We start from the raw sequence: 115,343 nt of genomic DNA, 5'->3' as shown, positions 1-115,343 counted from the left end.
CCCGGCGTCCGACGAGGGAAGCGAACATGCCGCCGCCGTTGGCGATCTTGTCGGCCGAGACCGTGATCCTTCCGTCAAAGGCTGCCGTGGCCACGGCGTTGAGGTAGGCGCCGCGGCTGGCTCCGGCGGCGCCGAGAGTGACGGCTCCGGAACCGCTGTTGACCGCGAAGTTGCTGCCGCCGCCGGAGGCGGTCCACGCGCCGCCGGTGTCTGCGGAGCCGAAGCCGCCGATCGTGGTCCGGGCAAAGGCGTCGGCGGCCAGCGTTGCGTTGGCCGGCGGTGCCGTCACGGCAATGGTGTGGCTGGTGCTGCCAGTGGCGCCGTCGTTGTCGGTCACGGTGAGGGTCACTGTGTAGCTGCCCGCCTCCGCGTAACTGTGCGACGCCGTCGCGCCGGTTCCGGAGCCTGAGTCGCCGAAGTTCCATGCGTAGCCGCTGATGGTGCCGTCGGTGTCGGTGGAGCCGGTGGCGTCAAACTCAACGGCCAGGCTGGTCGTGGCCGAGGCGAACGCGGCAGCTGGTGCGGTGTTGACCGGCGGGGCCGTTACCGTGACCGGCTGGCTCAGGGCCGCGGTGGTGCCGGAGTTGTCCGTCACCGTGAGCGTCACCTGGTAGGTTCCGGCCGTGGCGTAGGCGTGCGAGGCCGCCGCCCCGGTGCCGGTGCCGCCGTCGCCGAAGTTCCAGCTGTAGGAGCTGATAGGGCCGTTGGCGTCGGAGGAGGTGCTGGCGTCCACCGAGACGGTCAGCCCGTCGACGGTGGAGGTGAAGGCGGCAACGGGAGCCGCGGGCGGAACGTTCACCGTGCGGCCCGATGCCACGAAGTGGGCCTGGATCCGCGGCAGCGACAGCGCTCCCGGGTAGATGGCGACGTCGTCGATCTGGCCGTTGAGGTAGCGGCTGGTGGGGCTGCTGGGCCAGTTGGACAGGTTGTCGCCGCCGATCCGCCAGTAGCCGTCGAAGGGCCAGGCGGAGGTGGTGTCGGTGCGGCCGGCGGCCGGGATGCCGTCGACGAAGAGCTGCATGCCGTTGGGGCCGAGCGTGGCCACAACGTGATGCCACTGGTTGTCATTGAACGTCCCGGCGGTGTTGACGGTGGTGCGGGTTCCCCTGCTGCCGCCGGGGCGGACGCCGAAGAAGATCCGTCCGGTGTTGTCCATGTAGACGTTCCGGTCGTAGTCCGTGGAGACCCCGGTCTGGGTGTTGCCGTAGCCGATGATCTGGCCGCCCTGGGTGGTGCCGGTCCTGACCCAGGCCTCAGCGCTGAAGGTGTTCGGCCTCGAGGCGAGCGTAGGGCTGCCGGCGACTCCGTCAGCGGTCCCGTTGAAGCTCGCGGCGGTGTCGGTTTCACCGTTCAGGGCCCCTGCGGCGCCGAAGCTGATCCCGGGCTGCACGGTGAGATCGTCCTTGCCGGCGAGGTCCAGGCCGGTGTCGCCGCCCGTGTCACCGAGCCGCCAGTAGTTGCTAGGCTGGTCCGCGATCACCTGCTGGGCGTAGCTGCCCGGCGCCACGGCCGAACCGGGCACCGTGATCGGCGCCGTGTCGCCGCGGGCCTCGTTGCCGAAGGCGTCGCGGGCGAAGATTCGGTAGGTGTAGCTCTGTCCCGGCACCAGGCCGGTGTCGACAAAGGTCATGCCGGGCCGCTTCCAGAACGTGGAGGCCTGGTTGACGGTGTGGATGATGTTGCCGTTGCGCCGCACCTCGTAGACCAGGTTTTCGTTGTCCTGGTCCCAGTTGGCTTGCCACCGGACCCGCACGCTGCCGGCGGCAGGGCTGGACAGGGTCGGCTTGAAGTTGGCCCCGGTGACGCGCGGGCCGCGCAGGTTCGGTGCAATGCTGCTCTTGGCGAACCGGGTAAGTCCCTGCTGGGGCTGGTTGTTGACGATGGTGAATTCGCCTGCCATGGCCACGTAGTCGCCGTTACCGGTCACTGTCCACGGGCCCTGGTCCTGGCCGGTGAACGTTCCGGCATCCAGGTATGGGAACCAGTTCAGCAGCGACGGCGACGGGTTGCCGGCGAAATTGGTGTACCCGTGGCTTTCTGTGGTGATGGTGCCCGCTGACGCCTTGCTGAACGCCAGGCCGCGGTTGAAGCTCCACGGCTCGGTCTGTGGGAACCCGCCGATGTTGCCGCAGTAGTGGGGGTGCCCGGCCAGGTACACGACGTCGCCGGCCGGATACAGCGAGTAGGAGTCGCCGTGGCAGTCCTGAAGCCATGTGGTGGAGTCGTCGGACCATTTGACGGCAAACATGCCTTCCAGGGTGCTGACCCGTTGAAAGGTGTAGCCGGTGCCGTAAACGTTGACGCCGTCGCTGGCAAGCGCGGTAATGCCGCCGCTGGAGCCGCCGCTCGTTCCGCCGTTACGGACGATGTTGTTGATCTGGAAGGGCAGGAGTGCGCCTAGCGCCGTGTCCACCTTGCCGAGGCCGAAACCGGGGTTGCTGGAGCCGTTGAGCGTGGTGAACGCGCCGCCGATCACCATACTGGCCCCGTCGGGCGAGAGCACCAGGGCGTTGACCCGGCCGTCGGTTGCCACCGGGTTCCAGGGAAGGAGGGCGCCGTTGGACGCACTGACCGCGGCGAGCCGGCCCCGGGCCACGGAGCCGACGGCGTTGAAGAGGCCACCCATGTACACAGTGGTGGAGGTGGCCACAATTGTCCGGACGGAGGCCGACATGCGGGGCAGGAAACTCGTGATCAGGGCCCCGTTTGCGGGGTTCAGGGCTACGGCCCGCCACACGGTGGCACCGTTGTAGGTGGTGAAACTGCCGCCGACATACAGCCGCGAGCCGTCCGGGGAGGCCGCGAGCGCCGTCACTTCTCCGTTGAAGCTGGGCGCAAAGGAATTGAGGAGCTGGCCCGTGGCCAGGTCGTAGGCGAGGATGTTGTTCCGGGTAACGGTGCCTGTTCCGGGGGCCGCATCCGCGGGGCGGGCGGTGCTGAAGTTGCCGCCCACATAGACGGTCGGGCCGATGATGACCTGGGCCCAGGCGACGCCATCGATCTGTGCCGTCGGGAGGCCATCGGCGGAGACCGTGACCGGGGTCGTAGGATTGGCGGGATCGGCCGGCGCGGTATCGGCGGAGGCCGGCATACTGGCGGCCAGCCCGAGCGACAAAGCCACCGCCGCGGCCAGCAGCAGCACCAGTATCTTCTTCGTTGCCTTCCACACAGCACGAATCGGCGGTGGACAGGGCGTGAACCCTGCATCTTTCGTCTGAGCGCTCCCCAGCGTGGCGTTCCGGAACATTGTCTTCCCCTCTAGTCCGATCGGTGTCTGGCGGCACTCATGCCGAGCGCCGCCACATCCTCGGCCGAATAGAGGCCTTGGATCCAGTGGTCGTTGCGGTTTTCTCCTACATTCCCTGCCATCAGCGTCCGGCCCTGGCTTCCCGGAATGATCGGGAAGTGCCGGGGTACCGGCCTGACCTGCCGGACCGGGATGCCCGCACGGAGAGCCACCCAGTGCAGCCAGATATCGTCGGCACTCGGGCAGACGGACAGGAAATGCTCCCCGCGCAGCTTCAGCTCCAGCAGCATCGCCGGCGGGTAGATCACCCCGGAAACCCCGGGGGCAAAATTGGTGGGCCGGACCGCGGTGTCATGTGCCCTGGCCCAGGTGCCGTAGGCGGCCATCTGGTCCCCCGAGACACCGATGATGCTGACCCAGTGTCCGCTGACGGCCTCGGGATGCCGGCGGTGGGCGGCTACCAGCAGGGCCAGCCAGTTCGACGGATAGATGATGTCGTCGTCGGCCGTTGCCAGCGGCACCGTGTGGCGCTCCACCGATTTCACATAGGGGTAGTACTTGGTGTGCGGGCCGTAGTTGGAGCTGAGCAGGACTTCGACGCCCCGGCGCTCAAGCCGGCGCAGCGACGCGGGACGTACCGCAAACTGCTCCGGAGAGTCCAGCCACAGCACGAGTCGCTGCGGTCTGGTCTTCCCCCGGGCAATGGATTCGATGGCGACTGAAACCGTGTGGATTCGGTCGCCATAGGTGGTCAGGGACACGACGACGGGGGCCGAGCCCGTGGCGGGTCCGCGGGCCACCGCGTTTCTGAGCCGAAGGTACGCGGTGGCGACGACTGCGCGGAGCCGCTTTGCCAGCTTCCTGCCACGGCGGGCCGTGGTACGGAGCAACAGGAGGGAAGGCAGGCTGTCCGGTGTCGTCGTCATGGCCTGCCTCCTTCCTGTCGGTTCGTGCGGGCTGCTTCCTGGGTACTTCTTTCTGTGGTCTTTCTCCGGTCAACCTTGCGGTGAGGGCATCTATGGGAGCTTGCCTTCGAACGTCGCAACCGGCGTTTCGGCCTCAAGGTTGAAGTAGATCTTCACCTTGTCCCGGGCCTCCGGAGGTACCGAAAATACGAATATGCCGACGCCGCTGGTGCCTGGCGCAACTGAGGCCGGGAACGTCAGCGCGTCCGGACCGCTGAGCTGGCCCGCCGGCTCCTGGTCTTTTCCGAAGGCGACGTCGACCACGGCAGCGTCGAGCGAGATCGCCTTTGTGGTGTCGTTGACGACCGTGATTTTGAACCGGACGGCCGGCCCGGCCACTTCGCCGATTCCTGTTGCCACACCCTGCACCGCCACGACGTCCGTGATGGTGGCGGAGACCCCGCCCTTCACGGCCTTTTTTGCCTTGATCTCGACCGGTGCCGCGGTGGGCTGCGGAATCTCCGCAAGTTCCTGATCGGACTTGCCCTTGCGGTCCACAGGACCGGGATCGGGATCCGTGCTCCCCTCGGCGGGTTTCGCCGCCGCGGCCGGCGGTGCTCCCGGGACGGCCGCACCGGGAGCTGCTTCGGAAACTGCATCAGGGGCCGCCACCGTTGGGCCCGGGGCCGCGGACGGCACAGCCTCTTTGGCCACGGAGTCGGACGGTGTGCTCGCGGCAGTGCCGGCATCGCCCTGCGTGTCGGCCGCGCGGGCTGCCCCGCCCTGGCCTGCAGCCCAGGCGACGCCTCCGAGCGCGAGAAGCGCCGATACTCCGATGGAGGTGGCGATGAACCGCCGTCGGCGCCCCGCCGTCAAGGCATTTTCTGCTTCGGTAGTGCCTGGTTTTTTCATTGCGTGGCTCCAGATCCGACCGCGCTGCCGGTAGCGGCAGTGCTGCCTGTAACTGCGGTGCTGCTTGCTATTGCAGCCGGTTCCTGCAAACGGTGCTTGCCCGCGGGGTGGGACGCCGGCGGGACGGTGGAAAGCTCGCGGAACCATTTGATGGAGGCCAACAGCAGGAAGGCTGCCGTGGCCGTGAAGATCAGGGTGTAGATGGTCAGGAACAGCGGTAGCGCGCCATAGAACACGAAGGACAGACAAAGGATCCCGTAGTCCATCGGGATGACCAGCACGGAGCGGATCCAGGACCTCCCGGTGGTGCTCGCAACGGATGCGCGGCCGGCCTGGCGCCGCAGCTGTTCAGTGAGGATCATGCTGAAGAACAGCACCGCCGACACAACAGCGGCTCCCAGCGGGACGAGCAGCCACCAGGTGTCGACCGCTCCAAAACGGTAGAGCCCGACTGCGAGCGCCAGCGGCATCAGCGAGGTCTTGACGGCGTCGACCATGTGGTCCAGCCATTCGCCGGCGGGTGATCCGCTGCCTTGCATCCGTGCCACCTGGCCGTCCGCAGAGTCCAGGGCGTACCCCACGACCAGGCACAGGGCCACACCGATCCCCAAGACGCCCGAAGGCGGAAAAAGCACGAGCAAGGCGATCCCCGTGAAGGTGAACAGCGCGCTGATCGCGGTGATGGCGTTGGGACCGAGACCTGTCCTCAAGGCCGCGGCAGCCAGGAGCCGACCCAGCCGGCGGTTAATGTAGCGCGAGTATGCCGGGGCGCCGCGGGCAGCTGTCTTCTGCGCCGCAGCCAGTTCCTTGACGGTGTCCCAGTAGCCCGTGGAGGCGATGCCGCTGGCAGCGCCGATCCCTTGGTCGATGGCAGTCATTGTCCGGCCCCCAGCCCCTGCTGAGGAGCCGCGGAGAAGCGCCGCGAGACTTTGGCGGTGGTAAGAACCCGCGATCCGGCGAGGTCCCGGCAGAGCTGCTCGTAACCATCCGCGACGAGATCCCAATTGAACCGGGCCGCGAGTTGCTGAGCCTGCTCGCCCCTGGCCTCAACATCCGATTCGGGGCCTTCCGCTTCCGCGGCGAGCCGCGCCACATCCTGGGGACCGGTGAAATAGCGCCCGGATTCTTCCAGGACCTCACGGTTGAAGTCGACGTCGTAAGCGTTCGTGGCGGTGCCGGAACCGATGGCCCTCAGGAGGGAGGGGTTCGTTCCTCCGACCGAGTGGCCGTGCCAGTACACCGTGGCGTTCGAGTACAGCTGGTCCAGCAGTTCCTGGTCCCACACTCCGCCGACAAAATGCACCCGTTCGTCACCGAGATCGTGCACCAGCCTTGTGTAGCGGTCCGAGTAGGGCGCCGAGCCCACGACGACGAGCGGGAGCCGGGCGGTGCTGCGGGCGAATCCTTCGACAATGAGGTGGACGTGGTTTTCGGGCTCGAAGCGGGCCACCACGAGGTGGTAGCCCTGCGGCACCAGGCCAAGCTGGGCAAGTTTGTCAGACTTTCCCTTGGCCAGCAGCGGCGCACCGTAGGCCAGGTAGACGGTATCGGCGTTGAACTTCTTCCGGTAGTAGTCCTGGATTCCGGCGGCGTCGGCGATCAGGGCGTCGGACCATCTGACGGCGAGCCGCTCCACCAGCTGGTAGTAGTTCCGGCCGGCCCGGCCCCATTTGGCGCGCTTCCATTCGAGCCCGTCGACGTGGGTGGCCACCGGTATGCCGGCCGCCCGGATCACCGGAAGGTAGGGGGCGTTGGCCGCGTTGAAAATGATCGCCGCGTCCGGCCGGTGCCGGAGCATGTGTGCCACGGAAAGACCCGTGTGGCTCAGGGTTTCCAGCGAGCGCTTGCGCAGCGCCCCTAGGTGGACGAGGTCCATCCCGAGGTGTTGGGCCGGCCTGTCCGAGGCCCCCCCGTCCATGTCACGGCAGTACACGCTCACGCGGTTGCCGCGCTGGACCAGCCGTTGCCCGATTTCCTCGATGGCGGTTTCGAATCCCCCGTAGCGGGCCGGAACGCCGCGTGTGCCCACCATCGCGATGTGGAGCCCGCTCATCTCCGTACCCCTTGGCGTCGGTGTGCCGGCTCCGGAGCCTGATTGATCAGTTCCAGGGCGGTGCGCAGGGCGGTGCTGGAGGTGTGGACGGTGTAGGGAAAGAAGACGACCTCCACGCCGACTGCATTGAAGGCGGCCGCCAGGCGGTCACCCTGCGGGGTTCCTTTCCAGTCGTCCCCCTTGAAGAAGACATTGAACCGCAGTTCCTCCCAGACCTGCAGTTTGTCCGGAACGACTTCAGCGAAAACCTTGTCCACGTAGCCGATGCTGCCGACAATCTCCATCCGCTCGGAAAGAGGGACCAGGGGCAATCTGCCCTTGGCCCGCTCCAGCATTTCGTCAGAAACGACTCCTGCAATCAGGTAGTCGCATTGGCTTTTCGCATGCTTAAGGATATTGAGGTGTCCGATGTGAAATAGATCGAACGCCCCGGGTGCATATCCAATTTTGAGACCCATGTCCTGCCACCTTCCCCTTTTGACGCCGGCCCAGACCAGCGTTTAGTAAGCCCCCACCGGATGCAGGATGACTCTGAGGGTTCGCCACAGAATCATGATGTCTCCGGTCAGTGACCAGTTCTCCACGTAATAGAGATCCCAGCGGACGCTTTCTTCCCAGCAAAGATTTGATCGTCCGTTGATCTGCCACAGCCCGGTGATGCCCGGCTTGATCAGCAGCCGGCGACTGACGTCGCCTTCATATCCCTCCACTTCGCCGGGCAGTTGTGGCCTCGGCCCGACCAGGCTCATGTCGCCCCGCAGGACGTTCCAGAGCTGCGGCAGTTCGTCCAGCGAGTACTTCCGGAGCCAGCGTCCGCACCTCGTGACCCGGGGGTCGTTCTTCATCTTGAAGAGCAGGCCCGCGCCTTCGTTCAGTTCCTTGAGATCCGCAAGATCCGCTTCGGCGGTCGTCACCATGGAGCGGAGCTTCATCATGTGGAACCGCTCGCCGTTCCGCCCGACCCGCTCCTGGCGGAAGAACACCGGGCCCTTGCTGTCCCGGACGATCACCCAGGCCAGGACGCACAGCAGCGGTGAAAGGAGCAGGAGCGCCGTGCCGGAGGCGACAATGTCGACGAGCCGCTTGAGCGTGTGCTTGACCCCGCTGAACTGAGGCAGCTCCACGTGCATGAGTGGCAGTCCTTCCACCGGCCGCCAGTGGATCCGCGGACCGGCGACGTCGGTCAGGCTGGATGCCAGGACCAGGCTCGTGTGGGTGCCCTCGAGCGCCCAACCAAGCTGACGGATGGAGCGTGTGCCGCCGTCCAGCCGCCCCGCCACCACCACCGCGTTCGCTCCGGTTTCGGCCACTCTCCCGGCGACCGAGTCAACGTCGCACAGCACCGGAACCCGGGTCGCGGAGATCTGCAGGTGGGTTTGCGTGTAGCCGGCCGGGAGGGCGGCCCCCACTACTTCGTAGGCAGCTCCGGAGACCTTGCCGAACTGCCGGACCACGTACTCCACGTCGCCGGGTTCGCCGACGACGATCACCTTGGACAGGTAGTGCCCGAAGTGCCGCTGGCGGTTCAGCCAGGCCCGCCATTGCCACCGGTTCACCAGGAGCAGCAGGGCCCCGGCCGGCAGTGCCAGGGCAAAGTAGCCACGGACGACGTTGATATCCAGGACGAGGAAGAGAATGGCTATAGCTCCGAAGGCACCCAGTGTTGCGTCGACGACGCGCTTGTACTCCTCCGAGCCGATCCCGAGGACGGTCTCATCGCGGGTGCGGTGAACTTCGAGTGCGAGGATCCAGGCCAGCAGGATGACCACGCTGACCGCCAGGTACGGGCTGCCGGATGCGGACTTGGAGAAGAGCGCTTCACCGGCCTCGAACCGCACGGTGTAGGCGGCCGTTACGGCGAGGACCATGATCGCAATATCCGTGAAGCGGAGCCAGCGCCTGTAGCGCCTGGCCCACGACTTTCCGGAATCCACCCGCGCTGCGGAGCCGTCCTGGTCGATGCTCCACGGCTTGTCCAGAGGCCCGGCGACAGCGGCCAGTGCGGCGGCAGGGCGGCGGAGCCAGCGGCTGCCTTTGGCGCGGTACCCGGCGCGGTACTCGTCAACCGCACTCATGCCAGTGCCACATCTTTCAGTGGCGCAGACCGTTTTAGGGAGCCGGCGGCGGCTGGGGGGAGAGCCTCGGTCTCAGAAGGCTCTGACGCCGCCGGCTCCGACCTTGGCGCACAGCTGCCGGCGAAGGCACCGTGCGAATCCAATGAAGGAGTTCGGAATAGGGAGGTCCCGGCACGACCACCTTCGCAGGTGGTGCTGGCTTCCCCAGCAGTGGCGAATAGGTTCGTGAACCCGTTCTTTTGCTGGTGTTGCCCGCGGCCAATCACCGCCCTGAAGTTACTCATTTTGAGACCTTTGTGAGTTGTTCTTGGGACTGACTTAAGTGAATCGCCAGGGCCCAATCAGTGCACGAGTAGCGTTTACCCGACTTCCTTTGCAGCCTTTGGGGTAGCACTACTTGGGGGTACTCCTGGACTGCCGGCGGACCACCCGCGTAGTACGCAGACACACTCGCCGCGAGACGCAGGACTTCGGGGGTCAGCCGGTAACGCCCCAGTTCAGCGCACTGCGGGTGACCGCAACGGTTGCCTTGGGCAACGCCGTCGGCTGTCCCGGAGATTCTTTGGCTATTGCCGGTTTTTGCCCTCGGAATTGGCGGCGGCGGCGCGGATCAGGCGCCGGGCGCGTCCCGATCGGTATCGAGGAGCTCCGCGCGGTGGCTGACCCCGAGCTTGGCAAAGATTCGGTAGAGGTGCCCCTCCACGGTCCGCTGGGAAACGCAGAGAACCGTGGCAATGTCCGCATTCGCGGCCCCACCGGAGACCATCTCCAGGACCTCGGCTTCCCGGGCTGTCAGCTCCGTGCCGTATTCGCTGCGGACGACGTCCATGTTCGCCGACATGCCGGCCTCCACCATCCGCTGGTGCACTCTGCGTTGGACCGCAGACAGCTTCCAGCGGTCCGGGTGTCGTTCGAGGCAGTTCTCCGCCTGCTGCGCCGCTTCCAGGGCCAGGAGCACCTGCCCGGCCGCCAGCGCTGCGTCGCTGATGCCGATGAGTCCTGCCGCGTCCGTTGCGGACACGGCAAGGGAGAAAGCCTCGAGCAGCCGGGCCTCCGGCCCTTCGACGGCGCTGCTGCTCAGGGCCAGCGCCTGCGCACCCCCGGTATCGCCGCTGCGGAGCAGGAGCCTTCTAATATCCGTTTCCACGCTCCGCAGCCCTTGGCCGCGTGCCTCCTCCGCCAGAGCCTGCAGGCTACGCTGACCCGCCCCGGGTGCGCCCTCCCCGTGGTCCTTGACGCGGCCGGCGCCGCCCGTGAGTAGCTCAACTGTCCGGCAGTACGCCTCGGCAAGCAACTGGAAGGTCTTAGGTTCACCGTATTCGGACGTGCGGTACGCCTGTGCATGGGCGCGGGCCTCGTCCCGTCGTCCCAGCAGCGCGGCGGCGTAGGCCGCGACGGAGTGCGCGAAGGGCAGCAGGCCCGAAAGATCGGAGATTTTGAGTTCCTCCACACCAAGCTTCAATTCGGCCAGGCTTTCGGGTATCCGGCCCTGGCGCAGCCGGGAGAAACCCTGCAGGGCATGGAGTAGTCCACCGCTGTACAGGAGGCGGCCGGGGTGCTCGGCGGCGTAGTGGTCCACTGACTCTGCGAGCTCCTCCCACTCTCCGGCCCGGATGAGGCTCAGGCAGTGGTGCAGGAGGACGTCTTCACGGACCAGCGGGATGGTGAGGCGGGCACCGGCCATCCCGTGCCAGGCTTCACGGTCCAGGCGCAGGCCGGTCAGGATCCTTCCCTGGGCGGTCCACAGCTCGGCAAGCAGGGAGGCGGCAGGGTAGCGGATTTCCGGGTTGCTCCCGGCCGCGTAGACGAGTTCCTGCAAGCCTGGCCCAAGGTCCGCGATGTGGCCGTCGCGGCCGCCGTTCATGATGTCCGCCGCCATGGCCGCGGCGGGCGATTGCGTCCACAGCGGCTCGTCCTGGAGCGCTCCCGGCCGGTCCGCCGGGTCCACGGTTGCCCCGTTGGCCGGTGTGGGAGGTAGCGGTGCCTGGACCTTCGTTGGGGCAGACTTCGTCGAGGCGGGCAGCCGGGCGGCGAGAAGTGCGGCGAGATAGGACAGCCGCCCGTAGCGGAGGGGCTGCGCCGCCAGCAGCCGGCTGGCGGCCTCCTCCGGCCGGCCAAGAATGAAGCAGGAATATGCCAGCTGGACCCTCGCGTCCGGAAGGTAGGGCCCGGCACCGACCGCACCAGCAACCTTGATGGCCGTAGCCGGGTCCAGGTCTGTGTTGGCCACCGCGGCGGCCTCGGCAAGCTGCCCTGGGGGAACCTCCGCCCCGCAGTCCATGGCCCACAGGAGCCGGTTCAGGAGAGCGTCCGGGCGGACGACGTCGGATGAGGGAAGCGCCAGAAGGCTTGTGCGCAGGGCCGCGCTCTGCCCTGCCGGCACGCGGCGCCGGATGATCTCGCCCATGAGGGCGCTCGCGGGCCGGAGCACGCGGTCAGGCCCTGGCGAGACGCCGATGATCCCGGCGCTTTCGAGGGCGTCCACGGCCTTGGGGCTGCTGAATTTCAGTATCTGGCCCAGGGGCAGGGGCCCGGCCAGTGCCACGATGGTGGCGACGGTTCTTTCCTCCGGTGTCATCGACCGCAATTGCTGGTCGACGACGTCGGCAGCCGGCACCTCGGCCAGTTCCGGGTGGGACAGCAGATACCACACGCCGTTTCGCAGTCCCAGGGCGCCGCTGGCGCGGGCGTGCTCGATCAGGGACATAAGCATCAGCGGGTTGCCTTCGGTGACGGAGTAGAACACGGCACTGGCCCAGGGCGACACGTCGGCCCGCAGGTGCCGTTCGCAGAGCTGATGAACGCCGGCGCGGCTTAGCGGGGACAAATCGAATTTAGAGATGATCCCGTCGTCCCAGAGAGCCAGGAATTCCTCCGGAATCATCGGACCCGGCCTCGTGGCGGCAAGGATGCTGGCCGCCCCGGTGGCAACAGCCCGCGCGAGCAGTTGGACCGTCCCGCGGTCGAGGCACTGAGCGTCGTCGATGACGAAAAGGGGCCGGCCCGCTTCGGATCGGAGACTGCCTGTCATGGCCGCCAGGACGGCGGCATAGGAATCCAGTTCATGGTCGGGGAGTTCGGCCAGATAGGGTGCCAAGGCTCCAAACGGAACCGCGGCGAGGGCCCGCGTGGCCGTCAGGCGGATCACCCTTCCCCGGGGCCGCAGCTCGCGGATGACAGCCTTCGACACGGCGGTCTTGCCCGTCCCCGCACTTCCGACGATCAGCGCACCGGACCTCGAGTCGTCGCGGAGACAACGCACAATGTCCCTGACCAGGCCGGACCGCCCTATCAATGGGGCGGTCTCAGCAACGCTTTCCATCCCCGGTTCCTCCCCCGGCGCGCTGGCGCCGGAGAGTCGTTGGGGATTGCCCTGCTTCAGCCCAGGCGCGCACTTTCCGTCGGTGTGGAGATGACATCTTTGAGTTCCGATCTGCTGGCCACATGCAGCTTTGAGTACACCTGATAGAGGTGGCCCTCAACCGTGCGGACCGAAACATGCATCTGTTCCGCGATCTTGCGGTTTGAGGTTCCGGCGGCCGCCCTGACGGCCACTTCGCACTCCCTGGCCGTCAAGGTCGAGGTCGTGAGAGAGTGCAGGCCGTTCTTAGGGCTGCCGAACCTGTCGTCGAGGGACTGCTGGGCCCGCTGCGCGATCCGCAGCGCGATGCGGTTTCCGGCGTCGTTTGCGCAGCTGACGGCTTTGCGGGCGGCATCCCGCGCGAAGACGGCGTTGCCGGCGGCGTCGGAATCCTTGGAGGCGGCCAGCAGCTGATCGCTGTCGGTTTCCTTCACTCCCTCGGCCAGCCGCGAGCACAGGCCGGCGAAATGCCCGGTGACCCGCTCGGAAAGCGTGCCAAGCTTCAGGCCAAGCTGACGGTCGCCGAGTCGAGCCGCCGCGGACAGGAACAGGAGCGACGGAGCCAGCGCCGATGCTTCGGCATCGTTTTCGGCTTCTGCGACGAGCGACCGGATCGCCGTTGCCCGCTGGCCAAGCTCGGCCAGGGCGACAAGCTCGAAATAGCGCGTCATGCGGCCCACGAGCCAGGCGGACCTGGTCCGCAGCTGCGCCAGGTCCGTCAGCAGGAGGCTGGCAGCCTCCTCGTCACCATGCAGGGCCGCGGCATAGGCGCAGGCCGCAACGGCCAGCCCTGCCACCGTATCGGGATCCTGTGCCCGGAGCTGCCCCATGCCGGCGTGGAGACGGGGCAGGGCATCGTCAAGGTGGCCGGCATGGAGATCGATGACTCCCTGCCCGATCTCGAACATCCCGCCGAGGCGGGCGTGCGGGTCTGCGGTTTCATAGGAACCCGCGAGGAACACGGACGCCTCCTTGAACTTCGCCGAGAGCAGCATCAGGAGCAGGAACCGCCCCCTGATTTCGCGCATTCCCCGGTCCGTGAGACGGACGGCGGCCGCCGCGGCCAAAACCTGCCTGCCCAGCGTCATGGCTCGAAGGACGTTGCCGGTGACCGCCAATGCCTCGCAACGCAGGCTGGCGGAAAGGATCCGTGATGCGGAGCCGAGTTCGCCCGGGTCAGTGTCTTCGGTCATTGCCAGGACGTCCGCGTACCGGCCTTCGAAAACGGCGAGGTCGGTTTCGGCAAGGTGAAGGTGGTCCCTCGCGGTGACGGCGCCGATCGCGTCCTCATCGGACTCCTTGGAGAGCCTGCGTGCGATCTCCCGCAGCCTGGCCCCGGCGTTCGCAGCCGTCGCGGCGCTGCGCTTGTCCAGTTCGGTCCGGAGAAGCTGCAGAGAGGTCCATTCGGCGAGTGACAGTTCCCTGCCGGCCGCGTGATCCAGGGAGGCGAGGACCCGCCGTGCAGACTCATCGTTGTTGCCCGAAATGTGGGCGTGGACCGATTCGACGGCCGCCGAGGGCATCGCTTCGCGGCCCTGGATTTCGTGGAGGAAGCGCAGCGCCGCGACCGGGTCGGATGCGTCGTTGGCCGTGTGTGCCGCGGCCAGCGCCACGCCCGGACTGACCTGTTCGCCGCAGTCGAGGGCCCACGCGACGCCGGTCGAACCGCCGAATTCCGTGGGGTCCGAGTCCTGGAGTACCGCCATGAGCCGGCGCCGGAGTTCGGCGCTGCGGCCCGGGGGCACAACGGTGGCGACAATTCCCGCGGTCACCGGATTGGCGACGCTGACCATCGGCGGATGGTCGTGGCTGACGTGGATCATGGCACGCTCCTGCAGGGCGTCCATATCCTGGGGATTGGCGATGCTCATGAGCGTCTGCAGCGGGACGGCGCCGGCCAGGGCCAACAGTTCAAAGACATCGCGCTGGCCTGAGCTGAGCCGGTTCAGGCGTGCTTTCACGACGTCCCTGATCTCGCCGGTCAGCGCAATCGGATTGTTGCCTAGAACCCAGGCACCGTCCTGGCGGACCACCGTGCCGAGCTTGATTTGTTCCCGGGCCAGGGAGTGGAGGAAGAGTGCGTTTCCGCCGCTGGCGCTCCACAGGACGCGCGCGGCGGTGAGGGAGAAGCGGCCGCCGTATTCGTTGTTAAGGGTTGCCGCCGTCTCCGTGAAATCGAACGGTCCGAGGTCGACCCGCCGGAGCAGGTCGTCCTTCCAGAGGCCCATGATGTCCCCGCCCACATGGGGCAGGTCCACGCAGGCGGCGAGCAGGGTCACGTGCGCCCCGGCGCTGAGCTGGGCCACCATCATGCTGGACAGTTCGTCCAGGTCGTGGGCGTTGTCCACGAACAGCACGATGCTTCGGCCCTGGGCCTTGGTGTGGAGCAGCTGGGTAAGCCCCCGCAACACCATCAGCGGGTGTTCGAGGTGGGAAGCGTCGAGGTCGTTCAGCAGAACGCTCAGGGCGCCATAGGGAAGTTTCGAGGAAATGGAGCTGCCCCGGACCTGGACCACTACGTAGTCCTCTCCGAGCTGTTCGAGGGCGCGCTGGGCGACAAAGGACTTTCCGGCCCCGTGCTCCCCTACGAGTACTACGCCGCAGCCGGAGCCGGATGTCAGCGTCTCGACGACGTCGGCAACGATCTGGTTCCGGGTAAATGGTTTGTCATAGCGCCCCTGGGCGAAGCGCTGTGCTGGCGAAATCGCTTCTGTTTGGCCGCTGCCCGCGGGCAGGCCGACGTCGTGCTGAAACATGAGTGAGACCTTCGCAATCAATGGTTGACCAGTGATAAGTCCAAACTATGGACTGGGCCCCATTTCGGGATGCGTAAGTAGTACTCGAATACTCGGCGGGTACTTGACCGTGGTCTACGTGGCTGTACTCAGATGGCCCGGCCTGCCGGAACGACGAAACCAAGTAGTCGCTCGAGCGCTCCGAGTGTCCCATGGCGTAGCCCGCCCAGCCGCGACGCCGCATACTCGGATGAACGCCTGCCGGGGTGGCTGCTACTGGCTTCCGGCCAGGCCGGAGAGCTGGTCCCTGCCCTTGACGTTGAGCTTCGCATAGCTCCGGTACAGGTGGCCTTCAACTGTCCGGATGGACACCTGGAGCTCGGCGGCAATCTGCCGGTCGCTGAGGCCCCGGACGGCGAGCGCCACAATGTCCCGCTCCCGGCGGGTCAGAAGCCCCAGCGAGTCGGTGTCAGTTTCCGTTTCCTTACCGGGGATGCTGTCAGCCCGGTCCAGGCACCGCTTCCGCTGGGACATTGCCATACGCTCGCGCAGGGTGTCCCCGGCCGACCGGTAGGCATTCGCCGCGGCATCGTAGGCAAGCGCCGCGAAAGCCCAGAGTTCAGCGTCCTCACAGCTCTTGGCCGCCTCCAGATGGTCCGCGGCAAGGTCCGTGGCGATCGCGCCGGCGTAGTCGCAGATCGCCGCTGCCCTCCGGCCCTCCAGCTCGGGTTTCAGCTCGAGCAACCGGGACGCAGCGTCCCGGTCGCCCAAGGCGAGGCAAAAAGCGAGCGAGTCAAATTCCAGTCCGGGCGTGGCCGCGCCGCCGTGGGGCCGGCCGAGCAGCCGGAGCGCCGCTATCGCCTCGGGGTGGTTGCCGAGGCGCGCCTTACCGTAGACCACTGCCATCTCCGACAGGGTGCGCAGGTAGCGTGAAACGGCCGGCGGTGCCGCTTCGAAATCGGCCAGGAACGCCGCTGCATTGTCCTTGGCCCCCAATTCGGCGGCGGCGGCGAAGGCCATGGAGGCTGTCAGGGCAAAGAGCTGCTGGGGATCCGCGAGGCGCAGCGATTCCAGCGCGGCGCTGAGGGTGTGCAGGGATTGGGCGATCCTCCCCTGGTACAGCAGGATGATGCCGTGCGCCGCATGGACCCCCCCACCGAACGTGATCAGGCTGGGCCCCGAGCTGGCGGCTACTCCCGCCAAAAGCGTTTCGGCGGCCTCCCAGTCGCCACTATGGATGACGGCCGCGGCGGCGCGGACGACCAGGAATTCCGCAAGGAAGTACAGCTCGTCGCTCCCGGAACCGGCAGTGTTCAGGGCCTCGGACGCGACCGCGAAGGCCTGGCGCGCCTTGCCCAGGACGAGCAGCCGTTCCGCGTCAAGGGCGAGCCGGAACGCAGAATCAAGGTGGTTGGCCGGCGGGGGCGGACCATCCTCCGCGCGGCGGGGCGCCGCGACGGTGTCTGCCTCGAAATCACCGGCGAGGGCGAGCACCATGCTGCGCATGGTCGCGTAGCGCTCCCGGGTTGCCGCAAGGATGCTCTCGGCATCCTCCGGATTGGCCCTCGCCAGCCGCTCGCCGGCGCGCAGCAGCGCTCCCGCACGATCCATGATGTCCGCCGGCTTATGGCCCAGAGCGGACAGCACGGCTGCCCACATCAGGGTTCCGGTGAGGAGGACGGCGACGCTCTGGCCCTTGCCGAAGTCGGCCTCCAGGATGTCCCGTGCAGCCGCATAGTCCGAGGTGTTGAAGTAGGTACGCGCTGTCACGGACCGTGCCGCCATCTGCAGCTCGGGGTCTTTGACCTGGGCAGCGACCTTGCGGGCCAATTCGTCTTCGTAGAGCCGGCTGGCGAGGACCGCTGCCCTGAGAAGTTGCCGGTCATCAACGACCGCGCCGCATTCCATGGACCAGCTCACCTGCCGCAGCAGCCCTTCGGCCGACGTCGGCTCCGTGTCCATGAGCCGCAGCAGGCTGTGCCTCAGCTGGAGGCTGCGTGCGGGGGAAATCAGATTTCGCAGCGTATCGCCGTAGACCGCGTGCCACAGCCGCAGTTCGGAGTGGGGCGCCGGCGTCACCTTGACCAGCTCGCGTTCGACCAGGGCCGCGACTGCCGTCTCCCCCACCACGGACTCGATCAGTTCCCGGGACACCGGCTCTGCCAGGGCAATGAGATTCAGCGCCTGCCGCTCTTCCGGCGAGCGCCGGAGCAGCTGCCGGCGCACGACGTCGGTCAGCCGGTCCCCGTGGCTGTTCAGCGGCCGTGTGAGCAGCCACACTCCGTTGCGCTGGAGCAGCGTTCCGTCGCTCTTGGCGTCCTCGATCAGCCCGTTGAGCAGCAACGGGTTGCCGGCCGATGCTTCCCAGAGAATCTCGGCGACGTTCGGCAGGACTTGGGGGCCCAGCCCGCGCTCGAGCATTTCGTTGGTCTGCTGTTGGGTCAGGGGGCGCAGGTCCAGACGCACGGCGATGCCCTCGAACCACAACTGCAGCAGCGGCTCCGGCAGCCCGGGCCGGGACGCCGCCGCCACGAGCAGCTTCGCCCAGCCGGCAGCGGCGAGTTCTACCAGAATCCCAGCGGTCGCTTCGTCAAGGTCATGGGCGTCGTCGACAATCAGCAGCAGGGGCTTCCCCGTGGTGTGCCGCTCATCCTCCAGATGGGACCAGAACGTCCTCAGGACCGCCAGCTGTGACGTGGCCTCCTGCACCGGCAGGCCGACAATAAAAGGCCCCAGCACACCGTACGGAACGTTCGTCAGAGAGGGGCTGCCGTGGATGCGGACCGGCGTCACCTCGGAATGGAGCTCGGCCACGACCGCTTCCAGCAGGGTGGATTTGCCGATTCCGCTGTCACCGAGCAGCATGACGGCGACGTGTGTGCCCCCTTGGAGGGCCGCCACCGCCGACCTCAGGTCATCCGACCGCCCCGTCAGGGCTCCGGACACCTCGGTCCTGGGATCTGCTGCGCGCGGCCTAGATGAGTCCAAGCAGATCACTTCGCGAGGAAACTCCGAGCTTGGTGAACACCTGGTACAGGTGCCCCTCCACTGTTCTCACGGAAATGCCCACTTCAAGGGCAATGTCCCTGTTGGATACACCGTTGCCGGCCAGGGTGGCGATCTGCCGTTCCCTTTCCGTCAGTAGCGGGCCTTTGTTGCGCGGTATGACCGGCAGCGCCGGAACAGACTCTGCGAGGCTTTCCAGCATGGTGTGTGCGGCGCTGGCGCTGCCACTCAAGCCTGCCGATTTGGCGAAGTCGAAGGCCAGGGCGGCGCATCTCGCCTGGACCGCGTCCAGTTCAAGCCCCGCTGCCACTCCGGCGGCCTCAAGCATGATCGCAGCATCCTTCAACCGGCTGCCCGCGGCAATGATTCCGGACAGCTCCGCGAGGGGCCCCTGCCGCCGCGCGGCGATGTCCGCTAGGAAAATGAAGTCCTTGGCCGTGCCGTTGACGGTCGCTCCGAGCATGAAGATGCCGGCCAGGGTGTAGCGTCCGGCCCGGAAGTGCATTTCGGCCGAGCGCACCAGCCGGTCCTTTGCCTCCGGGTCGCCCAGCCAGCGTGAGGCCATATCCATGCAAAAGTCGGCAGAGCTCCGGACCGCAAAACGGGCCGGGCCGTCCGCGGACCGCGCCCGGTCCAGGTAGATCGTTGCCTGCACGGAATTGCCGGTCTGGGCGTACGCGAACGCTGTGGCCGCGTAGGCCTGCCGCAGCGAGTGCAGGCTCGACCGGACTTCCAGCTGGGCAATGGCCGCGAGGAGCGGATCCAGCGCCATGTAGCCGCGGCCCGCATAGACATAGGCAAGGCCAACGGCCAGGTCCGTCGCCGCACTGCCGGAATGCAGCCCGTGGCCCGCGCGGCCGCTGGCGTCCTTGAGCATGTCGATGCTCTGGCGCCATTGCCCGGACAGCAGCAGCACGTTGAATGACCGCCACGCAAAGTTCTCGCGGATTCGGGGAACGTTGGACCACTCGCTCAGCTGTCCGCCGATTTCACGCATCAGTTTGCGGGCTTCAAGCTCCTTGCCAGTCATGCAAAGGGCTTCCATCAGGATGATCGCCGATCTGAGCCGGTGCACATCATCGGCGCCGGACCCGTCCGCCGAAGCCGCTGCCCTGAGCCGCTCCATCATGGGCTCGTAGTCACCGACGAAGGAGAGGTAGCTGAACTCGCAGAGATCCAGGCACAGCACTGCCCGTGACAGCTCCTCCGGGGTCGCGGGGGGCCCGCTCACGCCGAGTTCGTGGAGCCGCATCCGGGCCTGCCGGATCAGTTCCGGCACCTTTCCGGTCCGGTCCTCCAGCCATGCCATGGAATCGGCCTTTGCCGCGATGAGGTCCGCGAACGCCTCCGCGGGGAGGGCTCCCAGTTGACGCTCCGTGATGTCGTCGAGCGCCGACATCGCCTGCAGCGGCAGCCCCAGCTGCAGGTAGGCGGCGGCCTTCTGTAGCTGGCCTGGGGCCCACTCGGGATCCCCCGGGTTCAGGCTGCTGGCGCACTTGAGCGCGAATTTGGGGTCAAAGAGCTTGACGGCGGCGCTGGCTGCCGCCAGCGCATGGGCGGGCGCGAGCGGTGCGTGGCAGTCGTGCGTCCACGCCGCATAGGCCAGCAGATCCTCCACGGTCAGCTCACCCAGCTCAGGTTCCGTGTGACCCGGCACTTTGTCCCGCAGCTCCAGCCGTCGCTCCACGCTGAGCCAGTTGCGGACGATATCGCCGAGATAGCGGTCGCCGAGCGAGACCAGGTGCCGGTCGGTCCGGTCGACGACGATCTGGCCGGCGTCCTCCATATCCGCGATGATGCCGGGGCTATACATCCTCGCGAGCCGTGACAAGGGAAGCGTCCGCGCGCAGGAAAGTACCTCGATGACCTCCCGCGCCACGGGCGTTTCGCGGGCGTAGCGGGCCCTGACAATGTCTTCCAGTGCGGTGCGCCCGTCCAGGACCACTTCGTCGACGAGGGTCCACACGGATCCCGACAGCACCAGGTTTCCGCGTTCGATCTGCTCCGAGACGACGGCCTGCAGGAGGGTGGGGCTGCCGCCGACGAGCTGGTGCATCTGGCTTGCGAGCGCGCTCGACACCCGGTGCCCGAGCGCGGCCTGCAGCACTTCCAGGGTTTCGACTTCCGTCAGGTTGGCGAGCCGGACCTCGGCCAGCTGCCCGGAGGTGATGAGCCAGTAGAAGTCGGGGGGCAGATCGGTGGTGCGCTGGGCCGTCGCGACGAGCCTGGCGGTCTGGGTTTGGAGCAGATTAAGCAGGACCCCGGTGCTCAGTTCGTCCAGGGCGCCGGCGTTGTCCAGCAGGATGACGCACTGGCGTCCGGCGGCGTCGTCGCGGATCAGTGAGGTGATTCCGTGCAGGATGGCTGTCGGCGATCCGAGCGAGCTCTGCGGGAGGCGGGCGAGGGTAAACGCCAGGCAACCGTAGGGTGTTGCGGCGCCCGGCCCGGAGGTGCGGAGCTGGAGGGTGTAGACGTCCGGTCCGAAGCCGGCCAGGGCTGTGCGGCCGACGAGGGATTTGCCCACGCCGCGGTCACCGGTGATGACCACGCCCATCCGGTCTGCCGTGAGCAGGGCGCTGCGGACCCGGTCGGCGTCGGCGTTGCGCGCCAGACCGGACCACCTGTGCCCGTAGGCGGGGCCGGTAGCGTGTTCTTCTTCGGCGGGTGCCAATGTAGTGGAAACATTCCCCCAGCCCAGCGAATCCCTCGACATCTAGTTTCCTTCGTACCGCTTGCGGACAGCAAACCCGAGACCGTCCGCTAGAAGTAGCGTATCCCTATCCCCCGACATGAGAGTAGACAGATCATAACGGGAAAGAAGGATGCTTGAAAAGGAACCCGGGCTTCGACGTCGGCCCGTTACGTGCCGTAGGAAACGACGGCTCCGGCCGCCGGCCGATCCGGCACCGCGTGCGGTTCCTTGCCAGGGACCGCGGCTACGGTGCCTTGACGGGATGGAACGTCGTTTGCGCGGCCAGCAGGCCTTCGCGGACCAGGGCTTCCACCGCGTCCGCCGCGGCGTCGATCAGGAAGGGCAGTTCCTTTTTCTCGGCGGCAGAAAAATCCCTCAGGACATAGTCCGCGGTATCCATCCGGCCGGGCGGCCGTCCCACGCCGACCCGGACCCGGAGGTAGTCCTTGGTGGCCAGGGCCCTGGAAATATCCCGCAATCCGTTGTGCCCGCCTTCGCCGCCGCCGATCTTCAGTTTCACCGTGTTGAACGGAATGTCGATTTCGTCGTGGACGGCGATGACGTGGCCGGGATCCATGTCGTAGAACTTTGCCAGGGCCGAGACCTGGCCGCCGGAAACGTTCATGTAGGACAGCGGTTTGGCCAGCACCATCCGGGGCCCTCCGATTCCGAGCCGCCCCTCAAGGACCTGGGCCCGGGACTTGTGGGATTTGAAGCCGCCGCCGACGCGCGAGGCGAGCTCGTCGAGGACCATCTGGCCGACGTTATGCCGGTTGTGGGCGTACTCGGCTCCGGGGTTGCCAAGGCCGACGATCAGCCAGTTGTCAGTCATGGATCAGTCCTTTTGTGGGCCGTCCGGCACGGGCGGCGAATCAGACGCGCGGGTCAGACGCCGGCGGCCGGGCCCCAGAGGGACCCGGCCGCCGGGGAAATCGCCGAAATTACTCGGCTGCGGTCGAGGAGCCCGCCGTGGTTTCGGCTGAAGCTTCTTCCTCGGAGACCTCGGTGGCCTCGGAGATGTGGACGACGAGGGCCTCGGCGTCGGCCAGCAGGACGGCGCCCTTGGGCAGAACCAGGTCGGAAGCGTGGATGTGCTCGCCGGCGGTGCGGCCCTCGATGCTGACCTCGATGGCGGTCGGCAGGTGGGTTGCCTCGGCTTCGAGGGAGACGGTGGTCATTTCCTGGTTGTACACGTTGCCCGGGGCAAGCTCGCCCTTCAGGTGCACGGGAACATCCACGGTGACCTTCTCGCCGGTGCGGACGGTCAGGAGGTCGAGGTGCTCGATGATCTGCTTGATCGGGTCGCGCTGGATGTCCTTGACGAGGGCGAGGTGCTGTTCGCCGTTGATGTCCAGGGTCAGCAGGGCGTTCGCACGGCGGACGGCCTGGGTGGTGGACTTGGCCGGCAGGGTGATGTGGATGGGCTCGGCGCCGTGGCCGTAGATGACGGCCGGGATCAGGCCCTCCATGCGGGCGCGGCGGGCGAAGCCCTTGCCGAATTCGGTGCGTACTTCTGCTGCGAGCTTCTGCTCAGACATGGATTCTCCTAGTGGACTAGCGGTGTTCAGCAAGGGCGGAGGTCTGTTTGCGACCTTCAACGCCGGGTGGCCGTATGGCCGCCCTTCCGAAGGGAGATTCAGACCCAGTCGATAACGGAGACCAGCAGTCCGGTGCACCGACTAATTTCCCATTAATACGGATTACCGGCGCTCTCCCTCGCCAAGGTTTCGGTACAAGGCTACCAGCGCGGACACGGATTCATAAAACGTGCCCGCGCGGCTGGTATTAGGCGTTGCCGTCGAACAGGCTGGTGACGGATCCGTCGTCGAACACTTCGCGGATGGCACGGGCGATCAGCGGTGCGATGGACAGCACGGTGAGCTGCGGGAAGTGCTTGTCCGCGGTGATCGGCAGGGTGTTGGTGACAACAACCTCACGGGCGCCGGATTCGGAGAGCCGCCGGGCGGCAGGATCGGAGAAGACCGCGTGGGTCGCTGCGATGATGACGTCCTTGGCACCGGCGTTCTTGAGCACCTGGACCGCGCCGGAGATGGTTCCTCCGGTGTCGATCATGTCGTCGATCAGGACGCAGGTACGGCCTTCGATCTGGCCCACGACAGTCTTGGAGACGGCTTGGTTGGGGACGGTGAGGTCGCGGCTCTTGTGCACGAACGCGAGCGGTGCCCCGCCAAGGCGCTCGGCCCACTGCTCGGCAACACGGACACGGCCGGTGTCCGGGGAGACGACCGTGACGTTGTCCGAGCCGACCTTGGTCCGGATGTAGTCCGCCAGCAGCGGGATGGCCATCAGGTGGTCCACGGGGCCGTCGAAGAAGCCCTGGATCTGCGAGGTGTGCAGGTCAACGCTCATGATGCGGTCGGCGCCGGCGGTCTTGTAGAGATCGGCGATGAGACGCGCGGAGATGGGCTCGCGCCCGCGGCCCTTCTTGTCCTGGCGTGCGTAGGGGTAGAACGGTGAAACGACGGTGATGCGCTTGGCGGAGGCCCGCTTGAGCGAATCGATCATGATCAGCTGTTCCATCAGCCAGTTGTTCAGCGGCGCCGGGTGCGCCTGGATGACGAAGGCATCGGTGCCGCGGACGCTCTCGCCGGCGCGGACGTAGATCTCGCCGTTGGCGAAGTCGTAGGCATCCAGGGGCAGCAGCTCGGTTCCCAGCTCCTTGGCGATCTCCTTCGCCAGCTCGGGATGCGCGCGCCCAGCGGCAAGCACCAGCTTCTTCTCGCCGCGTGCCGTAATTTCGCTCATGATTGCAAGCCCTCTTCTGTAGATGCCGGGGTACCGGAGGAAGTTTCGGTGGCGCCTGCGGCCTTGGCCAGCGCGGCGGAGATTGTGCCCGGGCGGTTTTCCAGGACCCAGCCCTCATCGTTCCGCTGCCTGGCCAGTGACAGGACCAGGGCGCCGGCCGGGACGTCGCGGCGGATGATGGCGCCTGCCCCGCTGTAGGCGCCGTCGCCTACCTGCACGGGGGCGACGAAAACGGTGTTGGAACCCGTGCGCACGCCGGAGCCGATGACCGTCCGGTGCTTCTTCTCGCCGTCGTAGTTGGCCGTGATGTTGCCGCAGCCGATGTTGGTGTCTTCGCCGATCTCGGCGTCACCGGCGTAGCCCAGGTGGGAGAGCTTGGAGCCGCGGCCGATGGTGACGTTCTTGGTCTCGTAGAAGGCGCCGATCTTGCCGGTCTCCCCCAGGACGGTGCCGGGGCGCAGGTACGTGAACGGGCCGACGCTCGCCTTGGCACCGATCGTGGAGCCGGAACCGTGGGTGCGGATCACCTTTGCGCCCGCGCCGACGTGGACGTCGGTCAGCGTCGTGTCGGGGCCGACGACGGCGTCCCGAGCCACTGTCGTGGCGCCGTGGAGCTGGGTGTTGGGCAGCAGGCGGACGTCCTCGTCCAGGGTGACGGTGGCGTCGATCCAGGTGGTGGCCGGATCAACGACGGTCACCCCGGCGCGCATCCAGGCCTCGACCGTGCGGCGGTTGTGTTCTGCACCGAGGGCCGAGAGCTGCACCCGGTCGTTCGCGCCTTCGACTTGCCAGCGGTCCTCCGTGACGACGGCGGCAACGCGGCCGCCTGCCGTGCGGGCCAGGCCGAGCACGTCCGTGAGGTACTTCTCGCCCTGGGCGTTGTCCGTGGTGACATGGGCCAGCGAGTCGCGAAGGACGGCGGCGTCGAAGGCGTAGATGCCGGAGTTGATCTCCTGGATCTCACGTTCGGTGTCTGTGGCGTCCTTGTGCTCGCGGATTCCGGTGATGGTTCCGTCCGCGGCCCGGAGGATGCGGCCGTAGCCGGCGGCGTCATCCAGGACGGCGGTGAGGACGGTGACGGCGTTACGGTCGGCCTCGTGGGTGGCGACGAGTTCGGCCAGCAGCTCGCCGGTGAGCAGCGGGACGTCCCCGTAGGTGACCACGACGGTTCCGCTGAGCGGGCCTTGGGGGTTGAGCGCATCGAGCGCTTCGAGGGCGGCTTCGACGGCGCGGCCCGTTCCGGGCACCGCGTCCTGGTCCACGATCAGGGCGCCGGGGTCGGTCGCGGCGATGTGCGCGGCGACGAGGTCACGCTCGTGCCGGACGACGAGCGCCAGTTCCTGCGGCCTGATGGTCCGGGCGGCATGAAGCGCGTGTCCCACGAGGGAGCGGCCGCCGATCTCATGGAGGATCTTGGGGGTACGGGATTTCATCCGGGTACCGGCACCTGCAGCTAGGACGATGACGGCGGCTGGGCCGGTATTCTCGGGGCTCACGTACGGGCTCTCCTTGCTCAGTGGCTTAGCTCATGCCGCTGCTCGGTGGATCTGGATGCCCCGCGGCTGGGGGCCGGGTGGTGCACCTCGGTTGCCGGATCCGCGCGGCCTGGCCGGACCAGATTCCGGTCACGGCGCCAGATTCATCCTACTGGACTCACGCCGGACCGCGCCCGCCGGGAGCCGTTCCGGCCCCTGCGACGCGCAGCAGTTCCGCCCATAGGACTCGAACCTATACTCCACGGCTCCAAAGGCCGGGGTGCTGCCATTACACCAGGGCGGACCATGCCACGGCGCGAGCCGGTGGCACGAGAGTCAATTCTGCCATACTGCGTCGCCGTCAGGTGCGGAGCCCGACTGCGCCCCAATTAGTGCATGATGGAGCTGTGAGCAATAGCGCAGGGGCTTCCGGTGGGGCGGACCGCCGGAGCGGCCGGCCTGTAAGGGCCCCCGGCTACGTCCCCCGGCCTCGGATGACCGGCCCCCAGCGCCGCAGCCAGCTGATCGGCATCGGCCGCGGGCTGTTCGCCCTCCGGGGCCTTGACGGCACCACCATCGAGGAGATTGCCGCCGCCGCCGGCGTCTCCAAGCCGGTGATCTATGAGCACTTCGGCTCCAAGGAGGGCCTGTACACCCAGGTCGTCGAATACGAGTTCCGCATCCTCCTCACCTCCATCAACGATGCCCTGTCCGAAGAGGCCAAGCCGCGGGTGCTGGTGGAGCGGGCCGCCCTGGCTCTCCTGAGCTACATCGAGGACCGCACCGACGGGTTCCGCATCCTCATGCGCGATGCCCCGCCGACGCAGCCCGAAGGGGCCTTCTCCACCCTGCTCTCCCACGTCACGGCGCGTGTGGAATACATCCTGGCCGACGAATTCGCCCGCCGTGGCTTCACCTCCGCCGACGGCACCATGTACGCGCAGATGCTCGTCGGGATGGTCGCAATGACCGGCCAGTGGTGGCAGGACAGCCGCACCCCGGACAAGCGCGAAGTCGCCGCCCATCTGGTCAACCTCGCCTGGAACGGCCTCACGGGCCTCCAAAAAGACCCCGGGCTCCGAAGCGACGACTAAACCTTGGCTGGCCGCCGCTCGCTTGCGGCCGCGGGCCAGGCGCTGAGAGCTCTGGGCACCCCGCGGGGCATGCCCTCCCCTGGGCCCAAAGAATGGACATAACACCAATATGTCCAACCGTGGCTTGCACAGAGGGACATGTCCCGAGGGTTTTCAGTGGCCCCGGGGAGCATGTCCACACCTAGCCCAAACCGAGGGACATGCCCTCAGGCTCTTCAGCGGTCCGGGGAACATGTCCAGCCATGCCGTCACACACTGGGCATGTCCCGCCGGGCGTAGGCGGCTACTCCCCCAGCACCTCGAGGGCTCCCAGCCATTCGAGTTCGAGGGCTTCGCGTTCTCCGGCGAGGTCCTTGAGTTTCTTGTTGAGCCCGGCCAGCTGGCCCACTGCCGAGGGATCGGCGGCCGCGCTGGTCATCTGCGCGTGGAGCTTGTCTTCCTGCTGCTTGAGCTTGCCCAGCTGGCGGTCAATCCGGTTCTTGGCCTTGCGGGCGTCCCGCTTCTCGGCTTCGGAGGCGCCGCCCGCGGCGGGTGCGGAGCTGCCGCTGGCGGCGATGACGGGGTTGCCGCCGCCGGTGATCGTGGAGCCGGCCAGCGCCGATTCGCGCAGTTCCAGGTACTGGTCCACGCCGCGCGGCAGGGCGCGGATCTTGCCGTCGCCGAGGAGCGCCATCTGGTGGTCGGTGACGCGCTCGAGCAGGTACCGGTCGTGGCTGACAACGACGAGCGTTCCCGGCCAGCCGTCCAGCACGTCTTCCACGGCTGCCAGGGTGTCGGTGTCGAGGTCGTTGGTGGGCTCATCGAGCATCAGCACGTTGGGCTCTCCCACGAGGAGGCGCAGGAGCTGGAGGCGCCGGCGTTCGCCACCGGAGAGGTCCTTGACCGGCGTCCACTGCTTCTCGTTGGTGAAGCCAAGCTGCTCCACGAGCTGGCCGGCACTGAATTCCTTGCCGCCAACGTTGAAGGACCGCTTTTCGCGCTCGATCACTTCGATGACGCGCAGGTCCGAGACGTCGTCGAGCTCCTTGACCTCCTGGGTCAGGACGGCGGTGACGACCGTCTTGCCCCGCTTCACCTTTCCGGACGTCGGCTGGATCTCGCCGTTGAGGAGCTTCAGCAGGGTGGTCTTGCCGGCGCCGTTGACGCCCACGAGTCCCAGCCGCTCACCCGGGGCAAGCCGCAGGGTGATGTTGTCGAAAAGCTTCTGGCCGGGCTCGCCGCCCAGGAAATCGAGCGAGACGTTTTCCAGGTCAAGGACGTCCTTGCCGAGCCGGGCGGTGGCCATCTTGCTCAGCGCCATCGAGTCGCGCGGTTCGGGGACGTCGGCGATGAGTTCGTTGGCCGCCTCGATCCGGAATTTCGGCTTGGCCGTGCGGGCAGGGGCGCCGCGGCGCAGCCAGGCGAGTTCCTTCTTCACGAGCTGCTGGCGCTTGGTTTCCACCACGGAAGCGGAGCGGTCACGTTCGGCGCGGGCCAGCACATAGGCGGCGTAGCCGCCGTCGAACGGGTCCATGATGCCGTCGTGGATTTCCCAGGTCTTGGTGCACACTTCGTCGAGGAACCAGCGGTCGTGGGTGACCACGAGGAAGGCGCCCTGGTTGGCCCGCCAGCGGGTCTTCAGATGCCGGGACAGCCACGCGACGCCTTCGACGTCGAGGTGGTTGGTGGGCTCGTCGAGCATGATGACGTCGTGGTCCTCGATCAGCAGCTTGGCCAGCGCCACCCGGCGCTTCTGCCCGCCGGAGAGCGCATGGACGTTGGCGTGCCAGTCGACGTCGGACACAAGTCCGCCCATAACTTCGCGGATCTGGGGATTGCGGGCCCATTCATAGTCGGCCTGGTCCCCGACGATCGCGGCGCCGACCGTGAGGTCGCCGTCGAGCACATCGCTCTGGTCCAGGTAGCCGATGTTGACCTCGCTGCGCTTGGTCACGCGGCCGGTGTCCGGGGTTGCCCGCATCGCCAGCAGGCGCATCAGCGTCGACTTGCCGTCGCCGTTGCGGCCGACCATGCCGATCCGGTCGCCCTCTTCGAGGCCGAGAGTGACGCCGTCGAGAACGGTACGGGTTGCATACGAGACCGTGAGGTTCTCGCCGCCGAGCAGGTGTGCCACTGGGAACTGCTTTCCTAGGTATATATGGTCAAAGCTACTAAAGGAGCGTATCGGAGATGATGCGCGCCCCGTGAACCGGGCCGTGGACGGCCATGGCCTCGAGGCCGTGGTGGCGGAGGTCTTCGGCCAGGCCCTCGGCGGCAGCCGGGCTGTGGGCCAGCAGCGCGACGGTGGGGCCGGAGCCCGAGACGAGGCCGGCGATCGCGCCGCAGGATTCACCAAGCCCCAGGATGTCCCGGAGCCCGGGTGCCAGCTCAATCGAGGCGCGCTGCAGATCGTTGACAAGGACCCGGCTCAGGGCATCGGCATCCCCGCTGCGCAGGGCCTTGAGGATCCTGGGATCCACGGCGGTGGGTTCCTCGACCTCGCCGCCTTCGGCCGCGCGCAGCCGGTCGAGGGTCCGGAACACCTCCGGAGTGGACAGGCCGAAGTCCGCGGTGACGAGGACCCAGTCGGTCTGGGCCTTGACGAGGGCCGGTGAGAGTTCGTCGCCCACACCCAGCCCGACGGCGGTGCCGCCGAGCAGGGAGAACGGCACGTCGGCGCCAAGTTCCGCGGCCAGGTGCGCCAGCTCGTCGCGGGACAGTCCGCTGTTCCACAGCGCGTCGCACGCCAGCAGGGTGGCGGCGGCGTCGGCCGAGCCGCCTCCCATGCCGCCGGCGACCGGCACACGCTTGGTGATTTCGAGGTGGACGCCTGTGGAATGCTCCGAGACATCGGTCATGATGGCGGCGGCCTTGTAGGCCAGGTTGCGTTCATCGAGCGGAATGTCGACGCCGTCGAGATCGAGTGTGCTCGCCGGACTGATGCTGACGGTGATCCCGCCGGTGTCCGTACTGGTGGCTGCGACCTCCTCGTAGAGGGAGACCGCGAGGTAGACGCTGGCCACGGAATGATAGCCATCGGCGCGCAGGGATCCGACGTCGAGTGAGACGTTTACCTTGCCGGGAGCCTTGACCCGGACAGTCCTCGCGGCAAAGCGCCCTCTCACTGCGTTCATGGCTCCACGCTATGGCATGGCAGGGCAAGGCTCCAAGCACTCCCGCAAGGCGTCTTCACCGTTCCGGGACGTCGGCGAGGCTCATGCGTCCGTCTGCGCGTGCGCTTCGGCGATCCGGGAAAAAGCCGCGATGTCGATCACTTCACCGCGGGCGGTGGGGTCGACGCCGGCGGCGCGCAGGCAGCGTTCGGCTTCCGCGGCGCTTCCGGCCCAGCCTGCCAGCGCGGCGCGCAGGGTCTTGCGCCGCTGTGCGAAGGCCGCATCAATCACGGCGAAGACCTGTTCCCGGGTGGCGGTGGTGGCCGGGGGTTCCCGGCGGGTGAAGGCGACGAGGCCGGAGTGGATCTTGGGGGCGGGCCAGAAGACGTTCATGCCGATCACGCCTGCTTTGCGCATACTGCTGTACCAGGCCGCCTTGACCGAGGGGATGCCGTAGGTCTTGGATCCGGGCCCGGCTGCGAGCCTGTCCGCCACCTCGTCCTGGACCATGACCAGGCCGTGGCGGAGGCTCGGGAAGTGCTGCAGCAGGTGCAGGACCACCGGGACCGCCACGTTGTACGGAAGATTGGCCACGAGCGCGGTCGGCTCCGCCGGGAGCTCCGTGACCCTCATGGCGTCTGCGAGGACGAGATGGAAGTCCCCGACGGCGCCGGGGCGCCACTCTGCCACCGTGGCAGGAAGCTTTTCGGCGAGCACCGGATCGATCTCGACGGCGACGACGGACCGGGCGGCGTCCAGCAGGCCCAGGGTGAGCGAGCCCAGCCCCGGCCCGACCTCCAGGACCGTCTCGTCGGGGTGGATGTCCGCGGCGGCAACGATCCGCCTGATGGTGTTGCCGTCTATGACGAAGTTCTGGCCCAGGGTCTTGGTGGGACGGACCCCGATTTCCTCGGCAAGCCTGCGGATGTCGGAGGCGCCCATCAGGGGTGCGGGCGCGCTGCCGGGCGTTTTTCCGGACGTAGCGCCGGGCGCGGAGGGGGTCGGTTCAGTCACCTAGGTATCCTATCCCGGACATGGCAAAGGCCGGGCCCGGAGAACCGGGCCCGGCCTTTGCCGGCCGCCGCAGCCGTGGTCAGCCGCTGCGGAAGGCGTCGTCAGTCAGTCGAGGCCGTTCCCTAGCGGGAGGCGGCCCAGCCGCAGCCCCATGGCTGGAGGCCCCGCTGTGCGTAGACACGGTTGGCGATGTCGATCTGCTGGGCCTTGGAGGCAAGGCTGGCATTCGGGGCGTAGGCGCCACCGCCGGATCCGAGCCATGTCCGGATGTCGAACTGCAGGCCGCCGTAGTAACCGTTGCCATTGTTGATGGACCAGTTGCCGGTGGATTCGCACTGGGCGATCTTGTCCCACATGGCTTCGTTCATCATTGCAGGGGCTCCGGCGCCGGTGTTGGCACCGGCGGCCGGGGCTGCTGCGGGCTTGGGCTTTTCCTTGGTACCGACCGTGACCTTCTCGGTGACGGGCGGGGCGGTGACCGACTGGGACACGAGCGTGCGGGACGCCTCGCGGCCGTCAACGAGGACCAGCTTGAAGCTCTTGCCCATGGATCCGGCCACGCCGGCCTGGGTCACGGTCTTCTCGCCCTTAAGCATTTCGGCGTTCTCGGTGGTGAGGGTTTCAAACGGGACGGCTTCGGTGGATTCCGCCGTCTTGCTGACATCCACGCGGGAGACTTTGATGACCATGTCATTGACAACAGGGGCGTTGCCGGGCTGCGAGCTGCGGTCGCTGGCCCCCAGCGAGATGCCGGCGTCGGTGAGCAGCTGGGCGACGGTGGCCGCCGTCGTGCTGGTCTTGGCCGCCTTGCCGTCCGCGACGATACTCACGGTCTTCGGCGTCGAGATCGACACGAAGGAACCGGAGACGGCGAGCTGGGCGTCCTTCGGGACGGATACTTCCGAGGAGCTTGCCACGCCGAGTTCGCTCACGAGGGCGTCGACGTTGGGCGAGGTGGTGTTGATGGTCCGCTCCGCGCCATCCAGGCTGACCTTGACGGCCTTGGCGAGGTTGACGTTGATGACGGATCCGTCCTGTACATGGGAGTCCGCCGCCGGCGACACCCTGTCGGAGGGCTGGAGTTCAACCTTGGCGCCCTTAACGACCTGGCCGACGGTGCCGCCGAATGTCTGGACGGAGCTCACCTTCCCGTCGACATTGAGGGTGACCGTCTTGTTGTTGCCGACGAAGGCCACGAGGCCCAGCACGAGGGCGACGAGCACCACCAGCTGCGTACCGACCTTGACGAAGCTGAACTTGCCGTCCGATGTAAAGAACTTGACCACGATTGCCCGTATCTTTTGGACCATCCGGGCACGGGGAAAAGCGCACGGGACCATCCTCCGCAAACACCCCAGGGGCAGCGCCGGAACGGGCCCGGATTGTTCGCGGCAGATGCGTGCACTGCCACACTCACAAACGAGAGCGCGCATATGGTTCTTTGGCCACAATGCGCGCCCTGCAGGAGTGAAATTATCCGAAGGCCTTCCCCGACCCCGGCTTATAGTTCTCCACTGTAACCGGAGCGTTATAAAGCAACCAAGAATTTGTGCATACCCGGTATTCCCGGTGGAGGACTCAAAGAGGCGACTTCAGTCCCAGGATCCGTAGGTTTGCAGGGTATTTCGGGCGATCCTGGCACACAGCTCGGAGAGCTCGATCCCGGTCACATCCGCCATCGCGCGGACCGTGTAGGGGACCATGTAGCTGGCATTCGGGCGTCCGCGGTGCGGGTGCGGCGTGAGGAACGGGGCATCGGTTTCTACGAGGATCCGCTCCGGCTCCGCGATGGACAGGGCGGCGCGTAGTTCCGACGCATTCTTGAAGGTCAGGGTCCCGGCGAAGGACATGTACCAGCCTTCGTCGTTGCAGATCCGGGCCAGCTCCTCCCCTCCGGAGAAACAGTGGAACACCACCCGGTCCGGGGCGCCCTCCTCGCGCAGGACTCGGACGACGTCGTCGTGGGCGTCCCGGTCATGAATCTGCAGGGTCAGGCCGAGGCGCTTGGCGATGTCGATATGGCGGCGGAAGGAGTACCGCTGCGGGGCCAGCCTCTCCCCCTCGGTCCGGAAGAAGTCCAGGCCCGTTTCGCCGATCGCCCGGATCCGCGGGTGCGCGGCCAGGGCCTCGATCTCGGCCAGGGCAGCCTCCAGCTCCCCGCGCCCGGCGTAGTCGGGAGCATCGTTCGGATGAAGCGCGACGGCGCCCAGGAGCCTGGCGTCCTGCTCGACGGCCCGGACCGTGAACCGGGAGGATTCGAGGTCGCATCCCACCTGCACGGCGCCCTGGACCCCCACGGCTGCGGCGGCGTCGAGGGCGTCCTTGACGCTGACCGTCGACCCGGAGTCGGGAAAATCCAGGTGTGTGTGGTTGTCCATGACCGGAACCGGAAGGGGCTCCGGCGCCGGCGGGTAGCCGAGGCGTCCGGTGCCGTCGCTTCCGCTCGCACGGAACGGGCCGGGAGTGAGGGGATTGCACATCGTTCTACCTTAACCGGGGTCTCCGCCCCGCGGACGCCGGCGGGTTATCCCGCGATTTAACCCCACCGCGCTACGTTGGCGTCGGTCGGACGTACGGAGATTTCCCCGGAACTCTCTGTCAGGCCCGGCAGTTGTGTTAGTACTCTGATAAGAAGACAGAAGCGTACCCGATGAGGGGCCCGGCAATTCATGCCGATCCGTCCCGGGAACCCACCAGGGCTGAAAGGCTGCCGATGGACTACCACCGCACCTCCGTAGGCGAAGTTCGCCCCGAAGGCCAGGGCTTCCAGGATGGCTCCGCCGTGGGGGGAAACGCAGCAACAAGGCGTCTGGCGAAGAAGCCTGCGGCCATGGATGCCGAAGCGTTCCATGCCGCCAGCGAGCGAATCCTGACCGCCATCAACACTGTGATCGATGGCAAGGCCGAGGCCGCGAAACTGGCGCTGACCGTCCTCCTGGCGCAGGGCCACCTGCTCCTCGAGGACGTTCCCGGGGTTGGCAAGACCCTGCTGGCCAAGACGCTGGCCCGCACCATCGACTGCTCAGTGAGCCGGATCCAGTTCACCCCTGATCTGTTGCCCTCCGATGTCACCGGCGTATCCATCTACAACCAGGCTTCCCGGTCCTTTGAATTCCGCCCCGGTGCCGTGTTTGCCAACATCGTCATCGGCGACGAAATCAACCGGGCCTCCGCCAAGACCCAGTCGGCCCTGCTGGAGTGCATGGAAGAGCACCAGGTCACGGTGGACGGCAAGTCCTACAAGCTGGATGAGCCCTTCATGGTGGTGGCCACGCAGAATCCCATCGAGATGGAGGGTACCTACCCGCTCCCGGAGGCACAGCGGGACCGTTTTATGGCGCGGATCTCCATGGGCTATCCGGACAAGGAGTCCGAGATGGAAATGCTGGAAACCCACCAGGCGACGTCCCCGCTGACCCGGGTGACCGCCGTCGTCACCGCCGGCGAAGTAGCCTCGATGATCGCCTCGGTGCAGCAGGTCTACGTCTCCCAGTCGATCAAGGAATACACCGTGTCCCTGGGGCGCGCCACCAGGGAGAGCGGCATGCTGCGGCTCGGCGCCAGCCCCCGGTCCATGCTCCAACTGCTGCGCGCCGCCAAGGCCACGGCAGCCTTGGAAGGCCGGGACTTCGTGTTGCCGGACGACATCGTCATCGTTGCCGAATCCGTCCTGGCCCACCGGATCATCCTGGACCGGAAGGCTGCCAGCACAGGCGAAACACCGCAGGGCGTTATCCGGTCCATCCTGGCCAGGATCCAGGTCAGCCCCGATGCGACGGCGGCCTCCGCCATGGGCCGTGCCGCCCGTGACAAGGCCCCTGCCAAGCTCCCGAACCACCGCTAGGGGTGGCTCCGCCGTGGCGTTGATGGAGCGGTTTCCCAGACATATCTTCACCACGCGCGGCTGGGGCCTGCTGGCTGCGGGTGCCGTGTTCCTGCTGGCCGCCCAGGTGATGGGACGCCGCGACCTGCTGGCGCTGGCAATCCTGCTGCTGGTCCTGCCGCTGCTCTCCCTGGCCGGTACCCGCGTGCTCAAGCCGAGTTTCCTGGTCTACCGGGAGTTCAACCCGTCCACTGTGGAAACCGCCGCGACGACGACCGTCCGGCTGGCCGTCGCCCGGACCGGAACCGGTGCCGGGCACGCGGCTATGGAAGAGCATCTGCCGGCCCGGTTCGGTGAGTCCCCCGTGTTCCGGTTCCCGGCACGGTCGGCGGCGGGCGGGACCAGCCGCTATGAATACCACCTGCGTTCCGGGAAGCGCGGCCAGTTCCTGATCGGCCCGGTCACGGCCGAATTCAGCGACCCCTTCGGTCTCTCGCTGCACCGCCATGCCATCGACGACGGCGACATCCTCACCGTCACGCCGGCCGCCGTCGAGCTTCCCGTAACCGGGCTGGCCGGCGCCCGCGGGCACGACGGCGTCACCGCCACCCGGATCCGCGCCAACCCCAGCGACGACGACGTGATGACCCGCGAATACCGGCATGGGGATCCAATGCGCCGCGTGCACTGGGCGGCGTCCGCACGCCACGGGGAGCTCATGGTCCGCCAGGAGGAGTCCGTCACCACCCCGGAAGCGACTATCATCCTGGACCAGCGCCTGGCGGCCTTTCCCCCCGGCAGTTTTTCCCACGGAGCGGGGCCTCACGGCCCGGCATCCGAGGCTGACGGCCACGAGCTGGTCACAAGCGATGCCTTCGAGTGGGCCGTGACGGCGGCGATGTCCATCGGCGCCCACCTCTCGGAGCGCAACTACGCCCTGCGCTTCCTCGATGCCGCAGGTGACCCCGCTTTCCTCCATTCACCGTCTGCCCCGGCACCTGGGACAGAGGAGTACGTCGGGGCTTCCGGGCTGCAGTCCGTCGCAGAGAGCCTGGCTGCCATCCAACTCACCGGCCCCCAATACGCCCGCCGCTACCGCCAAAGCGGCAAGAATTCCAAGGACTCCTCCCGCCCCGGAACGCCCGCCGGCACGGATTCGGGGCCGCTGCCGTTCGATGACCGGCTCATGGACAAGCTGGCCGCCCACCGCCTGCGGGGCCCCGTCCTGGCCATCCTGGGAAACCTCTCGCCGGGTGAGGCCCGGGCCCTGTCCCCTGCTGCGGGATTCGGAGCGAATGCCTTTGCCCTCGTTATCACGGGGCGGGCCCAGGACAGCGACGAGGTGCTGGAAACCCTGCGCCGGGGCGGCTGGCGGGCCGTCGCGGTCTCCGCCGGCACGGCCCTCCCGGCGGCGTGGAGCGCCTTCGACCAGGGCCAGGCGGCGCCGCTTCCGGCCGCCGCCGAGGTGCGGCGCGGCGTTGGCGGCCCGCGATGACCCTGGCACCGCAGCGCGGCACCGGCATTCACAGCGGCACCGCCGGCTCCCACGACGGAAGTGCCACGGTCCCCGCACCGGGTGCCGGCCCCCCGCGGGCCGGTGTGGGCGCCCAGCCATGGCTGATGGGACTCGCCGTTGCAGCCGCCGTCGGGGGCGCCGCGCTTGGCCTCAACGGCGTGCTGAGGGGCTGGGCGTGGTACTCCCCGATCCTCTCGATTGTCTTTACCGTTACCGTAACCATGGCCGGGCTCCGGGCCCTGCGCTGGCGCACCGTCTTTGTTGAGCTCGGCGGCCTGGCGTCGCTCGTGATGATCCTGACATTCACCTTTTTCCGTCCGCACAGCATTGTCGGCTTCATCCCCTCGGGGGCCACCATGACCCAGCTGGGCCGGTATCTGCGCCGGGCCAGCGAAACGGTCCTCGCCGAGAGCGCCCCCGTCGCCCCGAACGCCGGGATCGTCCTGCTGATCTGTGCCGTGCTGGGCCTGCTGGTGATCCTCGTGGATGCCCTCGCCTTCCCGCTGGCACTGCCGGCAACGAGTGGCCTCGGAATCCTGGCGATCCTCATCGTCCCGGCCATGGTCAAGCCGCAGAGCGTCGGCGTGCTCGGCTTCGCCGGTGCCGCCGTCGGCTATCTTATGATCCTCGGCTGCAGCCACTGGTTTGCCCCTGACCCCCGCACCGGGGCCGACACCGCCCGCAACCCCGGCCAGTTCCGGCGCGCCGGCCTGACCGGCGCGCTGGCGCTGACCGTCACGATGCTGCTCCAGTTGGTGGTCCCGGGATTCGATCAGGGCACCTTCCCGCAGGGCTCAAGGCTGAACCCCTTCGGCAGCGCCACCGGACTCAACCCGATGATCAGCCTGGGCAACAGCCTGCGCAGCCCGTCCGGCGACGGCCGGATCACCTTTGCCACGAACGCTCCGACCACCCCGTACCTGCGCTCAGTGACCGTGGACAGCTTCAGCGGCGATTCCTGGGCACCTGACGACCGCGAGGACACCCGGCGCCTGGGCACCGGGCGGATGAATACCGGGCTCGAATCCACCGCGACGGAGCTTCGCGTCGTCACAGCCATTAACACCGGCCAGTTCACCAGCCCGTACCTTCCGGCGCCCTACGCCCCGGAAGCCGTCAACGGGCTAACGGGCCGCTGGAGCTGGGACCCGGCCACCCTAAGTATCAAGGGAGTGGACACCAACTCCCGCGACCAGCAGTACCTGGTCCTGTCCGTCGCCCCGCAGCTCACACCGGATGTACTCGAGCAGCCCTCCGGGCCGGTGCAGGGTATTCCGGAGCAGTTCATCCGTCCGCCGGACAACATTCCGGACATCGTCCGCAGGACCGCCGAATCGGTCACGGCGGGAAGCACTACCCCGTATGCGCGGGCCATGGCCATCCAGCGGTACCTGCGCTCAGTGAACTTCAGCTACTCCCTGCAATCCCCCGTGCAGGGCGGCTACGACGGCAACGGGCTCTCAGTGCTGGCGGACTTCCTGGTTCAGAAGAGCGGCTACTGCATCCACTTCGCCTCGGCCATGGCCGTGATGGCCCGGCTCGAGGGCATCCCCAGCCGGATTGCCGTCGGCTATGCCCCGGGCCGGCCCACGGGCGCCACCGTCTCGATCGCAGGCCAAGGGGCCCTGCCCGAGTTCGAGGTGGATGCCCGGGATGCCCATGCCTGGCCGGAACTGTATTTCCAGGGCGTGGGCTGGGTCCCCTTCGAACCGACCCCGTCCCGCGGCGTTGTCCCGTCGTATGCCACCGAGGGCGCCGCCCCCAGCGGCGCAAGCACCAATGAAAGCAACGACGGGCTGATCCCGAGCAACGGCCCCAACCCGACCCCGCTGCCCAGTGCCGCCCCGCTGCCGCTTCCGGGCGGCGCCGGTCCGGCGGATGCCGGCGGCCAGCTGCTGCCCGTGCTGTACGGTGCCGGCGCGCTTGTGGTCCTGGCCCTGCTCGTGGCATCGCCCCAACTGGCCCGCAACGGCCTCCGGCGCCGGCGGCTGAACAGTTCCGGGGCGTCCGGGGGCACCGGAACAGCCCTGGCGGCCTGGGCCGAACTGCGTGACCTCGCCACCGACTACCTTGTGGCGCCGCACCCCAGCGAGACCCCGAGGCAGTTCTCAGGCCGGCTGCGCGCTTCCGCGGCACTGGGAGAACCGGACGGCCGTGACGCCGCCGGGCACAAGGCCGTGAGCGCCCTGACCGAAGACTTCGAGCGCCGGCAGTACGGACGCCCTGCCCCGGCGGACGGCGGTGGAGGCGGGCCGGAAGACGGCACGGCCGCCGCCAGGGTTGCCGCTGTGCAGGCTTCCCTGCGGGCCCATGCGAGGCCCCTTGTGCGCTTCCGTGCCGTCTGGCTGCCGCCGTCAACCCTGTCCCGGTCGCGCCGCACCTTCACCGCCCCGTTCCGCGCCCTGGCGCGCACAGCAAAGCGCACCCGGCGCGGCGTCGCGGGGTCCTGGTCGAGGATCCGCGACGTAGTCCGCCGGGTGCGCCGCAGTTAGCTGATTCCTTAGCCGGCGTAGGGGTCGGCGATCCCGATGTATTGCGTGTAGAGGTACTCCTCGATGCCTTCGAGGCCGCCCTCGCGCCCCAGCCCCGACTGCTTGACCCCGCCGAAGGGGGCCGCGGCGTTTGAGACCACGCCGGCGTTCAGGCCCAGCATGCCCGTCTCGAGGCGTTCGCCCATCCGGATGCCCCGGTTGAGGTCCTTCGTGAAGACGTAGGCCACGAGGCCGTACTCGGTGTTGTTGGCGAGCCGGACGGCCTCGTCCTCGGTGTCGAAGGTGATGATCGGGGCGACGGGGCCGAAGATTTCCTCGGCCAAGATCCGGGTGCCCTCAGTGACACCCTTGAGGATGGTCGGCTGGTAGAAGTAGCCGGGGCCCTCGACGGCGGAGCCGCCGATCACCGCGACCGCACCGGAGGCCAGCGCGTCGGTGACGAGCTCGTGGACCTTGTCGCGGCTCTTGGCGTCGATCAGCGGGCCTACCTTGGAGTGGGCTTCGGTGCCGCGGGCCGTGGTCATGTCCGCCATCTTCGCGGCGAACTTCTCCGCGAACTCGTCGGCGACGGACTCGTGGACGATGAAGCGGTTCGCGGCGGTGCAGGCCTCGCCCATGTTGCGCAGCTTTGCCAGCATCGCCCCGGCGACGGCGGCGTCGACGTCGGCGTCCTCGAACACCACGAACGGGGCGTTGCCGCCGAGCTCCATCGAGGTCCGCAGGACCGTTTCGGACGCGTCCGAGAGCAGCCGGCGGCCTACCTCGGTGGAACCGGTGAAGGAAAGCTTGCGGAGCCGGGAATCCTTGATCAGCGGACCGGTGGTGGCGCCGGCAGTAGACGTCGGGATCACGTTCAGCACGCCGGCCGGCAGCCCGGCCTCCAGCATCACCGCGGCGAACAGCTGGGAGGTCAGCGGCGTCAGGTTCGCGGACTTCAGCACCATGGTGCAGCCGGCGGCGACGGCGGGGGCGATCTTGCGGGTGGCCATGGCCAGCGGGAAGTTCCAGGGCGTGATCAGCAGGCACGGGCCCACCGGCTTCTTCGTCACGAGCAGCCGCGACTTCCCGTCCGGGGACACGGAGTAGCGGCCGAACGCGCGGACGGCCTCTTCGGAGAACCAGCGCAGGAACTCCGCACCGTAGGTGACTTCGCCGCGGGCTTCGGCCAGGGGCTTGCCCATTTCCAGCGTCATCAGCAGGGCGAAGTCCTCGGCCCGTGCGGTCACGAGCTCGAACGCCCGGCGCAGGATTTCGCCGCGCTCACGCGGCGGAACCTTGGCCCACGAATCCTGGGCGGCCGCCGCGGCGTCGAGGGCAGCCGCGCCGTCCTCGGGACCGGCGTCGGCGATGCTCAGCAGGACCCTGCCGGTGGCAGGATCCTCGACGTCGAAAGTCTTCCCGGACGCGGCCGGGCGCCACTCGCCGTTGATCAGCAGGCCCGTGGGAACAGACGCCAGCAGCGAGCTTTCACGCTCGGCGGTAACAGTGGGCTGGGCGGTTACAGTCACGATTGACTCCCTCGTCGGCAATTCGGTGTGAACTCGGATCGGATGCCAGCACGGTCTCCGTTTAGCGGTCTTCCGCCAGCCGGTGACGCGCCGGATTTACTGCCACGGTACTGCCGGATTCTCCGGAGTGTCTACGCCTGCACGCACTACATCCGGCTGAACCCGCTGTGCAACTGCACAACCCCCGTTCCCCACCCCGGACCCTGCCGGCGGCACGGTCACCGGGCGGCGAGAACGGCGGAGTAGAGCTCCCGCTTGCTGACCTTGGCTTCTTCGGCGACGGCCGCAACGGCTTCCTTGAGCCGGATGCCCTGCACTATCAGCGCGTTGACCGCGGCCACGTGGTCCTCGGGTTTGCCGGGCTCCCGTTCCGGAGCGCCGCCCACGACGACGGCAATCTCGCCGCGCACCTCATTGCTCTCGGCCCATTCGAGCAGTTCGCGCAGCGTGCCGCGGATGACTTCCTCGTAGGTTTTGGTCAGCTCCCGGCAGATGGCGGCACGCCGGTCGGTGCCGAACCGTTCACGCAGGGCGCGGAGCATCGGCTCCAGGCGGTGCGGGGCTTCGAAGAACACCATGGTGCGCCGCTCGGCGTCGAGGTCCGCGAGGCGGGAGGACCGTTCGCCGGCTTTGCGGGGCAGGAACCCCTCAAAGCAGAACCGGTCCGTCGGCAGCCCGGACAGGGCCAGGGCGGTCAGCACGGCGGAGGGCCCGGGGGCGGCGGTGACCGTCAGCCCGGCAGCCACGGCGCCTTCAACGAGGCGAAAGCCGGGGTCGGAGACGGATGGCATGCCGGCGTCGGTCACCATCACGAGGGTCTTCCCGGAGCGGACCTGGTCCAGGAGTTCGCCGGTCCGGGCCGCCTCATTGTGCTCGTGATAGCTGATGATCCGGCCGGCCACGGTAATGCCGAGATTCGTCACGAGACGGTGCAGCCGACGGGTGTCCTCGGCGGCGACGATGTCCGCCGTCTTCAGCAGCTCGATCAGCCGGTAGGTGGCGTCTCCGGCGTTGCCGATCGGAGTCGCGGCCAGCACGATCCGCCCCGGTCCCCCGGCCCACGGACCGGCGGCCGGCTCCGGGCCAGGACCGGCGTCCGGGCCGGAGCCGTCCCCGATGTCGGTTTCGGTTTCGGTTTCGGTGTCGGTTTCGGTTTCGGTTTCGGTGACATCGTTGATGCCGCCGGCGGGGCCTCCGTCATCGTCGGAAAGAATCGGGGAGGTACTGAGTTCATGGTCCACACGACCAGCCTACTGCCGGCGCAGGCGTGCGCGGGCGCGGGCCGGCGAACGGGCCGACGAACACAGCGGCGAAAGGTAGCATGGGCAACGTGACGCAGACCCCTACGCGGCCTGCCGAGGCCGGTTCCGCCGGATCGGCGCCCCCAGCCACCAGTACAGGCAGCATCAGCCCCGGACGCAATCTGGAGGGGCACCGCTGGATCAGCCGCCCCTCGGAGGCATTCACCGCCGAGGCCCTCAGGGAGCGTCTGACCGGCAGCATCCAGGGCTGGCGGGACTATCCGCCGTCGCTCCGGCTGTGGTTCTGGCTGATCCCCACCATCACCGCCGCAATCGGCGGGCTGCTGCGCTTCGTCCGGCTGGACACACCCCGCAACCTGGTCTTCGACGAGACCTACTACGTCAAGGACGGCTACTCCTTCCTGGTCAGCGGCTACGAGCGGGCCTGGCCGGAGAAGGCCAACGATTCCTTCATTGCCGGGAACCCCGGCGTGCTCCTGGACACGCCCGAGTACGTGGTCCATCCGCCGGTCGGCAAGTGGATGATCGCCGCGGGAATGTGGCTCGTCGGCCCGGACAACCCCTTCGGCTGGCGGTTCGGGGCGGCCCTGACCGGCACGCTGTCCATCTTCCTGCTGGCGCTGATCGCCCAGAAGCTCTTCCGCTCGCTGACCCTCGGGGCGGTGGCCGGAGTAATGCTGGCGGTGGACGGCCACCACCTCGTGATGTCCCGGACCTCACTGCTGGACATCTTCCTGATGTTCTGGATCCTGGCGGCGTTCGGCGCCCTGCTGATGGACCGCGACGACGGCCGGCGCCGGCTCGCCGAGCGGCTCGGCAGGCAGGCCGCGGCCTCCCCCGGCGGCCGGCCCACCACGCTTCAACTGGCGTCCGGCCCCTGGCTCGGCATCCGCTGGTGGCGCCTCGCCGCCGGGGTGTGCCTGGGCCTGGCGGTCGGCACCAAATGGTCCGCACTGTTCTTCCTCGCCGGCTTCGGGCTGTTGACCGTTTTCTGGGATCTGAGCGCACGCCGGATCGTCGGAATCCACGGCTGGATCAGCGGCGGTATCCTCAAGGACGGCATGGTGGCCTTCCTCAGCATCGTCCCGGTGGCCGCCCTGGTGTACGCCGCTTCCTGGACCGGCTGGTTCCGGTCCAAAGACGCCTACTTCCGGCGCTGGGCCGAGACCAATCCCTCGGCCGAATGGGGCTGGCTGCCAAACTCCGTCCGTTCCCTCGCCCACTACCATCTCGAGGCCTACAAGTTCCACCAGGGCCTCAGCTCGGACCATCCCTACGAGGCCAGTGCCTGGAGCTGGCTGGTCCTGGGCCGGCCCACTTCCTTCTTCTATGAGTCGCCCAAACAGGGCAGCCCCGGCTGCGACACCTCCAGCTGCACCACGGCGGTCCTCTCGGTCGGCAACCCGCTGATCTGGTGGAGCGCTGCCATCTGCCTCGGCATCCTGCTGTTCTGGTGGGCCGGCCGGCGCGACTGGCGCGCCGGTGCCATCCTTGCCGCCGTGGCAGCAGGCTACCTCCCCTGGTTCCTGTACCCCGAACGCACCATGTTCTTCTTCTATGCGGTGTCCTTCGAGCCCTTCCTCGTGCTGGCTCTCGTGTACTGCCTGGGCCTGGTCCTGGGGCGGCGGACGGACCCGCCCTGGCGGCGGCGCTCCGGACTGTACCTCGTGATGCTCTTCGTGGTCACGGCCGTCGTCGTCTCGGCGTTCTTCTATCCGGTCTGGACCGCCGAGACCATCAGCTACCAGGACTGGCGGTTCCGGATGTGGATGCCGTCCTGGATCTAGGGCAGGATTGCAAGGGACGTCGGCCACCATCAGGCGGACCCGGAACGGAGATTTGGCTGTGAGAGAAGCAAGCACGGGACTGCTCGTGGAGCTGGACCCGGACAGCAATGTGACGGATCTGCTCCTGGAGCAGCATGCCAAGGATCCGGTGCATGCGCTCTACTCCCGCAAGGGCCCCGCAGGCTGGGCCGATATCCCCGCCCAGCAGTTCCTGGACCAGGTCACGGCGCTGGCCAGGGGCCTGATCGCCGGCGGCATCACCCCCGGTGAAACCGTCGCCGTTATGTCCGCCACCCGCTATGAATGGACAGTGGCTGACTTTGCCATCTGGTTTGCCGGCGGTGTCACAGTCCCCATCTACGAAACGTCCTCCGCCGGGCAGGTCGAGTGGATCCTGCACGACTCCGGAGCACGGCGCGTTTTCGCCGAGAACCAGGCCACGGCAGCCCTCGTCCAGGACATTCTGGACAGCTCCAGCATCCTCGGGGACCGGATGCTCCCTGTCGTCCGGATGGACTACGACGGCGGCGCCCCCAACCTGGCCAGCCTCGCAGCGGCCGGTGCCGGCGTCGGCGACGCCGAGCTGGAACGGCACCGCTCCGCGGCGGGACTCGCCGACGTAGCCTCGCTTGTCTACACCTCAGGCACCACCGGCCGGCCGAAGGGCTGCCAAATCACGCACGGGAACTTCGCCCTCGTGGCCAAGAACATCGTGCTGTTCCTGCCCGAGTTCCTGTTGCAGCCCCGGTCCAGGACTCTGATGTTCCTGCCGCTGGCCCACGTCCTTGCCCGCGCCGTCCAGGTGGTCTGCCTGAGCGCCGGCACCACCCTGGGCCACACCTCCAATGCCAAGGAGCTGCTGGCGGACCTGGGCAGCTTCAAGCCCACGTTCCTTCTGGTGGTGCCGCGGATCCTCGAGAAGGTCTACGCCGGCGCCGCGCACAAGGCAGCCCTGGCCGGAAAGACCCGGTTGTTCGAGGCGGCCGCCGCCGCCGCCATCGACTATTCGAAGGCCCAGGATGCCGCCGCGCAGGGCCAGGCCCCCGGTCCGGGCCTGGTGTCCCGCGCCAAGCATGCCGTCTTCGACCGGCTGCTGTACCCGAAGCTGCGGCAGGCCTTCGGCGGCCAGCTGCGTTACACGGTTTCCGGCGCGAGTCCGCTGAGCTCAAACGACGCGCATTTCTTCCGTGGAGCCGGCATTCCCGTCCTCGAGGGCTATGGACTCACCGAGACGACGGCGCCCTGCACGGCGAACACCCCGACCCGGACCAAGGTGGGGACCGTCGGCATTCCCGTGCCCGGGACCACCATCAGGATTGCCGACGACGGCGAGATCCTGGTCAAGGGCATCGGCGTCTTCCAGGGCTACCACAACAACGCCGCTGCCAACGCCGAAGCGTTTGTGGACGGCTTCTTCCGCACCGGGGACCTCGGGTCCCTCGACGAGGACGGCTTCCTGACGATCACGGGACGGAAGAAGGACCTCCTGGTGACAGCCGGCGGCAAGAACATCGCCCCCGGGCCGCTCGAGGAAAAGATCCGCGAACACCAGCTGGTGGCGCAGGCCATCGTGATCGGAGACGGCCGGCCGTTCGTTTCGGCCCTCGTCAACCTGGATCCGGAAGGCCTCGAGAACTGGTGCGCCACCCACAAGGTTGCCGCCATGAGCCCTGCCGAGGCGACCGGCAATGAGCTGGTCCGGGCGGCCATCCAGGGGATCGTGGACGAGGCGAACTCGCTCGTGTCCAAAGCAGAGTCCATCCGCAGCTTCGTGATCTTGGACGCCGACTTCACAGTGGAATCCGGGCACCTGACGCCCTCACTCAAACTCAAGCGCGCCGCCGTCGTCCGGGACTACGAGGCGCATATCAACCGGATCTATGGCTGAAGCCGCCGTTCCGGGCCGACAGGCAAGCCTCAACGACGGGCCGTCTCACGCTGCTTCATCGTCCCGTTGTGTCCTGGGTCGGCGGCGGCTCATCTGTTGCTGGCCTTTGGCACTCCCATTCCTGGGTCGACTTTGTGGGGGCCGGCTGCTGAGGGTCGTATATCGAAGTCAAAGACGGCCGTCGGAAGGTAGACGGTGGAACAGGAGTTCGGGATGTCCACGACGCCGGAGAGGCGTCCTTCGATGGGTACGGCACCCAGGATGATGTAGGCCTGCTCCCTGCTGTAACCGAATTTGCTCAGGTAGTCGATGGCGTGGAGACATGCCCGCTGGTAGGAGAGGTGTGAGTCGAGGTAGCGTTGTTCGCCGTCCAGGGTCACCGAGGTGCCGGAAAAAGCCAGCCACTGACTGAATTGCGGGTCAACGTTGCCGGGCATAAAGATGGCGTTTTCGCTCACCCCGTAGGTTTCCATGCCGCCCTTGATGAGGTCCACCCTGAGGTCCATAAAGCCGCCCATCTCGATCGCCCCGCAGAAGGTGATCTCGCCGTCGCCTTGGGAGAAGTGGAGGTCACCCATGGAGAGGTTCGCCCCGTCGACGAAGACAGGGTAGAAGATGCGGGTTCCCTTGGACATGTTCTTGATGTCCTGGTTTCCGCCGTTTTCCCGCGGGGGTGCGGTCCTGGCAGCTTCCGCGGCCACCCTGTCGAATTCCGAAGCTGCGAGGTGTCCGAGGACTGCATGTTCGGCTTCAGGCGGAAGGGCAAGGGGAGGGACCCTGTTGGGGTTCGTGGCGATCAGGTCGCCTTCGCGCTTGTTCCATTTCGCGAGCAGCTGGGCCGAAGGGGCTGTTCCCATCAGCCCAGGGTGGATAAGACCGGTAAAGGAAACACCGGGGACGTGCCGGGATGTCGCGATTTGGCCGGTGAAGTCCCAGATGGCCTTGTACGCGTCGGGAAACTGTTCCGTGAGGAAACCGCCGCCGTTGCTGGTCGCGAAGATGCCGGTGTAGCCCCAGCCCTGTCCGGCGAGCGGACCGGAGTCCTCCTGCGGGATGGGACCGACGTCCAGGATATCTACCACCAGCAGATCGCCGGGCCTGGCGCCCTCGACGGCGAAGGGACCGCTGAGTTTGTGAACGGTCAGCAGCGGGGCATTGAGGATGTCCTCGGCGGAGTCGTCATTCACGATCGCACCGTCGAACCATTCGCGGCAGTCTACCCGGAAGGAATCACCGGGCTTGACCGTTGCGACGGGAGGAATTTCCGGGTGCCATCGGTTGTGCCCGATCTTTTCCTGATCCTCGAATTTCTTGCTGGAATCCAGGGGAAATATCTTGGCTGGCATTTCATCTCCTTTGACTGGGCGCCGCTTCAGAGCCGGTTAGGGTCGCGGCAGTTTCCGATGTAACGGGTTGGATGAATATGGCTGGACGCGCCTGGGGCCGCCTGGAATCCGAGAGTTCACGATCTCAGGTTCAGCCGCACTGCGATTGGTGGAGTCAATGAGCCGGAAAACCGGTGACCCGGCCCGGGAAAGGTGCGGTGCACTGAATACCCGGCGGGACGGCTCACCGCATGAGGGGCAGGCCAGGGTGTCCGGGGCCTCCCCGATGGGGTGGCGCACTTCGAAAAGCGAGCCGTCGGAGCAGCGGTACTCATAGGTGGCCACGGACCGGTTCCTCTCTGTTCCCCGTACAGCAATGTCAGGCGGGCAGGTCAGGCTGGCCGGGCCACGTTCGGGACCTGGCCGGTTTGGGTACTGGTCCGCATCGTCTTCCGGCCCAGGAAGTAGGCGGCCGCCAGGGAGACCGCGGCCAGCGCCGCCACCAGGGCCGCATAGATGTTGTTGGTCTCGTAGCGGCCAAGGAGCAGGAAGAACGCCGGAATGGTCCCCGTCAGGTGGCTGATGAACACCGTGAACCAACCCGTCATCCGCGTCAGCGACTCCTTGTGCAGGCCGAGGACGAGGAAGAACAGGAACCAGAGCACGGCCCACACGAACCAGATGACACCGAAGACCGGATCTGCTACCAGGGTGAACTGCAGGACCCCGATGACGACGGCGCAGGCGGCGACAAACAGCGAAAACCATCCCAGGCCTTCGCCGCTGATGCCGGTCATCTGCAGGACGCCTACGTAAAGGTAGGTGAAGCCGAAAAGGTAGAGCCCGGCCGCGCCGAAAATGACGGACGGGTCACCGTTGGCCTGGAGGATGATGATCGTCGGGAAGACCACCTGCATGGTGCCAACGAAGAAGTTCAGAATAGCGGCCGACTTGCCCGGGATGACCCCCAAGAGCATCAGCCCGTTGATAAACAGGACCGCCCCTACGTAAAGCAAACCCACGCTGCCCATGTCAGCTCCATCAGGATGTCTACAAGTCACCAGTGGTGGGATGCATGCCGTTCCCTGCATGCATCGGACGGGAGGAACGCCGGAGCGCTGCAACTCCCGGAACGCGATGTCCAAGATACGTCTAAAGGATAACCCTCGATCTTGCCGCAGGCTAAGGACTTTAGGCCTGTCTTTTTGCCGCCGGCGGGAACAGTCTCGCTGAGCCTCTTCACCCCGTCCTGACCTCGATTCCGGCGGGTCAGGACGGAGACGCGGCATCCTGTACTACAGGCCCGCACCGAAAACCGTGTCAGCAGTCAGTGCGCCGCCGCCGGCGAACCACCGATGGTGCCGGGCCCGGAGGCGCAGGCACCATCGGCGGATCGAGGCTTAGACGGAGCTGGACTGCCCCCGGGCCGGCCGGCCATCCGCGCCGGGCTGAGTCGCTGCGGCGTCGCCCGCTGCGTCGCCCGCTGCGTTCCGCGGCTTGTCGGAGAAGTGCCGGCCGCCGGTCGCATCGGTGGAGTCTTCCACCGATGTGCCCTCAACAGCCGGGGCGCCCTGTGCGCCGCTTTCAGCCTCGGCGTCGGCCTTCCGGGCCCTGGCCCGCCGGAAACGTGAACCCTTCACCGCGGCGGGATCGGCCGCATCCTCCGCTGGGGCGTCCGCAGCTGCCGCCGCGTCCACGGCAGGGCCGCCGTCGACCGTTCCCCGCTTCGGCAGGCCGCGGCGCTTGCGCGTCGGCCAGGTGAGGATCAAGGTGACGAGCGAGGCGAGCAGGACGAGCCCGCCGATCACGATGCCCCCGTCAACCCAGAACTGGCCCGGGAACAGCCGGATCAGCGTGTCCTGCAGGGAAAACGTCCAGGTGCCGTTGGCGAAGAAGACAGCATGGAACTGGGTGAAGAACTGCTCCCAGCCGAGCACGGCGAGGGCTCCGAGCCCGGTGATGATCGCGAGGGTGACAATCGAGCCGGCGAACATGCCGCGGCGCACACCCCCGGTGCTGCGGCGCCGCAGATAGATCACGGCGACCAGGCTCAGCAGGATAAGCAGGGTTCCGGCCCCGAATGCGGACAGGATGACGAGCTTGACGTCGGCCATATGGCTGACTTCGCCGTCCTTGAAGAGCTTGTCCCCGCCGCGGTTGACCAGCTCGCCGAGGTAGCGCGGGCCGGACCAGTTGCTGAGATAGTCCACCGCGTAGGAACCGTAGGTCATACGGTCATCCGTGCTGAAGCCGTAGCCGTCACCGGGGAAGCCCGGGCGGTTGTACTCCACCCAGAGGAACAGGGGGCTGGCGACGGCGCGGACGGCCAGCACCAGCAGAATGATCGGGAAGCAGACGGCCAGCAGGACCTGCATGACCCGCGGGGCGACGGGCTTGGCGTTTGCCGCGTGCTCGCGTTCGGCGTTCCGGCGCTCCACCTCCTCCTGCGGAGGCCGGATCTGCAGCGCCGAGGTGGGGAGCGGTTCGCTAAAGACCGCGCCGCTCCCGCCATCCAGTCCCTGGTCCATTCCGCTGTCTGTCCGCCTGCGGGGCGATTCGACGGCGGCTTCCGCGGCCCGGCGGTCGGCACGGCCGCCCGGCTGGCGGCGGACCGGGGTGGCGGCTTCCGGCGTCGTGGTCTCGGGTTCTGCCGCGTCCGGTACCGCGGATTCAGACGCGCCGGCCGGGGCCGCAGTACCGGCGCCGGCCGGGGTGCCGGCAAGCGTACTCTCGGCGGCCGCACCGGAACCCTTGCCTGCGGAGGAGGGCCCCATCCAGTCGAAGGCGGGTTCGTCGGAGTCGTCGGCCGGATCCAGCTGCGGATCCTGCCGGTTCGGAGGGGTGGGACTCTTGTCAGTCACTGCGCTTCGCTTCCGTAGGCTTCCGCGCCGCCGGGCCTGAGCCGGGCAACACTATATATCTGCCTCAGAGCCTACCGCCAGAGCCTCGGGCCCGGCGAGATGCCACCCCGATGGCCGCGGGGATTCGGGCGGCTATTTCCGTGCAGCCGGCTGGCTCAGCGTTTGGCGTACTGCGCCCAGGGGATGTTCCAGTCACCGAAGCCTTCCAGCGGCTCCACCGGCGCCGCGCCGGTGTTGAGTGTCTGCACCACGTCGCCGGTCTTCATATTGTTGAAGAACCACGCGGCGTCGGCCGGGAGCAGCCCGACACAGCCGTGCGAGACATTGACCCTGCCGACCGCACCCCAGGCCGATTCGAGGGCCTGATGGACGTAAACGCCGGAGGTGGTCAGCCGGTTCGCGTATTCCACGGTCAGTGGCGGGTAGTAGCCCTTGTCGCCGGGCTTCAGGCCGATGCTGCCGGCGTTGAACTTGGAGTTGCGTTCCTGCTCCATGATGACGGCGAAGCCGGAGGGTGAGAGCCAGTCCGCGCCGCCTAACGTTACCGGGGCGGTCCGGACCAACTGCCCGTCGAAGTAGACGTTCATCGTTTTTGTGATGTCATCGACGACGGCGAGGCGCTGCGTCCCCACCTTGAACGACACCTTGACGTCGGAGTTGCCGATCATTTTATTGCCGAAGTCCACGCCGAAGAGTTTCAGGTCCACGGCGATCTGGCTGTTCGGGGCCCAGAATGCTTCGGGCCGGATCCGGACGCGCCGGTCCGAATACCAGCGCCAGGCCACGGCTTGGCCGGAGGAGACCGTCACGGTGACCGCTTTCTCCATGGCCTCCTTGTTCAGCACCGGCTCGCTGAAGACAATCTCGATGGGTTGTCCGGCGCCAACGGTCGTGCCGTTGAGCGGGTACACGGCGGCGTCGGCCTCGTTGGCCTTGGCGACGGTGGCGAATGCCTGCGTTTTCTTCGTCTCCCGGCCGGCTTGGTCGACGATGGTAAAGCTGTACTTGTACTTGGTGTCGAATTCGAGCGGATCCTCCGCCGTCCAGGTCGAGCCGTCGGGACCGGTTGTTCCGGGAACCGGGTCGCCGCCGGACGCGGGCTCCAGCACGACGTCTTTCACGACGCCGTTGACGGCCTTGACCGAGGGCAGGGCCGCGGGGTTGACGCCCTTGGCGCCGTCGCTCGGGGTCACACCGAGTTCAACGGGTTTCACCACCGGGGCAGCGAGGCCGGAGACGTTCCGCATCGGCGCCGACGATTCCGAGGGCATCTTGGCTTCGGCCCGGCCGGGAGCCGTCGCGATGCCGATTCCGCCGGCGCCGACGACGGCGCAGAGCGCGAGAACGGCGAGCATCTTGCCGGCGCTGCGCGTGCGGCGTACGGGCTGCCGTCGTCGACGACCGCTGTCTTCAGTCATAGCCACTTCCTGTGTTCCCCCACTGCTTTTTTCCTACCAGCCCACATCAGAGCTCACGATGCCCCTATGCCAGCATAAGTGAACATTCGGCGCGGCCCGCCGTTGCGTACGCCACGATCAGGTCACAAAGAGAGCCCCGGACCGTAGTTCGGGGCCCTCCAGGTGGCCGGCTTCCCGTGGCCGCCTGCGTGTGCGGGTACGCCGCCGTCGTGAAGCCGCTGCTCGGATCCTAGTAGCGGTAGTGCTCCGGCTTGTACGGTCCGGCCACGTCGAGGTCCAGGTACTCGGCCTGGTCCTTGGACAGCTCGGTCAATTCAACGCCGAGGGCGTCCAGGTGCAGCCGGGCCACCTTCTCGTCGAGGATCTTCGGCAGCACGTACACCTGCTTGTCGTACTCGCGCTCCCCCTCGGGCTGGTCGCGCTTCGTGAACAGCTCGATCTGCGCAATGGTCTGGTTCGCGAAGGAGTTGCTCATAACGAAGGACGGGTGTCCGGTGGCGTTGCCGAGGTTCAGCAGCCGGCCCTCGGAGAGGACGATGATGGAGCGCTCTTGACCGGTCCCGGCGTCGAGCACCCACTCGTGCACCTGGGGCTTGATCTCGACCTTCGTGATGCCGGGAATCCGGGCCAGGCCGGCCATGTCGATCTCGTTGTCGAAATGGCCGATGTTGCCCACGATGGCCTTGTCCCGCATGCCGGCCATGTGCTCGGCCATGATGACGTCTTTGTTGCCCGTGGTGGTGATGAAGATGTGGCCCTCGCTGAGGACGGATTCCAGCTTCGCGACCTGGTAGCCGTCCATGGCCGCCTGGAGCGCGCAGATCGGGTCGATCTCGGTGACAATCACCCGCGAGCCCTGGCCGCGGAACGCCTCCGCGGCGCCCTTGCCGACGTCGCCGTAACCGCAGACGACGGCGACTTTGCCGCCCATCAGCACGTCGGTGGCGCGGTTGATGCCGTCCGGCAGGGAGTGGCGGATGCCGTATTTGTTGTCGAACTTGCTCTTGGTGACGGAGTCGTTGACGTTGATCGCCGGGAACAGCAGCTTGCCCTGCTCTGCGAGCTGGTAGAGGCGGTGGACGCCGGTGGTGGTTTCCTCGGTGACGCCGAGCAGGCGGGAGCCGATGCGGGTCCACTTCTGCGGGTCCTCCTGCAGCGAGGCGCGCAGCACCTCGAGGAAGACGCGGCCTTCTTCGGACTCGTCCGCGGCGGCGGACGGCACGGCGCCGAGGGCTTCGACGTCGGCGCCCTTGTGCACCAGCATGGTGGCGTCGCCACCGTCGTCGAGGATCATGTTCGGGCCCAGGTCCGGGTTGCTGTCCGCGCCGGGCCAGGCCAGGATCTGCTGGGCGGTCCACCAGTATTCCTCGAGCGTCTCGCCCTTCCAGGCGAACACGGGAACACCCTGCGGATCCTCGACCGTTCCGTTGCCGACCACGACGGCGGCGGCGGCTTCGTCCTGGGTGGAGAAAATGTTGCAGGAAGCCCAGCGGACCTCGGCGCCGAGGGCGGTGAGAGTCTCGATCAGCACGGCGGTCTGGACCGTCATGTGAAGGGAGCCGGCGATGCGGGCACCCTTGAGCGGCTGGCTGGCGCCGAACTCCTCGCGCAGGGACATGAGTCCGGGCATTTCGTGCTCGGCGAGGCGGATCTGATGGCGGCCCGCCTCGGCCAGGGAGATGTCCGCAATCTTGTAATCGAAAGTCATGTAAATCCTTTGTTGTAGCCGGCTGGGAGGTCGGTGACCTTGTTTGACGGTGACTAGAAAGTAGTTCGGTGCCGGAGGGCGGACCGATGGGGCCGTGCGGTGACTATTCGGCGGAGCGGAGCCCGGCGCCGTGCCTGACTGCATCGTGCCGGCCGGCGTCGTGCTGATCGGCGGGTGCCGCGGCGGCGGCGGGGAGCAGCTCCGGCGGCAGCAGCAGGGGGATGCCGTCTTCGATCCTGTAGCGCAGCTTCTGACCGTTCTCATCCGCCGTGGTGGTGACGAGTTCCTCGCCGTCCTGCACCAGTGCGGACCCGGTGACGGGGCATCTCAGGACAGACAACAGTTCGGCACTGATCTTCGGCATGGTGAACGCTCCCTGGTGGGCGCCGCAGCAGGCGCCGGCGGCTGACGGATTTTGCAGTTCCCAGCCTACCGCCACTTGCGGCTCAGGAAGGTTCGCGCAGGATGCGCAGGTGCCCCCGGCGGGTGCCTTCGGCGGCGGCCGGTGCCTCCAGCGCGGCGTGCACGCTGCGCTGCCCCTGGCCAGGTTCCGGGACGGTGGGCCGGACGGCGGCCTCACGGACGGCATTGGCCAGCGCCAGCAGGTCATCGGGCCCGGGCCCGGCGGGGACAGCCGGCATGGCGAGCCGCAACACTTCCCAACCGCGCGGGACGGTCAGCGAACCGGCGTGCTGTTCGCACAGGTCGTAACAGTGCGGTTCGGCGTACGTTGCCAGCGGTCCCAGGACGGCGGTGGAGTCGGCATAGACGTACGTCAAAGTGGCCACCGCCGAATTGCGGCAGGCTGATCTTGAACAAAGACGAATTGCACCCACGACATCACAGACTACTCCCCCAGCCCGTCGGCTGCCGTCCGACGCGCTGACGGCGGGTCGGGGAGCCCATATCGCGTAAATCATCCGCCGGGTTTAGAGTCGAGATATGCAGTCATCGCGCCAAGATCCGGGTTTTACGGTCCGGATGGCTGACCCCGACGCCGGACATCATGATGCCGGTTCCGCGTCCGGCCCCTCAGGCCTGGCCGTCGAGCCGAGAGGCTTCCGCCAGCGCCGCAGGAACAGGCACGGCAGGGGTCTACGCGGCGAGCTCATGCTGCCCACCCTGCCCGGCTACCGGACCCGCTCGGACCGTTTCGACGATTTTGTGCTGGACTCGGCCCAGCGGCTGCACGATATCTGGGGCAAACCGCTGGACGGCGTCCGGTTTGCCGTGGACGAGATCCCGCCGGGCCTGGAACGGCTCGTGGCGGACGGCACCCCGGCTCCGATGGGCTCCTATGCGCCGGCGACGGCGGAGGAGGGCCCGGTGATCACGCTGTACCGGCGTGTTGTCGAGCAGGGCTGCGGCAGCCGGGAGGAGCTCCAGGACCTCGTGCACGACGTCGTCGTGGAGCACACGGCCGAGATGCTCGGCGTGCCGCCCGAATCACTGGACCCGGTGTACCGCCGCCGTTACTAGCTGTACCGGCCGACCTCCCGGCGCTCAGCCATACCCGCCGTGACCAGTGGTCATTTTCGTTAGTTCGTCGGGGGTTCGTGCGGGGCCAGGACCTTTTCGCGTCGGGAGGACATGCCCATTCGTCGCACCCGGGACAGGACATAACCGGAAGATGTCCCCGTGCCGGCCGCGGCGCGGGGCATGTCCTGGCCAGAGGGCATCTTTCGTTTACGCGGCCGGGTGCAGGCAGCCAGCTACCGCGCTCCTTCCCTGCCGCGCTCCTTCCCGGTTGCCCGCCGGCCGGCGGCTTGCCGGCCCGGGCAAAGCCCGGATTCCCGCGCGTGTTTGGCACCGGGTGCCGAAGCAACCGGGAAGGACCGTCACGGCATGGGCGCGTGGGGCTGGTCGGGCCAGGCGTTGGGTGGGCCAGCCGTTGGGTGGGTCAGGCGTTGGGTGGGTCAGGCGTTGGGTATGTCCGGCTGCGGGGAACCGCGCTGCTCCGCGGGAGGACATGCCCAGTCCCCTCACCCGGGACCGGACATATCCGAAACATGTCCACCCGCTGGTCCCGGCGCGGGGCATGTCCCTGAGCCTGGCCATCCCACACCTGGATCTAAACCCCGACGAACCAACGAAAATTCACGCTAGTACCCCAGCGTGACCGGCACCTGTTCCTGCCCTGCCGCCCCCGGGGCGACCGCGATAGTCGACACGTCCTGCTTGCCGTCCTGCTGCAGCAGCACGGCACCATAGGCCGGGTCACCCGCGGAAGACACCAGATAGCCGACGATCGGCGAGCCTTCGACGTCGGCCGGGATCTTGATGGATGCCGTGGTGCCGCCGGCGATATCGGCGACCGCCGCGGACCGGATCTTCCCGTCCGCGGTGATCGGGGTATAGGAGATCTTGGCGCGGCCTTCCGGCGCCCCAAACACGAGGAACCGGTCCCCCGCACCGGGCACGGGGACGACGTGCTGGCTTCCGAGCCTGGCCGAGGCCGGCGACCAGGCGAGGTCGGAGGCGTCCTCAGCCTTGGCTCCCCTCGTGACACGGGCGGCGGCGGCGAAAGAGACGTCCGAACTCAACGCCACGGTGTAGGGACCGGCCGGAATGCCGGCCAGCGGGACTTCGGTGACGGTGCCGGCCTTGGCCGTGACGACGCCGCCGCCCGGCAGTGGCTTCTGGCCGTCGCGCCCGTAGATCTTGATCGCAACGACGGCGTCGGCGGAGCCGGGCACCGTGATCTGCAGGGCCGGTGCGGCATCGGCGAAGCCGAATTTCGCGGTGAGCGACGCGAGTCCGGCGGGGTCCTGGACATCGACACCGGAGATGACCTGGCGGATCGCCGGCGCCGTGCCCGGGGCAATGAAGTCGACGCCGCCGGGTGTGAGCCCGCGCAGCACACTCTGCTGGATCACCGCGGCGACGGGGCCGCCGGCACTTCGCACGCGGACGCCGAGGCGTTCCTGCCCCGGGGCCAGACCGGCCAGGATAATGGAGCGGGTGCTGCCCGGTGCCACGAGGAGCCCGCGGCTGCCCGGGGCCTGGATAGGGCCCTTTGCGCCGTAAAGGTCCAGGCTGACGGTGGCCGGCGTGCTGGAGGCGTTGCTGAGGTTGAGAACGGCTGTCCGGCCGACAGCGGTGTTCGCGCCGACGAGCCACAGATCGTTGGCCGGCTGCTGGCAGGCGGCAGCCGCCGAGCCGCGCAGGTCGCCGTCGCTGGCGGTGTAGCTCATGACGGCGCCCGCTGAGGCCTGCCGGTCCGCCAGGGCGTCGGCGCTGAGGACGCTCACGGCGTCGACGCCACGCTGGGCCACCACGCCCGCCAGCAGCACGGGCGGTCCGGCGGCAGGCCTGGCAGTAGACGCCGCCGGGCCAGGCGGGCCCGAGGCCGGGGTGCCCTTGGCGAGCTCCACGAGGGTGCTGCCCTTGAGCGAGGACAGCCGGCTGCCGGGCAGGACCCCCGCGCTTGAGCTGAGCACGACGGCGTTGACGAGGCTATTGGCGGTGGCCGATTCCGGACTGAATTGCGGATCGGTGCCCACCGGAGTGCCTTCCAGCAGCCGGGCCGGCCCGGGACACACGCCGATGCTGCTGCCGGCGGGCACGGATGCCAGCGGCACCTCAAGCTGCCGGCTACTGGCGGATCCCTGGGGTGAGAGTGCCATCGCCGATACGAGCCCGCCGCCGGCGGCGACCAGGACGAGGGCGGACAGGACTCCGGCCGCCCGGCCGCCGCGCGGAAGCGCCTTCAGCTGCGACAGCCGCGACAGCCGCGACAGCCGCGGGACGGGTGTGCCGCCTGCCGGCGGGGTGGCCGGCTCAGGCGGTGTTGCGGCGGAGTTCGCGGCGGCGTTCAGCCTGTCGTCCGCGCTGGCGTTGTTGTCCTTATGCATGCTGGTGTTCCTTACGCAGGGAGCCTTCGTCCCTGGAGAGGCCGGTGTTCGGACGGCGGGCAGGCATGGGGATGGCCAGCAGCACGGTCAGGCCGATCACGACGGCCTGGCCGATTCCGGCCCAGAGGGCCCACGGGGATTCGTAGCGGAGGCTCAACTGGCCGCCCTGGGCGGGCAGCGTGAACGCCTGCGCCCAGTCCGAGCTTGTGGCGGTCAGGCGCCGGCCGTCAAGCCAGGCGCTCCAGCCCGGATCGGCACGCTCGGCCAGGACGACGAGGCGTCCTTCCGGCCCGGCAGGCACCGCGGTATCGGCGGAGACTGCATCGGAGGGGACAAAGCCGACGGTGGCGCCGGCGCCGTCGACGATCCGTACACGGTGCGCGACGTCGGCTGCCTTGATCACCGGCTGGTTCAGCGGGCTGATCCGCCAGAGCCAGCCGACGTCCGTCTTGCCGACAGCGACGAGTCCGGGGACGGCGTCCATCCGGCTCGCCGTCAGCTGGGCTGCGGTGTCCGTGGCCCGCAGGACCACGAAACCGACCCCGAGCCGTTCCAGGTCTTCGCGCGGGTCAACGCCCTGACCGGCCACGATCGTGGCGACCACGCCGCGGAGGGAACCGGCGACGGCGTCGTCGTCGCGGACTGTCTCGCGTCCGGGCTCCCCCATGACCGGACGCGCGGCGGCGATGGCCGAGAGCGCATCGAGGGTTGTCCCTGCCCCGCGCATGAGGGACGCGTTATACGCCCCGTTCTCGCCGGTGGAGATGAGCAAGGTCCGGGCTTGCTCCGGTCCTTCGCCACGGTCGATCGCCGTGGCCGGGAGGGTACGGGACTTGGTGGGCTGCACCAGCCGCGGTATGCCGAGCCCGCCGGCCGCTGCGGCACGGGATGCCTCGGAAACAGCGGTCTCCGCGGCGGTTGCTTCCGGTGCGGCGGGCTGCACGAGGTTCTGCGCGGCCCACACGGTAAGTCCGCCGAGCGGTCCGGCGAGCAGCAGGACCATGGCCGTGACCGCGGTGGACCGGATCAGGATCTTGCGGCCGGTCGTCGCCGCGGCGGCCCGGTCGGCGGAGTCCAGCAGGCTCTCGGCGCCGATCAGCGCCGCCGCCAGGACGGCGAACACGGCCGCGGACACTGCGGGCCCGGTGAACGGGTTGACCAGGCTACTGGCGCTGACGCCGGTCGCGAGGTGTCCGGCCAGCCAGCCGCCGGCCAGCATCAGGACCGCGGCGGCCCATAGGCTGCGGGCAATCCTGACGCGCCGGCCCGGCAGGAACAAGGCGGCGAGGGCCAGCAGCAGGACAGGCGCGCCGATCAGCAAGGCAAGCAGCAGTGCCCACGGCACAGCCGGTGTCCCGGCGGAACCGCCGAATACCGGGAGTCCAGTGAGGCCGCCGCCGGCCGCGAAGCGCAGCGGCTGGCCCAGCGCCTGCTGCCAGAGCGGGGCCGCGTCAAAGCCCAGCGGCAGTCCGGGGTCGGCGAGCAGGGCCCGTGGCCGGTCGAGGGTGGAGAGCAGGAACGGCACGAACAACGCGAGGCTGGGCAGCAGCGCCCACCAGATGGTCCGGCCGCGGCGGCCCAGGAGGACGCCGCAGAGCGTCACCAGGATGAAGGAAGGCACCAGCAGGGACGGCGCTGCCGCCGTGACGACGGCCAGCGCGAGTCCGGCTGCGGCCGCGGCGGTCCACGAGGGTGTGCCGTTAATCCCTGGTTTGGCTGGCGGTGTCTCGGTGAAACGCCGCTCTCCCGGGGCGGGAACCGCATAGCGGCCGCGGCCGGCGGCGGTACCGGTGGCCCGCAACAGCGCGAGCGCCAGCAGGGGGATCATGAGGTGGGCCAGCAGCGCACCCACACGCCCCTGGTTGAGTGCCACCTGAAGGGCCGGCGCGCCGGCCCAGACGAAGGCGGCGACCAGGCGGAGGCGGCGCCGCTGGGTGAGGGCGCCGGCCGCGAACCAGGCCCCGAGGGCGGATAGCGGCATGGCCAGGAGCAGCAGCCAGATCAGGGCTCCGTTGGCATCGCCAGCGCCAAGCACACCGAAGACCCACAGCATGTAGCCGAACGGGTCGCCGTGGCCGGGAAGCCCCGCGCCCAGGGTGATCCACCAGCCGGACGCATGATTCCAGATCTCGGACAGCCGGAGGGAGGCCGGGATCAGGGCGCCTCCCGAGACCGCCTCGGCCCGCAACAGGCTCAGCAGGCCGAACAGGGACACCGCGGCGGTGAGGAGCACGGCGAGCAGTGCGCCGTTGCCCACCCAGCCGCGCTCGGAGGTGGTCAGGGCTGCGAAGTCGTCGGCAGAGTCGCCGCTGGGCTGGTCGGCCAAAGGGTCGTGGCCGGAGAGTCCCTCTCCCGGGTCGTCGCTGCCGAGGGCCTCCATCAGGGAGCGCCGGTGGGCCCAGACCTCACGCCGGGACGTCTGCAGCCCCTTGATGACGGAACGGCGGATCCGCCGGGTCCGGGCGGCATTGCGCCGGCCCCGGACGACGGCGGCGGGCCGTCCCAGTGCGGCGAATGTCGCCAGCAGCTGGGAAAACCCGTGCCCCGGGTCTTTGACCGCGATGCTCAGGACGAGTTTGAAGAGGCTCCCCAGCAGGGCGCCCATGGCGTGCAGCGGCACCTTCCAGGCAGCGGAATGCTTCAGCCGCAGGTAGACCTGGGCTTTGCGGGCCGCCGTCGCATTGCCCAGGGCATGCGGACGGTGGGACACGTGGAACATCCTGGCGCTGGGCACTACCACAACGCGGTGTCCGGCGAGCCGGTTGCGCCAGCAGAAGTCGACGTCGTCGCCGCTGCCCGGGAGCGCAGGGTCGAAGCCGCCGAGGTCTTCCCAGACATCGCGGCGGACCAGCATGCCGGCGGAGTTGACCGCGAAGGTGTCGCTGCGGCCGTCGTACTGCCCCTGGTCCAGTTCGTCGGCGTCGATGAGCGTCAGCCGCTCAGCCCAGCGGCTGGTGGAGAGTCCCACGTCGATCAGTCGCCGTTCGGCGTCCCAGTCCAGCTGCTTGCAGCCGGCCACGGTGACGGACGGTGCCCGCTCCACGGCCTGCAGCAGTTCGGCGAGAGCCTCGGGGGCCGGTGCGGCGTCGTCGTGCAGGAGCCAGATCCATTCGGAGACCGGGCCGCTGCCGTCCGGCGCCGTCCCGAGGGGGGCGCGCCAGGGCGCGAGGGCACTGAGCCCGGCCCTGGCCGCGCCGCCCATGCCGCTTCTGGCCTGGTCTAAAACGGTGACGTTGGCCTTGCCGAAAGCCTGTTCGAGGAGGGCTGCCGAGTGGTCACGGGAGCCGGTGTCCACCCCGATGAGGGCATCGGCAGGCCGGGTCTGGCCCGCCAGCGCCGCGAGGGTCCTGGGGAGAAAGTCTCCGCCGTCGTGGGAGACCACGACGGCGGTGACTCGTACTTCCTGAAGAATTAGATCGCTCGCTTCCTAAGCCGGCGCCGCTCGCGCTCGGAGAGGCCACCCCAGATACCGAACCGCTCGTCGTTGGACAAGGCGTATTCGAGGCACTGCGAACGCACATTACACGCCCCGCAGACCTTCTTGGCGTCGCGGGTGGAGCCGCCCTTCTCGGGGAAGAATGCCTCCGGGTCCGTCTGCGCACACAGCGCATCCGTCTGCCATCCGAGCTCGCCTTCATCGTCGAAGTCCTGCTGGGAGGGCAATCCGATCCAGACCGGCTGCGCGGTGGTGCCTGCGTGGAGCGTCTGCAGTTCCATCGGCGGATCGTGGAGATCGTTCTCCTGGTCCGGTCCGGCCAGAAGTTCATCGTGCGCTGCGAGGAAGGCGGTGGCCGCATCCTGCAGGGAGTCTCGGGTGTGTTCGTTGTAACGGTCTGCTGCGTCCGGATCGGCCGGATCTACGTACCAGTCACTCGGCACCCCGCGCGAACGGTATTTCGCCGTGGCCTGGCCGGCAACGACGGCATCTTCATGGATACGCTCTGCTAGCCCCATTGGCGTTCCCTCTCTGATTTTGCAGCCTTTGCCTGACACTTGGACACTCGGTTGTGTGCCGGTTTCTGCGCATTGGCTTTCGATACCTAATTACACGTGTGTAAGTATCACGGAGTCAAGCCACGGCGGGGATAATAATCAACTTGAGACACAAAATCGGGGCACGCCACGCCCGGTTTTTTTCGGCGGCAGCGGGAGGATACCGCGGATTCATAAGCTCACTGAGTACTTCCGGCTGTTTTTGCCGAAATCCCGGGGAAGTTTCGGTGAACTCCTGGGAGTGCCGGAGGACCCCTCCCGGCGGGGGTATGACAGAAATCACACCCGTGTCCCCGTGGCAAGATGATCACATGAGCATCCCGGCAATCGAACTGATGACAGCCCTGCGTTCCGGCCAGTCCACCTCGCCCCGGCTGACCTGGTACGGACCGGACGCGGAGCGCGTTGAGCTTTCCGGCCGGGTCCTGGACAACTGGGTGGCGAAGACAAGCAACCTCCTGCAGGACGAGCTGGACGCCGAACCGGGGACACGCCTGCGGCTGGATCTGCCCGCCCACTGGAAGTCCGTGATTCTTGCCTTGGCCGCATGGCAGCTCGGCATGGAAGTGGTGCTCGACGATGCCGGCGCCGATTTGCTGGCCACCGCGGATCCGGGTCCCGCCGCCGCGGAGGGGGCTTTCGACGCCGTGATGGCTGTCGCGCTCCCGGCATTGGCCATGCGCTGGGCGGGCGAGCTGCCCACCGGCGTCGTTGACTATGCCGCCGAAGTCCGCTCCCATGGCGACGTGTTTATGGCGCACGCCGATCCGGAGGCATCGCGGCGGGCCGTCCGGACAGCCGCCGGCACGCCCCATACGCACAGGGAACTGCTGGGCGGCTTCGCGGCAGCCCACGAGGAGGGGCTGCGCCTGCTGGTGCCGGCCGGTGACGGCCTGGAATCGGCGCTGGCGCAATCCCTGGGTGCGTGGAAGCGCGACGGGTCGGTGGTGCTGGTTCACCCCGATGTCGAGGTGACGCAGAAGCTGCTGAGCGGCGAACGCATCCGCGGACACTGAGTCCGCGGGCGGCCGCTAAACGGGAGGGCCGGGTAGCTCCGGATCATTGGCGGACTGCTCCGGCACCCGGACGCCCGGCTGGTGGTGCGGGTGGCGTTCGATGATCTCGTGGTCGTGGGAGAACTCCGGCTCGTCGTCGAGTTCCTTGTTGAAGACCAGGAAGCGGTAGGCGAAGAACCGCACCACGGTGGCCACGAGGATGCCGACGATTCCGGCGGCGAACAGCATGTTCTTGTCGGTCACACCGAGGCTGTACTTGGCCAGGGCGGTGAACCCCGTGGAGATGCCGATGCCGATGCCGTTGATCAGGATGAACATCAGGAACTCGCGGATGACATTGTCCTGGCGGCGGTGGCGGAACGTCCAGAAACGGTTCGCGATCCAGGAGAAGACGGTCGCGATGCTGGCGCCGACGAAGCGGGCCTTGGCCTCGCTGTCCGTCATCGGGCCGTGCATCAGGTAGTAGGTGAGCCCGTTGTCAATGATGAACGCAACACCGCCCACCGCACCGAACTTGGCCACTTCGCGCCAGAAGAGCGAGGCAAGGCCCCGCAGGCGCTCAGCAAGTGTAGTAATCATGACCCTCCGTGGCCTGTTTGATCTGTCGGCCATTGGGCCAACGGCCCATTTTAGCGCTGATTGCCGGGAGTGCGCCCCGCCCGGCTGCCTGGGCGCCGTCCCGCTGCTGCCTTGTCACCGCCGGGAAGACTGCCAATTCCTTCGGCGGCAGGCCGGCGGTCACACCGCCGAAAAGCGCCCCCTTACCGCGCCGGACCGGCACCGGGAGTCCCAAAAGCCGGGTTATGGCGAGGTTTTCGGTAGGCTGGGACTTGTGACTTTTCCTGTGATCGGTGTTGTTGGCGGCGGCCAGCTTGCCCGAATGATGGCCCCGGCGGCCACCGCCCTGGGCTTTGAGCTCCGCGTCCTTGCCGAAGGTGAAGACGTCTCCGCCGTCTCTGCCGTGGCCAAAGCCCCGGTCGGTGATTACACCGATCTGGACCATCTGCTCGAGTTCTCCCGCGGCCTGGACGTCCTCACCTTCGATCATGAGCACGTCCCCACCGGCCATCTCCGCTCCCTGCTCGAGGCCGGCGTCAATGTCCACCCCGGCCCGGATGCCCTCGTCAATGCCCAGGACAAGCTCGTGATGCGGGCCGCCATCGACCGGCTGGAACTGCCCAATCCGCGCTGGGCTTCCGTTGACGACGTGGCCGGACTGATTGCCTTCGGCGATGACATCGGCTGGCCCGTGGTGCTGAAGACTCCCCGCGGCGGCTACGACGGCAAGGGCGTGCGGATCGTGGGCTCGGCGGAGGACGCCGGGGCCACCGCAGACTGGTTCGAGGCCATGTCGCCCCTGCTGGCCGAAGCCAGGGTGGACTTCAGCCGCGAACTGTCCGCCCTCGTCGCACGGACCCCTGACGGTGAGTCCCGGGCCTGGCCTGTGGTGCACACGATCCAGGTCGACGGCGTCTGCGACGAAGTCATCGCCCCTGCACTGGACATCCCCCTGGAGGTGGCCGCCGCGGCCGAGAACGCCGCGATCCGGATCGCCAACGAACTCGGCGTCACCGGCGTCATGGCCGTGGAACTGTTCGAGACCCCCGGCGTCGGCGCAGGCTTCCTGATCAACGAACTCGCCATGCGCCCGCACAACACCGGCCACTGGACTCAGGACGGCTCGGTCACGAGCCAGTTTGAGCAGCACCTCCGCGCCATCCTCAACCTTCCGCTCGGCGCCACGGACCTGCTCGGTCCCGTCGTAGTGATGAAGAATTTCCTCGGCGGAACGAACAAGGACCTGTTCGCCGCCTATCCCGCGGCCCTCGCCAGTGAACCCGCCGCGAAGGTCCACTGCTACGGCAAGGCCGTCCGCCCGGGCCGCAAGATCGGCCACGTCAACCTCGTCGGCGGCTCCGCGGCCGAGGTCGACTCCGTCCGGGAACGGGCCACCACCGTCGCCAACATCATCCGGAACGGACGGACCCAGTCCGGCACCGCATCGGGAATCCCCGAGGAGAATGCATGAGCGCCAGCAACGCTGCCCTGCCCCTGGCTGCCCAGTCCCCGCAGGCACAGTCCACGGAAGCACAGGATTCCGGGGCCGCCGCCCCGATCGTGGGCCTCGTGATGGGCTCGGACTCGGACTGGCCGGTCATGGAGGCCGCCGCGGAGGCTCTCGCCGAGTTCGGCATCCCGTTCGAGGCCGACGTCGTCTCCGCCCACCGCATGCCCACCGAAATGATCCGTTACGGGCAGACCGCGCACGGCCGCGGCCTGCGCGTCATCATTGCCGGTGCCGGCGGCGCGGCCCATCTGCCCGGCATGCTCGCCTCCGTTACCACGCTGCCGGTGATCGGCGTCCCCGTGCCGCTGAAGACCCTCGACGGCATGGACTCCCTGTTGTCCATCGTGCAGATGCCGGCCGGGGTTCCGGTTGCCACCGTCTCCATCGGCGGCGCACGGAACGCCGGGCTCCTCGCCGTGCGTGTCCTCGCCTCCGGAACCGATGCCCTTGCCGCCCGGCTCCGGACCGAACTCCTCGACTTTGGCCAGGAACTCAACGACGCCGCCACCCGCAAGGGCGCCACCCTGCGGCACAAGGTGAGCGAAATGTTCCCCGATGGAAGCGCAGCCTCCCGGGGCAGCCGTTGAGGATCACCAGATGACCAACAGATACGCGCCCTCCCGCCGGCCTGGTCCGCAGAACAGGCAGCCGCCGGAACAGTCCCTGACAGACCCTGTCCGTTACCCCGCGGGGACGCCGGCGCCGGCCTTGAACAAGCGTGCCTTCCTGCTGATCCTGATGACGCTGCTGGTTCCCGGCAGCGCGCAGACGGTCGCCGGCAACCGGCGGATCGGGCGGATCGCCCTGCGGATCACGCTGACGGCCTGGGCCGTGGCCCTCGCGGCGGTTGCCCTCCTGGCGGCGTCCCGTTCAACGCTGATCACCCTGATCACCCACCCTGTTGCCTCGCTCCTGCTGATCATCGCCCTGGCGGCGCTGGCCGTCGGCTGGGCGGCACTGTTCATCAATACCCTGCGCCTGATCCGCCCGGTGCTGCTGGCACCCCGGATCCGCGCCGCCGTTGTGGTGGCCCTCGTGTTCGCCATGATCCTCAGCAGCGGCTCGCTGGGCTACGCCGCCTATCTCCTCAACGTCGGCCGCAACGCCATCGGCAGTATCTTCTCCAACGGACCCACCATGGAGCCGTCGGAAGGCCGTTACAACTTCCTGATGATGGGCGGCGACGCCGGGGAGGACCGCACCGGCCGCCGTCCGGACAGCCTTTCCGTGATCAGCGTGGACGCCAAGACCGGCGAGACCGCCATCATCTCGGTACCCCGCAACCTCCAGAACGCGCAGTTCAGCGAGGATTCGCCGATGCGCACGATCTACCCCGATGGCTACGACTGCGGCAACGAATGCCTCATCAACGCCATCAACACCGAGGTCACCAACGAACACAAGGACCTCTATCCCGGTGTCGAAGACCCGGGCGCGCTGGCCACGCTGGAAGCCGTGTCCGGTTCGCTGGGCATCAAGGTGCAGGCCTACGTCCTGGTGGACATGGACGGCTTCGCCAAGCTCATCGATGCCATGGGCGGCATCCGGATCAAGGCCGGCGGCTGGGTCCCGATCAGCGGCGAGACCGTCGACGAGGCCAACGGCATCCACGGCATGCCGCTGGGCTGGATCCCGGCCGGCGAAACTACCCTTGATGGCTACCATGCCCTCTGGTACGGCCGCTCCCGCGAATTCGTGGACGACTACGCCCGCATAGCGCGGCAGCAGTGCGTCCAGCAGGCCATGCTCAAGCAACTGGACCCCGCCACCCTGCTGTCGAAGTTCGAGGACATCGTCAAGGCCGGCACAAAAGTTGTGGACTCCAACGTCTCCGCCGGCCAGCTCGGCAGCTTCGTTGACCTCGCGATGAAGGCCAAGGGCCAGGAGACGAGCCGGCTGACCATCGGGCCTCCCGACTTTGATGCCTCCTTCTCCACGGTGCCGGACTTCGACCAGATCCACGAAAAAGTGGACAAGCTCCTTGCCCCCCAGGCCGCGGGATCCGCCCAGGACGGCATCCTCCAGCCGGGCACGGCGCCCGGGGCCCTCTCGGCCGCCGGCACTGCGCGCCATGGGCAGCCCGGCACGCAGCCCGCGCCGCCGCCGTCGGACTTCACCCCCGTGACCACAACGCCCGACGGCGAGCCGATCACCGAGGAGATGCTGAACCAGTTCAAGCGCGACGGCGACGAACAGTCGATCCGCGAACTGGTCGCCACCAACGGCCAGTGCGCCCCGCTCTAGGCTGCGGGACGAATGGCCCGGGGCCAGCGGCCGGGAATCAGTGACAGAACTTCAGTGACCAGAGAGGAACCAGGCAGTGCACGAACTTGAGAACGTCCTCCGCCCCTACGCCTGGGGCTCCATGACGGCCATCGCCGGGCTCCTCGGCCGGCCTGCTTCGGGCGGCCCCGAGGCGGAGCTGTGGATCGGAGCCCACCCGGACTCACCGTCCGTGGCACTGAGTCCGGCCGGCAAGCGCGCCGCCTCCGGCCGGGGAGGCGCGCACGCAGCAGGACCGGACTCCGGTGGCCGGCTGGCCCTCGACGAACTGATCGCCGGCGATCCGGAGCACCACCTCGGCAGTGAGAGCATGGCCGAATTCGGCCCTCGGCTGCCGTTCCTGCTCAAGGTCCTGGCCGCGGAAAGCCCACTGTCGCTGCAGGTGCACCCCACGCTTGAACAGGCCAGGGCCGGTTTCGCCCGCGAGGAAGCCGCCGGCATCGGCCGTTCCGCCGCCGAGCGGAACTACAAGGACGACAACCACAAGCCGGAAATGATCTTCGCACTGACCCCCTTCGAGGCACTGTGCGGCTTCCGGCCGGCGATGGAATCCCGCCGCGTGTTCCTGCACCTGGCGGCCTGCTTTGAACTGGCCGGGCTGGAGCTCCCGCCGCTGGTTCCCCAGCTGCTGGACGATCTGGCACTGCCCGCGGAGCCGGCTGCCCTGCGCGCCGCGTTCGAACGCCTGATTGCCGGCGGAGAGGGCGTCTCGCACGCGACCGCGACGATCGTAGCTGCCCTCGTCTCGGGTGCGCCGATGGCCCCGCACCAGGCGGAGCTGTCCACCGTGGTCAACCTCAACCAGCAGTATCCCGGCGACCCCGGAGTGCTCCTCTCGCTGCTGCTGAACCGGATCTCGCTGACGCCCGGGGAGGCCGTCTACCTGCCGGCCGGCAACGTGCACGCATATCTGCACGGCCTCGGCATCGAGGTGATGGCCTCCTCGGACAATGTGCTCCGTGGCGGGCTGACCCCGAAGTTCGTGGACGTGCCCGAACTGCTCCGGACCATCGCCTTCGAGGCCGTCGGCGTGCCGATGCTCAGCCCCGAAACCACAATGCTGGGCCAGGAGCTCTTCCGGCCGCCGTTCCGGGAATTCCAGCTGCAACGGATCGAGCTCGAACCCGGCGCGGAGCCCGTTCCGCTGGCACAGTCCGGAGCGGCCGTCATCATTGTGGTCTCCGGATCCGTGCTCCTCGACTCCCCCAGGGGTGACCTTCAGCTGGGGCGGGGCGCGAGCGCCTTCCTGCCCGCCGCCGAAGCTCCGGTCAATGTGCACGCCGCGTCCGGCGCCACCGGGACCGCCCTGGCCTTTGCCGTCACCACTGCCCTGAAAGCCTGAGAACGTGGATTATTTCCTGCACAGCCAGGTCTGGGCCGACTTCCAACGCGCCCTGGGCCGCACCGTTCATGAACGGTCCGGCCCGGGCTGGAATTTTCTTGCCGTCGAGGAGTCGAACCCGGCGGGGAAGCTGCTCTATGTGCCCTACGGACCGGTGGCCGCTTCCCTGCCGGCGTTCGACGCCGCGCTGGCGGCGCTGACGGAACTGGCCCGCAATTGCGGGGCCGTGTTCATCCGGATCGAACCGGTCGACGCCGGCATCGCCGCCGGCGCCGGCAGCATCGAGGCGGGGGACGCCGACGCCGTGCTGCGCAGCCGGGGCCTGCGGCCAGCACCGGCCAATCAGCAGCCCGAACTGAGCTGGATCGTGGACCTGGACCGCGACTTCAACGACGTCCTGGCAGACATGAAGCCGGTCAACCGCAACCTGTACCGGAATATCCACAAGAAGGGCGTGACATTTCGTTCCAGCCAGGACCCGGCCGAAATCTCAATACTGCTGGATTTCCTGCACAGGACAGCGGCCCGCAACGGTTTTAAGCCGCAGAGCGACGAGTACCTGAGCCAGGTGGCCCGTACGCTCATGCCTGCCGGTGCCGCGACACTTTTCGTTGCCGAGCTGGCGGGTGCACCGATCGCCGCCGCCCTGGCCTACGACTCCGCGGACACCCGCACCTACGCCCACGCCGCACTGGATGACACACACCGGAAGCTCAGCGCCGGAATTCCGCTGCTGGTCACCCTGATGGCCGATGCCAAAGAAAAGGGGTTGAAGCACGTGGATCTCTGGGGCGTGGCCCCAGCGGACCAGCCGGAGCACAAGTGGGCTGGCTTCACGTCGTTCAAGAAGTCCTTTGGTGGCCGCGAAATCGTGTACCCGGGTACCTGGGACCTGCCGGTGAACAAGCTGCGCTACAGCGGTTATCAGGTGGCCCGAAAAAGCGCACAGGCCGCCCGCCGCGGCGTCCTGGCGGCCAGGACGTTGCCCGTCCGGCTGCGGGCCGCACTCCGCCGCTAGCTTTCCGCCCCGCCAGGCCTCCCCCACCGGACATGCCCCACGGTGGACCTGGCCGGTGGACATAGACCCACTATGTCCATCCCTGGGTTCAACCACTCGGCATGTCCTCCGGTGGAAGCCGCGCTGGCCGCCCCTAGCTTCCGGAGGCGGCCTTCTTCTGCGCTTCGTAGGCGCTGGCGACCATGTCCTCGACGGAATGCCGCATCTTCCAATCCAGGTCCCGGGCGGCCAGCGTGCCGTCCGCGACAATCCGGTCAGGATCGCCCGGCCGCCGGGGGCCGATCTCCGGCTCGAAGTCGATTCCCGTCACCTTCGCCATGGCCGTCATGATCTGGCGCACGGACAGCCCGTCGCCGGAGCCGAGGTTGTATACCCGTTCCAGCGGCCTGCCGGCGGCGAGGGCCTGGGCGGCGGCCACGTGTGAGGTTGCGAGATCGGCCACGTGCACATAGTCCCGCACGCAGGTCCCGTCCTCCGTCTGGTAGTCGGTGCCGTTGATGCGGGGCGTCTGCCCGGCCGTCAGCGCGCGGAGCACGATGGGGAACAGGTTGTGCGGGCTTGTGTCGTAGAGCTCGGGCGAACCGGAGCCCACCACATTGAAGTAGCGCAGCGAGGTGTGCTTCAGGCCCCGGGCACGGCCCTGGTCCCGGATCAGCCATTCGCCGATGAGCTTGCTCTCGCCGTACGGCGACTCGGGAAGCGTGGGGGTGGCCTCCGTGACGAGGGCGCCGGTGGGGGTGCCGTAGGTGGCTGCGGAGGAGGAGAAGACCAGCTTGTCGACCTCGGCAAGTTCCATCGCCTTGAGCAGCGCAGCGGTGCCGGTGACGTTTTGTTCATAGGTGAGGAGCGGCTCCTGCACCGAGACGCCGGCGTACTTGAACCCCGCCAGGTGGATCACTCCCGTGACTCCGTGGTCCAGCATCGTGCGGGCCACCAGTTCGGCGTCGAGGATGCTGCCGTGTACAAAGGGCACCCCCTCCGGGACGAACTCCCGATGCCCACTGGACAACGAATCAATCACCACCGGCAGGATCGAGGCCGCGCGCAACGCGGCAACCACATGCGAACCGATATATCCTGCACCACCAGTAACAAGCCAAGTCATGGTTCCACCCTATCCAACGGCAGCCGTCCAAGGACAATGGCAGGCTCCGGCGGCCAGGGCGCTGGTCCTCCGGAATCGTTAAAGCAGCGGATCCCGGGGCGCGAAACGCGTCCCGGGATCCGGTGGTACCCGTGGTGCGAAAGTCCTAGCCCTTGCGGGCGTAGCCTTCCCACTTGCTGGCCTGGTGCTCGCCGTCCACGAAGCGGATGGTGCCGGACTTGGAGCGCATCACGATGGACTGGGTGAGGACCTTGTCCTTGGAGTAGCGCACACCCTTGAGGAGGTCGCCGTCGGTGATGCCGGTGGCGGCGAAGTAGCAGTTGTCGCTGGAGACGAGGTCGTTGGTGGAGAGCACCCGGTCCAGGTCGTGGCCGGCGTCGATGGCCTTCTGCTTCTCGTCGTCACTCGTGGGCCACAGCCGGCCCTGGATCACGCCGCCGAGGGACTTGATGGCGCAGGCCGAGACGATGCCTTCCGGCGTTCCGCCGATCCCCATAAGGGCGTCAACGCCGGTGCCGGCGCGCGCGGCCGCGATGGCGCCGGCGACGTCGCCGTCCATGATGAACTTGGTGCGCGCACCGGCTTCGCGGATTTCCTCCACGAGCCCACGGTGGCGGTCCCGGTCCAGAATCATGACGTTGAGCTGGTTGACCTTGACGCCCTTGGCCTTGGCGATGAGGTGCAGGTTTTGCTTGACCGGCAGGCGCAGGTCAACCATGTCGGCGGCTTCCGGGCCGGTGACGAGCTTCTCCATGTAGAACACGGCGGAAGGGTCGAACATGGAGCCGCGCTCGGCAACGGCCAGGACGGCGAGGGCATTGTTGATGCCGAGGGCAGCCAGGCGGGTTCCGTCAATCGGGTCGACGGCGACGTCGCACTCGGGTCCGGTGCCGTCACCGACGTTCTCGCCGTTGAACAGCATCGGGGCTTCGTCCTTCTCGCCTTCACCGATGACAACAACACCGTTGAAGTGGACGGTCTGGAGGAAGGAACGCATGGCGTCGACGGCGGCGCCGTCTGCCTTGTTCTTGTCCCCGAAACCAACCCAGTGGCCGCCGGCGATGGCTGCGGCTTCGGTGACGCGGACCAGTTCCAGTGCAAGGTTGCGGTCAGGCTCGTCGATCCCGACGGCGAGAGACGGGGAAAGCGTGGAGTACTTCTGGGTCATTGGCGCTGGTGTCACGTGAACCTCTTCTTCGAGTGGCGATCATCGAACCCGGACGGCCAAGGTCGATCCGTCGCGGTGATTCGTCTACTACTGATCTGGTCTGATAATGATCCGTCTGCTAATGATCATAGTCGCGGCGGGAACGTGCGTCTTGGGATGACCAATCCGTGAAACTTCCCGCTCCGATCCCGCCGGCGCCGCCGAATGTGAGATCGGCGCAGTCATGGGCGACTATAGAGGGGTGAGTGAATTGCAGGACACGTCCGCCGCAGCCCCAGTATCCCCCGCCGCCCCGGCCGGACAGGGGGCCGCCGGCGGGGTCGGCCAGCCGCCCGTCAAGCCGGTCCTCCGCCCCGGGGCAGCGAAGCGGGCGAATGCCTCCGTCATTGGCATGTTCATTGCGCTGGTGCTGAGCATCGGCGCGTTCCTCCCGATTGTCCTGATGAACCCCTCGCCGAAGTCCGACGGCTACCGGCCCGACATCAATGTCAGCGCGGTCGCCAGCAACGCCGCAGATGTGGCGGGATTCACACCGGCGGCCCCGGCAACCGGCGACACATTCCGCCCGAACTACGCCCGCTGGGAGTCCGGTACGGGGAGCGGCGTCGCGACGTGGGAAGTTGGCTACCTCACGCCGAAGGAATCCTTCATCGGCCTCGTGCAGACGCGGCAGCCCAATCCGACCTGGCTGCTGCAGCAGGTCAAGAGCGCCCCCGTGACCGGAACCCGGAACGCCGGCGGCCGCGACTGGGAGCTCCGCGACTCCGGAAAGGGCGAAAAGAGCATGGTGCTCGTGGACCGCGGCACCACCGTCATCCTGACGGGTACGGCGCAGCTGGACGAGTTCTCGGTGCTGGCCGCCGCCGTCGTGGCGTCCCTCGACAGCAACGCTGCCGGCGATGCGGCAACCGGCAGCGCTTCGGCCGGCGCCTCGCCGGGCAGCACGCCGGGAGCAACAGTTTCACCGTTTGCCACCCCTTCACCGTAAGGTAAAGCCGTGGCCACCTATCTGACTCCTGCTCTTGCCTGGCGCCGCCTCCGGGAAGGCAACGAACGATTCATTGCCGGCGAATCCTCGCATCCCAACCAGGACGCCTCGCGCCGGTCCTCCCTCGTGGAAAACCAGCACCCTTTCGCCGTGATCTTCGGCTGTTCCGACTCGAGGCTCGCCGCCGAGATCATCTTTGACCTGGGCCTCGGGGACGCTTTCGTCGTCCGCACGGCCGGCCAGGTGATCGACGACGCGGTGCTCGGCTCGCTGGAGTACAGCGTCAGCGTCCTGGGGGTTCCGCTGATCGTGGTGCTCGGCCATGACAGCTGCGGCGCGGTCACCGCCACCAAGAAGGCCGTGGAAACCGGCCAGATGCCCGTTGGCTTTATGCGCAGCCTGGTCGAACGCATCACCCCGTCCGTTCTGACGTCGCTGCGCAACAACCAGCCCGACGTCAACGACATGGTGGTCGAGAACGTCAAGCAGACCTCGCAGCGCCTGGTGGACAGCTCCCGTGTGATTTCGGACGCAGTCGAAGGCGGCCGGGCCGCCGTGATCGGGCTCGCGTACAGCCTCGCGGACGGCAGGGCGGACCTCGTTTCCGGAATCGGCGAACTCTAGGCGCTGCGGCGGGTGCCTGTCGCAAGCGGTTCACGGTTTTCGATGGAACGCCCTCTCACCCTAAGCTTGCCCCATGACTTCCAAAGCAGAGTTGAGCACCGAAGAGTTCCGCATTGAACACGACACGATGGGCGAAGTCCGCGTCCCCGTGAACGCCCTGTACCGCGCCCAGACGCAGCGTGCGGTAGAAAACTTCCCGATCTCCGGCAAGACCCTGGAACGCACCCACATTGAGGCCCTCGCCCGGGTGAAGAAGGCCGCGGCCCAGGCCAACGCAGAACTGGGTGTGCTCGACGGCGAGCTGGCCCAGGCGATTGCCGATGCCGCGGATGAGGTTGCCACCGGCAAGTACGACGGCGACTTCCCCATCGATGTCTTCCAGACCGGCTCCGGCACGTCCTCGAACATGAACACCAACGAGGTCATCGCCGAGCTCGCCACCCGCGCCCTCAAGGCCGCCGGAAGCGACAAGGTGGTACACCCGAACGACCACGTCAACGCCTCACAGTCATCCAACGATGTGTTCCCGACCTCGGTCCACGTGGCCGCGACGTCCGCCCTGATCAACGACCTCATCCCCGCCCTCGGCTATCTGGCGGATTCGCTGGGGCGCAAGGCCGTCGAGTTTAAGGACGTTGTGAAGTCCGGCCGCACCCACCTCATGGATGCCACCCCCGTGACCCTGGGCCAGGAGTTCGGCGGTTACGCCGCCCAGGTCCGCTACGGCATCGAACGCATCAATGCCGCCCTCCCCCGCGTCGCCGAGGTTCCCCTCGGCGGCACCGCTGTCGGCACCGGCATCAACACCCCGGCCGGTTTCCCGGAGCGCGTGATCGAACTGCTCGCCGCCGGGACCGGCCTGCCGCTGACCGAGGCCCGCGACCACTTCGAGGCACAGGCCAACCGTGACGGCCTGATCGAGGCCTCGAGCCAGCTGCGCAACATCGCGATCTCCTTTATGAAGATCAACAACGACCTGCGCTGGATGGGTTCGGGCCCCAACACCGGCCTCGGCGAAATCGCGATCCCGGATCTGCAGCCGGGCTCTTCGATCATGCCCGGCAAGGTCAATCCGGTCATCTGCGAAGCCTCCATCATGGTGTGCGCCCAGGTCATCGGCAACGACACCGCCATCGCCTGGTCCGGCACCAACGGTGCGTTCGAGCTCAACGTCGGGATCCCCGTGATGGCCGCCAACCTGCTCGAATCCGTCCGCCTGCTGGCCAACACCAGCCGGGTCATGGCCGACAAGATGATCGACGGCATCACTGCCAACGTCGAGCGCGCACGCTTCCTGGCCGAGGCATCGCCGTCCATCGTCACCCCCCTGAACAAGTTCATCGGCTACGAGAACGCCGCCAAGATCGCCAAGAAGGCCGTGGCCGAGGGCCTGACCATCCGCGAGACCGTCGTCGCCATGGGCTTCCTCGAGCGCGGCGAACTGACCGAAGAGCAGCTGGACACCGCGCTGGACGTTATGTCCATGACCCGTCCGCCGCACAAGGCCTAGTCCCCCCGCACCACTGACGTCAGCACCACTGACGTCCGACGGCGGCCGGCCCCTTCCCCAGCGGAAGGCGCCGGCCGCTGCCGTTCGGGCAGCCTGCGTCCGGGGCTGCTCTCCGCCGGCCACCGCCCGCTCCTTGCGGGGTGTCAGCCGCCGCCGCTGAAGCCTCCGCCATGCAGGCACCGCCAAACCGTGCCTCGCGCAGCCGGGGCGCGTCTTGGCGGACTGGGCGGAAAAGGCCGCGTCCACGTTGCCGGCCGCGTAGGTGAGGGCGTGTTCGGCCCTGTTGCCCAGGCCGCCGGCCGTCACCACGGCGTTCTGGTGGCGCCCAGATAGGTGAACTGCCAGCCCCACTGGCTCTGCTGCCGTACCACCAGTGCCTTCACCATGGCACCGCTGGCCTCGCGGGACGAGTTTTCGTGGCCGTCGGTGAGGACCGCCACCGGCACCGGCCCGCCACGGACTGCTGGTCACGGATGAAGGCCGCGAACCCGCCGACGGTGTCGTCGGCAATGGCACTCATGGAGCCTGGGCGGTCCAGGAGGACGTACACGTGAGTGAGCGCTGGGTCTGTCATGCTTCCCCAATTCCGGCCCGGGTGCGTCCCGGACCAACTCTTTCCGGCGGATGGCTGGATATGAGCAGGTCCCCCGCCGGGGAAATCTCGCGGGACCTGCTGACGGACCTGATAAAGCTCTCCCTTGAGGTTTCCGAGAAAATGACAGCCTCCGAGGAGGAGACCCGGCAACTGGTCGGGGTTGTGGCGAGGGAGCCGCAGCTCATGATGAGGATCATCGGCGCCTCTGAGGAACGTGAGGCCCAGTTCGCACAGATGCTCGCAGCCCGGGAAGGCGTCTCTCCGGACCACCCGGTGGTCCGGATGGCCGTGACACTCCTGGGCAGCATCGGCCGGAAGACGAGCGCCCGCTATTTCTCCGCGGGCAACACCCGCCCGTACCGGGACCTGCTGCTCGACAACGTCGCCGCCGCCCGCACGCTGTTTTCTCTCCCCCTTGACCTCCCGCCGTCAGACTCCTCCGGAGGATTGAAATGAGCACCGCCGTCAACACCTCACCGGCAGCCGAACCGCTGCTGCTGACCCAGAAGCGAATCTGGATCATCTTCTCCGCCCTCATCGCGGGCATGCTGCTGTCCAGCCTTGACCAGACGATCGTCTCCACCGCGGTGCCCACCATTGTCGGCAAGCTCGGCGGCGTGGAGCACCAGGCCTGGATCACCACCGCCTACCTGCTGGCCACCACCATCGTGATGCCGATCTACGGCAAGTTCGGTGACATCCTGGGCCGCCGCAACCTGTTCCTCGTCGCGATCGCCCTGTTCACGCTGGCCTCGGTCGGCTGCGCCTTCGCCACCGATTTCTGGGGCTTCGTGACCTTCCGCGCCGTCCAGGGCCTGGGCGGCGGCGGCCTGATGATCCTCTCGCAGGCCATCATCGCGGACATTGTCCCGGCCAAGGACCGCGGCAAGTACATGGGGCCCGCTGGGCGCCATCTTCGGCCTCTCGGCCGTTGCCGGCCCCTTGCTGGGCGGCTACTTCGTGGACCATCTGACCTGGGAATGGGCCTTCTACATCAACATCCCCATTGGCATCGCCGCGTTCGCCATCGCCTGGTTCACCCTGACACTGCCGAACAAGAAGGCCGAGAAGCGCATCGACGTCCTCGGCGTGCTGTTGCTCTCCGCCGCTACCGCCTGCCTGATCTTCTTCACCGACTTCGGCGGCAAGAAGGACGAAGGCTGGGATTCGCCCCTGACCTGGTCCTTCGGCGCCGCCATGGTGCTGGCCGCCACCGCCTTCGTCCTGGTGGAGCGCAGGGCCGAGGATCCGATCATCCCGCTGAGCCTGTTCAAGAACCGGATCTTCGTGAACTCCACGGCCATCGGTTTCACCCTGGGCCTGGGCATGTTCGCCGCGATCGCCTTTGTACCGACGTTCCTGCAGATGTCCTCCGGCACCTCCGCCGCGGAGTCCGGCCTGCTGATGCTGCCCATGATGGTGGGCCTGATGGGCATGGCCATTTTTCCGGTATCCGCATTTCCAAGACCGGCAAGTACAGGATGTTCCCGATCCTCGGGGCCACGCTGACCATCGCCGCGATGCTGTGGCTGACCACCCTGACCGCCGCGACCCCCATCTGGGTGATCTGTGTGCAGCTGCTGGTCTTCGGTGCCGGCCTCGGTTCCATCATGCAGGTGATCGTCCTGGTGGTGCAGAACTCGGTGCCTGCCGAACAGATCGGCACGCCGACCAGCACCAACAACTACTTCCGCGAAGTGGGCGCCTCCCTCGGCGTCGCGGTCTTCGGCTCCATCTTCACGGCACGCCTGTCCGAGTCCCTGACCAAGGCTTTCACTGGCGCCGGAGCCTCCGCCGAGCAGGCCTCCCAGTCCACCCGGACGCTGGACCCGCAGGCCCTGGGCCAGCTCCCGGCCCAACTCCAGGACGCCATTGTCAACGCCTACGCAGATTCGCTCGCGCCCGTCTTCTGGTACCTGCTGCCGTTCCTCACGATCGCCCTGGTCCTGGCGCTGATGCTGAAGCAGATTCCGCTTTCGGACACCGCGGGCATGGTTGCCCGCGGTGAGGCCGTGGGCGGCGAAGAGGCCGAGCGGCTCGAAACCGAACGCCACGCCGCCAAGGACGCCGCCGCGGCAGGTCCGGACGCTTACCCCCCCGACGTCCGCAGACGCAGACGACGACGAGCTGAGCCGGCTGCACCGTTAGCCGGCCCGGACCGGCCCCGCACCACGTCCCGCGACGCCGCGCGCCCGGGGGCGGCGGCGCCCCTGTTTGCCGTGCTGGAACTGCCCGCTGCCGGGGCCCGTCACGGCTCGAAGTGGGCGGCACCGTCCGGTTCCATCGCCCGGCGGATGGACTCCCGGTGCCCGGCCATCAGCTCCGGGAACGCCTCGGGCCGGAACCAGCCGACGGCGAGGGATTCGTCGTCGTTGACCCTGGCGTCGCCGGAGACGTACCGGCAGCGGAAGACGAGCGTCAGGAAGTGGCACACATCGCCGTTCGGATACGTCACGGGGCCCACCGCGTCCACCGAGACCAGCCGCTCGGCTGCAGCGACGACGCCGGTTTCCTCCAGGATTTCCCGCACCAGGCCTTGCGCCGGTTCCTCGCCCGGCTCCAGGATGCCGGTGATCAGGCCCCAGTGGCGGTTGTCGGCCCGCTGGCCGAGCAGCACCCGGCCGGCGTCGTCAAACACAACCGCGCGGGCGCCTGGGATCCAGAGCATCCCGTGGCCGATCTTTTCGCGGAGCCTGAGGATGAAATCGGGGGTAGCCATTCCGCAAGCCTAGCCAAGCACGTCCGGAAGCGCTTCAGGCGGCGGGCAGCAGGAGCATGGCCGCGGCGGTACCGGCCAGCATAAACGGCCCGAAGGGGATGCTCGATTTCAGGGTGCCCCGCCGCACGGCCAGCAGTCCCAGGCTCCACAGTCCTCCGAAAAGGAACGCGGCGAACGTCCCGGCGAAGACATGCGTCCAGCCCAGGAAGCCCAGATACATGCCGAGCACGCCGGCGAGCTTGACGTCGCCGAATCCCATGCCCGGCGGGTAGGCCGCCCGGAGCAGGAAGTAGAACAGCCACAGGACCGCTCCCCCGGCCAGGATCCGCAGGCCCGGGACGCCGAACAGCCATGCCCCGCTGCCGGGCAGGGCCGCAGGTGTGCCCCCGGTGAGGACAGAACTTGCCGCGGCGCCGATCAGCAGCGCCCCCGCGACCGCGTAGGAGGGGAAAACGATCCGGTCCGGCAGCAGGTGGTGCCGGACGTCGATCACCGTGAGCCGGACGGCCATGACCACAAAATAGGCGCACGCTGCCGCCGCCAGCCAAAAGGCAAGCGGGGTTACTTCGCCCAGTGCGCCGAGTCGTTGGATCACCCTCGGATGCTACTTGATATTCCGCCTGCCGGCGCCGGGCCCGCGCGTAAACTGTGGATATGGCCGCATGGGACAGCAGGAACCGGCCCGGGCCGCGCGCACCCGGGGACCCGGCGGAGCAGGCGGCCGCGTTCCGGAACCTGTGCCGCTCCTCACCGTGGAAGTGGCAGTCGCTGCGCTTTGAATACCTCGATCGGCCGGTGACTGCCCCCGGCGCGGACCCCGCGGGACATCCTGCTCCCCGCGCCTCCGACCTGGTCCGGGCCTGGCTGCGCCGCCCCGGTGCACTGCGCCTCGAAACCGCGGACGGGCTTATCCTGCAGAGCACCACGGGCATCAACGATTCCCGCGGCGTCTTCTACGTCAGCTCCACGCGGAAGACCTGGCTGCTGCCGCCGCAACTCGTCACCCCGGTCTACGACGACGGCGGCCTGGTCCGGCGCCGCCCGGAAGCGGCCTACGGCGAACCCTGCTTCGGCAACGGCCGCTTCGCCGCCGCCCTGGACCCGGTGGAACTGGCAGGCAACGCCCCGGTCCCGCTCGAATTCCCCAACTCCAACGCCGTGGAACTTGGCCCCATCACGGAGGTGGAGCACGAGGGCCGTCCCGCACTGGAAACCACCGCTACCCCCAACCCCGGCTACCGCCCCGCCGACCCCGCCGCGCCGCTCTGCCGGCCGGGACGCAGTCTGGTGCGGATCGACGCCGGCACCGGCGTCTGCGTTGCGAGCCGCTGGCTGGAGGACAGCACGGAGGAGTACGGCCACTGGCTGCGGATCGTCGCCGTGGACGAATACATGCTCGATGACCTGTTCCTTGCCGAATCCATGAACCTCACCGACGTCCGCCGCCACATCAGCTGGGACGTTCCTGCCGGCTGACCGGGCTTGTGACTGGTGGGAGGCCACCCGTGCCGTTAGGCTTCCGGGATGACTGATCCCGCCCCCTATTGGCCGCCCTTCGGCCTCACCCTGACCACACCGCGCCTGGTGCTGCGGCCGATCCGAGACGAGGACATCCCGGCCGCGGCGCAGGCGGCGCTGAGCGGCATCCACGAGCCCGGCCGCAGCCCCTTCAGCAGACCGTGGGCCGCGGCCCCCGCCGACGAGCTCGGGCCGAATATGGCGCAATGGTACTGGCGCTGCCGCGGAAACATGTCCCCGCAGGAATGGACGCTGCTGCTCGGGATCTGGCACGACGGCGAGTTCGTCGGCTGCCAGGACGTCGAAGCCAAGGACTTCGCCGCCCTCAAGACTGTCAGCACCGGCTCCTGGCTCCGCCGGAGCGCCCAGGGCCGCGGCCTCGGGACGGAGATGCGCGCCGCCGTCGCCCTCTACGCCTTCGACTGGCTCGGCGCGGAAGTCGCCGAGTCCGAGGCCGCGGCCTGGAACCAGCAGTCCCTCGGCGTCTCGCGTTCCCTCGGCTACGAACCCAACGGCGTCGCCCGCGCGTCGTGGGGCGGCAAGGCAGAGGACGTCCGGAAGGTCCGGCTCACGCCCGAAACCTTCAACCGCCCCGGCTGGACCCTCGGCGTGGAAGGCCACGCGGCCACCGCAAAATATCTCGGGATCTGAGGCCGGCGGCCGGCCGGCACGGCCCCGCACCCAACCCCGGCCACAGGCTTTTCCCAACCCCGACCGGCTTCACTGTTGGCATGACCCGCACAGCGATCGAGATCAGGACCCGCATGTCCCCGGGACGGCGCCGCGCCCTGCTGATCCCGCTGACGATGCTGACCGCCATCGGGCTCGCCCTGGCGTTCCTGTTCCTGACGGCAAAACCGGAGCCGAGCACACCCCTTGGTGCTTCGGCTTTCGTCCCGGGCGGGATGGCCAGCATCAGCGAAATCGTTCCGCTGGAAGCGGACGGCTGGCAGCCCGGAGAAAACGGCCCCGCACTGACCGGCACCCCGCCCGGGGGAAGCCACCGGGTGCGGCTTGTGGTCCGGCTCACCGCTCTGGACGGCGGCGGCATGCAGCTGGCTGCCGGCGACTTCACCGTGACCGGGCTGGGGTCCCTCAGGGCACAGCCGCTCTGGAGCTCGGAGCCCGCCCTGTCGCTGCGGCAGGGGGAATCGCACGGAACTACGCTGGTCTTCGAAGTCCCGGACAGGGCCGTTGCCCTGGTCCTCGAAGGCCCCGGCGGCTCCCGGCTGTCCATGGGCCTGGCACACCACAGCGGCTAGCCCGGCCCAAGGGTTTTCCCAAGCCCGCCGGCGCATGCTGTCCCAAAACCTTGTTGGCTAAGGGGGAAGGCAGGTCACCATGTCCGTTTCACGGCGTCAGGCACTTATTTTCGGCGGCCTCGGCCTGGTCGGGGCGGGTCTCGTGACCGTCCCGATTACCGGGGTCACCGCTAAATCCGCGAGCAAGCTCAACGACAGGGATATGCCCCGGCCCTACCGGACGCCCCTGACGCTGCCCCCCCAACTCCCGTACACGACCATCATCGGCGCCGACGGGCTCCCCGTCCGGCGCTACACCCTGACGCAGAAACTGGGCACAGCGCAGATTCTGCCCCGGCTGACCACCCCGATCCTGGGCTACAACGGCATCTTCCCCGGGCCCACCCTCCGGATCGAACGGGGCATCCGCGCCGTGGTCCACATGAGGAACCAGCTGCCGGCCCGGCATCCGTCGCTCGGCCACGCTATGCCCACCTCGACGCACCTGCACGGCTCCGCATCGCTGCCCCAGTTCGACGGCTACGCGAACGACCTTACGATGCCCGGATTTTACAAGGACTACCAGTACCCGAACTACCAGCCGGCCCGGACCCTTTGGTATCACGACCACTCGGTTCACTTCACCGCCCAGAACGTCTACTCAGGACTCGCCGGCCAGTACCTTATCAGCGATCCGGAGGAGAGGGCCCTGCTCCCCCAAGGCAATTTCGACGTCCCGCTGATCATCAGCGATGCCATGTTCGCGGCAGACGGCTCGTTGGGCTTTGACGACCGGGACCGCTCCGGGTTGTGGGGTGACGTCATCCTGGTCAATGGGAAGCCCTGGCCCGTGATGAAGGTCCAGCGGCGCGTCTACCGCTTCCGGGTCCTCAATGCCTCGATCTCCCGCTCCTACCGCTTCACGCTGAGCACCGGCGATCCCGTCACCGTGGTGGCCACAGACGCCGGGCTCATCCCGGTGGCGCAGACCATCGGCTCCTGGCGGCACGCCAGCGCCGAACGCTACGAAATCCTCATTGACTTCCGGAATTACGCGCCCGGGAAGCGGATCGAGCTGCGCAACCTCTCCAACAACAACAACCGCGACTTCGACAACACCGGAAAGATTATGGCCTTCGACGTTGTGGCCGACCCCGTCGACACCGCGGATCCGACCTGGAACCGGATACCTACGGCCCTGGCCCGAAGCCATCCGATGGACCTCACGGCCGCCGCCGCAACCAAGACCCGCAGCTTCCGGATCAAGCACGACGACGTGACCAACATCTGGACCATCAATGACATGACCTGGGAAGAGGTCATCGCCAGCGGGTTCCGGAAGGCGATGGCCAACCCGGCCCTGAACGCCGTGGAAATCTGGGAGTTCCGGAACACCTCGGGCGGCTGGCACCATCCCATGCACATGCACCTGGTCGATTTCCAGATCCTCAGCCGCAACGGCAAGCCCCCCTTCCCCTACGAAAAGGGGCCCAAGGACGTCGTCTATGTCGGCGAACGTGAAACGGTCCGCGTGCTGGTCCACTTCGGCCCGAACAAGGGCCGCTACATGCTCCACTGCCATAATCTGACCCACGAGGACCATTCCATGATGCTGCAGTTCCGGGTGGGCCTCGGCGAGAATGACGCAGATCCCAACGACCCGATCGGGGCAGCTCCCGCGGTGTGGGACACGGAACAGGACTGAGCGGCGTGCGACGGCGGGACTTGGGCTGGGCCGGTATCGGCCTGGGCGCCGTCCTGGCGCTCCGGCTGCTCGTGCTTGAACCGATCACGGTCAGCTCGGTCAGTATGGAGCCGACGATTCCGTCCGGCAGCATGGTCTGGCTGAACAAGGCCGCGCCCCGCCTCGCTGACATTGAGAGCGGCCAGCTTGTGGTCTTTCCGGAGCCCGAGGTCGGCGAACGCTCGGACGGATTCCTGCTCAAGCGGGTGGTGGCCCGCGCCGGTCAGACCGTCGCCATGAAGGACGGCGTGCTGTTCGTCGACGGAACGCCCGCCCGGGAACCCTACGTCGACCAGCGCACCATCGACGGCGTTTACTTCGGCACAGTGACGGTCCCGGCCGGCCAGCTGTTCGTCCTGGGCGACAACCGCGAGACCTCGATAGACTCCCGGGACTTCGGCCCGATCCCCGCCTCCGCGGTACTGGGCACGGTCCTCGGCCGGTGACCGGGCCCGTCCCGGTGATCGAGCCTGCCGGGACCCACGGTTCGCGGTTTCGGCAGGCCCCACCACCCGGGGCTCAGATCTCCGCCCCCTCGAGCAGCTCCGTCACCAGGGCCGCGATCGGCGAGCGTTCCGAGCGGGTCAGGGTCACATGGCCGAAGAGCGGGTGCCCCTTGAGCGTCTCGACGACGGCGGCAACGCCGTCGTGCCGTCCGACGCGGAGGTTGTCCCGCTGGGCGACGTCGTGGGTGAGGACGATCTTGGAGTTCTGTCCGATCCGGCTCATGACGGTGAGCAGGACGTTCTTCTCGAGGGACTGCGCCTCGTCCACGATCACGAAGGCGTCGTGCAGCGAACGTCCCCGGATGTGGGTCAGCGGCATCACCTCGAGCATGCCGCGGTCCATCACTTCCTCCACGACTTCCTGGCTGACCAGCGCCCCCAGGGTGTCGAAGACGGCCTGGGCCCACGGGTTCATCTTCTCGGCCTCGGAGCCGGGCAGGTAGCCGAGCTCCTGGCCTCCCACCGCGTAGAGCGGGCGGAAGACGATCACCTTGCGGTGTTCCCGGCGTTCCAGCACGGCCTCCAGGCCGGCGCACAGGGCCAGCGCCGACTTTCCGGTGCCCGCACGTCCGCCGAGGGACACGATGCCCACGGACGGGTCCATGAGCAGGTCGATCGCGAGCCGCTGTTCGGCGGAGCGGCCGTGCAGTCCGAAGACGTCGCGGTCGCCCTTGACGAGACGGACCTGTTTGTCTGCTCCCACCCGGCCCAGGGCGGACCCCCGGGTGGAGAGCAGGACCAGGCCGGTGTTCGTCGGCAACTCGGCCGCTTCCGGGATGAAGACCGGCTCGTGGCCGTACAGGGCCGCGACTTCCTGCTCGGTCGCGTCGATCTCGGCAACCCCGGTCCAGCCCGAGTCCTTGACCAACTCGTTGCGGTACTCGTCGGCCTGCAGCCCCATGGCGGAGGCCTTGACCCGCATCGGGAGGTCCTTGGACACCACCGTCACATCCCGGCCCTCATTGGCGAGGTTCTTGGCGACGGCGAGGATCCGGCTGTCGTTGTCCCCGCCGCGGAAACCGGCCGGGAGCACATCGGCGGAGACGTGGTTCAGCTCCACCATCAGGGTGCCGCCGTCGTGGCCCAGCGGGATGGGCCGGTCCAGTCCGCCGTGCTCCACCCGCAGGTCATCGAGGAGACGGAGCGCCTTGCGGGCGAAGTAGCCCAGCTCGGGATCGTGCCGCTTGCCCTCAAGCTCGGTGATGACGACGATCGGCAGGATGACTTCGTGCTCCGCGAAGCGCAGCAGGGCCCGCGGGTCCGAGAGCAGCACCGAGGTGTCGATCACGAAGCTCCGGGCCGATTCCTTGATTGCTGTCCCTTCCCCGGAAACAGCAGGACCGGCCGCAGCGGAATCCGCTGCACCGGTCTGTTGGGTGGCTCGCTTGGCGCGAGAGGTAGCTTTCTGTCCCTGGTCGGTCACGACGTCGGGCAGTTGTTCAGAAATAGCCACATCGACTCCAGCCCCGGGGCACATGCCCGGAATTGTTATTGGTGAGGCGGCTCGGCCGTGAGGCCGGACGCGGCCTCCCATACACCCGGTGCGAAAATCCGCTCCATAGTACCGGCCTCCCCGATCAACCGGCGGTCTGCCTGCTGATGAGATTAACGTACGCCCCGTTGCGGCGATTCGGCGTCTATTTTCCGGCGATTCTTGTTGCCATCAGGTGAACCGTAAGCGAACGGCTCAGGACCCGAAGCGCCGCTGCCTGCCGGCGTAGTCGCGGAGGGCCCGGAGGAAGTCCACTTTCCGGAATGCGGGCCAGAGTGCCTCGCAGAAATAGAACTCGCTGTAGGCGCTTTGCCACATGAGGAATCCGGAGAGCCGCTGCTCCCCCGAGGTCCGGATCACGAGGTCCGGATCGGGCTGGCCGCGGGTGTAGAGGAACCGCGAAATGTCGTCCACGGTCAGCTCGTCGGCCAGTTTCCCAATGTCCGCGCCGCGGTCGACGGCGTCGTGCAGCAGTTCGCGGACGGCGTCGACGATCTCCCGGCGTCCGCCGTAGCCGACGGCGACATTGACGTGGATCTTCTCCCGCACGGGCGTGCGGGAGGTGAGTCTGTTGAGCCGCTCGGCGAGGTAGTCCGGCAGCAGCTCCGGCGCCCCCATGGCGTGCACCGAGATGTCGGCGTCCTCGTCCAGCCGGTCCAGGGTGTTGGCGATGATGCCCATGAGCAGGTCGAGTTCTTCGCCCGAGCGGTTCATATTGTCCGTGGAGAGCATGTAGAGCGTGACCACCTTGACGCCCAGTTCCTGGCACCAGCCGAGGAACTCGTGGATTTTGTCGGCCCCGGCCTGATGCCCCTGGCTCGTGGGGGCGTTGAATTGGCGGGCCCACCGCCGGTTGCCGTCCACCATAACGCCGATGTGTTTGGGGATCCGCTCCGGATCCAGGGACCGCTGGAGCTTGCGCTCGTAGAAGCCATAGAGGAACCCTGGCATTTCCATCCGGAGATTCACCTGGCTTCCTTGAAGGACGACTGCTGTGCAGATCCTAGGCTACCTGCCGGAGGACGGGGCAGGTGTACAGCCGGCCTGGATTTCCCCCGGGACTACTGTTACTCGCGGGTAACTTACCAGCACGTAGGTTATTATGGCCGCATGGAAAGCAACAGTCCTGAGCCCCGGCCGGAACGGCCTGCGGACCCCAAAACCGGCCCGATGGACGATGCCGCGGTCCGGCTGGCCGAACTCCTGATGATCAAGCCGCAGTGGCGCGGCTGGATCCACACCGTAACGGCGCCGCTGGCGCTGGCGGCCGGCATCGTGCTCGTGGCACTGGCCCCGACGCCGGAGCTGAAGATTGCCTCCGCCATCTATGCCTTCACCGGAGTCCTGCTCTTCGGCATCAGTGCCATCTACCACCGCGGGAACTGGTCCCCGGGCGTCAAGATCGTGCTGAAGCGGCTGGACCACACAAACATCATGCTGGTCATCGCCGGAAGCTACACCCCTCTGGCCTGGGCCCTCCTGGAGCGGCCCAAGGCCGAGCTGCTTTTGTGGGTCATCTGGTCCGGCGCCATCCTGGGTGTGCTCTTCCGGCTGCTGTGGACGCACGCCCCGCGCTGGCTTTACGTGCCGATCTACATCGCCCTGGGCTGCGGCTCCCTGTTCTTCCTGCCGGACTTCTTCGCCGCCAACGTGGCCTCGGCCGTGCTGATCTGCGTCGGGGGCGCCCTCTACATCACCGGCGCCGTCTTCTACGCGCTGAAGAAGCCGAACATCAGTTACCTACATTTCGGCTTCCACGAGCTGTTCCACGCCCTGACGGTCGTTGCCTTCGCCGTGCACTACATCGCGATTGCCATCGCCGTTCTCAGCTGACGGCGGCGCGCCCTCGCCGGGTCCGGCCGTCCTGCACGCCTCGCGGCGGTTGAGGAGGTTCGCCGATGAAACCGCCGCAGTTCCTGATAGGACCTACACCGCCTGATGGGGGTTGCGGTAGGCCAGCCTTGCGTGCTGATATGGAGCCTTGCGCAGCGCGAGGGATGACTGACATGACAAGGGCCCGGCAGATCCTGTTCATCCAGGGTGGTGGCGCAGGCACGCACGACGAATGGGACAACAAGCTGGTTGAAAGCCTGTGGCGAGAGCTCGGAGACGGGCCGGCGGTCCGGTACCCGCGGATGCCTGACGAAGACGACCCGAGTCACGCTACGTGGAGCCTGGCCATCCGAAGTGAGCTGGCGGATTTGGACGACGGCGCCGTCGTGGTCGGCCATTCGGTGGGTGCCACGATTCTCATCAATGCGCTCGCCGAGCAGCCCCCGGGGTGCGTGCTTGCGACGAACGTGCTGATCGCGGCCCCGTTCGTCGGCGAGGGCGGTTGGCCCAGCGACGAGTTCGAGTTGCCAAAAGACCTCGGAGCCAGGCTTCCGCACGGTGTGCGGGTTCACGTCTTCCATGGCCTCCGGGACGAGACCGTCCCACCATCGCACGCGGACCTGTATGCCGGGGTGATCCCGCAGGCGCGGGTGCACCGGCTGCCCGGTCGCGATCACCAGCTAAACAATGATCTGAGCGACGTGGCAAAGGTGATCGGTGAGAATAGACCCGGACCCGTCACCCACAGGTAGAGAGCCACTGCTACCGCCTAACCATAGTCCCCAACGTGCAACGAAGCGCGTTACTCAGATCCGGATTCATGGACTCCTACCCTCTCCTGCCGCGGATCGACCGTGCAGCAACGTCATTCAGCCATGCTGGCCAGTTGTTCCCGCAGTGCCGCGATTGAACCCACCGGAAGCTCGCAGACCATCCCGCGGCACAGGAAGACCAGCGGCGAACCGTCGGGCGCCGCCTCGCGGCCGCGCAGCAGGGGCGGCACGGCGCCGTCGTCCCCGGCTTGCCGGACGGCGATCACGAGACCGGGGCTCGGTGAGAGCAGCAGTTCCCGGTGCAGTGCCGCCCGCGCCGGCGTGGGCGGGCCAACGACGGCGGCCTCCACCGGGCCGGCCAGGGCGGCCTGCGCCGTCGCGAGCAGCCAGCCGGCCGCCCGGGGCGCCCGGGCCGCCAGCGGGGGCAGCAGTGCGAGGATATTGCCGGCCAGGGCACGGTGTTCGCTGGAGCCGGACAGGGCGGCGTAGGACAGCAGAGCGCCCGCGAAGGCGGCGGCGCCGCTCGGCGTGGCACCATCGAAAGGGTCCAGCGCCGCACGCCTGCCCTGGGCATTGAAAACCTGCTCCGACTCCCCCGCAGCGTCGCGCAGGGCACCGTCCGAGGCGAACCGCGCGACGGCGGCCGCCAGGATCTCTTCGCCCAGCCCGTACCAGCGCGTCCGTCCGGTGACGGCATAGAGCGCGAACAGCCCCTCGGCGCAGAACGCATAGTCCTCCAGCAGCCCGCCGATCCCGCGGGCCGAACCCTCATGGGAGACCCGCTTAAGGGTGCCCGGTGCTCCCCCGGACCCCGGTCGCCAGTGCACCCGCTCGAGGTAGGCCGCGATACTTTCCGCGGCCGCAACCAGTCCGGGCCGTTCCAGCACGGCGCCGGCGTCGGCCAGCGCCGCCACGGCCAGCCCGTTCCAGCCGGCCACCACCTTGTCATCGCGGGCCGGCTGCGGCCGGTGCGAGCGTGCAGCCAGGAGCACCGGCCGGACCCGCTGCCAGAGCGAAGTGTCCGCGGCGTCCAGGGCCCGGCCGGGATGCAGCGGGGAACGGTCGGCGGTGACCGTGCCACGGGCGTTGACGTTCATCAGGCGGGCAACGGCGACGCCGTCCTCGGGCCCCAGCAGCCCGGCGAGGTCCGCCGGGCTCCATAGGTACGTGCCACCCTCGGTGTGCACCCCGTCCACCACAGTGTCGGCGTCGAGGGAGGACGCCAGGGCTTCAGGAATCGCCTGGCGGCCGGACTCGGCCGCGCCAGGTCCCGGAGAGGCCGTCAGTCCAAGCGCTGCGAGGAGCCAGTCCGCCGTGCGGGCGGCGACGTCGGCTGCTTCCGCCGCCGGGTACTCCGGCGTGCCGCCGAGCCGGGTCCAGTGGACGTAGACGCGCAGCAGCTGGGCGTTGTCGTAGAGCATCTTCTCGAAGTGCGGGACGGACCAGTCGCGGCTCACGGAATAGCGGGCGAAGCCGCCATCGAGCTGGTCAAACAGGGCCGAACGGGACATTGCGGCGAGAGTGCGGCCTGCCATATCCCGGGCTGCGTCCGCGGTACCGGATCCTGCTGCGGCATGCCGGATCAGGAACTCCAGGACGGCGGAGGGCGGGAACTTCGGTGCGGTGCCGAAGCCGCCGCCGGCGGGGTCTTCGGCACCGGCCAGGGCATGCACGGCGTCCGAGAGCAGGGCTGCGTCGAGGGGGTCGGGCAGGCCGTCCAGCCGCACCGCGGTGCCGACCTGCGGGGCCGCAAGGCCGCGGGCCAGGGTCCCGGCGTTTTGTTCGACGGCGCCGCGGCGCTCCCGCCATGCGTCGACCACGGCCTCGAGCACCTGGCGAAAGGACGGCCGGCCCGGCAGCGGCCGGGGCGGAAAGTAGGTGCCCGCGTGGAAGGCCCTGCCGTCCGGCAGCAGGAAGACGGACATCGGCCAGCCGCCTTCCCCGGTGATCGCCTGGGTCGCAGCCATATAGACGGCGTCGACGTCGGGCCGCTCTTCGCGGTCCACCTTCACGGCGACGAAGTTGGCGTTCAGGTAGGCCGCGGTGCCCGGGTCCTCAAAGGATTCATGGGCCATAACATGGCACCAGTGGCAGGCCGCGTAGCCGATCGAGAGGAACACGGGAACGTCGCGGGCGGCGGCGAAGGCAAAGGCCTCATCCCCGAAGGGCCGCCAGTGTACCGGGTTGCCGGCGTGCTGCCGCAAATAGGCAGAAGGTTCACCGCCCAGGGCGTTGGCAGCCTCGGGGACGATTGGGGACGGATCCCGGCTAGCGGCTTCCGGGCCCTGCATCGCCATTAACTTCCGGTCGGCTGCCGGCGGCGCCGGCAGAATCCTCCGGGGACCGGGTTTCCGGGGACTTCGCCTCCAGGGTCTTCGCTTCCAGGGGCTGGGCGGGGGCGTTGCCTACGGCGGCCTCTTCGGCGGCGGCGCGCTCTTCTTCGACCTGGGCGCGGTAGCGGACCCTGCGGATGCGCCGCACCATGTCCACGATCAGCAGCGCCGTCAACAGCACGATAAAGGCCGTCAGAAGGAAGCCCAGCAGGCCGGGCGTTACCTGGTCCTGGGAAAGTCCCGGGCGCAGCGACGGCGAAGGGGTAGGCGCCGGGGCTGTTGCCAGAGCGATGAACATGTAATGCACGGTTAGGACCTTCTGTGGGACTGATGGCGGCCCGGGGCCGGGGCTTCGGGGCTGCCAATGGACGGCTGCTGCTGTTCCGTTTCCATGCGGCGCAGTTCTACACGGCATAGAAATGGCCTGCTGGGTCTATCTTAGCCCGGCGAAGAAGTCCTTTTCAGGCAGTTCGGCAGGGATCCGGGACTGGATCAGCGAGTAGTCCTCCCATGGCCAGACGCTTCGCTGCATCGCCGGTGAGACGGCGAAGAAGAATCCCTTCGGGTCTACCTGGGTGCCATGGGCGCGCAGGGCGTCGTCCCGGGCTTCAAAGAAGTCACCGCACTCAATCTGCGTGGTGGTGGGGTGGGTCGGCGCGGGCGGAGTGTGGCCTTCCGCGTCGGTCTCAAGCCAGGCGGCCATCCGCTCGGCGTAGGGCGACTGGAGCCCGGACTCCTCCAGCGCGTAGTGCAGGGCGCGGAAACGTTCGGGGCTAAAGGCGCGGTCGTAGTAGAGCTTGCTTGGCGCCCAGGCCTCGCCTGTTCCCGGGTAGCGGGCCGGATCGCCGGCGGCTTCGAAAGCCTCGACGGCGACGCGGTGCGCCATGATGTGGTCCGGGTGCGGATAGCCGCCGTTCTCGTCGTAGCTCAGGATCACCTGCGGCTTGAACTCGCGGACCAGCCGGACCAGCGGGGCGGCCGCCCGCTCGAGCGGCAGTGTGGCGAAGGAGCCGGCGGGCAGCGGCGGCAGCGGATTGCCTTCCGGCAGCCCCGAATCGACGAAGCCCAGCCAGCGTTGGCGGACGCCGAGGACCCCGGCCGCGCAGTCCATCTCAAGCCTGCGGGCGCCGGCCATGTCGCGTTTGGGGTGCGGCTGGCCTTCCATCGCAGGGTTCTGGATGTCCCCGCGGGAGCCATCGGTGCAGGTCGCCACAAGGACGTCGACGCCGGCCGCGGCGTACATCGCCATTGTGGCGGCGCCCTTGCTGGATTCGTCGTCCGGATGAGCATGCACAGCCAGTAGTCGAAGCGGCGCGGACGGGCTGGGGGACGCTGTCATCGTGGGACGGCTCCTCTTTCTACGGGTGTTCGTGTACGGGACTACTTATTCGGGACTACTTATTCGGGACTACTTATTCGGGTCTCCTGGCGGGAACCCGGGCCGGATCGGCGGCGCGGACAATACCCGTCCCGATCCACACTAAACTGGACTGGTGACTTCCGAGGATCAGCCTGCCGCACCCGCGCCGGCATCTACCAGCCTAGCCAATCGTTACGGCGGCCAAAAGCGCGCCCTGGGCGGCAAAGCCAAGCGGGCCTTCCTGATTGCCGCCCTCGCGGTGGGGATCGGGTTCATGGCCTGGATTTCGACGTCGAATGCCACGGGGAGCATCACCTTCAAGGACATCGGCTACAGCACACCGGACGCCACCATGGCGGAGATAGATTTTCAGGTCACCAAGGAACCGGCAACGGACGCCAGATGCGCCGTCAAGGCGCTCGATGCCAAATTCGCGGTGGTCGGCTGGAAAGTCGTCGACATCGCCCCCAACGCCTCCGACGCCGGCTCCGACGGCGGCCGCACCACAGCCCACCGGGCGCTAGTCCGCACGGAATCCCAGGCGGTTTCCGGCGTCGTCGACAGTTGCTGGATTCCCGACGCCGCCAAATAGCCCCCGGCAGACCGTTGACGCAGCGGCGGGCAACGTGGCGGGTAACACGGTGTGATCCACGCCGCAGGGTTCTTTGGTTTATCCACAGGATTGACTACAATGGATCAATACCTTTCCCCCGCTGAGCTGGTTACTGAGTCCCAAAAGTGGCCACCGTGGCGGGGTCTTTGCTTGTTTGACCATAAGGAGAAGTCCGTGTCTACCACCAACAGCGCAACTGCAGCTTGGCTCACCCAGGAAGCTTTTGACCGCCTGAAGGCAGAGCTGGACCACCTCTCCGGCCCCGGCCGGGCGGAAATCGTTCAGAAGATCGAAGCTGCACGCCAGGAAGGCGACCTCAAAGAGAACGGCGGCTACCACGCGGCCAAGGAGGAGCAGGGCAAGATCGAAGCCCGCATCCGCCAGCTCAACGCCCTGCTCCGGGATGCGCACGTGGGCGAGTCCCCGGCCGACGATGGAATCGTCGAGCCCGGAATGCTCGTCGTTGCCAGGATCGCCGGCGACGAGGAGACCTTCCTGCTCGGGTCTCGTGAAATCGCCGGCGGCTCAGACCTCGACGTCTTCAGCGAAAAGTCGCCCCTGGGCGCGGCCATCGTAGGCCACAAGGAGGGCGACAAGATCAGCTACACCGCCCCGAACGGCAAGGTCATCCCCGTCGAGATCATCTCCGCGAAGCCGTACGCCGCCTAACACCCGCGCATACCGGTCCCACCAGAAAGTCCCTGCCACGGCGGGGACTTTCTGCTTCTCTCAGCCCTGCTTCCTGGACGATTCGCTGGGCCCGGCTGGGCTGGCCCGGTTTTCACCCGCCCTCGCCCGTGTCACAGGGCTGGTTGCGGAGTGCCATGCCGAAAGCCGGGCCAGTTCAGCAGGGCCCGGCTCTCCCGCTGGGGCCGGCGTCGTTTGCGCTACCGCCCGGCGCGCAGCATCCCGGCGCGCCGGGTGCTCAGGAGCAGGGCAGCCACCACGCCGCCGATGGCGCCGCCGAGGTGCGCCTGCCAGGAAACGAAGCTCGCCACGGACGGCAGGATGCCGAACAGGATGCCGCCGTAGCTCAGGAACAGCACGACGGACAGCAGAATCTGCCACCAGTTGCGGTTGAAGAAGCCGCGCACCAGCAGGAACGCGAAGAGTCCGAAGACCAGGCCGGACGCCCCCACGGTGACGCTGAAGCCGCCGATCAGCCATACCACCACCCCGGATCCTAACCAGCTCGAGGCCAAGGCCGTGGCGAACACCCGCCGTCCGGACAGGAACACGAGGAAGCCGAAGATGATCAGCGGCAGCGTGTTGGAGAAAAGGTGCGCCAGGTTGGCGTGCAGCAGCGGAAAGGTCAGGATGTCCAGGATCCCGTCGAGGCTCCGCGGCCGCAGACCGAATGTCCCGTTGAGGGAATGCAGCATCAGGGTATTGATGATTTCGATCAAATACAGCACCAGCACGAACGAGCCCACCACCAGCAGGCCCTTCCGGGCACGTCCCGCGGTCGTTTCGCCGGAGGGGGGCCTGCCGTTGCGCGTGGAATCAAGCATCATGGACCCTAGTGAACCACGATCGGCTGGAAGCCTTCGGCCCGAAGTGCCGCGAGGACCTGCCCGCAGTGCTCGTGGCCCTTGGTTTCAAGGTTCACCGTGATAGAGACGTCGCCCATGCTGATGGAACCGCCCACCCGGGTGTGGTCAAGGCCGGTCACGTTGGCGTCGTTCTCGGCGATGATCCGGGCGATCGTGGCCAGCGAACCGGGCCGGTCGTCCAGCATCATCCGCACGGTCATGTAGCGGCCGGCGGCAGAGAGGCCGCGCTGGATGACCTTGAGCATCAGCATCGGGTCGATGTTGCCGCCGGAGAGGACCACGGCGACGGTTCCGGGGTTCTCGATCTTGCCTTCCATCAACGCCGCGACGCCGACGGCGCCGGCGGGCTCCACGACCATCTTGGCGCGTTCCAGCAGGAAGATCAGGGCGCGGGCCAGCGCGTCCTCGCTGACCGTGACGACGTCGTCGACGAGTTCGCGGATAATACTGAAGGGCAGCTGTCCCGGCCGTCCGACGGCGATGCCGTCGGCCATCGTGGAGACGCGCTTGAGCGGGACCAGCGCGTCAGCGGCGAGCGAGGGCGGGTACGCGGCCGCGTTTTCGGCCTGGACACCGATGATCCGGATTTCGCGGCCGAGTTCCCTGGCCCTGGCCTTGACGGCCACGGCGACGCCGGCGAGCAGCCCGCCGCCGCCGACGCCCATCAGGATGGTGTCCACGTTGGGGATCTGTTCGAGGATTTCGAGGCCGACCGTGCCCTGGCCGGCAACGACGTCGACGTCGTCGAACGGGTGGACGAAGACGGCGCCGGACTCGTCGGCGTAGCGCTTCGCTTCGGCGAGGGCCTCGTCCACGTTGTGGCCGTGCAGCACCACCTCGGCGCCATGGCTGCGGGTGGCGGCGAGCTTGGGCAAGGCAACGCCGAGCGGCATGTAGATCCGGGACTTGATGCCGAGGCTCTTCGCCGCGACTGCAACACCCTGGGCGTGGTTGCCGGCAGAGGCCGCGACGACGCCGCGCTTCTTTTCCGCCGGCGAAAGTTTGGCCATCCGCACATAGGCGCCGCGGACCTTGAAGGAGCCGGCGCGCTGCAGGTTCTCGCATTTGAGGTAGACCTCGCCGCCCACCATGGTCCCGAGGGCCCGGGAGGATTCGACCGGCGTCCGCGTAATAATCCCGTCGAGCAGCTTCTGCGCCTCCAGGACATCGTCCAGCGTGACGGGCAGGCTCTCAAGGTTGTTCACGAACTAGTCTCCTTCTCGGATCAGGCGTCGGCCCGGTCGGCGGATCAGTCCCCGGTGTCCCGTCCGGCATCACTGCCCGGGGCACCGCGGTGGTGTGCGGCGTCCTCGCCGCGGCCGGGGGTTTTACCCGGCAGGTGGACGTCCCTCACGGTGTTGTCGCTGCCGGCTGCAGGCGCAAGGACATCCTGAAGCCCGGCGGCTGCCAGCACCTCATCATGTTCCCACGTTCTGCCGGCAATGTAGCGAATCGACGAGTTTGCTACGGCCAGGATCGGCACGGAGAAGAGGGCGCCCGGGATGCCGGCCAGGTAGGAGCCGGCGGCGACGGACAGGATCACGGCGACCGGATGCAGGGACACGGCCTTGCCCATCACGAGCGGCTGCAGGATGTGGCTCTCAAGCTGCTGCACCAGCAGCACGATCCCCAGCATGATCAGGGCATTGACCGGGCCGTTGGCGACGAGGGCCAGCAGGACGGCAACAGCGCCGGTGACGAGGGCGCCGACGATCGGAATGAAGGAGCCCAGGAACACGAGGACACCCAGCGGCAGCGCGAGCGGAACGCCGATGATGGCGGCGCCGACACCAATGCCAACGGCGTCCACGAAGGCCACGAACATCTGGATCCGCGCGTAGCTGACCATCGAGGTCCAGCCCTTGCGGCCGGCCCCGTACGTGGCGGCACGGGCCTTCCGCGGCAGCAGGCGGACGATGAAGGCCCAGATCCGGTCGCCTTCGAGCAGGAAGAAGACCAGGACGAACAACGCCAGGACCAGTCCGGCGGCGAAGTGGCCGGCGGTGCTGCCGAAGTTCAGCGCCCCGCTCAGGATGCTGCTGCTGTTGGTCTGCAGCGCCGCGGAGGCCTCCTTGATGTACTGGTCGATCTGGGCCGCCGTCAGATGCAGCGGGCCTTCCGAGAGCCAGGCCTGCACCTGCTGGACGCCTGCGAGTGCCTCTGACCAGAGTTCACCGAATCCGGTCGCAAGTTGCCGGCCGACAAGCGTCAGCGCGCCGGCGATGACACCGATGAAGCCGAGGACCGTGACCGCTACGGAGAGGCCGTTGGGCACCCGGTGCCGTGTCAGCCAGCGCGTAACGGGGCTGAGCAGGCCCGCCAGCAGGGCTGCCACCATGACCGGGATGATCAGGAAGCTCACCCTGCCGAGCAGCCAGATGAGCGCGCCGGTGACGAGCAGGATGAGACCGATCCGCCAGGCCCATGAGGCCGCGATGCGCACACCATAGGGGATGTCCTGGTCCAGCTCACGGTCAGTCACTCCGCGGAGGGGAGCCTGGGCCCGGGAGGTGTCTGTGGGGCGTTGCGCGGCGGCGTCCTCAGCTGGGGTCATAGCCCCATGATTCCCCAGCGGCGCCCGGATGCGAAACCCCTGGCGCCAGGGAAGCGCTGATCCCCCAGGCCATGGTGAACCGTTCCCCCGGGCCCAGCCAGCGGAGGCCTTCGCCGCTGTTGAAGGCGTTGGCCGGCCCGGTCATGGGCTCGATCGCCACCGCCTTGGTCCGGCCTGGGAAGTTCGTGGTCACGAACACATGGACGTAACCGCAGACCGCGTCCTGCCACAGGGTCACGCTCTGCCCGTCCGGGGCGCGGAGCGTGTGGCGGGCGAGGCCGCCGTCGAACTCCAGGTCCGTGTAGGCGGAGTCGAGATCCAGTTCGGCCACGAGCCGGCCGGTGCGCAGGTCGAAGTCGCCGCCCACCGGTTCGGTGCCGCGCGGGATCAGCCGTTCATCCGTCACCAGCCGGGTCCGGGCGCCGACCGTCACGGTGAGTTCCTCGCTCGGCACCTCACCCAGCCGGAGGTAGGGATGGGCGCCGAGGACAAACGGCGCCGGCTCCTGCGAGTCGTTGATGAGCATCTGCCGGACCACCAGGCCAAGGTCGTCGGCCAGTTCATACTGCACCCGGTGGCGCAGCAGGAAGGGATACCCGTGCTGCGGAAAGACTGCCGCTTCCAGCGTCACGGAGAATTCGGCTTCGTCCACAAGTTCGTACGGGGAGTTGCGCAGCAGCCCGTGGCTGGCGTTGTTTCGCGACACCTCGGTGATGTCCAGCTGCTGTTTTTTGCCGTTGAGGTTCCAGACCCCGTCTTCCACGCGGTTGGCCCACGGCGCCAGCGTGATCCCCGCGGCGCCCGGCGGGATCTCCGCGTCGCCGTAGCTTTCGGTCAGCTGGGTGCCGCCGCGGCTGTACAGCCGGAGGCCGGCGGCCAGTTCCGTGACGACGGCGAGCGCGTCGCCGCGCCGCAGCTCGTACTGCCGGCCCGAGGCGTAGCGCCGCGGGGTGCCGTCGACGGTGCCGTCGAGGCCGCGGCGTCTGTCGGAGCCGCCGCTTTCAGCGGAGGACGGAGAAGGTGAGTTGGTCGGATCCATGGGCACCACCGTACCGAGCCGCACCCCAAGCCGTATACCTTGGAGCCATGACCAGCACGAAGGACCTTGCGGCCCGGTTCGAATCCATCTTCGGTGCGGCACCGGACGGCGTCTGGCAGGCCCCCGGCCGCGTCAACCTGATCGGCGAGCACACGGACTACAACGAAGGTTTCGTGCTGCCCTTCGCCATCGACCGGACCGCCCGGGTGGCGGTCCGCGTCCGGCCGGACTCCACGGTCCGGCTGCTGTCCACCTTCGGCAACCAGGGCCTGACGACGGCGGATACCGGTTCGCTGGAGCGCGCCACGGCCAAGGGCTGGACCAAGTACCCGCTGGGCGTCCTCTGGGCCCTGCAGCAGCGCGGTCTCCGCATACCCGGATTGGACCTGCTGCTGGACTCCGATGTCCCCCGGGGCGCCGGGCTTTCCTCCTCGCATGCCATCGACTGCGCCGTCATCTCCGCGCTCAACGACCTCACCGATGCGGGGCTCGGCGCCCAGGACATGGTCCTGACCACCCAGCGCGCAGAAAACGACTTCGTCGGATCCCCCACGGGCATCATGGACCAGTCGGCGTCCCTGCGCGGCGCGGCGGGCCACGCAATCTTCCTCGACTGCCGGGACCAAAGCCTTCGCCTGGTGCCGTTCGACGCCGAAAGCGCCGGGCTGGTTATGCTCGTGATCGACACCAGGGTGGCCCATTCCCACGCCGGCGGCGGCTACGCAGCCCGGCGCGCCTCCTGCGAGCTGGGCGCCGGTGCGCTCGGGGTCAAGGCCCTGCGCGATGTCCGGCTCGATGATCTGCGGGAAGCCAGCGGCCTGCTGGATCCGGTGACGTTCCGCCGTGTGCGGCATGTGGTCACGGAGAACCACCGCGTGCTGGAGGCGGTAGAGCTCCTCGGCAGCGCAGGACCAACGGCGATCGGCCCGCTACTCGACGCCAGCCACGCCTCCATGCGGGACGACTTCGAAATCTCCTGTCCCGAGCTTGACCTTGCGGTGGAGACCGCCCGCACCGCCGGCGCGATCGGCGCCCGGATGACCGGGGGCGGTTTCGGCGGCTCGGCGATCGCGCTTACCCCGGTGGAGGCGGAGCCGCGGGTCCGGGCCGCCGTCGAACGTGCCTTCACCCGGGCCGGGTACGCCGCACCGGAAATCTTCGGCGTGCGCCCGGCGGCGGGGGCCATCCGCGTGGCATGACCGGAGCGTAGGCTGGGCGCATGCCAGAAGCCGTCATCGTGTCCACTGCCAGAAGCCCCATCGGGCGCGCCTTCAAGGGCACGTTGAAAGACGAGCGGCCCGACGACCTGGCCGCCGCCATGGTGACGGCGGCCCTGGCAAGGATCCCGGCCTTCGACGCCGCGGACCCCACCGGCCGGGGCCTCGATGACCTCTATCTGGGCTGTGCCGAGCCAAGCGGGGAAGCCGGCTCCAACATGGCCCGCGTGGTGACCATCCTGGCCGGACTGGACAACGTCCCCGGCGCCACCATTAATCGTTTCTGTGCCTCCAGCCTGCAGACCCTCCGGATGGCGTTCCACGCCATCAAGGCCGGCGAAGGTCATGCGTTCGTCTCGGCCGGAGTGGAGACCGTGTCCCGCTACCGCGACTGGGCCGGGGCCGGGGAAACCGACGCCGGCACCCACAATCCGCTCTTCGACGCCGCCCGGCAACGCACCGCGGCCCGGGCTGCCTCCAACACTCCGTGGACCGACCCCCGGCTGGGCGGGCGGATGCCGGACATCTACATCGCCATGGGCCAGACCGCCGAGAACGTCGCCACGAGCTACGGCATCAGCCGGGCGGCCCAGGACGCATGGGCCGTGTTGAGCCAGAACCGTGCCCAAGCGGCGATCGCCGCGGGCTTCTACGCCCGGGAAATCACGCCGTACACCCGCAAGGACGGCATCGTGGTTGACCGGGACGACTCCCCACGGGCCGGGGTCACGATCGAGTCGGTCAGCGCCCTGCAGCCGGTCTTCCGCGGCGGGGGCACCGTCACCGCAGGTAACGCCTGCCCCCTGAACGACGGCGCCGCCGCCGTCGTCGTGATGAGTGATGTGCGGGCCCGCGACCTTGGGCTGGAACCGCTCGCCCGGATTGTCTCCACCGGCGTCAGTGCCCTGTCCCCTGAGCTCATGGGCATGGGCCCCGTCGAGGCGGCCCGGCGGGCGCTGCAGCTTGCCGGGCTGGGCATCGAGGACATCGACCTCGTGGAACTCAACGAGGCCTTCGCCGTTCAGGTCGTCGCGAGTGCCAGGGAACTCGGGATTGATCACGGCAAGCTTAATATCCACGGCGGCGCCATCGCCCTGGGCCACCCCTTTGGCATGACCGGCGCCCGGATGACCACCACCCTGCTGAACGGGCTCCGGGAACGGGATGCGGGCCTGGGCCTGGCCACCCTGTGCGTCGGCGGCGGGCAGGGCATGGCGGTGGTGCTCGAGCGGCTGAGCTGAGCCTGGTCCCGCTCCGGCGCGGATGATTCCCCTCCGACGGACAAGCATGAGCCGGATGAGAGAAGGAGGGCCCCGCCGTTTGGCGGGGCCCTCCTTCTCTCGCTAGCGGTAAGCAGCGGTTGTTAGTCGCTGCCGCGGAGGATTGAGAGCAGGCGGATGATCTCGACATAGAGCCAGACCAGCGTCACCGTGAGGCCAAAGGCCGCGGTCCAGGCGAAGCGCTGCGGGGCACCGGCGCGGACGCCGGCTTCGATGCTGGTGAAGTCCATGATCAGGGAGAAGGCGGCCAGGCCGATCGCCAGCGCGCCGATGAAGACGCCCAGCGGGATGCCGAAGATTTCAACGCTGGTACTCAGGCCGAAGGGAGAATTGACAGCGCCGGTCCACACCATGACCATGTTGACCAGCGCGAAGACGGCGTAGCCGATCAGCGCGATCATAAAAAAGCGCATGGCCTTGGGGGTGGCCCGGACCTTGCCGCTCTTGAAGAGCACAAGCGTCACGGCGAAGACCGAGAGGGTGCCGATGACGGCCTGCAGGCCCACGCCCGGGAACATCCCGTCCAGGACCCGGGTCAGCCCGCCAAGGAACAGACCTTCCAGCGCCGCGTAGGCCAGGATCAGGGCCGGTGAGGGCTGCTTCTTGAAGGTGTTGACAAGGGCCAGGGCAAAGCCGCCCAGCGCGCCCACAATCATCAGCAGATTGGCCAGGCCGGGGGCCACCACGAGGGTGATGGCCGCACCGGCGATCACGGTGCCAAGGCAGACCGCGGTTTTGACGATGACGTCGTCGTAAGTCATGCGTCCCGTGTCGGCGGGGCCGGCGGCGGGTCGGTTGTACATGTCCTGGAGCTGGTCCTGGGTCATGCCCTGCTGGGTGGCGTTCCAGCCGGTATGGGCGTCCATGACCTGTCCGGGATGGCCCTGGCCGGAGGCCGGCGGGGCCGGCGGTGCCTGGGTTGCTCCACGGAAATTCTTTCCGTTGAAGACTGGGTTTCCGCCAAGTGCCATTGCGGGTGTCCTCCAAATAAAGGGGGTGGATGATGTTCCGGTGGTGCATTGCGAGCGATTGCCTATAGCTCACGCTACCAATTCCCACGGCCGGCGGGCAGGGTTAGTTCCCGGGAAGGACCGGCCGCAACCCAACCGTGATCTGCCCTCCGCCGTTTTCCGGGCCGTAGCCCTTTGCAATGGTTGAATGTTTAGGCATACTCGGAATCAACAAAAGTTTTCTTTAGCGCAGGTAAAATATGCCGAACTCCGGGCTTCACGGTTGTTACCCGATCGCGACGTTCTGCCTGCTCGCGGCGGCATTCTTTGCCCTGAACGGGCTGTAACATTGGCGCAACAGGGTGACGGATATCACAAGCAGTACCGCTCTATCCGCATCGTATGGCACCACCCCTCGTCACCCTGACTGTTCGCAGCGGTTGCAATGGCGCAACCCACACCACCCCCATGTGGAGGTTTTCATTTTGAGAAGCACACCGAGAGGCCCGTCGCTGAGACGGCGCGGCAGACTACTGAAAGCTGTGGGGGCCGTTTTCGCCGCCGTGGCAGCACTACTGCTGATCGTCGCCCCGGCATCGGACGCCACGACCCCCTCGCCGACACCATCCCCGTCGGCAACCACGTTCCAGAACAGCATCAGCGGCTTCCTGCGCGGCGACGACCGCGCGCCGATTGCTGAGGTCACCATCACCGCCACGAGCGGTGACTTCACGGGAACCGCGAAATCGAGCGCCAACGGCGCCTGGACCATCGGCGTCCCCACCCAGGGGACCTACGAGGTCAAGCTGGATGAATCCACGCTTCCAGAAGGCATCAAGCTCGCCGACGGCCAGGAAAATCCCCGCAAGGTCACCTTCAGCCAGACTTCCAACCTCTCCGTGATCTTCGCCTTCGGCGAGGGCATCGTTGTGCAACAACAGGATTTCGGCCAGAACCTCATCAACCGCCTCGTGGCGGGCCTGAGCTTCGGGCTTCTGCTTGCCCTCGCCTCGGTGGGCCTCTCGCTGATCTTCGGTACCACCGGCCTGACCAACTTCGCACATGGTGAAATGGTCACCCTCGGCGCCGTCCTCGTCTTTGCCTTCAATGCCATGAACCTGCCGTTCTGGCTGGCGATCGTGCTCGCACTGCTCGGCGGCGGACTCTTCGGCTACGTCCAGGACGCCGGCCTATGGAAGCCGTTGCGTCGCCGCGGCACCGGCCTGGTTCCGATGATGATCGTCAGCATCGGCCTTGCACTGGCCGTCCGCTACGTGATCCAGTTCTTCTTCGGCGGCGCCACGCAGCAGCTGCCGTTCGCCCAGAGCGCGGAAATCCAGATCGGCCCGGTGTCCATTTCCCCCAACAACCTCTGGTCCCTCGTGATCAGCGCCGTCGTCATTGCCATCCTTGGTGTCGTCCTGCTCAAGACCCGGCTCGGCAAAGCCACCCGCGCGGTCGCCGACAACCCGGCGCTGGCTGCGGCCTCCGGCATCGACGTCGACTCTGTCATCCGGATTGTCTGGGTCACCGGCGGCATGCTTGCCTCCCTCGGCGGCATCCTCTGGGCTTACTACCGGCCCGGCGTCACCTTTGATATGGGGTCGCAGATCCTGCTGCTCATCTTCGCCGGCGTCACCCTGGGTGGTCTCGGCACGGTCTGGGGTGCCCTGATCGGATCCATCATCGTCGGCATCTTCGTGGAGCTGACCACCGTGTTCGGCCTCGCCGCCGACCTCAAATACGTGGGAGCACTGTTCATCATGATTATTGTCCTCTTGATCCGGCCCCAGGGTATCCTGGGCCGTCGCGAGCGCGTGGGTTAGGAGACAGCCATGGACTTCGGATTCATTCTTTCAAGCGCTGCCGGCGAACTGTTCAGCCCGACGACGGCGGCTTACGCCCTCGCGGCGCTCGGCCTTGCGGTTCACTTCGGCTACGCCGGCCTGCTCAACTTCGGCCAGGCCGGCTTCATGGCGGTGGGGGCCTACGGCTTCGCCATCTCCACCCTGACCTTCGGCGCCCCGTTCTTCGTCGGGCTGCTCATCGCGGTGGTAGCCGCTGCCATCTTCGCCCTGCTCCTGGGGATACCAACCCTCCGGCTGCGGGCTGACTACCTGGCCATCGTGACGATCGCCGCGGCGGAAATCGTCCGCTACATCGTCACCACCAACCAGCTGACCTCAGTGACCGGCTCGGCCAACGGCCTCGCCGCCTTCGAAGGCGGGTTCTATGCCATGAACCCGTTCCCCGAGGGCTTGTACATGGGCATGAACAACAGGGACTTCTTCATCCGCGTGGTCGCCTGGATCGTCGTCGTCATCTGCTGCACCCTGGTGTGGCTGCTGATGCGCAGCCCGTGGGGCCGTGTCCTCAAGGGCATCCGCGAGGACGAAAACGCCGTCCGCTCCCTTGGCAAGAACGTGTACTCCTACAAGATGCAGGCCCTCATCATCGGTGGCGTGCTCGGCGCCCTGGCCGGCATGGTCTTTACGCTCCCCCGCGGCGCGGTCCAGCCGGCCAACTACGGCACGGAACTGACGTTCTTCCTCTACACCTGCCTGCTGCTCGGCGGCCTCGGCACGGTGCTGGGGCCCGTCGTCGGCGCGATGATCTTCTGGGTGGTGCTGTCCCTCACACAGGGCATCCTGTATGGCCTGATCGAATCCGGCGCGGTGACCTGGCTGAACACAGTCCAGGCCGGCCAGCTGCGTTACATCCTTGTGGGTGTCGCGCTGATGCTGCTGATGATCTTCAGGCCCCAGGGCGTCTTCGGCAATAAGAAGGAGCTGGCGTTCGCATGAGCACGCAGAGCGAAGAAACAGGCAACACAAACAGCACAGAGACAATTGACTACATGACGGACACCCGTCCGATTGCCGCCGGGGAAATTGCGCCCGGCTGCAAGAAGCGCGATCCGATCGTGGTGGCGGAGAACGTCACCCGCAGCTTCGGCGGCATCAACGCCGTCGACGTCGAGTACCTTGAGATCCCGCGGCACAAGATCACGGCGCTTATCGGCCCGAACGGGGCCGGCAAGACGACCCTGTTCAACCTGCTCACGGGGTTCGATACACCGAACTCGGGCAAGTGGCAGTTCGAAGGCAACAGCATTGCCGGTGTCTCCTCGTACAAGGTTGCCCGCATGGGCATGGTCCGCACGTTCCAGCTGACCAAGGTCATGGGCAAGCTCACCGTCATGGAGAACATGCGCCTCGGCGCCTCCCAGCAGTCCGGCGAGCGGCTCTCCAAGGCCCTGTTTAAGGGAATCTGGGGCGGTCAGGAGAAGAAGATCACCGAAGAAGCCAACGTGCTGCTCGAGAAGTTCAAGCTCGACGCCAAGAAGGACGACTACGCCGCGTCCCTCTCCGGCGGCCAGCGCAAGCTGCTGGAGATGGCCCGTTCGCTGATGGTGCGGCCCAAGCTGGTCATGCTGGACGAACCGATGGCCGGTGTTAACCCCGCCCTGACGCAGTCCCTGCTGGACCACATCAAGAACCTCAAGGCCGAGGGCATGACCGTGCTGTTCGTCGAGCACGACATGCACATGGTCCGCCACATCGCCGACTGGGTCGTGGTGATGGCCGAGGGCAAGATCGTGGCCGAGGGCCCGCCCGCGGACGTCATGAAGAACCCGGCCGTGATTGACGCCTACCTGGGCGCACACCACGACGTGGACCTGGGCGACTCCGAGGGCATCAAGGAGCTCGCCGCCGAACTCGAAGCCGATGAGGAGTCGATCGTCGGCACCGAAAACGCCGGCATCATCGCCGCCGATGTCATCGCGACCGAGGTGACGGCGCCAGAGACCAACGGGACGACGCGTGGCAGGCGCAGCGCCGACGAGCCGAACCGCACAGAGAAGGACACAGAATGAGCGCCACCAGCGCGGCACCCGCCGCCCAGCCCGTCCACGATGAGGATTCGGTGGTCAAGGTCACCGACCTGGTGGCCGGCTACATCCCCGGCGTCAACATCCTCAACGGCTGCAGCATCGAGGCCCGCAAGGGTGAGCTGATCGGCATCATCGGCCCTAACGGCGCCGGCAAGTCGACTCTGCTGAAGGCGATGTTCGGTCTGGTCAAGGTCCACTCCGGCTCCGTCGTGGTCCGCGGCCAGGACATCACCGGGCTCAAGGCCAACAAGCTGGTCAGCCGGGGCGTGGGCTTCGTTCCGCAGAACAACAATGTGTTCGCGGCCCTGACCATCGAGGAGAACATGCAGATGGGCATGTTCCAGCGGCCCAAGGACTTCGCGGAGCGCTTCGACTTCGTCACGGGCCTGTTCCCGGAACTTGGCAAGCGGCGTGCCCAGCGGGCCGGTTCACTCTCCGGCGGCGAACGCCAGATGGTGGCCATGGGCCGGGCCCTGATGATGGATCCGGCCGTGCTGCTGCTCGATGAGCCTTCGGCGGGCCTCTCCCCTGTCAAACAGGATGAGACCTTCCTCCGGGTCCACGAGATCAACCGGGCCGGCGTCTCCGTCATCATGGTCGAGCAGAACGCACGTCGCTGCCTGCAGATCTGTGACCGGGGCTATGTGCTGGACCAGGGCAAGGACGCCTACACCGGCACAGGCCGTGAGCTCATGAAGGATCCCAAGGTCATCCAGCTGTACCTGGGCACCCTGGCCGACACCGTCGAGTAGCCCCGCAGTCCCGCAGAACAGGAGGGCCGTCACCAGCCGGTGGCGGCCCTTCTGCGTGCCCGGCATCGTCCGACCGCGTCAATACAGTCCGGGCGCCTCCCCAGCCGCTTGCTCGGCGCCTGCGCTCGTTGCTCCCCGGCGGACCCCTCAGCGTTTGCCTCACCGCATGCTCCCCCGCAGAACGACGACGGCGTCACGCGGCGCAGTCTTTTGGCCGGGGCCCCAACAACGGAGCCGGATTCCCGGCGTCGAACGCCCCGGCCCGGCTCGAAAGCCTGCCGCGCGTGATGCCCTCCCTGGGCTACCTTCCCCGCACGCAAGAAACCCCCGTCCGGAGGGGACGGGGGTTTCTTGTGGCTAGGGAAGGGCGGCTTTACAGCTTGCCGAATTCTTCCTTGGATGCCTTGTAGGTGTTGTCATCCTGGAACTCGTAGATGCCGACGTAGGCTTCCGTCGGGTCCCCCGCGTCGGAGAACGATACGGGGCCGGACTGGCCGTCGTAGTCGATGTCCTTGCCGTTGCGGAGCAGGGTGACACAGGACGGGAAGGTGTTGCACTTCTCGCCCACTTCGGAGACCGCCTTGAGCTGCTTGGCGATGTCCACGCCCTTGGTGCTCTTGGCAGCCTCGGAGGCCAGTGCGATCAGGTTCACGGCGTCGTAGGACTCGCCGGAATAGCTGTAGTCCTTCAGCGCGGGATCGATCGCCAGCAGCTTCTTCTTGAAGTCATCCTTGGCGAAAGTGCCCGGGATGGTGCCCTGGGCGCCCTTCAGGGTTCCTGCCGTGAAGTCCTTGCTGTAGTCGGACATGTTGCCGTCCACGAGGAAGAGCTGCGTGGGCTTGATGCCCTTGCCCGTCATCAGCGGAACGATGCTCTTGGCCTGGTCAAAGGTGATCAGGGCGATGGCATCCGGCTTGGCTGCGATGACCTTGTCCACCTGGCTGCTGAACTGGGAATCGCCTTCGTTGAAGAGTTCCTCCGCGACAACCTTGCCGCCTGCTGCCTCAAATGCCGACTTTACGTTCTTGGCAAGACCGGTTCCGTAGGCGTCGTTCAGTACGATCATGCCAACGGTCTGGGCGCCACAGGTAGCCATGTAGTTGCCCAGGACCTTGCCCTGAAGCACGTCCGAGGGGGCGGTGCGCCAGTAGAGGCCCTTGTCGTCCCAGGCGGTGAAGTCCGGCGAGGTGTTGGCCGGGGAGAACTGGATGACGCCGGCGCCGGTGATCTGGCTGATCACGGTCTTGGAGACGCCCGAGGAGGCGGCACCAACGATTGCGCTGACACCCTGGCCAAGCAGTGCTGTGGTGGACTGGGTGGCGATATCGGTCTTGGTGTCACCGGAGTCCCGGTGGGTGACCTCAACAGGCTTGCCCAGCACGCCGCCGGCATCATTGACTTCCTTGATGCCAAGGTTGACACCCGCGATTTCGGGCGGGCCGAGGAAGGCCAGCGACCCGGTGGTCGGCAGAAGCGAGCCGATCTTCAAAGCGGTGGGGGTGGTGGTGGTGGCGGCAGGGACAGGACCGGCGTTGCCGGCGGCCTGGGTGCTGGCTCCGGCGCCGGCGCCGGGGGCCGGGCAGGCGATGCCCGCGGCCTTGACGGAGGCGGATCCAGTCGACGTCGGGGTGGACGTGCCACCACAAGCCGTAGCCAGAAGGGCGACGCCGATGCTAAGCGCTGTCAGCTTAGCGATGCGGGGCGCCACCTGGGGGAATGAAGTCATTTACAATCTCCTCGATCTAAAGGTGCGAACGGCCTTTGATGCGAAAGATCAGGTGTTCCTGATTTATCTTCAAGCTAGTGCACTTTTGGCCCGAACCAAAGTGACTAGGGTCACATCCTTATAACAGTCGTTGCATAGGAGAAATCTGCGTGAGGATTCGGAGACGACGGGAATGTGTGCCCCAGGTGGGACTCGAACCCACAACACGCGGATTTTAAGTCCGCTGCCTCTGCCAATTGGGCTACTGGGGCGCCCGGTCAATGGTATCCCGTCGCACTGCCCCGTCCGCCACGACGGACGGCGTGTTAAACGGCCCGGCGTAGCGGAAGGTCCCGCTCACGCCTCCCGGCCAGACGGCCAGCGGAAGCATTTGGAAGTGTCCGCCCCAGGCAGGATCAGGGGCCTCAACGCCGAGCGAGACCGACGCCACGAAGCCGAAGCGCGAGTAGAACTCCGGGCTGCCCAGCAGGGCGATCCCCCGCTCCCCCGCGGCGTTGGCCCGGTCAATCGTTTCCTTGATGAGCGCGGTCCCGATGCCGTGGCGCTGCAGCCGCGGCACCACCCCGATCGGGCCGAGTCCCAGCAGGCCCAGCCCACCCGCCCAGCCGCGGGTGCTGATCACGTGCCCGACGATCCCGCCGTCGAGCTCCGCGACGATGCTGAACTCCGGCAGGTAGTCCTCGCACCCCCAGAGCGCAGCGAGGAGTTCAACCTCCTCCGGCTCGCCCCCGACGGGCAGCCCGGTGACCGGCGGGACGACGAAGGCGGCGGCGGTCAGCGCGAGGATGGCCGGCCGGTCCGCAGGCTGTTCGCTGCGCAGCACCAGTTCCGGGGCAGGCTTCTGCTCCCCGCTCGCTGCGGCCAGTTCGTGCAGCACCTCCAGTGCGCGGTCGGCATCAGCCACGGGAACCAGCAGGTGGTCGTGGTGGAAGCCGGCCAGGACGTTGCAGCTGATCCTGGCTTCGGTCAGGGCTCCGCTGACCGCCGCGGTCAGGCCCACCGCCTCGAGTGAGGAGCGCACCTGGAGGGTGATCCACGCCCCCACGAAGTCATAGGCGAGGCCCAGGCTGTCCGCTTCAGCCCGCGGCAGCACCACCGTCAGCCCCTCGGCCTCACGGACGGCGGCCGCGATGGCTCCGGCCAGGGGTTTGCCGTGTGGCCACAAAACATAGACGAATTCGCCATCGCGGAGTTCGGGGCGCATGCTGGCCAGCAGGGTGCGGAGGTCCTTTTCACCTGTCATGAAGCCAGTCTAGGGCGGGCCCGGCGCTGACGGCCGGTTCAGGCGCCGCCACCGACAGGCTCCGTCCGCCCGGGTAACGACGACGGCGGCCGCTCCCCGAAAGGGAACGGCCGCCGTCGAATGTTGCTGCGGACTACTTGGAGTCGGCCGAGACAGCTTCCTTGGTCTCAACCGTGGCAGCCTCAGCGGCCGGCTTCTCCGCCACGGGAGCGGCGGGGACCACAGCCGGCTTCGCAGCCGGAGTGGCAGCGGAGACGAAGGCGCCGCGCGGGTTGTCCAGGTCGATCAGCTGGGTGGTGTCGCGTCCCAGGAAGAGGGCCCAGAACCAGCCCGAGATAACGCGGATCTTACGCTCAACGGTCGGGATGGCCATGCCGTGGTAACCGCGGTGCGCGAGCCAGGCCAGCGGGCCCTTGAGCCCGATGCGGCCCAGGAGGTTGATGTTGGCAACACCCTTCCATTCGCCGAAGCCGGCGACGGCGCCCAGGTTCTTGTGCTTGTAGTCCTTGAGCGGCTTCTCCCAGCGGGAGGCCCACAGGTTCTTGGCGAGGCGCTTGGCCTGGCGCAGGGCATGCTGGGCGTTCGGGACGCACGTTCCGTCCGGCAGGCCGCTGCCTGTGAGGTCCGGGACGGCCGCGATGTCGCCGGCAGCCCAGGCGTTCTCGACGATGCCCTCGTCACCTGCGATGCGCAGGTCCGGGAGCACACGGACACGTCCGCGGGGCTCCAGCGGGAAGTCGGTGGAGCGGATCATCGGGTTGGCCTGCACACCGGCGGTCCAGACCAGCGTGTCCGCCTCGAATTCCTGCGCCGGGGTCTTGTCCGGCAGGTTGATGAGCTTCAGGGAGCCCTCTGCGTTGTCCAGCGAAGTGTTGAGCAGGACCTCGATGCCGCGGCTGCGCAGGTGCTCGACGACCCATTCAGCCTGCGAGGCGGTGACCTCGGGCATGATCCGGCCCATGGCCTCGACCAGGACGAAGCGGACGTCCTCCTGCTTGATGCGCGGGTTCTTCTTGACCGCGGCGCGGGCCAGGTCTTCCATCTCGGTGATGCACTCGATGCCGGCGAAGCCGCCGCCGACGACGACGAATGTCAGGGCGCGGGCGCGCTGGACCGGGTCCGTCATCAGCGAGCCGGCTTCAATCCGCTCAAGGACACCGTTGCGCAGGGCGACGGCCTCCTCGATGGTCTTGAGGCCGATGCCCTTGTCCGCGAGTCCCTTGATCGGGAAGGTGCGGGTGATGGCGCCTGCGGCCACCACAACGTCGAAATACGGAATCTCAAAGTTCTCGCCGCCGTCAGCCGGGGCAACCACGGCCGTGCGGTTGGCGTGGTCGATCGAGGTGACGCGGCCCTGGATGAGTTCCGTCTGCGTCAGGTGCTTCCGGTGCGAGACGACGGCGTGGCGTGCCTCGATGTTGCCGCCGGCAACTTCGGGGAGGAAGGGCTGGTAGGTCATGTAGGGCAGGGGATCAACGACGGTGACGATGCCGCCGGCGTTCGCGATCTTCTTCTGCAGTTTGAGCGCTACGTACAGGCCGACGTAGCCGCCGCCGACGACGAGTACCCTGGGACGGTCCTGGAGCTGAGGGGAGGATGCCATCCGTCAAGAATACCGTAGTTTGTGAAAAACTTCACTAACTTGGTTTGCCGCCGGGGTCCACCGGGTCCAGGACTCCTGTTTCCGGCTCCGCGGAGCCGCCCGGACTTCCCGTTGGCGGCGTCCGGCCGGCACGCCGAAGCTGGAATCCGGCTGCCCCGACGATACACAGGAACAGCCCGCCGAAGCCCAGGACCACCATGGCCGGGACGGCGCTATCGAGCTGCGAGGGCGGCTCGGCGACCGGCACGGTGGCCTCCGGCAGCGTCGGCGCGGCGCTGGACGGGGCGGCTGCCGCGGCGGCCGGCGTCGTGGCCAGGTTTCCGCGCCGGTGGACCCGGACCCAGTCCGAAATCGAGCCCAGCGGGTTGACCTTGGTCTCCGGAACGTCGGCCTTGAGGGCCGCCTCGGCGTTGAGGACCCCAAAGCCGTACAGCGGGTCCTTCCCCGGCGCCCCGGCGTCCTTCGCGGTGCTGACAATCCGGTTGATGACCTGGCTCGCCGTCATCTGCGGCCATTTGGAGCGGATCAGGGCGGCAACGCCGGCGACGATCGGTGTTGCGCCCGAGGTGCCGGCCCATTCGGCGTAGCCACCGGCGGGCATGCCGCCCAGGAGGTTTTCCGCGGGGGCCGCGACGCCAATGCTGATGCCCTGGGAGGAAGAGTCGATGCTGGCGGTTCCCTTGCGGTCCAGCCCTGCGACGGTCAGCACACCGGGAATGGTGGCCGGTGCCCCGACCTGCACATTGCCGCCCACGCGGTTTCCCGCGGCGGCGACGATCACGACGTCCTTTTGTTCGGCGTACAGGAAGGCCGCGTCCCAGCTCTGCGGCCACTCCGGGGAGGTGCTGCCGAGCGAAATGTTGATGACGCGGGCGCCGTTGTCCACGGCCCATCGGACGGCCTGCGGGATCTGGTCCTGGTCACTCTTGCCGCCGGGGTTGGCCGATCCGAGCCAGGTGGAGACGGACAGCAGTTGGGCCTCCGGCGCCACACCCACGATCCCGTCCGGGCCGACGGTGGGACCGGGGGTGGCGCTGGGGCCGGGACTCGCGGTGGATCCGGCGGGCTGGTGGCCGCGGCCGGCAAGCATCGTGGCCACGAGGGTCCCGTGCTCGGGTTTGGCGCCGATGCTCTTCTGGCCGTCCGGGCTGCCGGCTCCCGAGATGTCGACTCCCCCGGCCATAACACCCGCCAGGTCCGGGTGCTTGCCGTCCACGCCGCTGTCGATCACGGCGACCTTGACGTTGGCCCCCTTGGAGACTTCCCATGCCTTGGTGATGCCATACTCGGCGAGCCAGTATTCCTTGTCGCGCCAGGCGTCCGCGTGGGCGGCGGGGGCGGCAGTCAGCGCTGCCGCTAGGCTGCCGCCGGCAAGGGCCAGGGCCATCAACGCGGAGGCGGTCCGGCGGGGCCGGGCTGTTGCTCTGGTCATTCGGGTCCTATCGGCGGTACGGCTGGTGGGCTGCAGTCACGGTGGCGCTGCGGTTAGGGTGGTCGGTTCCGTTCGATCCAGCTGATGCGGCTAGCTGATACTCAGGGCAATGCCGTCCAGAATATCGTGTTCGCTGGTGACTGCCGTGGTGACCCTGCCTTCCGTGACCTCGGCCAGCCGTTCCAGCACGCGCCGCCAGACGAGTGCGCCCGCTCCGATCACGTCCACCCGGCCCGGGTGCATGTACGGCAGGGCCGCCCGTTCTGCGCGTGTCATTTCGAGCAGTCCGGTGCAGGCCCGCCGTGCGTCTGCCAGCGGCAGCTCCGAACCGTGGATGGCCTTCGGCGAGTACTCCGGCAAGTCCAGGGCATGGGCGGTGATAGTGGTAACGGAGCCTGCCACCCCAACGACGGCGGTGGTTCGGTCCAGCGGGACGGTCTGCGCCGCCACGCTGATGGCGGCGTCGACGTCGGCCTCCGCCGCGGCAATCTGCTCCGCGGTGGGCGGGTCGCTACGCAGGTGCCGTTCGGTCATCCGGACACAGCCGACGTCGACGGACCGGGCGGCGGTCACGCCGTCGGCGTTTCCCAGGACGAATTCGGTGCTGCCGCCGCCGAGGTCGACCACGAGCACCTGGTCCTGGCCGCGGGACGGCAGCACGCTGCTTGCCCCGGCGAAGGACAGGGCGGCTTCCTCGTCCCCCGTGATGACTTCGGGTTCGACGCCGAGAAGCTCGCGGACGCCGTCGATGAAGACCTGCCGGTTTCTCGCGTCCCGGGTGGCCGAGGTAGCGACGAAGCGGACTTTGCGGGCGCCATGCCGGCGGATCAGCTCCGCGTAGTCAGCCGTGGCCGCCAGGGTGCGGTCCAGGGCCTCCTGGGCGAACTCTCCGGTGGCATCGACGCCCTGGCCCAGCCGGACCACCCGCATTTCGCGGACAATGTCCGTCAGCCGGGGTGTAGCGCCCGGCCGGACGTCGGCGATCAGCAGCCGGATGGAGTTGGTTCCGCAGTCGATCGCGGCCACACGGCTCATTGCCCGGCTCCGGCGTCCGTGCCTTCGGCTGTTTCCGTGCGGGATTTGCGGACCGGGGCCGGCCGGCCCACGATCTCCGGCAGGCCTTGCGGTCCGTGCCTGCTGAGGTCCTGGGAGGGAACCGCTCCGCCGGTTTCCCAGGCGCCGTCGCAGTAGCAGCGGTCCTTGGTCCACCATTCGCTGATGGCCGCGAGGGCCTCGTCACCGAGCGGGTTCACGCCGGGTCCGGCGGCGAGCGAGTGGCCCACCAAAACGTGCAGGCACTTGACGCGGGTGGGCATTCCGCCGGCGGAGATGCCGTCGATCTCCGGCACGGGGCCGATCCCGGAGCGGGCGCCGATCCCGGAGCGGGAAGCCAGGTAGGCCTCGTGGGCGGCGCGGTAGCCGCCGGCCAGCGCGTCATCGGCGCCGAGCCGCTCGTTCATCTGGTTCATCAGGCCCGCGGCCTCCAGCCGGGATACGGCGGCGGTGATGACCGGGTGTGTCAGGTAAAAGGTGGTGGGGAAGGGTGTCCCGTTGCTGAGCCGCGGCGAGGTGGCCGCCACGAGCGGGTTGCCGCAGATGCAGCGGGCCGGGATCTCGACGACGTCGCGCACCGGGCGGCCGAGCTGCCGGCTCAGGACGTCCAGGTCGAGCGGCGAGGTCCGGCGGGATTCCTCCGGTGTGCCTGCCGTGCCTGCAGCCCGGGGGTCCCCTGCGGTTGGGTTCTTGTGCACTCGGTTCTCGTCCACTGGCGCGGCGCCTTCCTGCCCTATACGGAGTGTCCGGCGGACAATCCTGCGGCGGGCGCCGCGTCTTAGTCTGTTGCCGAACGCCGGATGGAGTCCCAGAGGGAATCCACCCATGGCAGCTTGGCCGGGTCCTGCGCGGACCCCGCACCGGCGGCGCCACCGGATTGTGCAGGAAGATCGCCGCCGAAGACCCAGTAGCCCGTCTCTCCGGGCATAACCATGTTAATCCGGTCGCGGGCCTGCTGCTTCACGTAGTTCGGATCCTGCCAGCGGGAGACCTGGCGTTTCAGGTCTGCCTGCTTCGACTGGCTCGCGGAGATATCCGCCTGCAATCCGGCGATTTCGGCGCGCTTCTCGAAGAAAATCTTCACGGTGGGGGCCAGCATGATGGTGATGGCAATCATAACGACGAACAAGGCCAGCATGCGGCCGGAGAATGCCTTGGCGGGGACGGGATCGAGGTTTTCTTCCGCCCCGGCGGAGTCCTTGGCCTGGGTTCCCGAACCGTCCTTGGCGCCACCGTGCCGAGCTGTGCTCAGCTGGAACGTGCCGGGCTTGCCCGGTGCTGCCTTGCCGGCGGCGTGGGAGTTCGGGGTGGCTGTGCCTGCCGCTGGGGTGCCCCGATCCTGCCGGGGTCCGTCAGGGTTCCCCGCGGTGCCGCGGGGGCCGCCGAAATCAGCCAGGATGACGTCGCCGCCGTCGCCCGTGTCGGTAGACTTCGGGGCCGCAGGCGTCGCCCGGGGAACCTTGGGTCGGCGGGTAGCCATGTCACTCCTGTAATGCCCGGCCCCTGCCGGGCTGGCGTGCTGCCTTCGTGCTGACAACCGTGGCCTGGACCGGCTGCACCGGTCTGCGGTCAGCCGTCGCCCACTGCGAAGGGCCACAAACGGAACCGGCGGCCACGGTCTTTCAACCATAGCCACCGGTTCGTCGTTTTTGCGGCTGCTAGCCCTTGAAACGCGGGAAGGCGCTCCGGCCGGCGTAGCGTGCGGCGTCGTCGAGTTCCTCTTCGATGCGCAGCAGCTGGTTGTACTTGGCCACCCGCTCGGAACGGGCCGGCGCGCCGGTCTTGATCTGGCCCGCGTTGGTGGCAACGGCGATGTCAGCGATCGTGGTGTCCTCGGTCTCGCCGGAGCGGTGCGAGGTGATGGTGGTGTAACCCGCGCGCTGGGCGAGGGAAACGGCGTCCAGGGTCTCGGTCAGGGAACCGATCTGGTTGACCTTCACGAGCAGCGAGTTGGCGGTCCGCGAGTCGATGCCGGTCTGGAGGCGCTCCGGGTTCGTGACGAAGAGGTCGTCGCCGACAATCTGGACCTTGTCGCCGATGGCGTCGGTGAGGATCTTCCAGCCGTCCCAGTCGTTCTCGTCCAGCGGGTCCTCAATGGAAACCAGCGGGTAATCGGCAACCAGCTCGGCGTAGTAAGCACTCATCTCGGCGGCGCTGAGGGACTTGCCCTCGAACTGGTAGGCGCCGTCCTTGAAGAACTCCGAGGAAGCCACGTCCAGGGCCAGGGCGATGTCCTTGCCCGGGGTGTAGCCGGCGTTCCGGATGGCCTCCTGGATGAGGTCCAGGGCTGCACGGTTGGACGGCAGGTTCGGTGCGAAGCCGCCCTCGTCACCGAGGCCGGTGGACAGGCCCTTGGCCTGCAGCACTGCCTTGAGCGCGTGGTAGACCTCCACGCCCCAGCGCAGGCCTTCGGAGAAGGTCTCGGCGCCGAGCGGGACAACCATGAATTCCTGGATGTCGACGTCGGAGTCGGCGTGCGAGCCGCCGTTGAGGATGTTCATCAGCGGCACCGGAAGGACGTGGGCGTTCGGGCCACCCAGGTACTTGTAGAGCGGCAGGTCGGCGGAGGCCGCCGCGGCGTTGGCGACGGCCAGGGACACCCCAAGGATCGCGTTGGCGCCGAGCTTGCTCTTGTTGGCGGTGCCGTCCAGGTCGATCATCGACTGGTCGATGCTGCGCTGGTCTGTCGCGTCGAAGCCGATGAGAGCCGGGGCGATCTGGTCAATGACGGCGTCGACGGCCTTCTGGACGCCTTTGCCAAGGTAGCGGCCCTTGTCGCCGTCGCGGAGTTCAACGGCCTCGTGCTCGCCGGTGGAGGCTCCGGAGGGAACTGCTGCGCGGCCGATCTGGCCGTCCGAGAGCAGGACTTCAACTTCTACGGTGGGGTTGCCACGGGAATCGAGGATCTCGCGGGCGTGGATGGCATCGATAAGCGCCATGGATATGCTCCTTTGGGTGAAGCGATCTGCTGGGAATCTGACGGCCGGGAATCAAGCGGGAATCGAGCGGGATAACCGGCGTCCTCGTCGTCCCCAGCCTAGTCGAGAGTGGCTAAGGTTACGGAAACCTATCCAGTCCCCGGACGTCATCAAACGGAATCATCCGGCCGACGGCGCGCGCCGGCTGTCCTCGTAGCGGCGGATCGCGCCGCGAAGGGCGCGTTCGGCGTCGAGTCCGTTGTCCCTGGCGGCGGCAGCGATGCCAAAGAGCAGCTCGCCGAGTTCCGCTTCGGTGGACGGGATTCCGACGGCGGTTTCGTGACCCGACGCCGGGAGGCCGGCGCGTTCCGCCCGGTCCAGGAGTTTCTGGGCCCGGGCCAGGGCGGGCAGCGCCGCGGGGACGCCCTCGAAGGGGTCACCGGAGCCGGCGGTGCCGGCGCGGGGTGCGCCGGAGTGCAGGAGCTTCTCGGAGCGTTTGACAGCGTCCCAGGTCCGGACGATCTCCTCGACGGTCGCTGGGAAGGAATCCTGCAGCGTTCCGTCGGGGCGGAAGACGTGCGGGTTTCGCCGGACCATCTTGGCGGAAAGGCCGCGGGCGACGTCGTCGAGGTCGAAGGCGTTGCGCTCCTCGGCGAGCCGGGCATGAAGGACCACCTGGAGCAGGAGGTCGCCCAGCTCGGCCTTCAGCTCGGCGTCGCCGCCGGCGGTCTCGATGGTTTCCGCCACCTCGTAGGCCTCCTCGAGGAGGTACTCCACGAGGGATTCATGGGTGAGGGCACCCATCCAGGGGCAGTGCTCGCGCAGCGCGGCAATGATCCCCAGCAGCTCCCCCACCTCGCCAGCTCGGCCGGGGACCCCTGCCGCTGTGGGCCCAGCCAGCAGCTCCCCCACCTCGCCAGCTCGGCCGGGGACCCCTGCCGCTGTGGGCCCAGCCAGCAACTCCCCCACCTCGCCAGCTCGGCCGGGGACCCCTGCCGCTGTGGGCCCAGCCACGAGTTCCCAGACTGGCGAAAGATCCTCGTTAGCCAAGGTCTGCGTAGGCCTCGTTGATGTATTCGACGAGGGCTTCCTTCTCTTCGAGCGGCAGGAAGGCGGCCTCGGCGGCGTTGAGCGTCAGCTCCAGCAGGTCGTCGAGGTCGTAGTCGAAGGTCTCGACCAGCAGTTCGAACTCGTCCGTGAGCGTCACACCGCTCATGAGCCGGTTGTCCGTGTTGATGGTGACGTTGAAGCCGAGCTGGTAGAGCATGTCCAGCGGGTGGTTTTCGATTCCCTCGCCGAAGCCGGCAACGGCGCCGGTCTGCAGGTTGGAGGACGGGCAGATCTCCAGGGCGATGCCGCGGTCGCGGACCCAGCTGGCGAGCTCGCCCAGGGTCACCATGCCGATGCTGTCGTTGACCTCGTCGCTGCTGTCGTTGAATTCGGCAGCGCCTTCGTCTTCGTCGTATTCAACGGTGACGTCTTCGGCGATCCGTACGCCGTGGCCGAGGCGCAGGGCCCGGCCGTCGACGAGGGCGGACTGGATGCTTTCCAGGCCGGCCGCCTCACCGGCGTGGACGGTGGCCGGGAAGTTGTGCCGGGCCAGGTAGGTGAAGGCGTCCTTGAAGCGTGCGGGCAGGAAGCCGTCCTCGGCACCGGCGATGTCGAAGCCGACCGCGCCGTTGTCGCGGTGGCGGACGGCCAGTTCGGCGATCTCCTGGCCGCGGTCGGCGTGGCGCATGGCCGTGATCAACTGGCCGACCTGGATATCGCGGCCGGTCTCGGCGACAGCGTCCACGCCGGCTTCGAGGCCAGCCTGCACCGCCTCGACCACTTCGTCCAGGCTCAGGCCCTGCTGGAGGTGCTGCTCGGGTGCCCAGCGGACTTCGCCGTAGATGACACCGTCGTCGGCCAGGTCCTCCACGAACTCCTTGGCGACGCGGAACAGGCCTTCCTTGGTCTGCATCACGGCGATGGTGTGGTCGAACGTTTCGAGGTAGCGGACCAGGGAGCCGGAGTCGGCCGACTCACGGAACCACTCCCCCAGCGCGACGGGGTCGGTCGAGGGCAGCGTGTGTCCCGCGGCATCGGCAAGTTCAATGATGGTGGCCGGACGAAGTCCGCCGTCCAGGTGGTCGTGAAGGGAAACCTTGGGAAGGCCCTTCAGGTCGAAGTCGAGGTCAGGGGCAGCGTCAGGAATAGTCTCAGTCACGTTCCAACCTTAGGGGTCGGAGGGCGAGCAAGGCCAGCCGGACGGCTCCCGATTGGCCCGAAGACCGGGCTCAGGCGTCGGCGTCGGCCGGGGCCGGCACGGGCGCCTGCAACTGCGGGGCCGCCGGTGCGGGGTGCGACCCGGCGTGGGCGGCCTTCGCGTCGGCGGCCAGGACGGCGGCCCGGCTGGCGGACGCGGCGGCGCCGCG

The 115,343-nt window shown here is 67.7% G+C and carries 91 protein-coding genes, 2 tRNA genes and 1 pseudogene (1 of these 94 running past the window's edge); 33 read left to right on the top strand and 61 right to left on the bottom strand.

Annotated features, from left to right (window positions below):
• From ACZYZE_RS14040 to ACZYZE_RS13965, 16 genes are all read right to left on the bottom strand, one after another.
• Positions 1–3,169, bottom strand: partial view of a PKD domain-containing protein gene (locus tag ACZYZE_RS14040; RefSeq protein ID WP_463908280.1) — the 5' portion only. It extends 1,301 nt beyond the left edge of the window; 3,169 of the gene's 4,470 nt are visible here — the first part of the coding sequence; its start codon is at positions 3,167–3,169; its stop codon lies beyond the left edge, outside the window.
• Positions 3,170–3,258: 89 nt separating this feature from the next.
• Positions 3,259–4,173: a hypothetical protein gene (locus ACZYZE_RS14035; protein WP_459318376.1), complete on the bottom strand. Its 915-nt coding sequence runs from the start codon at positions 4,171–4,173 to the stop codon at positions 3,259–3,261.
• A 90-nt stretch (positions 4,174–4,263) separates the two neighbouring features.
• Positions 4,264–5,064, bottom strand: coding sequence for a hypothetical protein (locus ACZYZE_RS14030; RefSeq protein WP_463908278.1), 801 nt, complete (start codon positions 5,062–5,064; stop codon positions 4,264–4,266).
• Positions 5,061–5,942, bottom strand: coding sequence for a CDP-alcohol phosphatidyltransferase family protein (locus tag ACZYZE_RS14025; RefSeq protein ID WP_459318374.1), 882 nt, complete (start codon positions 5,940–5,942; stop codon positions 5,061–5,063). The genes ACZYZE_RS14030 and ACZYZE_RS14025 overlap by 4 nt, the downstream gene beginning before the upstream one ends.
• Positions 5,939–7,117, bottom strand: coding sequence for a DUF1972 domain-containing protein (locus ACZYZE_RS14020; RefSeq protein ID WP_463908276.1), 1,179 nt, complete (start codon positions 7,115–7,117; stop codon positions 5,939–5,941). The genes ACZYZE_RS14025 and ACZYZE_RS14020 overlap by 4 nt, the downstream gene beginning before the upstream one ends.
• A complete protein-coding gene (locus ACZYZE_RS14015; protein WP_459318372.1) occupies positions 7,114–7,575 on the bottom strand; it encodes an FAD synthase family protein in 462 nt (153 codons plus the stop codon). The genes ACZYZE_RS14020 and ACZYZE_RS14015 overlap by 4 nt, the downstream gene beginning before the upstream one ends.
• A 42-nt stretch (positions 7,576–7,617) precedes the next feature.
• A complete protein-coding gene (locus ACZYZE_RS14010) occupies positions 7,618–9,192 on the bottom strand; it encodes a sugar transferase (protein WP_459318371.1) in 1,575 nt (524 codons plus the stop codon).
• A gap of 610 nt (positions 9,193–9,802) precedes the next feature.
• Positions 9,803–12,514, bottom strand: coding sequence for a LuxR C-terminal-related transcriptional regulator (locus ACZYZE_RS14005; protein ID WP_463908273.1), 2,712 nt, complete (start codon positions 12,512–12,514; stop codon positions 9,803–9,805).
• Positions 12,515–12,570: 56 nt separating this feature from the next.
• Positions 12,571–15,309, bottom strand: coding sequence for a helix-turn-helix transcriptional regulator (locus tag ACZYZE_RS14000; protein WP_463908271.1), 2,739 nt, complete (start codon positions 15,307–15,309; stop codon positions 12,571–12,573).
• 252 nt (positions 15,310–15,561) lie between these two features.
• Positions 15,562–18,234, bottom strand: coding sequence for a LuxR C-terminal-related transcriptional regulator (locus ACZYZE_RS13995; protein WP_463908270.1), 2,673 nt, complete (start codon positions 18,232–18,234; stop codon positions 15,562–15,564).
• Positions 18,235–18,262: 28 nt separating this feature from the next.
• The gene (locus ACZYZE_RS13990) at positions 18,263–21,007 is read right to left on the bottom strand and encodes a helix-turn-helix transcriptional regulator (RefSeq protein WP_463908268.1); all 2,745 of its coding nucleotides are present in this window, start codon (positions 21,005–21,007) and stop codon (positions 18,263–18,265) included.
• Between the two features lie 223 nt (positions 21,008–21,230).
• Complete coding sequence (gene pth / locus ACZYZE_RS13985; RefSeq protein WP_459318366.1) at positions 21,231–21,818, bottom strand: aminoacyl-tRNA hydrolase; 588 nt, start codon at positions 21,816–21,818, stop codon at positions 21,231–21,233.
• Between the two features lie 109 nt (positions 21,819–21,927).
• On the bottom strand, positions 21,928–22,524 hold the full coding sequence (locus ACZYZE_RS13980; protein WP_459318364.1) for a 50S ribosomal protein L25/general stress protein Ctc: 597 nt from the start codon (positions 22,522–22,524) through the stop codon (positions 21,928–21,930).
• A 247-nt stretch (positions 22,525–22,771) separates the two neighbouring features.
• Positions 22,772–23,752: a ribose-phosphate diphosphokinase gene (locus ACZYZE_RS13975; RefSeq protein ID WP_459318363.1), complete on the bottom strand. Its 981-nt coding sequence runs from the start codon at positions 23,750–23,752 to the stop codon at positions 22,772–22,774.
• A complete protein-coding gene (glmU, locus tag ACZYZE_RS13970) occupies positions 23,749–25,248 on the bottom strand; it encodes a bifunctional UDP-N-acetylglucosamine diphosphorylase/glucosamine-1-phosphate N-acetyltransferase GlmU (RefSeq protein ID WP_459318362.1) in 1,500 nt (499 codons plus the stop codon). Before glmU ends, ACZYZE_RS13975 begins: the two co-directional genes overlap by 4 nt.
• A gap of 211 nt (positions 25,249–25,459) precedes the next feature.
• Positions 25,460–25,531: transfer RNA gene (locus ACZYZE_RS13965), tRNA-Gln, on the bottom strand.
• Positions 25,532–25,721: 190 nt separating this feature from the next.
• Between ACZYZE_RS13965 and ACZYZE_RS13960 the strand changes: the two genes are divergently transcribed.
• Positions 25,722–26,321 (top strand): TetR/AcrR family transcriptional regulator, encoded by a 600-nt coding sequence (locus ACZYZE_RS13960; protein WP_459318395.1) that lies wholly within the window; start codon positions 25,722–25,724, stop codon positions 26,319–26,321.
• A 283-nt stretch (positions 26,322–26,604) separates the two neighbouring features.
• On the opposite strand, the gene ACZYZE_RS13955 is transcribed toward ACZYZE_RS13960, so the two are convergent.
• From ACZYZE_RS13955 to ACZYZE_RS13935, 5 genes are all read right to left on the bottom strand, one after another.
• Positions 26,605–28,434 carry an ABC-F family ATP-binding cassette domain-containing protein gene (locus ACZYZE_RS13955; protein ID WP_459318361.1) on the bottom strand — a complete coding sequence of 610 codons (1,830 nt, stop codon included), beginning with the start codon at positions 28,432–28,434 and terminating at the stop codon, positions 26,605–26,607.
• 37 nt (positions 28,435–28,471) lie between these two features.
• Positions 28,472–29,434, bottom strand: coding sequence for a 4-(cytidine 5'-diphospho)-2-C-methyl-D-erythritol kinase (locus ACZYZE_RS13950; RefSeq protein WP_463908264.1), 963 nt, complete (start codon positions 29,432–29,434; stop codon positions 28,472–28,474).
• A gap of 81 nt (positions 29,435–29,515) precedes the next feature.
• On the bottom strand, positions 29,516–30,355 hold the full coding sequence (gene rsmA / locus ACZYZE_RS13945) for a 16S rRNA (adenine(1518)-N(6)/adenine(1519)-N(6))-dimethyltransferase RsmA (RefSeq protein ID WP_459318394.1): 840 nt from the start codon (positions 30,353–30,355) through the stop codon (positions 29,516–29,518).
• Positions 30,356–30,549: 194 nt separating this feature from the next.
• Positions 30,550–31,737 (bottom strand): resuscitation-promoting factor, encoded by a 1,188-nt coding sequence (locus ACZYZE_RS13940; RefSeq protein ID WP_463908262.1) that lies wholly within the window; start codon positions 31,735–31,737, stop codon positions 30,550–30,552.
• 282 nt (positions 31,738–32,019) lie between these two features.
• Positions 32,020–32,907: a TatD family hydrolase gene (locus ACZYZE_RS13935; protein ID WP_463908260.1), complete on the bottom strand. Its 888-nt coding sequence runs from the start codon at positions 32,905–32,907 to the stop codon at positions 32,020–32,022.
• 233 nt (positions 32,908–33,140) lie between these two features.
• Here ACZYZE_RS13935 and ACZYZE_RS13930 point away from each other — a divergent pair, with 233 nt between their 5' ends.
• Genes ACZYZE_RS13930 through ACZYZE_RS13920 form a run of 3 tightly spaced genes read left to right on the top strand, consistent with a single transcriptional unit; the run spans position 33,141 to position 38,258 of the window.
• Positions 33,141–34,271 (top strand): AAA family ATPase, encoded by a 1,131-nt coding sequence (locus ACZYZE_RS13930; RefSeq protein ID WP_459318357.1) that lies wholly within the window; start codon positions 33,141–33,143, stop codon positions 34,269–34,271.
• A gap of 13 nt (positions 34,272–34,284) precedes the next feature.
• On the top strand, positions 34,285–35,745 hold the full coding sequence (locus ACZYZE_RS13925) for a DUF58 domain-containing protein (protein ID WP_463908258.1): 1,461 nt from the start codon (positions 34,285–34,287) through the stop codon (positions 35,743–35,745).
• Positions 35,742–38,258: a transglutaminase TgpA family protein gene (locus ACZYZE_RS13920; RefSeq protein WP_463908256.1), complete on the top strand. Its 2,517-nt coding sequence runs from the start codon at positions 35,742–35,744 to the stop codon at positions 38,256–38,258. Before ACZYZE_RS13925 ends, ACZYZE_RS13920 begins: the two co-directional genes overlap by 4 nt.
• A gap of 8 nt (positions 38,259–38,266) precedes the next feature.
• Here ACZYZE_RS13920 and ACZYZE_RS13915 read toward each other — a convergent pair whose 3' ends face one another.
• Positions 38,267–39,766 (bottom strand): NAD-dependent succinate-semialdehyde dehydrogenase, encoded by a 1,500-nt coding sequence (locus tag ACZYZE_RS13915; RefSeq protein ID WP_459318354.1) that lies wholly within the window; start codon positions 39,764–39,766, stop codon positions 38,267–38,269.
• A 218-nt stretch (positions 39,767–39,984) separates the two neighbouring features.
• A complete protein-coding gene (gene rsmI / locus ACZYZE_RS13910; RefSeq protein ID WP_459318393.1) occupies positions 39,985–40,806 on the bottom strand; it encodes a 16S rRNA (cytidine(1402)-2'-O)-methyltransferase in 822 nt (273 codons plus the stop codon).
• Positions 40,807–41,087: 281 nt separating this feature from the next.
• Between rsmI and ACZYZE_RS13905 the strand changes: the two genes are divergently transcribed.
• Positions 41,088–42,815 (top strand): dolichyl-phosphate-mannose--protein mannosyltransferase, encoded by a 1,728-nt coding sequence (locus tag ACZYZE_RS13905; RefSeq protein WP_463908254.1) that lies wholly within the window; start codon positions 41,088–41,090, stop codon positions 42,813–42,815.
• A 58-nt stretch (positions 42,816–42,873) separates the two neighbouring features.
• Positions 42,874–44,703 (top strand): AMP-dependent synthetase/ligase, encoded by a 1,830-nt coding sequence (locus tag ACZYZE_RS13900; RefSeq protein ID WP_459318352.1) that lies wholly within the window; start codon positions 42,874–42,876, stop codon positions 44,701–44,703.
• A gap of 89 nt (positions 44,704–44,792) precedes the next feature.
• On the opposite strand, the gene fmdA is transcribed toward ACZYZE_RS13900, so the two are convergent.
• The 8 genes from fmdA to ACZYZE_RS13860 all read right to left on the bottom strand — a co-directional run bounded on the left by fmdA (position 44,793) and on the right by ACZYZE_RS13860 (position 52,851).
• Positions 44,793–46,049 (bottom strand): formamidase, encoded by a 1,257-nt coding sequence (gene fmdA / locus ACZYZE_RS13895; protein WP_459318351.1) that lies wholly within the window; start codon positions 46,047–46,049, stop codon positions 44,793–44,795.
• Between the two features lie 36 nt (positions 46,050–46,085).
• Positions 46,086–46,373: an FmdB family zinc ribbon protein gene (locus ACZYZE_RS13890; protein WP_459318350.1), complete on the bottom strand. Its 288-nt coding sequence runs from the start codon at positions 46,371–46,373 to the stop codon at positions 46,086–46,088.
• A 47-nt stretch (positions 46,374–46,420) separates the two neighbouring features.
• Entirely contained in the window at positions 46,421–47,059 is a 639-nt protein-coding gene (locus ACZYZE_RS13885) for an AmiS/UreI family transporter (protein WP_459318349.1), read from the bottom strand.
• Positions 47,060–47,428: 369 nt separating this feature from the next.
• Entirely contained in the window at positions 47,429–48,889 is a 1,461-nt protein-coding gene (locus ACZYZE_RS13880) for a TIGR01906 family membrane protein (protein ID WP_463908250.1), read from the bottom strand.
• A gap of 155 nt (positions 48,890–49,044) precedes the next feature.
• On the bottom strand, positions 49,045–50,307 hold the full coding sequence (locus tag ACZYZE_RS13875) for a L,D-transpeptidase (protein WP_459318347.1): 1,263 nt from the start codon (positions 50,305–50,307) through the stop codon (positions 49,045–49,047).
• Between the two features lie 229 nt (positions 50,308–50,536).
• A complete protein-coding gene (ahcY, locus tag ACZYZE_RS13870) occupies positions 50,537–52,015 on the bottom strand; it encodes an adenosylhomocysteinase (protein ID WP_459318346.1) in 1,479 nt (492 codons plus the stop codon).
• 103 nt (positions 52,016–52,118) lie between these two features.
• Positions 52,119–52,379: a Trm112 family protein gene (locus tag ACZYZE_RS13865; RefSeq protein WP_463908247.1), complete on the bottom strand. Its 261-nt coding sequence runs from the start codon at positions 52,377–52,379 to the stop codon at positions 52,119–52,121.
• 82 nt (positions 52,380–52,461) lie between these two features.
• On the bottom strand, positions 52,462–52,851 hold the full coding sequence (locus ACZYZE_RS13860) for a DUF3499 domain-containing protein (RefSeq protein WP_463908245.1): 390 nt from the start codon (positions 52,849–52,851) through the stop codon (positions 52,462–52,464).
• Between the two features lie 106 nt (positions 52,852–52,957).
• On the opposite strand from ACZYZE_RS13860, the gene ACZYZE_RS13855 reads away from it, so the two are divergent.
• On the top strand, positions 52,958–53,494 hold the full coding sequence (locus ACZYZE_RS13855; protein ID WP_463908244.1) for a metallopeptidase family protein: 537 nt from the start codon (positions 52,958–52,960) through the stop codon (positions 53,492–53,494).
• Positions 53,495–54,117: 623 nt separating this feature from the next.
• On the opposite strand, the gene ACZYZE_RS13850 is transcribed toward ACZYZE_RS13855, so the two are convergent.
• The 3 genes from ACZYZE_RS13850 to ACZYZE_RS13840 are packed head-to-tail and all read right to left on the bottom strand — an operon-like array spanning position 54,118 to position 59,823.
• The gene (locus ACZYZE_RS13850) at positions 54,118–55,869 is read right to left on the bottom strand and encodes a DUF5719 family protein (protein ID WP_463908242.1); all 1,752 of its coding nucleotides are present in this window, start codon (positions 55,867–55,869) and stop codon (positions 54,118–54,120) included.
• Positions 55,862–59,251 (bottom strand): glycosyltransferase family 2 protein, encoded by a 3,390-nt coding sequence (locus ACZYZE_RS13845; protein ID WP_463908240.1) that lies wholly within the window; start codon positions 59,249–59,251, stop codon positions 55,862–55,864. Before ACZYZE_RS13845 ends, ACZYZE_RS13850 begins: the two co-directional genes overlap by 8 nt.
• Before the next feature lie 29 nt (positions 59,252–59,280).
• Entirely contained in the window at positions 59,281–59,823 is a 543-nt protein-coding gene (locus ACZYZE_RS13840) for a WhiB family transcriptional regulator (RefSeq protein WP_463908238.1), read from the bottom strand.
• 350 nt (positions 59,824–60,173) lie between these two features.
• Between ACZYZE_RS13840 and ACZYZE_RS13835 the strand changes: the two genes are divergently transcribed.
• On the top strand, positions 60,174–60,878 hold the full coding sequence (locus ACZYZE_RS13835) for a TIGR03089 family protein (protein WP_463908236.1): 705 nt from the start codon (positions 60,174–60,176) through the stop codon (positions 60,876–60,878).
• A gap of 15 nt (positions 60,879–60,893) precedes the next feature.
• Here the strand turns inward: ACZYZE_RS13835 and ACZYZE_RS13830 are convergent, their stop codons facing one another.
• Positions 60,894–61,457, bottom strand: coding sequence for a GtrA family protein (locus ACZYZE_RS13830; protein ID WP_463908234.1), 564 nt, complete (start codon positions 61,455–61,457; stop codon positions 60,894–60,896).
• Between the two features lie 301 nt (positions 61,458–61,758).
• On the opposite strand from ACZYZE_RS13830, the gene ACZYZE_RS13825 reads away from it, so the two are divergent.
• The 5 genes from ACZYZE_RS13825 (at position 61,759) to ACZYZE_RS13805 (ending at position 67,589) form a co-directional block, all read left to right on the top strand.
• A complete protein-coding gene (locus ACZYZE_RS13825) occupies positions 61,759–62,907 on the top strand; it encodes a 5-(carboxyamino)imidazole ribonucleotide synthase (RefSeq protein WP_459318392.1) in 1,149 nt (382 codons plus the stop codon).
• 101 nt (positions 62,908–63,008) lie between these two features.
• Complete coding sequence (gene purE, locus ACZYZE_RS13820) at positions 63,009–63,533, top strand: 5-(carboxyamino)imidazole ribonucleotide mutase (RefSeq protein WP_459318391.1); 525 nt, start codon at positions 63,009–63,011, stop codon at positions 63,531–63,533.
• 10 nt (positions 63,534–63,543) lie between these two features.
• Positions 63,544–65,190 carry an LCP family protein gene (locus tag ACZYZE_RS13815; RefSeq protein ID WP_459318336.1) on the top strand — a complete coding sequence of 549 codons (1,647 nt, stop codon included), beginning with the start codon at positions 63,544–63,546 and terminating at the stop codon, positions 65,188–65,190.
• Between the two features lie 76 nt (positions 65,191–65,266).
• Complete coding sequence (gene manA, locus ACZYZE_RS13810) at positions 65,267–66,571, top strand: mannose-6-phosphate isomerase, class I (RefSeq protein ID WP_463908232.1); 1,305 nt, start codon at positions 65,267–65,269, stop codon at positions 66,569–66,571.
• A gap of 4 nt (positions 66,572–66,575) precedes the next feature.
• Positions 66,576–67,589 carry a lipid II:glycine glycyltransferase FemX gene (locus ACZYZE_RS13805; protein ID WP_459318334.1) on the top strand — a complete coding sequence of 338 codons (1,014 nt, stop codon included), beginning with the start codon at positions 66,576–66,578 and terminating at the stop codon, positions 67,587–67,589.
• 133 nt (positions 67,590–67,722) lie between these two features.
• Here the strand turns inward: ACZYZE_RS13805 and galE are convergent, their stop codons facing one another.
• Both galE and glpX read right to left on the bottom strand, forming a co-directional pair.
• Positions 67,723–68,694 carry a UDP-glucose 4-epimerase GalE gene (gene galE / locus ACZYZE_RS13800; RefSeq protein ID WP_459318333.1) on the bottom strand — a complete coding sequence of 324 codons (972 nt, stop codon included), beginning with the start codon at positions 68,692–68,694 and terminating at the stop codon, positions 67,723–67,725.
• A gap of 145 nt (positions 68,695–68,839) precedes the next feature.
• Complete coding sequence (gene glpX, locus ACZYZE_RS13795; protein WP_459318390.1) at positions 68,840–69,862, bottom strand: class II fructose-bisphosphatase; 1,023 nt, start codon at positions 69,860–69,862, stop codon at positions 68,840–68,842.
• A 223-nt stretch (positions 69,863–70,085) separates the two neighbouring features.
• On the opposite strand from glpX, the gene ACZYZE_RS13790 reads away from it, so the two are divergent.
• The 3 genes from ACZYZE_RS13790 to ACZYZE_RS13780 all read left to right on the top strand — a co-directional run bounded on the left by ACZYZE_RS13790 (position 70,086) and on the right by ACZYZE_RS13780 (position 72,984).
• Entirely contained in the window at positions 70,086–70,850 is a 765-nt protein-coding gene (locus tag ACZYZE_RS13790; RefSeq protein ID WP_463908229.1) for a DUF4245 domain-containing protein, read from the top strand.
• A gap of 9 nt (positions 70,851–70,859) precedes the next feature.
• Positions 70,860–71,474: a carbonic anhydrase gene (locus ACZYZE_RS13785; RefSeq protein WP_459318331.1), complete on the top strand. Its 615-nt coding sequence runs from the start codon at positions 70,860–70,862 to the stop codon at positions 71,472–71,474.
• Positions 71,475–71,547: 73 nt separating this feature from the next.
• On the top strand, positions 71,548–72,984 hold the full coding sequence (locus ACZYZE_RS13780) for a class II fumarate hydratase (protein WP_463908228.1): 1,437 nt from the start codon (positions 71,548–71,550) through the stop codon (positions 72,982–72,984).
• A 302-nt stretch (positions 72,985–73,286) separates the two neighbouring features.
• Here the strand turns inward: ACZYZE_RS13780 and ACZYZE_RS13775 are convergent, their stop codons facing one another.
• Complete coding sequence (locus ACZYZE_RS13775; RefSeq protein WP_463908226.1) at positions 73,287–73,424, bottom strand: hypothetical protein; 138 nt, start codon at positions 73,422–73,424, stop codon at positions 73,287–73,289.
• A 194-nt stretch (positions 73,425–73,618) separates the two neighbouring features.
• On the opposite strand from ACZYZE_RS13775, the gene ACZYZE_RS13770 reads away from it, so the two are divergent.
• Both ACZYZE_RS13770 and ACZYZE_RS13765 read left to right on the top strand, forming a co-directional pair.
• Positions 73,619–74,035 carry a TetR family transcriptional regulator gene (locus tag ACZYZE_RS13770; RefSeq protein ID WP_463908224.1) on the top strand — a complete coding sequence of 139 codons (417 nt, stop codon included), beginning with the start codon at positions 73,619–73,621 and terminating at the stop codon, positions 74,033–74,035.
• A pseudogene (locus ACZYZE_RS13765) lies at positions 74,032–75,639 on the top strand (MDR family MFS transporter); the annotation flags it as partial. The gene ACZYZE_RS13770 and the pseudogene ACZYZE_RS13765, both read left to right, overlap by 4 nt.
• A gap of 188 nt (positions 75,640–75,827) precedes the next feature.
• Here ACZYZE_RS13765 and ACZYZE_RS13760 read toward each other — a convergent pair.
• The gene (locus tag ACZYZE_RS13760) at positions 75,828–76,298 is read right to left on the bottom strand and encodes an NUDIX hydrolase (protein ID WP_459318329.1); all 471 of its coding nucleotides are present in this window, start codon (positions 76,296–76,298) and stop codon (positions 75,828–75,830) included.
• A gap of 34 nt (positions 76,299–76,332) precedes the next feature.
• A complete protein-coding gene (locus tag ACZYZE_RS13755; RefSeq protein ID WP_459318328.1) occupies positions 76,333–76,893 on the bottom strand; it encodes a prepilin peptidase in 561 nt (186 codons plus the stop codon).
• Positions 76,894–76,952: 59 nt separating this feature from the next.
• Here ACZYZE_RS13755 and ACZYZE_RS13750 point away from each other — a divergent pair, with 59 nt between their 5' ends.
• The 5 genes from ACZYZE_RS13750 to lepB all read left to right on the top strand — a co-directional run bounded on the left by ACZYZE_RS13750 (position 76,953) and on the right by lepB (position 81,247).
• The gene (locus ACZYZE_RS13750; protein ID WP_459318327.1) at positions 76,953–77,774 is read left to right on the top strand and encodes a hypothetical protein; all 822 of its coding nucleotides are present in this window, start codon (positions 76,953–76,955) and stop codon (positions 77,772–77,774) included.
• Between the two features lie 48 nt (positions 77,775–77,822).
• Positions 77,823–78,467 carry a GNAT family N-acetyltransferase gene (locus tag ACZYZE_RS13745; protein WP_463908222.1) on the top strand — a complete coding sequence of 215 codons (645 nt, stop codon included), beginning with the start codon at positions 77,823–77,825 and terminating at the stop codon, positions 78,465–78,467.
• An 80-nt stretch (positions 78,468–78,547) separates the two neighbouring features.
• Positions 78,548–79,078: a hypothetical protein gene (locus ACZYZE_RS13740; protein WP_463908220.1), complete on the top strand. Its 531-nt coding sequence runs from the start codon at positions 78,548–78,550 to the stop codon at positions 79,076–79,078.
• A gap of 79 nt (positions 79,079–79,157) precedes the next feature.
• On the top strand, positions 79,158–80,762 hold the full coding sequence (locus tag ACZYZE_RS13735; RefSeq protein ID WP_463908218.1) for a multicopper oxidase family protein: 1,605 nt from the start codon (positions 79,158–79,160) through the stop codon (positions 80,760–80,762).
• Between the two features lie 5 nt (positions 80,763–80,767).
• Positions 80,768–81,247, top strand: coding sequence for a signal peptidase I (lepB, locus tag ACZYZE_RS13730; RefSeq protein WP_463908216.1), 480 nt, complete (start codon positions 80,768–80,770; stop codon positions 81,245–81,247).
• A 73-nt stretch (positions 81,248–81,320) separates the two neighbouring features.
• Here the strand turns inward: lepB and phoH2 are convergent, their stop codons facing one another.
• Together phoH2 and ACZYZE_RS13720 are read right to left on the bottom strand one after the other, a co-directional pair.
• Complete coding sequence (phoH2, locus tag ACZYZE_RS13725) at positions 81,321–82,760, bottom strand: RNA 5'-3' helicase PhoH2 (RefSeq protein ID WP_459318322.1); 1,440 nt, start codon at positions 82,758–82,760, stop codon at positions 81,321–81,323.
• Between the two features lie 234 nt (positions 82,761–82,994).
• Positions 82,995–83,756, bottom strand: coding sequence for an isoprenyl transferase (locus tag ACZYZE_RS13720; protein ID WP_459318389.1), 762 nt, complete (start codon positions 83,754–83,756; stop codon positions 82,995–82,997).
• A gap of 213 nt (positions 83,757–83,969) precedes the next feature.
• On the opposite strand from ACZYZE_RS13720, the gene trhA reads away from it, so the two are divergent.
• Together trhA and ACZYZE_RS13710 are read left to right on the top strand one after the other, a co-directional pair.
• Positions 83,970–84,632, top strand: coding sequence for a PAQR family membrane homeostasis protein TrhA (gene trhA, locus ACZYZE_RS13715; RefSeq protein WP_463908339.1), 663 nt, complete (start codon positions 83,970–83,972; stop codon positions 84,630–84,632).
• Between the two features lie 173 nt (positions 84,633–84,805).
• Positions 84,806–85,384 (top strand): alpha/beta fold hydrolase, encoded by a 579-nt coding sequence (locus ACZYZE_RS13710; RefSeq protein WP_463908214.1) that lies wholly within the window; start codon positions 84,806–84,808, stop codon positions 85,382–85,384.
• Between the two features lie 113 nt (positions 85,385–85,497).
• Here ACZYZE_RS13710 and ACZYZE_RS13705 read toward each other — a convergent pair whose 3' ends face one another.
• The 3 genes from ACZYZE_RS13705 to mca form a co-directional block, all read right to left on the bottom strand.
• Positions 85,498–87,696 carry a thioredoxin domain-containing protein gene (locus ACZYZE_RS13705; RefSeq protein WP_463908337.1) on the bottom strand — a complete coding sequence of 733 codons (2,199 nt, stop codon included), beginning with the start codon at positions 87,694–87,696 and terminating at the stop codon, positions 85,498–85,500.
• On the bottom strand, positions 87,674–88,045 hold the full coding sequence (locus tag ACZYZE_RS13700; protein WP_463908211.1) for a hypothetical protein: 372 nt from the start codon (positions 88,043–88,045) through the stop codon (positions 87,674–87,676). The genes ACZYZE_RS13705 and ACZYZE_RS13700 overlap by 23 nt, the downstream gene beginning before the upstream one ends.
• A 126-nt stretch (positions 88,046–88,171) precedes the next feature.
• Complete coding sequence (mca, locus tag ACZYZE_RS13695) at positions 88,172–89,077, bottom strand: mycothiol conjugate amidase Mca (RefSeq protein ID WP_459318319.1); 906 nt, start codon at positions 89,075–89,077, stop codon at positions 88,172–88,174.
• Positions 89,078–89,231: 154 nt separating this feature from the next.
• Between mca and ACZYZE_RS13690 the strand changes: the two genes are divergently transcribed.
• On the top strand, positions 89,232–89,690 hold the full coding sequence (locus tag ACZYZE_RS13690) for a DUF4307 domain-containing protein (RefSeq protein ID WP_463908209.1): 459 nt from the start codon (positions 89,232–89,234) through the stop codon (positions 89,688–89,690).
• 195 nt (positions 89,691–89,885) lie between these two features.
• A complete protein-coding gene (gene greA, locus ACZYZE_RS13685; RefSeq protein ID WP_459318317.1) occupies positions 89,886–90,380 on the top strand; it encodes a transcription elongation factor GreA in 495 nt (164 codons plus the stop codon).
• 218 nt (positions 90,381–90,598) lie between these two features.
• On the opposite strand, the gene ACZYZE_RS13680 is transcribed toward greA, so the two are convergent.
• The 4 genes from ACZYZE_RS13680 to ACZYZE_RS13665 are packed head-to-tail and all read right to left on the bottom strand — an operon-like array spanning position 90,599 to position 94,866.
• Positions 90,599–91,222, bottom strand: coding sequence for a rhomboid family intramembrane serine protease (locus ACZYZE_RS13680; RefSeq protein ID WP_463908335.1), 624 nt, complete (start codon positions 91,220–91,222; stop codon positions 90,599–90,601).
• An 8-nt stretch (positions 91,223–91,230) separates the two neighbouring features.
• A complete protein-coding gene (ilvA, locus tag ACZYZE_RS13675) occupies positions 91,231–92,469 on the bottom strand; it encodes a threonine ammonia-lyase (RefSeq protein ID WP_463908207.1) in 1,239 nt (412 codons plus the stop codon).
• A 44-nt stretch (positions 92,470–92,513) separates the two neighbouring features.
• Positions 92,514–93,818, bottom strand: a complete 1,305-nt coding sequence (locus ACZYZE_RS13670) for an AI-2E family transporter (RefSeq protein WP_459318315.1) — start codon at positions 93,816–93,818, stop codon at positions 92,514–92,516.
• On the bottom strand, positions 93,805–94,866 hold the full coding sequence (locus tag ACZYZE_RS13665) for an aldose 1-epimerase family protein (RefSeq protein ID WP_463908333.1): 1,062 nt from the start codon (positions 94,864–94,866) through the stop codon (positions 93,805–93,807). Before ACZYZE_RS13665 ends, ACZYZE_RS13670 begins: the two co-directional genes overlap by 14 nt.
• A 38-nt stretch (positions 94,867–94,904) precedes the next feature.
• Between ACZYZE_RS13665 and galK the strand changes: the two genes are divergently transcribed.
• Together galK and ACZYZE_RS13655 are read left to right on the top strand one after the other, a co-directional pair.
• Positions 94,905–96,056, top strand: a complete 1,152-nt coding sequence (gene galK, locus ACZYZE_RS13660; RefSeq protein WP_463908205.1) for a galactokinase — start codon at positions 94,905–94,907, stop codon at positions 96,054–96,056.
• Between the two features lie 20 nt (positions 96,057–96,076).
• Positions 96,077–97,315: an acetyl-CoA C-acetyltransferase gene (locus tag ACZYZE_RS13655; protein WP_463908203.1), complete on the top strand. Its 1,239-nt coding sequence runs from the start codon at positions 96,077–96,079 to the stop codon at positions 97,313–97,315.
• 122 nt (positions 97,316–97,437) lie between these two features.
• Here the strand turns inward: ACZYZE_RS13655 and ACZYZE_RS13650 are convergent, their stop codons facing one another.
• Positions 97,438–98,325, bottom strand: a complete 888-nt coding sequence (locus ACZYZE_RS13650; RefSeq protein ID WP_459318311.1) for a Bax inhibitor-1/YccA family protein — start codon at positions 98,323–98,325, stop codon at positions 97,438–97,440.
• Between the two features lie 521 nt (positions 98,326–98,846).
• Between ACZYZE_RS13650 and ACZYZE_RS13645 the strand changes: the two genes are divergently transcribed.
• Genes ACZYZE_RS13645 through ACZYZE_RS13630 form a run of 4 tightly spaced genes read left to right on the top strand, consistent with a single transcriptional unit; the run spans position 98,847 to position 102,951 of the window.
• Positions 98,847–100,130 (top strand): branched-chain amino acid ABC transporter permease, encoded by a 1,284-nt coding sequence (locus tag ACZYZE_RS13645; protein WP_463908201.1) that lies wholly within the window; start codon positions 98,847–98,849, stop codon positions 100,128–100,130.
• Between the two features lie 9 nt (positions 100,131–100,139).
• Positions 100,140–101,108, top strand: a complete 969-nt coding sequence (locus tag ACZYZE_RS13640) for a branched-chain amino acid ABC transporter permease (RefSeq protein WP_459318309.1) — start codon at positions 100,140–100,142, stop codon at positions 101,106–101,108.
• A complete protein-coding gene (locus ACZYZE_RS13635; protein WP_459318308.1) occupies positions 101,105–102,181 on the top strand; it encodes an ABC transporter ATP-binding protein in 1,077 nt (358 codons plus the stop codon). The genes ACZYZE_RS13640 and ACZYZE_RS13635 overlap by 4 nt, the downstream gene beginning before the upstream one ends.
• A complete protein-coding gene (locus ACZYZE_RS13630) occupies positions 102,178–102,951 on the top strand; it encodes an ABC transporter ATP-binding protein (RefSeq protein ID WP_459318307.1) in 774 nt (257 codons plus the stop codon). The genes ACZYZE_RS13635 and ACZYZE_RS13630 overlap by 4 nt, the downstream gene beginning before the upstream one ends.
• A 373-nt stretch (positions 102,952–103,324) precedes the next feature.
• Here the strand turns inward: ACZYZE_RS13630 and ACZYZE_RS13625 are convergent, their stop codons facing one another.
• From ACZYZE_RS13625 to ACZYZE_RS13575, 11 genes are all read right to left on the bottom strand, one after another.
• Positions 103,325–104,677: an ABC transporter substrate-binding protein gene (locus tag ACZYZE_RS13625; RefSeq protein WP_459318306.1), complete on the bottom strand. Its 1,353-nt coding sequence runs from the start codon at positions 104,675–104,677 to the stop codon at positions 103,325–103,327.
• 177 nt (positions 104,678–104,854) lie between these two features.
• Positions 104,855–104,928 (bottom strand) — tRNA-Leu (locus ACZYZE_RS13620).
• Positions 104,919–105,920 (bottom strand): N-acetyltransferase, encoded by a 1,002-nt coding sequence (locus ACZYZE_RS13615; RefSeq protein ID WP_463908197.1) that lies wholly within the window; start codon positions 105,918–105,920, stop codon positions 104,919–104,921. Before ACZYZE_RS13615 ends, ACZYZE_RS13620 begins: the two co-directional genes overlap by 10 nt.
• A 133-nt stretch (positions 105,921–106,053) precedes the next feature.
• A complete protein-coding gene (locus ACZYZE_RS13610; protein ID WP_459318304.1) occupies positions 106,054–107,523 on the bottom strand; it encodes an NAD(P)/FAD-dependent oxidoreductase in 1,470 nt (489 codons plus the stop codon).
• Between the two features lie 34 nt (positions 107,524–107,557).
• The gene (locus tag ACZYZE_RS13605; protein ID WP_459318303.1) at positions 107,558–108,955 is read right to left on the bottom strand and encodes a S8 family serine peptidase; all 1,398 of its coding nucleotides are present in this window, start codon (positions 108,953–108,955) and stop codon (positions 107,558–107,560) included.
• 90 nt (positions 108,956–109,045) lie between these two features.
• Positions 109,046–109,990 carry a Ppx/GppA phosphatase family protein gene (locus ACZYZE_RS13600; protein WP_459318302.1) on the bottom strand — a complete coding sequence of 315 codons (945 nt, stop codon included), beginning with the start codon at positions 109,988–109,990 and terminating at the stop codon, positions 109,046–109,048.
• The gene (locus tag ACZYZE_RS13595; protein WP_459318301.1) at positions 109,987–110,721 is read right to left on the bottom strand and encodes a DUF501 domain-containing protein; all 735 of its coding nucleotides are present in this window, start codon (positions 110,719–110,721) and stop codon (positions 109,987–109,989) included. The genes ACZYZE_RS13600 and ACZYZE_RS13595 overlap by 4 nt, the downstream gene beginning before the upstream one ends.
• Positions 110,722–110,786: 65 nt before the next feature.
• Positions 110,787–111,488: an FtsB family cell division protein gene (locus tag ACZYZE_RS13590; protein WP_459318300.1), complete on the bottom strand. Its 702-nt coding sequence runs from the start codon at positions 111,486–111,488 to the stop codon at positions 110,787–110,789.
• 178 nt (positions 111,489–111,666) lie between these two features.
• Complete coding sequence (gene eno, locus ACZYZE_RS13585; protein WP_459318299.1) at positions 111,667–112,947, bottom strand: phosphopyruvate hydratase; 1,281 nt, start codon at positions 112,945–112,947, stop codon at positions 111,667–111,669.
• A gap of 159 nt (positions 112,948–113,106) precedes the next feature.
• On the bottom strand, positions 113,107–113,730 hold the full coding sequence (locus ACZYZE_RS13580) for a MazG nucleotide pyrophosphohydrolase domain-containing protein (RefSeq protein WP_463908332.1): 624 nt from the start codon (positions 113,728–113,730) through the stop codon (positions 113,107–113,109).
• Between the two features lie 238 nt (positions 113,731–113,968).
• Entirely contained in the window at positions 113,969–115,135 is a 1,167-nt protein-coding gene (locus ACZYZE_RS13575) for an adenosine deaminase (RefSeq protein WP_463908193.1), read from the bottom strand.
• Positions 115,136–115,343: the final 208 nt, after the last annotated feature.

This window comes from Pseudarthrobacter woesei, assembly GCF_055412745.1.
This window is presented reverse-complemented; position numbering and strand designations above follow the sequence as displayed.

Excerpts from the sequence above, each read along its gene's own strand:
- ACZYZE_RS14035 (WP_459318376.1), bottom strand. The coding sequence starts at position 4,173 with ATGACGACGACACCGGACAGCCTGCCTTCCCTCCTGTTGCTCCGTACC.
- ACZYZE_RS14030 (WP_463908278.1), bottom strand. The coding sequence starts at position 5,064 with ATGAAAAAACCAGGCACTACCGAAGCAGAAAATGCCTTGACGGCGGGG.
- ACZYZE_RS14025 (WP_459318374.1), bottom strand. The coding sequence starts at position 5,942 with ATGACTGCCATCGACCAAGGGATCGGCGCTGCCAGCGGCATCGCCTCC.
- ACZYZE_RS14020 (WP_463908276.1), bottom strand. The coding sequence starts at position 7,117 with ATGAGCGGGCTCCACATCGCGATGGTGGGCACACGCGGCGTTCCGGCC.
- ACZYZE_RS14015 (WP_459318372.1), bottom strand. The coding sequence starts at position 7,575 with ATGGGTCTCAAAATTGGATATGCACCCGGGGCGTTCGATCTATTTCAC.
- ACZYZE_RS14010 (WP_459318371.1), bottom strand. The coding sequence starts at position 9,192 with ATGAGTGCGGTTGACGAGTACCGCGCCGGGTACCGCGCCAAAGGCAGC.
- ACZYZE_RS14005 (WP_463908273.1), bottom strand. The coding sequence starts at position 12,514 with ATGGAAAGCGTTGCTGAGACCGCCCCATTGATAGGGCGGTCCGGCCTG.
- ACZYZE_RS14000 (WP_463908271.1), bottom strand. The coding sequence starts at position 15,309 with ATGTTTCAGCACGACGTCGGCCTGCCCGCGGGCAGCGGCCAAACAGAA.
- ACZYZE_RS13990 (WP_463908268.1), bottom strand. The coding sequence starts at position 21,007 with ATGTCGAGGGATTCGCTGGGCTGGGGGAATGTTTCCACTACATTGGCA.
- pth (WP_459318366.1), bottom strand. The coding sequence starts at position 21,818 with ATGACTGACAACTGGCTGATCGTCGGCCTTGGCAACCCCGGAGCCGAG.
- ACZYZE_RS13980 (WP_459318364.1), bottom strand. The coding sequence starts at position 22,524 with ATGTCTGAGCAGAAGCTCGCAGCAGAAGTACGCACCGAATTCGGCAAG.
- ACZYZE_RS13975 (WP_459318363.1), bottom strand. The coding sequence starts at position 23,752 with ATGAGCGAAATTACGGCACGCGGCGAGAAGAAGCTGGTGCTTGCCGCT.
- ACZYZE_RS13960 (WP_459318395.1), top strand. The coding sequence starts at position 25,722 with ATGACCGGCCCCCAGCGCCGCAGCCAGCTGATCGGCATCGGCCGCGGG.
- ACZYZE_RS13950 (WP_463908264.1), bottom strand. The coding sequence starts at position 29,434 with ATGAACGCAGTGAGAGGGCGCTTTGCCGCGAGGACTGTCCGGGTCAAG.
- rsmA (WP_459318394.1), bottom strand. The coding sequence starts at position 30,355 with ATGGGCGCCTCCGACATCCGCAGGCTTGCCGAGGAAATCGGGGTCCGT.
- ACZYZE_RS13940 (WP_463908262.1), bottom strand. The coding sequence starts at position 31,737 with ATGGTCCAAAAGATACGGGCAATCGTGGTCAAGTTCTTTACATCGGAC.
- ACZYZE_RS13935 (WP_463908260.1), bottom strand. The coding sequence starts at position 32,907 with ATGTGCAATCCCCTCACTCCCGGCCCGTTCCGTGCGAGCGGAAGCGAC.
- ACZYZE_RS13930 (WP_459318357.1), top strand. The coding sequence starts at position 33,141 with ATGGACTACCACCGCACCTCCGTAGGCGAAGTTCGCCCCGAAGGCCAG.
- ACZYZE_RS13920 (WP_463908256.1), top strand. The coding sequence starts at position 35,742 with ATGACCCTGGCACCGCAGCGCGGCACCGGCATTCACAGCGGCACCGCC.
- ACZYZE_RS13905 (WP_463908254.1), top strand. The coding sequence starts at position 41,088 with ATGGGCAACGTGACGCAGACCCCTACGCGGCCTGCCGAGGCCGGTTCC.
- fmdA (WP_459318351.1), bottom strand. The coding sequence starts at position 46,049 with ATGCCAGCCAAGATATTTCCCCTGGATTCCAGCAAGAAATTCGAGGAT.
- ACZYZE_RS13885 (WP_459318349.1), bottom strand. The coding sequence starts at position 47,059 with ATGGGCAGCGTGGGTTTGCTTTACGTAGGGGCGGTCCTGTTTATCAAC.
- ACZYZE_RS13875 (WP_459318347.1), bottom strand. The coding sequence starts at position 50,307 with ATGACTGAAGACAGCGGTCGTCGACGACGGCAGCCCGTACGCCGCACG.
- ahcY (WP_459318346.1), bottom strand. The coding sequence starts at position 52,015 with ATGACTTTCGATTACAAGATTGCGGACATCTCCCTGGCCGAGGCGGGC.
- ACZYZE_RS13865 (WP_463908247.1), bottom strand. The coding sequence starts at position 52,379 with ATGCCGAAGATCAGTGCCGAACTGTTGTCTGTCCTGAGATGCCCCGTC.
- ACZYZE_RS13855 (WP_463908244.1), top strand. The coding sequence starts at position 52,958 with ATGCAGTCATCGCGCCAAGATCCGGGTTTTACGGTCCGGATGGCTGAC.
- ACZYZE_RS13850 (WP_463908242.1), bottom strand. The coding sequence starts at position 55,869 with ATGCATAAGGACAACAACGCCAGCGCGGACGACAGGCTGAACGCCGCC.
- ACZYZE_RS13840 (WP_463908238.1), bottom strand. The coding sequence starts at position 59,823 with ATGGGGCTAGCAGAGCGTATCCATGAAGATGCCGTCGTTGCCGGCCAG.
- ACZYZE_RS13835 (WP_463908236.1), top strand. The coding sequence starts at position 60,174 with ATGAGCATCCCGGCAATCGAACTGATGACAGCCCTGCGTTCCGGCCAG.
- ACZYZE_RS13830 (WP_463908234.1), bottom strand. The coding sequence starts at position 61,457 with ATGATTACTACACTTGCTGAGCGCCTGCGGGGCCTTGCCTCGCTCTTC.
- ACZYZE_RS13825 (WP_459318392.1), top strand. The coding sequence starts at position 61,759 with ATGATGGCCCCGGCGGCCACCGCCCTGGGCTTTGAGCTCCGCGTCCTT.
- purE (WP_459318391.1), top strand. The coding sequence starts at position 63,009 with ATGGGCTCGGACTCGGACTGGCCGGTCATGGAGGCCGCCGCGGAGGCT.
- ACZYZE_RS13815 (WP_459318336.1), top strand. The coding sequence starts at position 63,544 with ATGACCAACAGATACGCGCCCTCCCGCCGGCCTGGTCCGCAGAACAGG.
- galE (WP_459318333.1), bottom strand. The coding sequence starts at position 68,694 with ATGACTTGGCTTGTTACTGGTGGTGCAGGATATATCGGTTCGCATGTG.
- glpX (WP_459318390.1), bottom strand. The coding sequence starts at position 69,862 with ATGACCCAGAAGTACTCCACGCTTTCCCCGTCTCTCGCCGTCGGGATC.
- ACZYZE_RS13790 (WP_463908229.1), top strand. The coding sequence starts at position 70,086 with ATGGGCGACTATAGAGGGGTGAGTGAATTGCAGGACACGTCCGCCGCA.
- ACZYZE_RS13780 (WP_463908228.1), top strand. The coding sequence starts at position 71,548 with ATGACTTCCAAAGCAGAGTTGAGCACCGAAGAGTTCCGCATTGAACAC.
- ACZYZE_RS13770 (WP_463908224.1), top strand. The coding sequence starts at position 73,619 with ATGAGCAGGTCCCCCGCCGGGGAAATCTCGCGGGACCTGCTGACGGAC.
- ACZYZE_RS13760 (WP_459318329.1), bottom strand. The coding sequence starts at position 76,298 with ATGGCTACCCCCGATTTCATCCTCAGGCTCCGCGAAAAGATCGGCCAC.
- ACZYZE_RS13750 (WP_459318327.1), top strand. The coding sequence starts at position 76,953 with ATGGCCGCATGGGACAGCAGGAACCGGCCCGGGCCGCGCGCACCCGGG.
- ACZYZE_RS13745 (WP_463908222.1), top strand. The coding sequence starts at position 77,823 with ATGACTGATCCCGCCCCCTATTGGCCGCCCTTCGGCCTCACCCTGACC.
- ACZYZE_RS13740 (WP_463908220.1), top strand. The coding sequence starts at position 78,548 with ATGACCCGCACAGCGATCGAGATCAGGACCCGCATGTCCCCGGGACGG.
- ACZYZE_RS13735 (WP_463908218.1), top strand. The coding sequence starts at position 79,158 with ATGTCCGTTTCACGGCGTCAGGCACTTATTTTCGGCGGCCTCGGCCTG.
- ACZYZE_RS13720 (WP_459318389.1), bottom strand. The coding sequence starts at position 83,756 with ATGGAAATGCCAGGGTTCCTCTATGGCTTCTACGAGCGCAAGCTCCAG.
- trhA (WP_463908339.1), top strand. The coding sequence starts at position 83,970 with ATGGACGATGCCGCGGTCCGGCTGGCCGAACTCCTGATGATCAAGCCG.
- ACZYZE_RS13710 (WP_463908214.1), top strand. The coding sequence starts at position 84,806 with ATGACAAGGGCCCGGCAGATCCTGTTCATCCAGGGTGGTGGCGCAGGC.
- ACZYZE_RS13705 (WP_463908337.1), bottom strand. The coding sequence starts at position 87,696 with ATGCAGGGCCCGGAAGCCGCTAGCCGGGATCCGTCCCCAATCGTCCCC.
- mca (WP_459318319.1), bottom strand. The coding sequence starts at position 89,077 with ATGACAGCGTCCCCCAGCCCGTCCGCGCCGCTTCGACTACTGGCTGTG.
- ACZYZE_RS13680 (WP_463908335.1), bottom strand. The coding sequence starts at position 91,222 with ATGCTTGATTCCACGCGCAACGGCAGGCCCCCCTCCGGCGAAACGACC.
- ACZYZE_RS13670 (WP_459318315.1), bottom strand. The coding sequence starts at position 93,818 with ATGACCCCAGCTGAGGACGCCGCCGCGCAACGCCCCACAGACACCTCC.
- galK (WP_463908205.1), top strand. The coding sequence starts at position 94,905 with ATGACCAGCACGAAGGACCTTGCGGCCCGGTTCGAATCCATCTTCGGT.
- ACZYZE_RS13655 (WP_463908203.1), top strand. The coding sequence starts at position 96,077 with ATGCCAGAAGCCGTCATCGTGTCCACTGCCAGAAGCCCCATCGGGCGC.
- ACZYZE_RS13650 (WP_459318311.1), bottom strand. The coding sequence starts at position 98,325 with ATGGCACTTGGCGGAAACCCAGTCTTCAACGGAAAGAATTTCCGTGGA.
- ACZYZE_RS13640 (WP_459318309.1), top strand. The coding sequence starts at position 100,140 with ATGGACTTCGGATTCATTCTTTCAAGCGCTGCCGGCGAACTGTTCAGC.
- ACZYZE_RS13635 (WP_459318308.1), top strand. The coding sequence starts at position 101,105 with ATGAGCACGCAGAGCGAAGAAACAGGCAACACAAACAGCACAGAGACA.
- ACZYZE_RS13630 (WP_459318307.1), top strand. The coding sequence starts at position 102,178 with ATGAGCGCCACCAGCGCGGCACCCGCCGCCCAGCCCGTCCACGATGAG.
- ACZYZE_RS13625 (WP_459318306.1), bottom strand. The coding sequence starts at position 104,677 with ATGACTTCATTCCCCCAGGTGGCGCCCCGCATCGCTAAGCTGACAGCG.
- ACZYZE_RS13615 (WP_463908197.1), bottom strand. The coding sequence starts at position 105,920 with ATGACAGGTGAAAAGGACCTCCGCACCCTGCTGGCCAGCATGCGCCCC.
- ACZYZE_RS13610 (WP_459318304.1), bottom strand. The coding sequence starts at position 107,523 with ATGGCATCCTCCCCTCAGCTCCAGGACCGTCCCAGGGTACTCGTCGTC.
- ACZYZE_RS13605 (WP_459318303.1), bottom strand. The coding sequence starts at position 108,955 with ATGACCAGAGCAACAGCCCGGCCCCGCCGGACCGCCTCCGCGTTGATG.
- ACZYZE_RS13600 (WP_459318302.1), bottom strand. The coding sequence starts at position 109,990 with ATGAGCCGTGTGGCCGCGATCGACTGCGGAACCAACTCCATCCGGCTG.
- ACZYZE_RS13590 (WP_459318300.1), bottom strand. The coding sequence starts at position 111,488 with ATGGCTACCCGCCGACCCAAGGTTCCCCGGGCGACGCCTGCGGCCCCG.
- eno (WP_459318299.1), bottom strand. The coding sequence starts at position 112,947 with ATGGCGCTTATCGATGCCATCCACGCCCGCGAGATCCTCGATTCCCGT.
- ACZYZE_RS13580 (WP_463908332.1), bottom strand. The coding sequence starts at position 113,730 with ATGGGTGCCCTCACCCATGAATCCCTCGTGGAGTACCTCCTCGAGGAG.